Genomic DNA, 115343 nt, shown 5'->3' on the forward strand with positions numbered 1-115343 from the left:
CATTCCGAACAGAGAAGTTAAGCCCGATTGCGCAGATGGTACTGCAATTTGTGGGAGAGTATGTCGCCGCCTTTCTTTTAAAAATCCTCATCAAAACGATGAGGATTTTTTTTGTTATATTTAGTCGATTATCAGTTAAGAGTATGAATAAAGGTCAAAAATATCTTATACTTTTTCCTTAAATTGAATGAGTAAAAAAATAATTAGTTCAATTCAAAGTATTGTTTGATTTAAAATAATAATAGAATACGATTGAATATTCTTAAGATTAAAATTAAAGTAATTTATTAAAAGAATTGAACTTCCGTTAAAACTTTAATATTATAAGTTAATATATAAGATTAAATTTTTAATTTTCAAAGAATAACAATTAATTTTTTATGATAGTTAGTCAAGAATTAATTTATTGATTTGTTTTGAATGATTTCTGCCAGTAATTTTTTGGCACGTAGTAATTTAATTTTTACATTGCTTAAAGGTTCATTAAGCTGTTCGGAAATTTCTTGATAACTTAATTCTTGAAAGTAGCGCAGTTGTATAACTTCTTGGTAGTGTGGTTTTAATTCTTTCAAGAACTGGAGTAATTGTGATAGATTTTGTTCTGTAATTAATTCATCTTCTGCCGAGGGTGAAGTGTCGGCAACGTTATACGCTTGTTGGTCTTCTTCGTCTGTGATTTCAACAAAATGCGAGGATTTTTTTTTGCGAAGTAAATCAATATGCACATTTTTTGCAATGGCAATTAGCCATGTATTAAATTGAAATTCAGGATTGTAAGAGGATATTTTATCGAATGCTTTAGAAAATGTTTCTATAGTTATATCTTCAGCATCGGTTTCATTTTCTGTACGTTTTAGCATAAAGCCATATACCTCATTCCAATAGTGGTCGAGTAAATAGGTAAAGGCTACTTGATCACCTTTTTTTGCTTTTTCAATGTATAAGATTATTTCCAATGTACTGGTTTTGAAAACGTATTACTGATAAAAATATTGAGTTGTGTCAATACGATAATTATTTCTATTATTGGAAACCAATACATCACATCTTTTTCTTTTAGTTTTGATGCTGAGAAACCTAAGGTAATCCATGCAAATATATATCTAAATAGTACTAAACCTAAAACAAATATCCATTGGTATAAAAATACAAACAGAATTATAGGCAATATAAAGAATAAAATCTGAGAAATATAAAATAATGCTAATTGACTTTTATCAAACGATTTATAATGCTCTGCTGTGGCTACGTGACGTCTTTTTTGGGTAAACCAGTCTTTATAATTTGTTTTAGGTGTAGAGTAAGTAAAACTTTCTGGTGAATACGAAATAGTGGTGTTTTTAGAAGTAGCAGCTTGATTTATAAATAAATCATCATCACCAGAACGTATTTTCATATGATCTATAAATCCATTTGTTTTAAAAAATTCTTCTCTTTTATATGCCATATTTCGTCCAACTCCCATATATGGTTTTCCTAGTTTTGCCCAAGAAAAATATTGAGTTGCAGTAAGCAACGTCTCAAAGCGGATTATCTTATTTAAAAAGGAATTTTTAATTTTTTCATACGCTCCGTAGCCTAGCACAATAGTTTTTTGTTGCGTAAATTGCGAACTCATTAGGGTAATCCAATCGTTGGAAGTTGGGTAACAATCGGCGTCGGTAAACAATAAATATTCATGTTTCGCTGCTTTGATTCCTAATGTTAATGCAAATTTTTTGTTTCCCCAAAACGCTTCGTTGTTTTGAACTTTTACAAGTTTGACATTAGAATATTGTTTTTCAAATTCTTCAAATATTTCTAATGTATTGTCGCTTGAAGCGTCATCTATAAGTACAATTTCGAATTCATGATAATTTTGCTGAGCTAAAAGTGGAACAAAGTTTTTTACATTTTCTTCTTCATTTTTTGCACATACAATTACCGAAATCGGAATGCGTTTTGTTTTACTAATTTGTGGTGGAGCAAATGCAAATTTACCAAAAAGCAAAACGTAATAAACGAATTGAATTAGGATAACAGCGATAAAAATACAAAGTAAAATTAGTAACATAATGGGTTTTTAAACGTGTGCAAAAGTACAAAATGAATTGTGAATTATGAATTATAAATTATGAATTTAAATAAGTTATGCTCTAGGACACTTTTTCATAACATTTGCTACATCAATTGATTGATTATCATTGGTTTTTTTCAATTCTGAAATGATGTTTTTGTAGTTTTTTTCGTCTCTATTTTGAGACATTTTTTTAACAGCTTGTACGTCGGAAATTTCAATTTCAAAAGCTATAATTCCTCTTGCTTCTCGCATGGTTTTTTCTGATAACTCTTCAACACGAATTGGATTTTCAGAATTCTTCTCATATTTATCTACCAATCTTTTCAAGGATGCAACCGCTTGTTCATGGTTTAAAATGGATACTTTTCCGTAAACGTGAACCGCAAGATAATTCCAAGTGGGAACATTTTCATGATCGTACCATGAAGAAGAAATATAGGAATGTGCTCCAGAAAAAATGACCAAAACTTCTTCTTCACTTTTAAGACTTTCAGCTTGTGGATTTAGTAACGAAAGGTGTCCGGTTAAAATGTCGGTACCAAATTTATTTTTCTCTAATAGCAGCGGAATATGAGTTGCCCAAGGTTTTCCATTAGTGGTATTTACTAAAATTGCAAAACCATTTTCGTGAATGAAACTTTCAATTTCTTCCTGATTTTCGTTTTTGTAGCTATTTGGAATGTACATTTTTAAGGTAGAATTTGAATTAAATTAGTTTTTTCCAGTGTAACCATATTGCACTAATAGTTCAGTTAATAGTTCAATATTATTTATTTGTTTATTTACTTTAATGTCGGTTAAGTGTTTTAATTTGGTTTCGCTAATAAAATTACCGACAAAATAAACATTAAAATCAAAAGCTTTCACTTTTTTTTTCAATTCATTAAATTTAGATTTTTCAATTCCTGTATGAAATCCAAAGAAAGAAAATGAGATTATGTCTTTGTTGATTTCAAGTATTACATTGAAACTATTTATTTCTTTAAACAGGTTTTGAGTAGTAAAAAACCATTTTGAATTTTCATTTACATTCATATACTTAAATCCTAGTTTTTCTAATTCATTTAGGGATGTAGTTTTAATAAGTTTTAAATATTTTTTATTATCTAATATCCAAAAAATAATTGTAATTGAGGATAAAAAAGTAGGTATGATTAGTGTAGAAACAAACAAAATATTTATTAATAAATTTGAATGCGGAAATTGGTTTTGATAAAGGCTAATAGCTAAAATAATTATTGTAAAAATCATAGAGATTAGTGAATAAAATAAGAACATTCTCACTATTTTATTCTTGTTAAGTTGCCAAAATAAATTCATACTAGAAACTTTATATCACATTAACTTCAGCCTCAATTGCAATTCCAAACTCTCGTAAAACAGTTGCTTGAACATCTTTAGAAACCGCTAAAATTTCTTGTCCAGTGGCATTACCATAATTAACCAAAACCAAAGCTTGATTTTTATGAATTCCAGCATCACCAAAACGTTTTCCTTTAAATCCAGCTTTTTCAATTAACCAACCTGCCGGAACTTTTACAGTAGTTTCTGTAATTACATAATGAGGCATTTCTGGATGTAACACATGAATTTTATCAAATTCTTCCTTCGAAATTATGGGGTTTTTAAAAAAACTTCCGCTATTTCCAAGTTCTTTTGGATCTGGTAATTTACTTTTTCGAATGGCAATTACCGCATTGCTAACGTCTTTTAATGTTGGTGTTGTGACATTTTGGTTTTCTAGTTCTTTGGTGATATCGCCGTAGGAAGTATTTATTTTGTGGTTGCGTTTTGTAAGCTTGAAAATAACCGATGTTATTACAAATTGATCTTTTGCTTCGTGCTTAAAAATACTTTCACGATAACCAAAATTACATTCGTCTTTGCTAAAGGTTTTTAGTTCTTGATTGTCAATTTTTACTGCTTCGCATGAAACAAAAGTGTCTTTTATTTCAGTACCGTACGCTCCAATATTTTGTACTGGAGTTGTGCCAACATTTCCTGGAATAAGTGACATGTTTTCCAATCCACCAAAGTTTTGATTGATTGTCCAAAGTACAAATTCGTGCCAGTTTTCGCCAGCCATACTCTCAACCCAAACAAAATCATCGTCTTCTTTTACTATTTTTTTCCCTTTTAAATCTACGTGAATTACCAAGGCATCAATATCTTGAGTTAGCAACATATTGCTTCCACCACCAAGAATAAATTTTTTTTCTGCCGATTTTTCGCGCAAAACTTCTTTCAAATCTTCGACCGAATTTACGGCTGTAAATTGCTTAGCCTTTGCTTCAATATTGAACGTATTGTATTTTTTAAGAGAAAAATTGTCTTGAATCTGCATAATTAATTACGAATTTAGAATTACGAATTATAAAATATGGGACAATTAAAAATTCGTAATTCATAATTTTTAATTTCTAATTGAACTACTCTTCTGTTTCCAAAGCACGACTTAAAAAATCATTCAGAGGTTTTAATGCAACTAATTTTTTTGCAACTTTCTTGGCAAAATCTTTTTCGGTAAAAAGTTTATCGTCAATTTTTTGCGATGCTGTGAAACTTTTAAATTTTAATAATTCAATTCCTGGATGCGCAGTGTCAAATCCTTTTGGAGCGGTTTTCAGTTTGTTATTTTCTTCAATAGTTAACGAATCAAATTCTTTTATAAATTCAGAATTGTTTAAAATCGTTTCTAAATCATCATAAAAAAATTCGATTTCTTTTCGTATTTTCTTTAAATCCAATGCTTCAGGAAACCAAACTCCACCAGCTATAAACGATTTTCCTTTTTCAAAATGAATGTAATATCCAGGACTATTTTTACGATTTTTATTTTGAGTAAACCATATTCCAATATTATTTTTATAAGGTCTTTTATCTTTTGAAAATCGAATGTCGCGATTAATTCTAAAGGTACAATTCTTGATTTCCAAAGGTTCTAACGATTTGTCCAAAGGCTTCATTTCTGATAAAACCGCCGCAATATAACCATGATAATCTTTCTTGAAATCTTCATAGCGTTTTTTGTTGGCATGCATCCACTCGGTATTGTTGTTGATGGTTAAATCATCAATAAACGCAATTGCTTCTTTGGTAATCATATTATAAATGTTTTTTTAAATCTTCTTCCGATAAATATCCAATGTTTCTCCATACTTCTTTGCCATTTTCATAGATTAGAATTATTGGTAAACTGTCAAATTTCATAGCATCTACAAGTGTTTTGTTAGCATCGGCATCCAATCTGATTATTGTCGTTTTGCCTTTTAAATCTTGTTGCATTTTCAATAAATACGGTTCCATTTTTTTGCAAGGTGCGCACCAAACAGCATGAAAATTGACTACAACTTTTTTATCTGAATTTATTAGTTTTTGATAGTCATCAGTCGAAATTCCAACTTTTTTATCGTTAGATTTTTTTTCTACCGCCATTCCGTTAGCATTCCATTTCATAATTCCGCCTTGCAAATCATAGACTTGTGTAAATCCTAATTCTGATAATTTTTCGGATGCTTGGTGACTTCTTCCGCCAACTTTACAGTACACAAATACAGGTTTTGATTTATCTAATTTTTCGGCTTTGGCAGCAAATTCACTGCCGTTCCAATTTACATTTGAAGCATTTTCAAGATGATCAACAGCAAATTCTTCCGGCGTTCGAACATCAAGCAACTGTGGATTTTCGGTTGATTTTAATTTTTCTGCAAATGTGTTAGAATCTATAACTTCAACAGATTTTGAATTTTGACCTTGACAAGAGGTAAATAGTGTGATTAATAGTAAGAGTGAGAATATTTTTTTCATTTCTAAATTTGTTTTAGCAAAAATAAAAAATTGATGTCAGATAAACCTGTTTTGACTAGTTAATTTGAATTAAAAACAAAAGGCTATAAATTGAATATTTTATAACTCTGGTGCGTTGTTTTTACAATGTTTTCGGTTCGTTCTGGGTGTGTGTCGGATATAAATAACTGACCAAATTCCTGCTGATTCACCATTTCTACAATTTTGCTGACACGTGTTTCATCCAATTTGTCAAAAATATCATCAAATAACAGAATTGGTTTTTCGCCACTTTGTTTTTTTACAAATTCAAATTGCGCTAGTTTCAATGCTATTAAAAAGGATTTCTGCTGACCTTGAGATCCGAATTTTTTTATCGGATAATGGTCAATTTGAAATAATAAATCGTCTTTGTGAATTCCAACTGAAGTGTATTGTAAAGCTCTGTCTTTGTTGATGTTTTCTTCAAGCAATTGCAAGGTAGTTTTTTCAGATAAATGGCTTTCGTATACCAATTGAACCGTTTCAGATGAATCGGTAATGATTTGATGGTATTTATTAAAAATAGGAAGAAAATCAGTTATAAACTCTTTTCTCTTCTCGAAAATATGTTGGCCTAAACCATCCAATTGTTCGTTATAAATAGCCAAAGTGTCGTTTTCAAAAACACGATTTAAGGCGAAATATTTCAGTAAAGCATTACGTTGGACTATAATTTTGTGATATTGGATCAGCTGTTTTAAATAGCTGGCATCCAACTGTGAAATAACATTGTCTATAAATTTTCTTCTGGTTTCACTGCCTTCGGTAATTAAATCGTTATCTGCAGGCGAAATAATAACCAATGGAATAAATCCGATATGATCTGAAAATTTATCGTACGCTTTTCCGTTGCGTTTTAAAATTTTCTTTTGTCCTTTTTTAAAGCTGCTTACAATTTGTTCAGTTCTTTCATTTTTATCAAATTCACCATCAATTACAAAAAACTCTTCATTGTGTTTGATATTTTGAACTGCTAGCGGATTAAAATAGCTTTTTCCGTTGGCCAAATGATAAATTGCATCCAATACATTAGTTTTTCCAATACCATTTTTTCCTACAAAACAGTTGATTTTTGCATCAAATTCAAAATTGGCTTCCGAAAAATTTTTATAATTGAATAAAGATATTTTTTTTAAAAACATTTGTAATGGCTTACTGATACTAAGAAATTTGAAAAATTATTTAGTCTTTTTTTAAGAGCGTGCAAATTATTGAAAATTATCGACAAAATGACTTTCTAATTAGAATAAAAATTTTATTTTTGCGCACACTAAAATAATTTAAATGGCAACTTATAATAAAAGAGGTTACAAAACACCAAAAGAAAAAGAAGAAAAATTAGACGATAATTTTATTGAAGATACAACAACTGTAGACGAAAAAAATAGTACCACAGCTGGAGTATTTAACTCTCTTGATGAAACTGCAAATAAAACAGAAGCTTGGGTTGAAAAAAACCAAAAATATATTTTAGGAATTCTTGGTGTTATTGTTATTGCTACACTTGGATATTTAGGATACCAAAAATTTATTGCCGAGCCAAATGAGCAAACTGCAACTGATGATTTGTTCGTTGCACAGCAAAATTTTCAACTTGCAATTGATGGAACTGTGGCTAAAACGCAAGATTCATTGTTTAATTTAGTGTTAAAAGGTTCTGAGGGAAAACAAGGTGCAATTGGTATTGCTGATCAATTTTCGGGAACAGATTCTGGAAACTTGGCTAATTACTACGCAGGTATTTCTTATTTGAATTTGAAAAAATACAATGAAGCTATTACTTATTTAGAAAAATTCTCTGCAAAAGATGATTTTTTAGGTCCGATAGCAACTGGTGCAATTGGTGATGCTTATGCAGAACAAAATAAAACAGATAAGGCTTTGGAATATTATGTAAAAGCAGCTGGACAAAAAGATAACGAGTTTACAACTCCAAGATATTTGTTAAAGGCAGGTCAAGCAGCAATGATATTGAATAAAAAATCGGATGCTTTAAAATATTTTACTGAAATAAAAGAAAAATTTGAAACTGCTCCTGAAGCACAACAAATAGATGCTTTGATCGGAATGGCACAGTAATTTAATTGCGAATTATAGAAAACGAATTAAGAATTGTGTACTCAATTTTTAATTCGTTTTTTTTTAGAACAAAATAAAAGTCAAAAAATGGCAACAGCAAATAAAAATCTATCAAATTACGATAAAACTAAATTACCAAACGCGAAAGATTTTCGTTTTGGGATTGTTGTTTCAGAATGGAACGAGTCTATTACTGAAGGATTGTATAAAGGTGCAATAGAAGCACTTTTAGATTGTGGCGCAATTGAAGAAAATATTATTCGTTGGAATGTTCCAGGAAGTTTCGAACTAGTTTACGGTGCGCAACGAATGATTGTTACCCAAAAAGTAGATTGCGTGATTACTATTGGATGTGTAATAAAGGGCGAAACCATGCATTTCGAATTTGTGTGCGAAGGCGTAACACAAGGAATTAAAGATCTGAATGTACAAACCGATGTTCCAGTTATCTTTTGTTTGCTAACAGACAATAACGAACAGCAATCGATAGATAGAAGTGGAGGAGTTCATGGAAATAAAGGCACAGAAGCTGCAATTGCCGCAATAAAAATGGCCGAGCTTAGAAGAATTTCTGAAGTAAACGAATAGTTTTTTGAATAAAAAATAAATTTAAAATACGAATTAAACCTATTCTTTCACTGAGTAGGTTTTTTCTTTTTTAGTAACTCCTTAACTATAATAAACAATAGATTTTACCTAAATTTGTAGGCTTATAAAATATAAAAGTACAATCCTAAACCCGAACCAATTTAAATGTCAAGCATCATTCAATTACTTCCTGATCACGTAGCGAACCAAATTGCAGCTGGAGAAGTCGTACAACGTCCAGCATCTGTTGTTAAGGAATTATTGGAAAATGCGGTAGATGCTAAGGCTACAGATATAAAGCTGATTGTAAAAGATGCAGGAAAATCCCTAGTTCAGGTTATTGATAATGGAGTTGGAATGAGCGTAACCGATTCACGATTGTGTTTCGAACGTCATGCTACTTCCAAAATCCGTCAAGCAGAAGATTTATTTTCTTTACACACCAAAGGTTTTCGTGGTGAAGCATTGGCGTCAATTGCTGCAATTGCACATGTGGAAATGAAAACCAAACAAGAGCAAGAAGAGTTGGGAACGCATATTATTATTGAAGGAAGCAAATTCGTTTCCCAAGAGCCTTCAGTTTTGCCAAAAGGAACGTCGTTTGCAGTGAAAAATTTGTTTTTTAATATTCCTGCGCGACGTAATTTCTTAAAGTCGGAAACGGTAGAAATGCGACATATTGTAGATGAGTTTCAGCGCGTTGCTTTGGCGCATCCCAATATTTATTTTACAATGTATCACAATGGAAGTGAGCATTTTAATTTGCCAAATTCTAATTCTCGTCAGCGAATCGTAAATATTTTTTCTGGTAAAACCAATGAAAAATTAGTTCCTGTTCAGGAAGAAACTGAAATTGTGAACATTCAAGGATTCGTCGGAAAGCCCGAATTTTCTAAGAAAAATAGAGGCGAGCAGTTTTTTTTTGTAAACGACCGATTTATTAAAAGTGGGTATTTGCATCATGCAGTAATGGCCGCCTATGAAGGTTTGTTACCAAATGGTGCGCAACCAACCTATTTTTTATACTTAGCCGTTCCGCCAAATACCATTGATATTAATATTCATCCAACTAAAACGGAGATAAAATTTGATGATGAACATGCGCTGTATGCCATTTTACGTTCGGCAATAAAGCATAGTTTGGGGCAATTTAATGTAGCGCCAGTTTTAGATTTTGATCGTGATCCAAACTTAGATACACCTTACGAATATAAAAATGCTTCAGCAAATTATCCAACTGTAGAAGTGGATCGTTCTTATAATCCATTTGCAGACGATAAGCAAAACAAACCAAGTTCTTCAGGTGGATTTTCGACTTACAGAAAAACGGAAGTTAGTCCAAATTGGGAAAGTTTGTATGTAGGATTAGAACAAGATACTGAAGAAATTTCTTCTGGATTTACTTTTGAAAATGAGGAAGTTACAGCTTCGTTATTTGACGAAAAAGAAGAAGAAAATACGATTAATAGAACGTATCAAATTCATAAAAAATACATTGTTAGTCCTATAAAATCTGGAATGGTTATTATGGACCAACAGCGTGCGCATCAACGCATTTTGTACGAACAGTTTCTTAGAAACATGACTGTGAGTCAAGCTTCAAGCCAGCAGTTGTTGTTTCCGCTACAACTTCATTTTTCGAATAATGAAATGAAATTATTAGTCGAATTACTGCCTTCTTTAGAAAATACTGGATTTGTTTTTGAAGCAATCGAAGAAGATTCGGTTCACATTTCGGGAATTCCTATCAATACGACAGAAAGTGAAGTTTCCATAGTTTTAGAACAACTAGTAAGCGATTTGTTGGACGGAATTCCTGACAGTAGTTTCAGTCAGAACGATACGATTGCAAAATCGATGGCTCGAAGTTTAGCTGTAAAAACAGGAACGTATTTGACAGAGAAAGAGCAAGAAAATTTAGTAAATAATCTTTTTGCTTGCAAAGAACCCAATGTTTCGCCTTTTCATAAACCGACTTTCATTACCATGCGTGTGGAAGATATTGATAAAAAATTTGCTCTATGATGAATGTTACGCCAGTTGTAAAACAACTTTTGATAATTAATATTATCTTTTTTATTGGTTCGCAAGTAGTTCCTACTGCCGAAAGTTTTTTTTCGTTATACTATTTTGAAAGTACAAGTTTCAAGTTTTGGCAGCCAATTACGCATATGTTTATGCATGCAGATTTGATGCATATCTTCTTTAATATGTTTGCTTTGTATTCTTTTGGGAGTAACTTGGAGTATTTTTGGGGAGGCAAAAAGTTTTTGTTCTTTTATATTTCTTGCGGTTTAGGTGCTGCATTACTTCATTCTGCGGTTAATTATTATCAAATACATTCGTTATTGGATACAGTTTCAGGTTTGAATTTTTCTAAATCAGATTTAAGAGTGTTACTGAATTCTGATTTGACTAATGTTTTTGATGAAAATGGAAAAATGATTGAAAGTACGGTTCAAGCTATTTTAGAAAAAGCCAAATGTACTCAGGAGCAATTCAATACTATTGCCCAAGCTAATATTCTTACAAGAACGCCAGCTGTTGGTGCTTCTGGAGCAATTTATGGGTTGTTAGTTGCTTTTGCATTTATGTTTCCTAATGCGACTTTAGGGCTTATGTTTATTCCTATTCCAATTCAAGCTAAATATTTTATTCCAGGTTTAATTGCTGTTGATTTGTTTCTTGGTTTGCAAGGAAATTCATTATTTAATGGTGGGACAGGAGTTGCACATTTTGCGCATATTGGCGGAGCAATAACTGGTTTTATCATGATGTGGTCGTGGAGAAATAGAAAGTTTAATCACAACCGTTGGAATTAAATTTTGCGTATATCAAAAGTGATTTGATAATTTTTTAAAACTTATAAATGAATATTCTAGACGATTTAAAATTGCAATATAAAATGGGTGGCGTAGTAATTCGCCTTATATTTTTAAACATTCTGTGTTTTGCAGTTCCAGGAATTATCTTTTCTTTATTACGACTGTTCAATATTGATATCGATTACATGCATTATGTGTCATTATCTACCAATTGGATCGATTTACTAGTTAAACCTTGGTCGATTTTGTCCTATTCGTTTTTCCACTCGGGATTTCTGCATATTTTATTTAATATGTTGATGCTAAACTTTTTTGGGAATTTATTTCTAACCTACTTTACGCAGAAACAATTGTTAGGTTTGTATATTTTGGCCGCAATTTTTTCTGGATTTACGTACATGGTTGGTTATTCATTTCTGCCTGCTTTGGATGGTGTTAATGCTTCAATGGTTGGTGCTTCTGGTGCAATTATGGCGGTTTTATTGGCTACTGTAACCTATCAACCGTATATGGAAGTACGACTTTTTCTATTTGGAAATGTAAAACTTTGGCAAATTGCATTGGTATTGGTAATTATTGATTTAATTCAATTGCCAATGGATAACACCGGCGGTCATATTGCACATCTAGCTGGAGCGTTATTTGGATTTATATTTATTAGATTACTTCAAAGCGGAACTGATTTAAGTAAAATTGTATCTTCAGTTATTGATTTTTTTGTTAATTTGTTTCAACCTAAAAAATCAAAGCCATTTAAAAGAGTTCATGTAAATGTTAAGAAACCTGTTGCACCTCGTGAAAGCAAAATTGTAACAAAGGATAAATTGCAGCAACAAATAGATGATATTTTGGACAAAATTAGTCAGTCAGGTTACGATAGCCTTACTGCTGAAGAAAAGGAATTTTTATTTAAAGCTGGAAAATAAATTCTAGAATTAGAATGTAGTAAGATTATCGGGATTTAGATTATCAAGAAATTAAAAGATCACTCTTGGTAACTTACTATCAAATTATTATGAAGAAACTCTCAATATTTAATAAAGTAATTTTTGTGTTTAATATAGCCTTGACTGTATTGACATTCGTTGCTTATGTATTGCCGTTTCTTGCACCGAAGTTATTTCCTTTTTTATCGGTTCTTACTTTAGTTTTGCCCTTATTTTTAATACTCAACGGTTTGTTTTTCGTGTATTGGCTGTTGCAATTAAAGCGTCAAATGATACTTTCGGGTATTGTTTTAATTCTCGGAATTACCTTTATAAATAAGTTTTACAAATTTTCAACTACCGATATTGCTAAAGAAGAAAGTGATTTTGTAGTGATGAGTTACAATGTACGATTGTTTAATATCTTCAAATGGATTCCGAGAGATGATGTCGCTAAAGACATTCAAGGTTTTATAAACGAGCAAAATCCAGAGATTCTTTGTATTCAAGAGTATTCAGAAAATGCCAATGTCGATTTACGGGTTTACAAGCATAAGTATATTTTTATGCAAGGCAATCAGATAAAAACTGGTCAGGCTATTTTTTCTAAATATCCAATAATTGATAAAGGAAATATTGAATTGCCAGAATCGGATAATTCTATTATTTACGCCGATATTCGCAAAGGAAAAGATACAATTCGTGTATATGATATGCATTTAGAATCGGTTAAAATCACGCCTGATGTAAATGAAATTCAGGAAAATGTAAATGTTATCGACCAACAAAAATCGCAACAAGTTATCAAACGAATTAGTAAGGCTTTTGAAAAACAACAGTTGCAAGCCGAGATTTTAAAAGAACATAAAGACAATTGTAAGTATCCTATAATTATCTGTGGCGATATGAATAATAGCGCTTTTTCCTATGTGTACAGAAATATTAAAGGTAGTTTGAACGATTGTTTTGAAGAAGCTGGTAAAGGATTTGGCGAAACCTATAATTTCAAATATTATCCAGCTCGAATTGATTATATTTTTGCCGATAGAAAAATGAAGGTTAAAAGTTTTTCAAATTTCCCTAAATTTCAAAATTCAGACCATTTTCCGATAGTTACGCGTTTGATGATAAAAGAATAGCGCTGTTATAATTTTTGATTTTTTAAATAATCTTTGGCGTATCGACCTTCGTTAAAAAGTAAATCTAAAATACTTAAGTTGTTTAAAAATCCATGTTTGTCACCAAAAACCTGAGTATAACTTTCTAATTGGGTTTGGTCTTTTTTTCCATTTGCTAAATTTCTATAATCAGTAAAATCAGTTGCTTCATGAAAGTATTCAATCGTTTTTTGGAATTCAAACGAAAGTCCCAAACATTTAGAAACAACAGCAATTGTTTCAAGATTTAAATCTAATAAGAAAGTGTGTTTTTTTTCAAAAATCGGACGAATGTCATCTTCAAAATATTCGAAAAAAGGAGAGCTGCGATAGGCCGCATCAAGCGATTTAAAATGTTGTTTTTGCCAATCGAAAGCTGTTTCAATTTTAATGTCGCGGGTTTTTTGGTGTAATTCTCTACTGTGTTTTACTGGTATGTTTAGCATTTGCAGTCCATTTGGACTATAAATATACATTCGGTTTCGGTTGGTTTGCTTCTGAAAATTATCATCAACTTCGAAAGTAATTGACTCTGCATTTGCCATTGTAACAAAATTACTAATGGAAGGGAAATAGGTGGGCTGAAGGAGAATATTCATTGCTTATAGTATTAAAATAAGTTGCCACAGATTCACAGATTTTTTCATCTTCGAATCTGCGGCAAGTAAATTCCTAATTTAAAATTGAGTTTTAATTTTCTTTTTTCTCTTTACGTTTTTTCAAGAAATAATCAATTCCAAAATACAATGCAAGCGCAATCAAGAAATACTGAAAATACGATTGTGGTTGACCTTCACCATTTACGGTTGTAAACATTCTATCCCAACGAATTTTATTAATTCCTTTACCATTAGAATCCCAACTCATCCAAATGAAAATTGGTTTTCCAACTATATGATCTTCCGGAGTATATCCAAAGAATCGGGCGTCTAACGAGTTGTGTCGGTTGTCTCCCATCATCCAATAGTAGTTCTGCTTGAAAGTGTAGGTGGTTGCAATTTTATTGTTTACGAATATGTCATTTCCAACAACTTTCAAATCATTACCTTCGTATTCATTGATTATTTTTTTGTAAAAAGGCAATGTTTTTAAATCCAAATTCACTGTTTTTCCTTGTTGCGGAATGTAAATCGGACCAAAATTATCGCTAGACCAATTGTTAGTTGTAGACGGTTTTCCATCTTGGAAATCTGGGAAAACACCATCTTCTGGACCTTTATGAACTATTCTTGTCACACTTGTAATTCCTGGAACTGTTTTTAATCTCGCAACACCTTCTTCGGTTAGAGCTTGGATAAATAAAGTATCGCGTTGTTCATTTCTAAAGATGACACCATCTGTAACATGCATGTCTTTTAGTAGATATTCAAAGTCGATATTGGTCTTTCCGTCCAAAGCAACATTATAGGAATATTGTGGTTTTGCACGTTCAGGTAAAATTAATTCCTTACCATTTATGAATACAATTCCGTTTTTAATTTGCAAAGAATCACCAGGAATACCTACGCAACGTTTTACATAGTTTGTTTTTTTATCTTTAGGTTTATCATACCTTCTGTCCGCTGGTAAATACATATTGTACAAAGTATCTGCAGGCCAATTGAAAACTACAATATCATTATTTTTGATTTTTTCATAACCCGGAAACCTAAAGTAGGGAAGTTGCAATTTGTTTTTCCAAGAAGTTGCGTCGTGATCGTTGTATAAATAAGACCTTGTTTTAAGTAACGGTAAAGTATCGTGAACCATCGGCGCAGCAACTGCGGTCATTGGCGTTCTAGCGCCGTAATTTATTTTACTAACAAACAAAAAGTCGCCAATAAGTAATGATTTTTCTAAGGATGATGACGGAATTGTAAATGGTTGAATAAAATAGGTGTGAACAATTGTTGCAACTACAATTGCGAATAGCAATGAACTTACAGTATCGCCTGTTTTGGTAACAGCAATAGTACTTCGATCTTCAATATATGTAACATTTTGTGTGTAATTTATGTAATAAATGTACAATCCAAAGGTTACAATTCCTAAAATGGTATCGGTAGTAGAGTTTTTTCCAAAGCTTCGTAAAGTTTCAACCCAAACAACTGGAAACATAATCAAGTTGATGACAGGAATGAATAATAAAAATGTCCACCAAGTTGGTCGGTTGATAATTTTCATTAAAATAATAGAATTATATACAGGAATAAAAGCTTCCCATGATTTTCTTCCTGCTTTTTCATATAATTTCCAAGTTCCTAATCCGTGGATTAATTGAACTATTAAGAAAAAAACAAACCATTGATATGCTGTCATAATTTTTTGTTTAAGATTTAAGAAAATAGAAAATAGAGAAAAGAAAACAGACTTACTTCAGTCCATTTTGAAACGACATTGTCATTCTTTGAAACTCTTCTATTTTATTTTCTAATTTTTCAAATGTAATTTCTGTTATATATTTTCTGTGTTTTGAAACTATTAGTTGTGTTGTTAATTCAAATGATGATCCTAATGAATAATCTATAAAATTACTAAATGATTTATTTGTTCTCGAAGAACCTTCTGCAATATTACTTGGAATTGAAACTGAGCAACGACTAATTTGTGAACTTAAATCGTATCTTTCGTGCTTTGGAAAGTCAAGTAAAATATCGGAAATATCATTTGTAATTTCAATACCTAATTGCCAAATTTTCAAATTTTTATAATTGTGTCTCATCAAAATTATTCTTTTCTCTTTATTCTCTTCTCTTTATTCTCTTCTCTTTATTCTCTTCTCTTTATTCTCTTCTCTTTATTCTCTTCTCTTTATTTTAAATTTAAAACGTCTTTCATTGTGAAAACACCTTTCTTTCCAACCAGCCATTCAGCAGCTATTATTGCTCCAAAGGCAAATCCTTCTCTATTGTGCGCTGTATGTTTTATTTCAATTGTATCTTCATTGGAAGTATAGAAAATAGAATGCGTTCCAGGAACTGATTCTATTCTTTTAACATCAATAAATAAATCGTCAGATTTTGGATTATCAATACTCCAATCATTTTTATCGGTATGATTGATTATCGAGTTTGCTAATGATATTGCGGTTCCGCTAGGTTTGTCCAATTTCTGAGTATGATGAATTTCTTCCATTGAAACTTGATATTGATTGAATTTTGACATCAATTTGGCCAAATAATCATTCAGTTCAAAAAATAAATTTACACCCAAACTGAAATTTGAACCATAAATAAAAGCTGAATTTTTTTCATTGCAAAGCGCTACCATTTGGTTGTAATTTTCCAACCAACCTGTAGTCCCAGAAACTACTGGAATTCCATTATTAATGCATTCAGATATATTATTCGCCGCGGCTTCTGGAATACTAAAATCAATTGCAACATCTGCATTAAGTAGCCCTTCAAAAGAATCGGTTCCACCTTTTCGTAATACAATTTCATGACCTCTTTCTAAAGCAATTCTTTCAATTACTTTACCCATTTTTCCGTATCCTAATAATGCTATTCTCATAAAGTATTGGTAGAAAGTTTACTTATTTGTTACACTCTTAAAAGTTAAAGATTTCTAAAAGTTGTACGTAAAGGTCAACGCTAAATTTTGTCTTGAGGTAAGATCATCTTGTTGCAAATCGGGTTTTAAAGAGAGGTTATTGTTGATGTTGAACTGAATTAAATGCGCATCAACATTAGCATCAACAATGTTTAAGATGTATAAACCAACAGTTACAAGTAGTGATAAATCGCGGTTTTTTTGGTAAAATTTTTGCCCAGCAATTAAACGGTTTTCATCAAGAAAACTTAAATCATCACTAGGTTCGTTTGCTAATCTCTTTTTGTAAGCATCACGATATTGGTGGTATTTTTTATTGTTCCAACTATAAAAATAAATTCCTGATCCTATGGCACCATAAACAATTGGAATTTTCCAATACTTCTTGTTATAGGCTTGTCCTAATCCTGGAAGAATTGCAGAATAGAATGCTGCTTTAGCTGGAGCTAACGGATTTATTTGATCCTTTTTTACAACAGTTGAATCCTGAATTACCAGTTCATTTTTTAACTCTGTTTGCGAAAAAACTGATGTTCCACAGAAGAGTAAAAAAAATAGTATGTAAAGTAAGTTTTTCACTAACCGTTAATTAGTTTAATGATACGATTAAAATCTTCTTCTGAATGAAATGGAATTGCAATTTTCCCTTTACCATTTCCTGCAACTTTTACATCAACTTTGGCGCCAAAGAAGTTGGTAAACGCTTTCTTTTGATCTTCAGCAATTGTGAATGATGCTCCTTTATTAACTTTAGTTGCAGCAGGTTTTAAACCGTCTTGATGTTTTTTTACCAACGCTTCAGTATCACGAACTGAAAGATTTTGACTCACAATTTTTTGGTAAATATCAGCTTGAATGTCTTGATCCTCAATAGTAATCATCGCGCGGCCATGTCCCATCGAGATAAAGCCATCACGAATTCCAGTTTGAATAATTGGATCTAATTTTAAAAGACGCAAGTAGTTGGTAATTGTGGAACGTTTTTTACCAACACGTTCGCTCATTTGCTCTTGAGTTAATTGAATTTCATCGATTAAGCGTTGGTACGAAAGCGCAATTTCTATTGGATCTAAATCATGTCGTTGAATATTTTCAACCAATGCCATAACCAACGATTCGTTATCATTTGCAATTCGAATGTAGGCAGGTACAGTTTGTAATCCTATTAATTTTGAGGCACGCAATCTGCGTTCACCAGAAATTAATTGGTATTTGTTAAAATCTAATTTTCTAACAGTAATAGGTTGAATTACACCTAGTTCTTTTATAGAAGTTGCAAGTTCTTTTAACGATTCTTCATTAAAATTACTTCTTGGCTGAAACGGATTAATCTCGATAGTTTCAAGATCAAGCTCAATTATATTACCAACAACTTTATCTGCATTTTTATCATCCACCGATTTGATATCGTTTTCTGGATCTTTTAAAAGTGCTGATAAACCTCTTCCTAAAGCTTGTTTTTTTACTGCTTGTGCCATTTAAAAATCTATAATTAATTACTGTTTTTTTTAATAATTTCTTCTGCTAAGCTAATGTAATTTGCTGCACCTTTGCTTGTTGCGTCAAAATTGATAATGCTTTCGCCAAAACTTGGCGCTTCGCTCAGCTTAACATTTCTTTGAATAATAGTTTCAAAAACCATATCGTTAAAATGTTTTTGAACTTCTTCAACCACTTGGTTTGAAAGTCGTAAACGTGAATCGTACATTGTTAGTAATAAACCTTCGATGTCTAATTCAGGATTATGAATTTTTTGAACACTTTTTATGGTATTCAATAATTTGCCTAAACCTTCCAATGCAAAATATTCGCACTGAATTGGTATCACAACAGAATCGGCAGCAGTCAATGCATTAAGTGTAAGCAAACCCAATGATGGTGCACAATCAATAAGTATGTAATCGTATTTATCCTTAATCGATTGTAAGGCTTGTTTCAGCATGTACTCGCGATTTTCTTTATCGACTAGTTCAATTTCAATAGCTACAAGATCAATATGTGCAGGAATTACATCTACATTGGGAGATGATGATTTTATGATAGCCTCTTCGGGAATGTTGCTGTGTTCCAGAATTTGGTACGTTCCAATTTCTACACTTTCAACATCTATACCTAATCCTGAACTCGCATTAGCTTGCGGATCGGCATCTATCAATAACACTTTTTTCTCTAAAACACCTAGTGATGCTGCGAGATTGATTGAAGTTGTTGTTTTTCCAACGCCACCTTTTTGATTAGCAATTGCTATGATTTTACCCATCTAATTCTTAAAAATTTTGAGTGGTAAAAATACAATTTTTTATGGTTCGTGAAAGTGTTATTTGTTAACAATGTTGTAATTTTTGAATTGTAAGAGTAGAATAAAGCGAAAAGAATATAGAATACAAGGAAATTTAAAAAGTCAGAACGAAAATTTTCATTCTGACTTTTTAATTAAATAGTCATTATTATAACTATAAACTTTTATTTACTTCCTTTATTTTTAATCATGGCTTCAAGCATGTCCCACATTTCAGGTGGAATTTGCTCTAGCATATTAAATTCTCCAGCTCCTTGAAGCCATTCGCCACCATCAATTGTTACCACTTCACCATTCATATAAGCCGAAAAATCAGACACTAAATAGGCCGCTAAATTGGCCAATTCTTGATGGTTTCCTACTCTTCGTAAAGGTACTTTTTTAGTCATATCAAACTTAGATGCTAAATCGCCAGGCAATAAACGTTCCCAAGCACCTTTAGTAGGAAATGGACCAGGTGCAATGGCGTTCATTCGAATTCCGTACTTTGCCCATTCTACTGCCAAACTTCTTGTCATGGCTAACACACCAGCTTTTGCAGTCGCACTCGGAACTACATAACCCGAACCTGTCCAAGCATAAGTCGTTACAATATTTAAAACTACAGCCGACTCTTGTTTAGTAGCAATCCAATGTTTTCCCAATGCTAATGTACAGTTTTTAGAACCTTTCAAAACAATATCTATTATGGTATCAAATGCATTGGCAGATAATCTTTCGGTTGGTGAAATGAAATTTCCAGCAGCATTGTTTAATAAAACATCTACTTTTCCAAAAGTTTTTAAAACTTCGGCAAGCATGGCTTCGACTTGGTCGTAATGACGTACATCACATTGCAATGCCAAACATTTACCTCCATTTTCGGTAGTAAGTTCTTCGGCTGTTTTTTGAAGTTTTTCTAAATCACGAGAAGTGATGGCTACATTGGCACCCAATTCTAAAAAATACTGCGTCATGGCTTTACCCAAACCACTTCCACCACCGGTTACTATAATTACTTTGCCTTTTAACGCGTCATCGCGAAGCATTTTTGCTGAAAAATCCATATAAATTTAATTTGTTGTTCAAATATAATCAAAATATTTATTATGCACGCATAGTAATTCAATTTTAATTTTTCATTTTCCAACCTTTTTTAAAAAACTTCGCTCTTAGCTACTATACAAGTTTTGATAAACAATTAAAAATAATATTATGAAAAACATACTTCTAATTTCGCTATTATGGATTGGATTTTTTGTACAAGCGCAAAGTCCGCAACTCAATGTAAAAGGTAAAGATTCTTCGTTAGTGCGTTTGAGTCAATTGAAAGTCAATGTAAAAGTGGTAGGGAATATTGCTTACACAACTACCGAAATGCACTTTTTTAATGGAACCAACCGTCAGATGGAAGCCGAATTGATGTTTCCGTTGCCCGAAGGTATTTCGGTTTCTAGATATGCCATTGATATTAATAATAAAATGCGTGAAGCTGTTCCTGTAAATAAAAACAAAGGTAAACAAGTTTTTGAAGCTATCGAACACCGTCGAGTTGATCCAGGTTTGCTAGAAAAAGTAGAAGGAAACAATTTTAGAACTCGAATTTATCCCTTAATGCCAGGCAAAGAACGCATTGTAATTATTGGATATGAACAAGAATTAAGCAGTTTTGATGCTACGCATTTATCCTATCAAATGTTGAGCAGTTATCCTGTTCAGTTGGATGTTTTTGAGTTGAATGTTGCCATAATTGGTGCTTCATCTGAACCAACAATTACTACCGATGAAGGTTTGCTTGCCTTAGAACATTTTAATCAGAGTTATCAAATTTCGATTAAAAAGAGCAATTACAAACCCAAAGATAAAATGTTGATTACCATTCCAATTCGTGCTGAAATTCCGAGTGTCGTGGTACAATCTGTCAATAATCAGCATTATTTTTATGCGAATACGATTCTTGAGAACACTAAAATTCATAAGAAAAATCCAAATTCTATTGGTTTGCTTTGGGATGTTTCCTTGAGTTGTAAAAAGCGTAATTTGAAAAAAGAAGTACAACTGTTAGATGCTTATTTTTCGGAACTAAAAAACGTAGAAGTTACATTATATTTAACTGGTTATACTTTTGAAAAAAAGAACAGTTATAGTATTAAAAATGGCGATTGGTCTGCTTTGAAAGCTATTTTAGAAAATACAGTATATGATGGTGGAACGCGTTTTTCTAAAATTAAATTACCTGTTCATGATGAGTATTTATTTTTTACTGATGGATTGTCGTCGTTGAGTGCAAATATCTTGCCTGCAACTAAAAAACCAATTTACACCATTAGTTCATTGGTATCATCTGATTATGCTTTTTTAAATTATAATGCTATAAAATCAGGTGGAAATTTCATCAATTTAAACGAATTGAAAGTTGCCGATGCCTTAGATAAAATGGTTTTTCAGAATTTAAAATTCCTTGGTGTTAAAGATAATTATTTGGTTACAGAAATGTATCCAATGGTTGGAACTCCAGTTTCTGGAAGTTTTAGTATGGCAGGAATTTCATTGAAAGCTACTAACGAAGTTGTGTTGCAATTTGGATATGATGCAACTCCAATTTTAGAAAAAACGATACTCATTGATGCATCAAATCAAGCTTCGAATGAAGTAAATATTGAAAAACTTTGGGCACAAAAAAAGATAGCTTATTTAGAAATTCAGTACAAATTAAATGCGGATGAAATTGAAATGATGGGCAAAAAATACGGAATTGTAACTCAAAATACTTCCTTAATTGTGTTGGAAAGTTTGAACGATTACATTCAGTATGATATTGTTCCGCCAGCCGAATTGCGTGAAGAATTCGATCGACTTTTACAACAACAAATTACTAATGCACAAGCCAAAAAATACAGCAATTGGGAAAATGTAGCCGCTTACTACCAACAGCTTTTAACTTGGTGGAATCAAGACACAAAATATAGTGTTCCCAAACCAGTTCCAGTCGTAAAACCAATTAAAATGGTTGGAAATATTCGCGGAGTGGTATCTGATAATTCTGGTGGATTGCCAGGAGCAACTATTGTCGTAAAAGGAACAAAACGAGGTGTTGTAACCGATATCGATGGAAAATTTGCGCTTAATGCAAGACAAGGAGATGTTTTAATAGTTTCATATATTGGAATGGAAAATACGCAAATAAAGATTGGACGTAAAACAAACTATACTATTCAATTAAAAGAATCTAATTCAAATTTAGAAGAAGTTGTTATTACTGGATATGGTGGAGTGAACCGAAATGATGAAGTTGAAAAAGGGATAAATCAAGAGTCTATAGTTGGCGCAGCAGGAATTAGTCGCAAACGAGTAAAGAGTATCAATGAATATGATGAGGAATTTAAAAAAGAAGCAATAATTACATATTCAGCACAAAATGTAAAGGCTAATGAAGTTGAAAACCCTAATGTCGTCCATGCATTAACAGGAAAAGTTTCAGGTCTTCAAATTTCAACTACAAATAATGGAACTAGAGTTTCGAATACTAGTTGGGCAACATCAGATACCATTTCAAATGAAAACGATTTTGAAGGTTTTGTCGAACTAGAAAAAACCAAAGTCACACAATGGAATCCAGATAGAGTGTATTTGAAAGTTTTAGCAACAGTTCCAGCCGATAAAAAGTATGCCGCTTATTTGCAATTGCGAAATGATGAAATATCAAATCCGAATTTTTATTTTGATGTAGCCAATTATTTTTATGACAATGGAAACAAAGAAAAAGCCTTGCTAGTATTGAGTAATATTGCCGATTTAGGATTAGAAAACCATCAATTGTACAAATCATTAACCTATATATTACGCCAATGGGAAGCATATGATGATGCTTTATTCACAGCAAATCAGGTGGCAATTTGGAGAGCACAAGAACCACAAGCACATCGTGATTTAGGATTGACATTGGAAGACAATAAGCAATATCAAGCAGGTTTTGATGAATTAATAAAAGCGCTTGAAGTGAATTATTATGGTGAAATGAGCGGACAATATGCTGGTGTTGAAGATATTATTTTGATGGATTTAAACCGAATGATGCAAGAACACAAAAGCATTAAAACCGATAAATTAGACAAAAAATATTTGAATAAAATGCCAATCGAAATTAGAATAATCTTGAATTGGAACCAAATGGACACGGATATCGATTTGCATGTAATTGAACCAACAGACGAAGAATGTTATTATGGCCACAGAGATACAGAAGCTGGCGCAAGATTTTCTAAAGATTTCACACAGGGTTATGGTCCAGAACAGTATTTATTGCGCAATGCTGTAAAAGGAAAATACATCATAAAAACCAATTATTTTGGCGAAAGAACGCTAACAGAAAATGGTCCAACCACAGTTATGGTTGAAATATATACTACTAAAAATGGAAAAACTGAACGAACATTGCAAACCATTCAGTTAGGAAAAGTAAAAGAAAATCAAAATTTGGCAGAAATCACAATAGAATAGTTAGGTTAAATTGGTTAATGTGGAAGCAGCTTTGAGAGAAATTTCAAGGCTGTTTTTTTGAGTTTAAAATATTTTTAACAAAAAATTAGGAAAATCAAAAAATAAAATTAAATATTTGCACTAGAAAAAATTAATAATCATTTAAAACGAAGAAAAATGTTTGTATTCAAATCATTCTCACAAAGCTTCACACCGGTAGGAACTGGTGCAGCACTTCTTCGTGGCTTATTTCAATCATAGAAATTTACTTTTATAATATATGAAAAAGCCCGAAGATATTTAGTTTCGGGCTTTTTTGTATTTATTCTAGACTCTTCACAAAATTTTTCCCGAACAAAGTTCATGTACTCTTTCCCTAATCGGAACGAGATGTCTTGCCGTTTTTTTGCTTTTGCAGAAATAATCGCACTATAAATAACAATGTTAAAAAATCATGGGAAATAAATTAACTGGAAGAGATCTAATAAAATTAGGCTTTCCAAAGAATAACAGTATCAATATTGCTTTAGGACAAATAAGCAGATACCGAAAAAGAGAAAAAAAAGACAGTATCATTAACGAAGCCAAAGACGTGCTTTTGCATCCTGAGAACTATAAAAATAACGGGACTTGGGGCAAAGTAGCCGAAGGATTGGTCAACCCAGTGCAAGTACGCATGCATCAATTGCAAACTACACGAGCGCCATTCTCCATATTTGGTGAAAACGAAATCGACGAACAAGCCAAATTTCAATTGTATGATGCGTTAAAGTTACCGATTTCAGTTGCCGGAGCGTTGATGCCCGATGCACATTCGGGTTACGGATTGCCCATTGGCGGCGTTTTAGCAACAGACAATGCGGTTATTCCATATGGCGTTGGTGTTGATATTGGCTGCCGAATGAGTTTATCGATTTTCGATTTACCCGCGTCGTTCCTTAAAGGAAAAGACCATCAATTGCTAGCCATTTTGAAAGATCATACCAAATTCGGAATGAACGAAACGCACGCCATAAAAGCCGATCACGAGATTTTCTCACGATCCGAATTTCAAGATATTCCGTTGCTGAAAAGTTTGCAATCCAAAGCATACAAACAACTCGGAACATCTGGCGGAGGCAATCATTTCGTTGAATTCGGAATCGTGCAATTGGACACACCATTACCCGAGTGGAAGTTAGAAGCAGGAAGTTATTTCTGCGTTTTATCACACAGTGGTTCACGCGGAATGGGTGCCAACATAGCAAAACATTACACGTATTTGGCAACAAAACAATGTCCGTTACCTAAAAATGTACAGCATTTGGCATGGCTCGATTTAAACACGCACGACGGTCAGGAATATTGGTTGGCAATGAATTTAGCCGGCGATTATGCCAAAGCCTGTCACGATAACATTCACAAACGAATCGCCAAAGCCATCGGAAAACGCATTGTGGTAACCATAGAAAACCACCACAATTTCGCATGGAAAGAGCAAGTCAATGGGAAAGAATGCATCGTTCACAGAAAAGGCGCAACGCCAGCGCACGAAGGAACACTTGGAATAATTCCGGGTTCGATGACTGCGCCAGGTTATATCGTCATGGGAAAAGGAAATACCGAGTCATTAAATTCGGCTTCTCACGGAGCCGGACGTTTGTTTTCTAGAGCCAAATGCAAAGCCAATTTCACGCCAAGTCAGATTAAAAAAATCTTGGCAAATCACGAGGTGCAACTCATCGGAGGCAATGTAGACGAAGCGCCAATGGCGTACAAAGACATCCATAAAGTTATGGCTTTGCAAACCGAATTGGTTACTGTTTTAGGAACATTCACACCAAAAATCGTGCGAATGGATAAATAAAAGTGGAGTGGTTTTTTTATTAGAAGCGAATGGCTCGGGCTTTATCAGCCATCCCTGTTCCTGCTGCTGGAACTCGCTTTGTCCCGATAAAAATCGGGCCAAGAGCTCAAACAAATTCCAGCATCAGGGCTATTAGAAAAACCATTTTAACTTTTGAAACTATTTAAAAAAATGGACAAAATAATTCAAATAACAGCAGGTCGCGGACCAGCAGAATGCACTTGGGTTGCGGCTCAAGTGCTTAAAAAAGTGTTGGAAGAAGCACAAGAAAATCAATTGGAAGTCAAAGTGCTACAACGAGAATCCGGACAAGAAAACGGAACAGTTGCTTCGGCTTTATTAATGCTAAAAGGAAAATCAGTAAATCAGTTTATAGCATCTTGGTCAGGAACCATTCAATGGATTGGACAAAGCAGTTTTAGAAAAATGCACAAACGCAAAAACTGGTTTATCGGTATTTTTGAAATTGAGAGTTTACAAATAAAAACCATCTCCGAAAAAGACATTCAATACCAAGCAATGCGAAGTTCTGGCGCGGGCGGACAACACGTCAACAAAGTGAGTTCGGCAATTAGAGCAACACATCTTCCAACAGGAAAGAGCGTTGTGTCAATGGATTCACGTTCGCAACACCAAAACAAGAAATTGGCAACCGAGCGATTGATAGAAAAATTCAAGGTTTCCGAATTGGAACAGATAAAACAGCAAGTAAGCAACCAATGGGAAAACCAATTGAATGTACAACGCGGTAATCCAACACGAACGTTCAAAGGTTCTGATTTTAAAAAAGAGAAAGTAGTAAAAAGCTACAAATCAGAACGACAGAAAGCAAAAGAAGAATTAACAAAAAATATCAAACAGATTAGCGACTAATTACTAGTCACTAATCACTAATTACTAATAAAAAATGAAAACAGTAGATAAATATCTTTTTCAAGCCTTGGATAACTATCCGTATTGGTTGGAAGGAACCATCGAATCCTTAGATTATGCTTTGTCGTACAATGATAAAAACGTAATGGCTTTGTGTTTGTATGGTAGAATTCAAACCGAACAATTGCACGATTACGAAGAAGCCAAACGTTATTTTCAAGAAGCTTTGGCTATCGATATTCATTCGGTTGCAGTTTATCCGTATTATCTGGATGCCTTACTTTTAAACGAAGATTATGATGAAGCATTGAAATTAATCGAATTTGCTTTGACCATAAAAGGCATCAACAAAGTAGCAATTATGCTTAGAAAAGTATTCTTATTAGAACAACAAAAAGAATTCAAGAAAGCAGTAAAATTGCTAAAAGAGATTAAACTTTTACTAACGGCAAACGACAATTCCTACGAAGTAGAAGAAACCGAAAAGCGACTAAAAGCTAAATTGGAATTGCTAGAACCAAAGAAAAAAGCAAAAGCTAAAAAGGATGGCGACAGGAAAAAGAAGAAGAATTGATTGGTAAAGAGCGATAGGTTTGTCGCTCTTTTTTAATTATAGATTATTAATTTCTTTGTTTAATGCTGTCAACTTCATAATCAATTCATCAAAGGAGTCGGTTTTTCCATAAAACATACTTTCTTGCATGTCTTTATAATCTTTTCTCCAATTTTCTATTATATTTTCAGAAGGAATAAAATTTAAAGTTTTGGTATTATGTTTAGTGTAATCAACCCAAGGTAAATTTGTTATCATTGCTCTATGAGTAACAATAGTTTGGTATAATTCAGTATTGTTTAATGCTTGTTGCGAATAATTTGAATCCATCAATTTTGAAATATCATACAAATGCCTTGTCATTCGTTCATGTCTGATTTTATTTTCATCTGGCTTTTGAAACTCTTCATGTAATAAAAATATTTTTTCTAAAAAAGTTCTTGTTGGTAAAACTGTCGGAACACTTATTGGTTTATTAGAAAAAGGTAAATTTGGATAAACTTCATCAATAAAAGAAATAACTTCTCTATTTTCAAATGGATTACGTAAGGAACGCGAACTTATTTCTATCAAAATTCTAGGTTGTAAATAAGGAATAGTTTCAGTCAATGATTTATATCGTAATTCAATACTTATTGGATCAGTATCTGACTCTTCAAAATTGACTATGCTTAATTCAAAATCTTTGACATTATTTTCTTGAAGCTCTTTTTTTAATTCATGCATAAAGATTTCACTAACAAATTTCGCAGATTTTCTTCTTAAATTTTTTACTTGACTTTTAGTAAGATTACCGTCAAGATTAAAAAAAGACCGGTCTAATGCTAAATCAATATCTTCTGAAAAACGTTCAATTAAATTATAGGATTTACTTAATGATGTTCCTCCTTTAAATAATAGATAATCACTATATTTTGTTTTAAAAACTGCTTTTAAAGCAATTACAACCCACCAATCTTTTTCAATAGCAGTTGGTAGTAATCCTTTTTTAATACTGACTTGATTAATGATAATTCTTCTTTCATCTTCCGATAAATTAAACCATTCCACCATAATTATTGTTTAATAATATTTTTAATGATTTCGGCAATCCAAACTGGTGCTAACTTTATATCGTGTTTAATATCATCAAGATGTAAGTTTTTTATTATTTCAGTGATTTTTTTTAAAACTACATCATCAACTTTATCGATTCCTAATTCTTTTAATGCTTGAATGACTAAAACGATTGTTTCATTTTTTGCCGATAATAATTTGGGAGCTGCTTTTTTAAACTTGATACTATATTTATCATGTACTTTAATTGACCTTGGTGCGCCATCGGTCAAATAAACTACATTCATAGGAACTTGATTTGACAATCCTAATTTATTTAAGGCTTGATTTCCTGTTGGAATAATTCTAGCTTTATCTCTTTTTGCAATCGCAATGGCAATTTCGTCTAGTGTTGGATAAAGAACACCTAACACTTTATGTTTTTTAGGATATAAATAAACTCCATGGCTTAACCGAATTAAAAATGACTTATCTTCCAATCGCTTTAATGCTTGCCTAACTGAAGTTGAAGTGCCAAATTTGATAAAATCATTTGGGAAAAATAATTTTCCACGCTTATGATTTGAAATCGATTTATTAATTTGATTTTCAATAGATTCCATAATTTTTATTTAGATAATCTGTCACAAATATAGCATATAATTGTGACAAAAAAATAAATAAAACTGGATTTTTTATTTTGTGGTAGCAAGAGATTTCGTAGAGCTTGGGTTTAAGCAAATTTATTAAAAGCTACATTGATTTGTGGCTTTTTTATGCCTTTAAACTGCTAAAAATAAGATGTTTGGCAGACTTTATGTTTTCTACTGAAAAAATGTCAGAAAAAAAACACTCTTGTCAGTTTTTATAAAATTGAAAAAAAATGTCAGTTTTTCAGATGAAATACAAATTTTTATCGATTAAGCGTAAGTTTTTTTCTAGAAGTATTTTAATATTTTTTTTGTAAGGATTATTGGCACAATTTGTGAGAATAAAAAAAGAGTCCGCCGAACTCGTAATTCAGGACTCTTTTATAGTTTTTACAAAAATTCCTCCAATAGAAAGAATGGAGAAGTTTTTATTTGGAGGTGCAAATCTATTCTATTTTTTTTCTCCTGCAAATTTTTTAACGGTTTTCTTCTCGGTCTTATACTCAATACCGACCAATAATTTTGAGTAAAATTTTAAAAAAGAAAGAAAATGAGTTTTAGTAAAGCTGATTATTTAGGAAGTGTCATAGAGACACACAAAATGAAACATATCGATGCATTATTCGATAAGTTCAAAGAAAAAAGGAAGGAAATTAAAGAAAAACTTGAAGGTAAGTATGAAGAAAAAATTTATGCTCCGTTTAATTCAGGTTCTTATGCAAAGCACACGGCAATCAATTCCAAATTTGATTTGGATTTAGTTGTTCCTTTCAAAAGAAATTCCTTTTCGACAATTGAAGATATGTTCAATGATGTCTATGATTTTTTGAACGAAGAGTATAAAAGTTTAGCATATGTTAGAAAGCAAAAAGTTTCAATAGGTATTGAATTTTATGCTGATTCTGATGGCGATATTATTCAAATAGATATTGTACCAGGAAGAGAATTGAGTAAGGATGCATATCCTAAAGATTATTATTTAAATATAAATATCAATACTTATGACGAGAATTATACACAAACAAATATTCATGCTCAAATTGAAAATATTAAAGGCAAACAAGATGCGAGACAAATAATTCGACTATTAAAAATTTGGAAGTATCAAAAAAATAAGGATTTTAAATCTTTTTTCATGGAACTAATTGTTATTAAAGCTTTAAATAATAAGATTGTCTCAGGAAATCTTTGGGAAAAACTCAAAGTTGTTTTAGAATATATCAAAGATGAAATTACCAAAGAAAATTTCACTTTGAAAGATCCAGGAAACTCTAGTAATGATATTGCAAAAACTCTAGACAGTTATCAAAAAAACTCTTTAAAAAATGACTTTCAAAATATTCTTGATAATGTTGAATTAAATGAAGAAAATTTAAAAAACTATTTTAAAGAAAATGAAAAGTATAAAGAAGTGGAAACTGAATCAAAAAACAGTTATAGAATTAATAATTCTTCAAGTGCGATAATTCCACCAAGTAATCAATTTGGATAGAATGGAAAAAAAAGTATTTGATGTAAATACAGTTTTTCAACAGTTCACAAATAACCTCAAAATAGTAAAAGATTTTGAGGTTGTTGATAATATAATCAAGGGTAAAATTGAAGTTATATGCCAAGTTAAAGAAAATATAATATTTGATGTTGAAGTAAATTTGAATTATCCTTTAAAAACTGGTAAAACTGAATCAATTACATTTTACAATAATTATTTAAAAAAGTTTGCTCATATAAATTATGATGGATCAGTTTGTTTTCACACTTTAACAACGCCTCATTTAAAATTAAAACTTGAATCTGACATTAAAGCATTATTAGAATGGACTGATAAATACTACATTAATGAAGTAAACGATAATCATTTTGAATATTTATTTTACGAAAATCAAGAGATTAATCATGTGTTTTTATTTTGTGATACTGATTCTAAGCCTAAAGAAAATGATTTTGGCTTTTTTTATTTCACACAAAAGAATAATCTAAGTTTAAAAAACACCTATTTAGTTCAATGCTTAAAAAGTCAAAAAGAAAAGTTAAACATTGTATTTAGTTGGAATAAACACAATAGTGAATTTAAAAATTCTTTCAAAGGTTTGTATTTCATTTCTGATAGAGTTCCAGTTTATTATAGAAATTTTTCGTTTAATAATTGGATTGATTTTGAAAGTACTTTTAATAGTCCTTTTCTAAAATTTCTAAACGATTCGGTGAAAAATATTGATAAGAAAGATTTAATAGATGGGAAATATTTTATATTGTTATTTGGATATCCAATTGGGAAAGGAAAAATAAATTTTGAAACAATAAAAATTGATTATTATGACATTCCTGTTTTTAAAGGAAAAATATTGAATAGAAAAATAACTTGGTTTAAAACTGTTGATAGTTCTTATGAACTGTTTTTTGGAAGAGGAAAGCTGCATGAAAGTTTATCTGATGGTAAAATACTTTTAATTGGAGTTGGAGCAATAGGAAGTAATTTATCGGAATCTCTCGTTCGCGGAGGTTGTAAATTTTTAGATTTTTTTGACAATGACAATAAAGAGATTGGAAATATCTGTAGAGCTAAATATAATTTTTCACAAGGAGAAACAAAAAAAATAGATGAGTTAAGTCAAATTTTATTTGAAATTTCACCTTTTGTGAATATTACAAAATTTGATTATTCAATTATTCCTTTACTGTCAGACGATTTAAAATTAAGATATTCAAATTTTCTAAATAGTTATGATTATGTAATTAATTGCACTGCAAATAATGATGTTAATTTAATTCTTGATGATTTAAATATTACAACAAACATGATTACGATTTCTATATCTAATAATGCAAATGAATTGGTATGTATTATTGGAAATGAAAATATATATGAGGAAAATTCAAAAATTTATAACACTATCAAACAGGATTTAGATGATTTATTTTTCCCTCAAGGTTGTTGGAATCCTACTTTTAGAGCATCTTATCATAATATTAGTGCTCTTTTAAATTATGCATTAAGTAATATTAATTATAGATTGGAAAAAGCATTACCATTAAAAACTTTTATGTTGGAAGTGAAAGAAGAGGAAAACTATATAATTAAATTAAAAGATTAATCAATGATAAAATCTAATAATGTAATTGGTTTAAAGATTGAATACGATGTTAATCTTTTAAATGAATTGTTGGATGTCGCTTTATTACATTATCCAAATGAAATTGGAGGTTATTTATTAGGTAAATATTCTAATGATAAAAGTAAGGCAATTATAGTTAAACAAATTGTTGCTTCGGATTATACAAATTCGCCTGTATCATTTAAACACATTGTTAACCAAGAAACTAAAGAAATACTAATTCAAATTTTTGAAGATGAGCAGATTCATTATCTAGGTGAATGGCATACACATCCTAATTCAGATTCAAGATATAGTCAAACAGATTTTAATGCTTTAAAAATAATTGCTAAAGGAGATGTTGAAAATCCAGTTTTATTAATTATTGGTTTTGATACGAAAGGGATTAGAGATTATAGTTTTAATGTGTTTTTTAATAAAAAAATTTATAAATATGAGTAAAATTATTTTAAAAGATTTATTTAAGGGTTTGCAAAATCAAATGGTTGATCAATTATCAACAAATATAAAATATATTTCTCATCCAGGTTCTAAAGGTGATGCTCTAGAAAATGTTTGGATTGATTGGTTAAGAAACTATCTTCCTAGTAGATATTGTGTAGATAAAGCGATAGTTATTGATTCTAATGGCGATACAAGTCACCAAATGGATGTCGTTATTTATGACCAAATGTACACGCCGTTTGTCTTCAATCAAAATGGATTTAAATATATTCCAGCAGAAGGTGTTTATGCTGTTTTTGAAGTTAAACCAGAGTTGAAAGGGCATATTGGATATGCAGGAAAAAAGATTGAAAGTGTAAGAAAACTTAAGAGAACATCAGTAGGTATTATTAATGCTGGGACAAAAGGAAATGGAAGAGCATTAACAAAAATAATCGGAGGAATTTTAGCAAGTACAAGTAAAGTATCAAAGATAACTATTGAAAAAAATTTAAGATCTCTAAAAGGTTTACAAACCTTGGAAATGGGTTGTGCTGCCGATTTTGGTAGTTTCTATGTTGATTATAAAGGATTTGAACAAGATGTTAAATCAATAGATTATATGAAAAGTATTAATGAATATTATGATAAAAGAAATTTTAATAAAATTGTTTTTAGTAATGATGATAATTCTATGATTACGTTTTTTCTTCAATTAACGCATTATTTACAGCAGGTTATTGGTACAGTTGCTTCAATAAACTTAAATGAATATTCGAAAGCTGTTGGATTTACTATTGATGAGAATATTTAATTAAAAACGCCAACTTTTCAGTCGGCGTTTGATATATAATTTGTGGTTTATTAAATCAATCCTCCATCAAAACTTCCAAAATACTAATCGCGGCTTCACTAATTTTAGTTCCAGGACCAAAAACGGCAACGGCTCCAGCATCAAAAAGAAATTGGTAATCTTGCGCAGGAATTACGCCACCAACAATGACCATAATATCTTCGCGTCCGTATTTTTTTAGTTGTGCAATAACTTGTGGTACTAAAGTTTTGTGTCCGGCAGCAAGAGAAGAAACTCCAAGAATATGAACATCGTTTTCTACGGCTTGTTTCGCAGCTTCGGGAGGCGTTTGAAATAATGGACCAATATCCACGTCAAAACCTACGTCGGCATAACCTGTGGCAACAACTTTCGCACCACGATCGTGTCCGTCTTGTCCCATTTTGGCAATCATAATTCTAGGACGACGGCCTTCTTTTTTGGCGAAGGCATCGGCTAGTTGTTTTGCTTTTTCAAAACTCTCGTCGTTTTTTATTTCTTTACTGTACACACCGCTAAAACTTCTAATTTGTGCTTTATATCTACCGAAAACTGCTTCTAAAGCATCACTAATTTCACCTAATGTGGCTCTATTTCTTGCTGCTTCTACTGCTAAAGATAACAAATTATTCTCATTTTTCTGCATGTCATTCCCGTGCAAACGGGAATCTTTCGTATTTTCATTTGTATTGCCTTTTGCAGCAACTGTTAATTTTGCCAAACATTCAGCAACTTTGGTGTTGTCGCGAGTGGTTTTTATTTGTGTCAAACGCTCAATTTGTTGCTTGCGCACCATATCGTTATCGACATCCAAAATCTGTAATGGATCTTCTTTTTCTAATCTGAATTTGTTAACACCAACAATAATATCTTGACTGCTATCAATTCTGGCTTGCTTTCTTGCCGCAGCTTCTTCAATACGCAATTTCGGAATTCCAGCTTCGATGGCTTTCGTCATTCCGCCCAATTCTTCTACTTCTTCAATTAGTTTCCACGCGTTTTGTGCAATTTCGTTGGTCAAACTTTCTACATAATAACTTCCAGCCCAAGGATCGACCGTTTTGCAAATTTTGGTTTCTTCTTGTAAAAATATTTGGGTGTTTCTGGCTATTCTAGCGGAGAAATCGGTTGGTAATGCAATGGCTTCGTCTAAGGCGTTGGTATGTAATGATTGTGTTCCGCCAAAAGCGGCTGCGGCTGCTTCAATTGCAGTTCGAGCCACATTATTAAAAGGATCTTGCTCGGTTAAACTCCAACCCGAAGTTTGGCAATGTGTTCGCAAAGCCAATGATTTTTCGTCTTTCGGACTGAATTGTTTTAGCAATTTTGCCCACAACATTCGTCCGGCACGCATTTTGGCAATTTCCATAAAATGATTCATCCCAATTGCCCAAAAGAACGAAAGGCGAGGAGCGAACTCATCGATTTTCATTCCGGTTGCTAAACCAGTGCGAATGTATTCTAAACCGTCGGCTAAAGTGTAGGCCAACTCAATATCGGCAGTTGCTCCAGCTTCTTGCATGTGGTAACCCGAAATAGAAATCGAGTTGAATTTTGGCATTTTCTTGCTCGTATATTCAAAAATATCTGCAATGATTTTCATCGATGGCGTTGGCGGATAGATGTAGGTATTTCGAACCATAAACTCCTTCAGAATATCATTTTGTATGGTTCCCGAAAGTAATTCTGGTGCGACACCTTGTTCTTCGGCTGCAACAATATAAAATGCCATAATTGGTAAAACCGCACCATTCATGGTCATAGAAACCGACATTTCGTCTAGTGGAATTTGGTCGAATAATATTTTCATATCTTCCACCGAATCTATGGCAACACCAGCTTTTCCTACATCTCCAAAAACGCGTTCGTGATCAGAATCGTAACCTCTGTGTGTGGCTAAATCGAATGCTACAGAAAGTCCTTTTTGTCCTGCGGCAAGATTTCTTCTGTAGAAAGCGTTACTTTCTTCGGCAGTTGAAAATCCTGCGTATTGGCGCACTGTCCAAGGACGACGCACGTACATTGTGGCATAAGGTCCGCGCAAATTGGGGGCAAAACCAGCACCAAAATCTAAATGCTCTAATCCTTGAATGTCTTCTTTGGAATAGATTTTCTTTAAATCGATGTTTTCGGCAGTGTGGAAGTTAGTTTGATTACTTTCGACTTTCGACTTTCGACTTTCGACTAATTGTATATGTTGTATGTCTTTTCTCAAAATCTTAAAATTAAAAGATGTTTAGTTTGCTGTCTCTTGATGAATGGTAAATTGCTTTAATAACTATCAATTTATCGTAAACTGTGAAATGTATTAAATATGGAAATTTGGAAATCATTATTAATCTAACATCTTCATATCGAATCTGATAGTGTAGAGGATTCTTTTTAATTAATGCCAAACTTTCTTTAAATGATAAATTGAATCGTTCTGCTAATTTTGGGTTAATATCCTTGTACCATTTTAAGGATTTATTGTAATCAACTTTAGCTTCATCAATTATTACAATTTTATAAATCATTCTCAATTTCTTTTAAAAAGTCATCAATGTCTGTTACATTTTCTGGATTTTTAAGATATTTTTCAGTTCGTTCCCTAACCTCATTTATTTGCCATTGTGGAATAGAATATTCTTCATTTTGCGATGGTAAAACTATAACATCTACAAATTCGGCATTAAAATCTTCAGGTAAAACTATACTAATGGTATGGTTTTTAACTTTTACAGTTTGTCTTATCGCTTCCATTGTTTCTTTTTTATAAAGTTATGAATTATTCTGATGCTAAACGTTCTTGCTCTAATTTCTCAGCCAAACGTTTTTCAATGATTGGTACAATCAACGTCTTTCTCGGATTTTGTTTTACAAAAGGATATAATTCTAAATCGTGCTTCATTTTGTCATTTTTGTTAGGATATTTGTTGGTTCCTAATAAAATTTCTTTTCCGCTGTCGAATAATTCTTGTTCTTTTTGAGCGCTTTCGCTGATTTTTTTCTGAATGTTTCCCTCGGATAATTGTTTTATAAATCCACCGCTTGCTTCAATATCTTTAAAAAGAACTAGGGCTTTTTCAGCTAATTGTTTGGTTAAACTTTCAATATAATAAGCGCCATCGGCAGGATTATTTACTTTATCAAAATAACTTTCGTGTTTTAAAATAAGCAATTGATTTCGAGAAATTCTATCTCCAAATTCGTTGTCTTTATGATATAATGCATCGTAAGGTAAATTAGCAATTGCGTTGGCTCCACCGAGAATTGCCGACATACATTCGGTTGTGGTGCGAAGCATGTTTACGTTGTAATCGTATAATGTTTTGTTGCGTTTGGTTGGTGTTACAACGATATGACAATCGAGATTATGATTGTATTCGGATGCTAAAGTTGTGAATAATAGTCGCAACGCACGAAGTTTTGCAATCTCAAAAAAGTAATTAGTTCCAACAGAAATTTCTATCGTTATAGGTTGATTTATGGCCGGAATTCTGTTGAAATATTCATTCACATGTGCTAGAGTGTACGCTAATTGTTGTACAATATTGGCTCCAGCGTTTTGGTAAACTTCTGCATTGATGTTTAGAAATGAACTTGTAGTATTTTTAGCAATTTGATTTAGTTTTTCAAAATCTTTTTCTGAGTTTTCAAACCAATTGCCGTCTTTACACAATTGTCCGATTGCATCTAATTGAATAATGAAATGGGCATTGTTTTTAGTAGCAAAGTCATTTAATTTACTAACGAAATCGATTGAGAGAAATGGCAAATAAAAAGAATACGTCACTTTTTCTAAAGGAAGATTTAGCATTAAATCTGCAATAGAAATTGTTTCATTTTCAATTGTGAAACGTATGCTTTCTGCTCCGCGATTCAAGCTGTCACTTGCACGTTCGTTCGATTTTTTAACATCGTGAACGAATATGTTTTGCTGAATTGAAAAGGCATTTTTTGGCGTGTTAATTGAAAGTTCAGATGTGGTTTCAAATTCGTCGCTGTGGTAAAACGGTTTTACTTTGATGCCTTCTGGACTTTCCCAAACAAGCGTTTCGTTATAGTCGGCGCCTTTTAGTTCGTACTGAATTTGTTGTTTCCATTGCTTGGAACTTACGCTTTCAAAATCTGAAAAAAGTGTGTTTTTTGTATTCACAAGTATGTTTCTTTTTAGTACTTCAAATGTAGCTTAAAAAAATATTTTTTTAGGATAAACCAATTCGTTTTTTGCAAATTAGATATATATCGAAGTTATTTATTTCGAATTTAATTTTTAGAAGAAATATCTTTTAAAATGTGATTTCTTGTTTAGAGTTTATTATTTAGCCCTGATTGCAGCAGTTACCGTGTAACGCGGAAAGCAGGAATTGCGTTGGTCGAAATGCCTACTGATTGGCTTCTAATAAACTATCTTTAATTCTATCTTCTTCGATGTCAATTATATAAATGTCTTCGCTGTCGCGCTTCATGTAATATTTTTCACGAGCGTATTTTTCTATTTGACCTGGATTTTTTAAGCTTTTGATGCTTTTTTCATCTTTGGCAATTTCGTCTTGATAGTATGTTTTATTGTCTTCCAATTCGTCTATTTGCTTGTTCAAAACTTGATGATCAAAGAACGAATAGTTGTCCAGAAAAATCATCCACACCAGAAAAAATAGGGTAACCAAGGTGTATCTGCTTCCTAAAAATTTTAGGAATGGATAGTTGGTGATGAGGTTATTGAACCATTTTTTCATTGTGGAAATGTACAAAAATTATGTCAAACGTTGGTTGATTACGGCACGAACTACATCGATGGCAACGGTATTGTATTTATCGTTTGGAATAATGATGTCGGCAAACGCTTTAGTTGGCTCGATAAACTGCTGGTGCATTGGTTTTAAGGTTGTTTGGTAACGGTTTAAAACTTCTTCCATATCGCGACCACGTTCTGCAATATCACGTTTTAAACGACGAATTAATCGTTCGTCTGAATCGGCATGAACAAAAACTTTGATGTCGAACATGTCTCTGAGTTCAGGGTTTGCTAGGATTAATATTCCTTCTACAATCATTACTTTTCTTGGATGCGTAGAAATGGTATCGTCTGTGCGGTTGTGTGTTACAAACGAATACACTGGCTGATCTATGGTTTCACCGTCTTTCAAAGCTTTTAAATGTTTGACTAAAAGTTCAAAATCGATGGCTCTTGGATGGTCAAAATTTATTAAAGCACGCTCTTCAAAAGCTAAATTGTGGTTGTCTTTATAGTACGAATCTTGTGAAATTATTCCGACTTCGGCTTCTGGTAATTCGTTCATAATTTGATGAACTACAGTTGTTTTTCCTGATCCTGTTCCTCCAGCAATTCCGATGATAAGCATACTTTTTGTATTAAAATTTTACTTAGCAAAAATAGGATAATTTTTTAATATCAATTGCAATATCTAGGTCAATTTCAAAAATCAATTTCAATGCTATTTTCGAAAAAATGATTACAAAAATAAAATCTATTTACGTAACGTTCTGATACAAAAAAGAGCTAAAACTTTTCAAATACTCCCAATCCGAAGAGTGCAAAATCGTATTTTACAGGATCGTTTTGGTCTAAGTTTCGCAAATTGGTATCTAGTTCTGAAAGTGCTTTTGCATCGTTTTGTTTTCTATAAAGTAGTTCTAATTTTCGAGCCACATTTCCTGAATGTACGTCTAACGGACAGGATAGAGCTGAGGCCGAAATGGATTTCCAAATTCCAAAGTCAACTCCTTTTTTATCGTCGCGAACCATCCAACGAAGAAACATGTTAATTCTTTTGGCTGCCGAATTGTTTAGTGGGTCAGAAATGTGTTTTTGAGTACGAGATTGGTGGTTGATTTCGAAAAAAACTTTTTTAAATTCAGAAATGCTTTTTTGCATGGAATTTTCTTCGATGTTTTTTAAAAAGACAGCTTCCAATCCGTTATGGTTTTGGTAGATATGGTTTAATCCTTTTATGAATGTCGAAAAATCTGTGCCATTGAATGTTCTATGAACAAAATTTTCTAGTTTTTCTAAATCGTTTTCTGAATGTGACATGACAAAATCATAAGGAGAATTACCCATCAAATCCATCATTTTTTTGGAATTATTGATAATCATTTTGCGGTTTCCCCAGGCGATTGTTGCGGCAAGAAATCCGGAAATTTCAATGTCTTCCTTTAATGAAAATTGATGTGGAATCTGAATTGGATCACTTTCAATGAAATTAGGATTGTTGTATAATAGTACTTTCTCGTCTAGAAAATCTTTTAATTCAGATGGATTCATTATAAATCTGTTGAAATCATTCCGTCGACCATGACCAATTTTCTGTCGGCCATATTTGCCAATTCTTCGTTGTGGGTTACGATAACAAATGTTTGTCCAAATTCTTCACGAAGTTTAAAAAACAATTGGTGTAAATTTTCTGCCGATGCGGTGTCTAAGTTTCCTGATGGTTCATCAGCAAAAATCACCGACGGTTTATTGATTAATGCTCTTGCAACTGCAACACGTTGTTGCTCACCACCAGATAATTCGCCAGGTTTGTGATTGATTCGGTGTGAAAGGCCTAAATAGTCTAACAGTCTTTTGGCTTCTATTTCAGTTTCTTTTTTTTCTTTTCCTGCAATATAGGCAGGTATACATACATTTTCAAGTGCTGTAAATTCAGGTAAAAGTTGGTGAAACTGAAAAATAAAACCCAAATGCTCATTTCTAAATTTCGACAATGTTTTGTCGTTCATTTTAAGAATGGTTGTTCCGTTTATTTGAAGTTCACTTTTTTCTTGCAGGTTAGGTTCGTCAAGAGTTCCTAATATTTGCAAAAGCGTCGTTTTTCCTGCACCTGATGCACCAACTATTGAAACAATTTCACCTTTTTGAATATGTAAATCTACACCTTTCAAGACGTGAAGTTTGTCGTAATATTTATGTATATTTTTTGCAATTATCATATAAAACGTTTTTACAAAGAAACAAAGATTTACTCATATTATAAATGAACTATAACTTTTATTTATACGTAAGTAAATATTAAATATTAGTTAAATGATAATTATTGTTTAATTATTTACTACTTTTGTTAAACAAAAATTACTAATGATTCGATTACTAACACTTCTTTTTGCTTTTATTTGCCTCTCGTGCCAATCCAATGCACAAGAATCTCCTAAAGTCAATATTGAAAAAACAAAAAAATTAATGCAAAACGGAAATGAAATTGCCACTTTTGCCGGTGGATGTTTTTGGTGTACCGAGGCTGTTTTTCTAGAGTTAAAAGGTGTACAATCTGTAACATCTGGTTATACTGGCGGTGAACTTGTAAATCCTACTTATAAAGATATTTGTACAGGACAAACTGGCCACGCAGAAGCTATACAAATAGTTTTTGACCCGAAAATTATTACCTTTGGAGAATTACTTGAAGTGTTCTTCGCTACTCACGATCCAACTACTTTAAACCGTCAAGGTGCCGATATTGGAACACAATACCGAAGTGAGGTTTTTTATCATAATGAGGAACAAAAAAAGTTAACTGAAGATTACATCCAATTGCTTTTGCAGGAGCATACTTTCGGGTTTGGAAAACCTATTGTAACCAAAGTTTCTCCAGCAGTCGTTTATTATCCAGCAGAAGACTATCACAAAGATTACTACAGTAAAAATAAAACACAAGGCTATTGCTCGTATGTTATTACGCCAAAAGTTGAAAAAGTACGCACACAATTTAAATCAAAACTTAAAAATTAATCCCAAAAAACAATAGCCATGAACACACAAGAAATTTACGAATTGATTGGCGATAATCACCAAATGACATCTGCCGATACACCAATGAGGCCTGATGCATTTGTAAAGTCCGATGAAGAAAAAATGACTACTATTGAAAAACATTTCAAAGTCATTATGGAAGAAATGGGATTAGATATGACCGATGATAGCCTTCAAGGAACGCCACATCGTGTAGCCAAAATGTTTATTAAAGAAATTTTTAGCGGTTTAGATCCTAAAAATAAACCGAAAATATCAGTATTTGATAATTCGTATCACTATGATAAAATGTTGGTAGAAGCTAATATTAATTTCAATTCAACCTGCGAGCACCATTTTTTACCAATTGTTGGTAAGGCACATATTGGATATGTATCGTCTGGAAAGGTAATTGGATTGTCTAAACTAAACAGAATTGTTGATTACTTTTCTCGCAGACCACAAGTGCAAGAACGCTTGATTATGCAAATATTTAATGAACTCAAAACCGTTTTAGAAACCGATAACGTAATAATTGTTATGGAAGCGGCTCACTTATGTGTGTCTTCTAGAGGTATAAAAGACGAAAACAGTTACACTTCTACAATTCAGTATGGTGGAATTTTTAATGAAAAAGAAAATAGAAATGACTTTTTTAACATGATTAAGAAAGAGTAAAACACCTTTTTTTTGCCCAATTTTAATGTTAGAACCAATTCTTATTATAAGAGTTGGTTTTTTTATTTTTTCTATTTGATACCTCTAATTCAATTTTTTTTAAATTGGCATTAGATTTGTTATTAGTTAAGAAATTAATTTAAAAATAAAATGATACTTTCTAACGAAGTTATAGTCAATTCATCCAACAAACAGCGCAACCTTTATTTAGGTATTCTGTTTGATGTAATGGGAATGTTGACTTATTTGGTACCTTTTTTAGGTGAGTTTGCAGATACTATTTGGGCGCCACTTGCAGCCTATATGTTATCTTCAATGTACAAAGGAATTATTGGTAAAGTGGGTGGAGTAATTGAATTTTTAGAAGAAATTCTTCCATTTTCAGATTTTATTCCCACTTTTACTCTTACATGGATTTATACTTATGTGATAAAAAATCAAGATGTAAAACTTAGAAAGGAACTTTAATTAGTTCCTTTTTTTTGTTCAAAAATGTTAACGATAAAGCCGAGTTTCATACTCCGAAGCATTTTTTTTTCAAATGCCCAAAAGAATTTAAATTGGCCAAAAAGAAATCCGAAGCCAACCAATAGTATTTGATAGAACGGAAAAATAAGTACAAGGTACAAAGGATAATAAATCCACAAAGAAATTGTATTTTTTTTTATTCCCAATAATTCTAAAAAAGGTCCAGCAATATAAGATGAAGTAAAGCCGGTTGCAGCAAAGACCAATAATATGACAACTACTTGCCAATTGGATGTTATTTGCCAACGCTGTTTAAAGTTCTTCATCAGTAGTTTTGAAATGCAAAAATAGTATAATTAAATTCGGGGTACAAGTCCAGATAACTGTTGTTTGTAATTTAGTTGAAAGAATACCAAATAATTATAAATAAGATAATTTACCTCATACCCATAATGAATGTATCTATCGTAATTGATTTGCATTTGATATAAATTGGGATTAAAACGTTGTGGTTGCATAACTCTATTATTCCATTCGGTTATCCACACTTGATTTCTGTTTTCTAAAAAAGTTTCAGTGTAATAACCTCGAGGTCTAGCTTGCGAAACTAGCCATGAATTAAATCCGGGTTCAAGTATAATCACTTCATATTCCAATTCCTCATTGGCAATTCTTACGGTATCACTAAGTGAAACAGTCTCGTCTTTCTTATGATCTAAAACTAAACTTTTGTTAGTAGTACAACTGAATAGAAATAATGATAAAATAAGTAATATAAATAAATTTTTCATAGCATTTGAAATTTACATAAAAATACTAAATAACAATAAGTTACCATTTTATTTTAACTTAAATTTTGAAATAAAATTTTGTAATTAGAGCACTTGTTGTCAAATAGGTTGTGAAGTACTATTTTAATTTATCTAAATTTATAACAAAATAAAAAATCCAAATCTAAAATTTTCAGATTTGGATTTAAAATATAATTTATAGAATGATTAATTTCTTAAAATGCCAATTATTTGCTCGGCAAGTTCTGTCCCAATTCGGTCTTGTGCTTCTACAGTAGCAGCTCCAATGTGTGGTGTTAAAGAAATTTTCGGATGCATTAAAATTTTAATTTCAGGAGTTGGTTCGTTTTCAAAAACATCCAATCCAGCAAAGAGTACTTTGTTTTTATCCAAAGCATCAATCAATGCAACTTCATCGATAACACCGCCACGAGCGCAATTTATGATTCCAACTTCATCTTTCATCATCGCCAATTCGGCAGCGCCAATTACATAACCATCTTGAGCAGGTACGTGCAATGAAATAAAATCAGAGTGTTTTAATAAATCTTCCATTGGTTCGGTACTTATTTCGACATTTATAAATTGTCCGTTATAAAAATCGACTTTAATCTCTGCTTTGCCAAGAAATTTATCAGCTGCAATAACTTTCATTCCTAATCCTAGCGCCATTTTGGCTACAGCTTGACCGATACGTCCAAAACCAATGATTCCAATAGTTTTGCCACGAAGTTCCACGCCATTTGCATAGGCTTTTTTCAAACCTTCAAAGTTAGAATCTCCTTCAAGAGGCATAGTTCTGTTGGCATCATGTAAAAATCGTACACCTGTGAAAAGATGAGCAAATACTAACTCTGCCACACTTTCGCTTGAAGATGCAGGAGTATTTATTACATGTTTTCCATTTGCTCTAGCGTAATCCACATCTATGTTATCCATACCTACGCCACCGCGACCAATAATTTTAAGTCCTGGGCAAGCATCAATAATGTCTTTTCTAACTTTGGTTGCACTTCGAACCAAAATTACGTCAACGTTGTTACTGTTTATAAAATTAGCAACTTGTTCTTGTGCTACTTTGGTCGTGATTACTTCAAAACCACCTTTTTCTAAGGCTTCAATTCCACTTTTCGACAATCCGTCGTTGGCTAATACTTTCATTTTTATGCTGAATTTATTTCAGCATCTTTCGATGCTTATTATGATTTTAATTATTATTTTTTGAAGCTATTCCTGCTATTCATTTCAATCTTTTTATCGTTTAAAAAAAACGATAAAAAGGATTTCCATTGCTATCAGGGCTAAACTAATCTGTGCTTTTGGCTTTTTAAATTGTATTTATTCTTTAATCAGTTCTAAGGAATATTAAAAACTAATTACTGAACACTTTTTTCCAACTCTCGCATTACATCAACCAATACTTGTACACTTTCTAATGGTAATGCATTGTACATTGATGCGCGGTAACCTCCAACAGAGCGATGTCCTGGTAAGCCAGAAATTCCTGCTTCTTTCCACATTTGGTCAAAAATAGGAGCGTGGCTTTCATCGTTTAACAAGAAAGTCGCATTCATAATGCTTCGGTCTTCAACGGCTGCAGCACCTTTAAATAAAGGGTTTCTGTCAATTTCAGCATAAAGTAAATTTGCTTTAGCTTCGTTTAATTTTTCAATAGCAGCAATTCCTCCAAGATTTTTCAACCATTGCAGTGTTAGTAATGAGGCATAAACTGGAAATACCGGTGGTGTATTGTACATACTTTCGGCAGCAATATGTTTTTGATAATCCAACATACTCGGAATATATCTTCCAGATTTACCTAAAATGTCTTCCTTAATGACTACTAAAGTTGTTCCTGCAGGACCCATATTTTTTTGAGCGCCAGCATAAATGATATCAAATTTTGAAAAATCTAAACTTCTTGAGAATATATCAGAACTCATGTCGCATACTACTGGAATATCCAAGTCAGGAAACGATTTCATTTGTGTTCCAAAAATAGTATTGTTACTTGTGCAATGAAAATAACTTGCATCAGTTGGAACGGCGTAGTCTTTAGGAATATGATTGTAATTTTGCTCTTTCGAAGAGGCAACTACTACAGTTTCACCAAAATGTTTTGCTTCTTTTATAGCATTATTTGCCCAAGTTCCAGTGTCTAAATAGGCAGCTTTACCGTCAGTTTTCATGAGGTTGTACGGAACCATAAGAAATTCTAAACTTGCACCACCAGCCAAAAACAAGGCTTGATATCCTTTTCCTTGTAAACCAAGTAATTCCAAAACCAAAGCTCTTGCATCATCCATCACAGCAACAAAATCTTTGCTTCGATGTGAAATTTCTAATATTGATAAATCAGAATTGTTGAAATTTAAAATAGCTTGTGCTGATTTTTCAAATACTTCCTGAGGAAGAATGCATGGTCCGGCGCTGTAGTTGTGTTTTTTCATTGTAGTGTTTCCATAAATTTAGAATGCAAATTTCGGAAATAGACCGTTAAAAATGACTTTTGATTTGCAGCTAATGACGCGATGTTATTAACAATAACGTAATAGTTTATAAGATAAATTAATCGTTTTTTAACTATATGTTCATAAGAAATTCAATCGTATCTACATTATCTGCATAATCCCATAAATTTGGCTTTTGTGTGTGACCAAAATCTATTGAGTTATCAATTAGCGTATTTGAAACAATGCATTGAATTTGATCTTCATCGTTTTTTAATTTAGTTTTAAGATGGTTTATATCTTCATAAAATTCATAAAAAACAGACGAAATAGGTGAGGAATAACTTGAGTCTTCTTTAATCGTTAAGAAACCATTATCTAATAATTTAAAATTACTCATTAAGAAAACTGCCTTGTTGTAGTCGTAATTGTTTGCATATTTTTCGTAATGAATTACGTCTTGATAGGGAAATATTGCCTCGAAGAATGTGTCGAAAGCATAATTTTCAGGAACAAATAACTTGGAAACGTTTCGGCATCCTAAGCCAAAATATCTAAAAATATCTTCACCAAGATTCTGTAATTGTTGCTTACTTTCTAAACCATCAAGAACTGCCACAGAGTTTCTGTTCTTGCGAATAATACTTGGTTTGTCTTTAAAGTAGTATTCAAAATATCTTGCTGTATTATTGCTTCCGGTGGCAATAACAGCATCAAAATTTTCTAGTTTTCCTTCGGTAAAGGTGATTAGCTCTTTAAATTCTGAATCCAATGATATCAAATAATTTGCCAGAAAAGGTAAAAGTTTTTGGTCGTTGGACGAAGTTTTGATTAGTACTTTATTACCTGAAACTAAAACTGATAGAAAATCATGAAATCCAACAAGAGGAATATTTCCTGCAAGAATTAATCCAACAGTTTTTGCATTCGAGCTTTTAAAACTATAGCGCGACAACCACGTGTCAAAATTATCTTTGGTTAAGGCATCTGCCCACGAATTTACTGCAAAATAAACTTGTTCGGGTGTGAACCATCCATTATGTGATTGTGATAATTGCAGTAATGAATCGAAATCTTCAAAAAACAAATCGTTATTTAAAACATTAGGATTTTTAGTAGCTTCTTTCTCATGAAATTGTCTTAAAAAATTTCCTAGTTCTATAAAACATTTTATTTTATCGTTTTGTAACATTTGTTTATTTGTTTATGACAAGATTTGATTGTAATTTTGCACAAAAATAAGATAATTAGTCGAAAGACAAATGTATGAAAGCCAAAAGTATTTGACGTTCTATGTTTAGCTTTGGACTTTAAGACTAAACTAGATGGCAATTATAATCACTGACGAATGTATAAATTGTGGCGCGTGCGAGCCAGAATGTCCAAACACTGCAATATATGAAGGTGCCGACGATTGGCGCTATAAGGATGGTACCAAATTACGTGGAAAAATCATTCTACCCGACGGAACTGAAGTAGATTCAGATGCTGCGCAAACACCTATTTCTGACGATATTTATTATATTGTTCCAGGGAAATGTACCGAGTGTAAAGGTTTTCATGAAGAACCACAGTGCGCTGCGGTATGTCCTGTTGACTGTTGTATTCCTGATGATAATCATGTAGAAAGTGAAGAAACGCTGTTAAATAGACAAGCATTCTTACATAACGAATAATAGTAAACGTTACTTTATAAGAAAAACCGTCCTTAATTTTAACGACGTTTTTTTTGTGCATAAAAAAAGCCAACGTTTCCGTTGGCTAATTCAAACAATTAACTAAACTAAAAATCTTAATAACAGTATTCGTTTTCAGCAACTAATTTTGCTGTAATTGTTTCTCTCAAAGCTACAATATTTGGCATATTAGTATATTTTGTGAAACGACGTAATCCCATTAACATCATGCGTTGTTCATCACCTTCAGCAAATGATATGATGCTTTCTTTTCCTTTTAAATTTACGATATCCACTGCTTTGTACAAATATAATTTTGCCATAGCAATTTCTTCTTGAACTTTATCTTCACCGTCTCTTTTGGCTGTTTTTTCAGTTCTCAAAATGGTGCTTTCTGCCATGTAAATTTCAATTAACATATCGGCTGCAGCCATTAATAATTGTTGGTGTCCGTCTAAATCTGGACCGAATTTTTGAACAGCACCACCAGCAACCATTAAGAATGCTTTTTTCAAGTTGGCTACAATTACCTTTTCTTCAGCAAATAATTCTGAGAAATCTGGCGTATCGAACGATGGTATTCCCATTAATTCTTCTTGAACTTTTGATGCTGGTCCAAGTAAATCAACGTGACCTTTCATTGCTTTTTTGATCAACATTCCTACAGATAACATTCTGTTGATTTCGTTTGTACCTTCATAAATACGTGCAATTCTTGCATCACGCCAAGCTGATTCCATTGGTGTATCTTCAGAGAATCCCATACCTCCAAAAATTTGAATACCTTCGTCTGCACAATTTTGCACGTCTTCAGAAACGGCCACTTTTAAAATCGAACATTCAATTGCAAATTCTTCAACACCTTTTAATTCGGCTTCTTGATGTGAATTTCCTTCTGCAACTCTTGCATTGATCCGATCTTCAATAGATTTTGCAGCTCTATACGTAGCACTTTCTCCAGCATAACAGCTTGTTGCCATTTCTGCCAATTTGTAACGAATTGCTCCGAATTGTGCAATTGGCGTATTAAATTGAACTCGTTCGTTAGCATATTTCACTGCGCCAGAAGTCACTCTACGTTGTGCATCCAAACAAGCTGCAGCTAATTTTATACGTCCAACGTTTAACGAATTCATTGCAATTTTAAATCCGTTTCCTCTTTCCGATAGCATGTTTTCCACTGGAACTTTCGTCTCATTAAAGAAAACCTGACGGGTTGAAGAAGCACGAATTCCTAATTTATGCTCTTCTTCGTTCATTGAAATTCCATTAGATGGATCATTTTCTACGATAAAACCTGTAATATTTTTATCATCACCAATTCTTGCGAAAACTATAAATACTGAACAAAATCCAGCATTAGAAATCCACATTTTTTGTCCAGTGATTGAATACGTTTTTCCATCTTCAGATAAAACTGCTTTTGTTTTTCCAGAATTGGCATCAGATCCTGCACCTGGTTCTGTTAAGCAATACGCGCCAAACCATTCGCCTGAAGCTAATTTTGGTACGTATTTTAATTTTTGTTCTTCATTTCCGTACAACGTAATTGGCATTGTACCGATTCCGGTATGCGCACCAAAAGCTGTTGAAAACGAACCAGTAGCGCCCGAAATGTAATCGCAAACAAGACAAGTGTCTACAAATCCCATTCCTAATCCGCCGTAAGCTTCAGGAACTGCAATTCCTAAGAATCCCATTTCACCTGCTTTACGCATGGAAGCCTCTGTATAGGCATAATCTTTTTTCTCAAATTTGTCTTTGTGTGCCCACAATTCTTTATCTGTAAATTCTTTCACAGAATCGCGCATCATCAATTGTTCTTCTGAGAAATCTTCTGGAGTAAAGATATTTTCACATTTGGTTTCTTTAACTAGGAATTGACCTCCTCTTGTTATTTCGCTCATTTTTTTATTTTTTTTAAGATGATAGATAATAGACGACTAGATAATTGACGATCTATTTATTAATTATTTAACGTATTTTGAAAAGCCATTGTTGCTTTTTGTAATTCTTCAATTTTTAGTTCTAAATTGTTTGTTAGTTCTTCTGTTATATATTTTCTATGATTGGCTAATAGTACTTGAGTTTGTAACTCAAAAGATGATCCTAATGAAATATCAAGAAAATGACTAAAAGATTTATTTGTTCTACTTGAACCTTCTGCAATATTTGATGGAATTGAAATGCAGCATCGATCCATTTGGCTTTTTAAACCAAATTTTTCAGTAATAGGAAAACTATCAGTCATTTCCAAAACTATTTTGGCAACTTCCATCCCCATTTGCCAAATTTTTAGTTTCTTAAAGTTGTGTCTTTTAAAGTCGCTCACTTTTTTACTTTATATGTTCTTCGTCTATTATCTCTCCGTCTATTATCTATAATCTCTTTACAACAGCTCAAATACTCCTGCACTTCCTTGTCCAGTTCCAACACACATACTCACAATTCCGTATTTATCGCCACGGCGTTTCATTTCATCAAATAATTGTACCGAAAGTTTTGCACCTGTACAACCTAGTGGATGACCAAGTGCGATTGCGCCACCATTGACGTTTATGATTTCTGGATTCAGATTTAATTCGCGAGTTACTGCTAATGCTTGCGAGGCGAATGCTTCGTTTAATTCGATTAATCCGATGTCATTTAATGATAAACCAGCTTGTTTCAGTGCTTTCGGAATTGCTTTTACTGGTCCGATTCCCATAATTCTTGGTTCAACACCAGCAGATGCAAAATTCACTAATCGCGCAATAGGAGTGATGTTTAGTTCTTTTACCAATTCCTCGCTCATGATAAGTACAAACGCAGCACCATCACTCATTTGGGACGAGTTTCCGGCCGTTACACTTCCGTCAGCAGCGAAAACAGGTCGTAATTTATTCAATGCAGCAGTATTGGTGTCGGCTCTTGGACCTTCATCTTTATTTACTACGTACGATTTTGTTTCCTTTTTACCATTTTCATTGATAAATGTTTGCTCCACAGTAATTGGAACAATTTGTTTGTCAAATTTACCTTCAGCTTGTGCTTTCAAAGCTTTTTGATGTGAGTTGAAAGCAAACTCATCCTGATCTTCACGAGAAATATTGAATTGTTTGGCAACAGCTTCTGCCGTTAAACCCATACCCCAATAGTAATCTTCGTTTCCTTCTTTTGCGACAGCGTAATCTGGAGTAGGTTTGTATCCACCCATTGGGATAAAACTCATGCTTTCTGCGCCACCAGCGATAATACAATCTGCCATTCCGCTTTGGATTTTGGCTGTTGCCATTCCGATAGTTTCTAGTCCAGAAGCGCAATATCTATTTACTGTCACACCAGGAACGTCTGTAACTTTTAATCCCATTAAGGAAATTAATCGTCCAACGTTCAGGCCTTGTTCGGCTTCTGGCATGGCGTTTCCAACCATTACGTCATCAATTCTTTTCTTGTCGAAATCTGGAAATTGCGCCATCAGATGTTCGATTGTTTCTGCTGCTAATTCGTCAGGTCGTTTGAAACGGAAAACTCCTTTTGGTGCTTTTCCAACTGCCGTACGAAATCCGGATACTATATATGCTGTTTTCATGTTTTATTTTTTTTGGATGATAGACAGAGAGATAATAGATGATAGACTTTTTCGAGTCTTTTATCTATCTGTCTTTTATCTATTATCTAATTTCTCAAAGGTTTTCCTTTAGTTAACATAAATTGAATTCGCTCCAACGTTTTTCTTTCTGTACAAAGCGATAAAAATGCTTCTCTTTCAATATCCAATAAATATTGTTCACTTACTAAAGTTGGTTCTGATAAATCACCTCCAGCCATAACGTAAGCTAGTTTATTAGCAATTTTCAAATCGTGTTCAGATATATATTTTCCAGCAACCATTTGGTTTGTTCCAACTAAGAACATTCCTAACGCTTGTTTTCCTAAAACTTTTACGTCTTTTCTCTGAATTGGTTGTGTGTAACCAGCTTCTGCCATTAACAAAGCGTGTTTCTTAGCTTCGGCGATCTGGCGGTCTTTATTGACAACTACAATATCTTTTCCTTTTTGTAAAAGTCCGGTATCAAAGGCTTCATAAGCTGATGTGGATACTTTTGCCATGGCGATGGTCATGAAATATTCTTGTAAAACATTTAACTCAACGTCATTTTTATGGAATAAATCGGAGGCACGTAAGGTCAATTCTTTTGAACCACCGCCACCTGGAATTACACCAACTCCAAATTCTACCAATCCCATGTAGGTTTCTGCTGCAGCAACCACTTTATCGGCGTGCAAACTCATTTCGCATCCACCACCAAAAGTCATTCCGTGTGGCGCAACTACAACTGGAATTCCAGAGTAACGCACGCGCATCATCGTGTCTTGAAACATTTTGATTGCCATGTTCAATTCGTCATATTCTTGTTCGACAGCCATCATGAAAATCATGCCGATATTGGCTCCTACAGAGAAATTGGCGGCTTGATTTCCGATAACTAATCCTTGATATTCTTTTTCTGATAAATCTATTGCTTTGTTGATGGCTGACAGAACATCGCCACCAATGGTATTCATTTTCGATTGGAATTCTAAGTTCAAAATTCCGTCACCTAAATCCTGAATGATGGCGCCTGAATTACTCCACACTTTCTTAGTTTCACGAATGTTGTTTAGAATGATGAAACTATCTTGTCCCGGAACTTTGGTTTGTGATTTATTTGGAATGTTGTAGAAATAGGTTGCACCTTCTCTTACAGCGTAGAAACTTGTAGTTCCAGAAGCTACCATTTCGGTAACCCAAGCTGCTGGTTCGTAACCTTCAGCTTTCATTAATTCGATTCCTTTTTCAACTCCGATGGCATCCCAAATCTCGAACGGACCATTTTCCCATCCGAAGCCAGCTTTCATGGCATCGTCAATTTTGTATAATTCATCTGATATTTCAGGAATTCTATTCGATACATAAGCAAACATTGAGGAGAATGATTTTCTGTAAAATTCGCCTGCTTTGTCTTTTCCTTTTACTAAAACTTTGAATCGGTTGATTGGTTTGTCAATGGTTTTAGTCAGTTCTAGTGTAGCAAAATTTGCTTTTTTTGCTGCTCTATATTCAAGAGTATCTAAATCTAATGTTAGAATTTCTTTGCCTTCTTTTTTGTAAAAACCTTGTCCAGTTTTGCTTCCCAACCATTTGTTTTCCATCATTTTGTTGATGAAAGTTGGAAGCTTGAATAATTCGTGTGCTTCGTCGTTCGGACAGTTTTCATAAATTCCGTTGGCAACGTGAACTAAAGTATCCAATCCTACAACGTCAACAGTTCTGAATGTAGCCGATTTTGGTCGACCAATAACTGGACCTGTTAACTTATCCACTTCTTCAATAGTCAAACCCATTTCGGTAACCAAGTGAAACAAACTCTGGATTCCGAAAATACCAATTCTGTTACCTATGAACGCCGGTGTATCTTTAGCAACCACTGATGTTTTGCCTAAAAATTGTGATCCGTAATTAGTCAAGAAATCCAATACTTCAGGAGAAGTTTGCGGACCAGGAATAATTTCGAACAATTTCAAATAACGTGCTGGATTGAAGAAGTGTGTCCCACAGAAATGTTTCTGGAAATCGTCGCTTCGTCCTTCGCTCATGAATTTTATTGGAATACCGGAAGTATTTGAGGTTACTAAAGTTCCGGGTTTTCTGTATTTTTCTATTTGTTCAAAAACCAATTTCTTGATGTCCAAACGTTCTACAACCACTTCGATAATCCAATCGTAGTTGGCAATTTTTGCCATATCATCCGTTGTATTTCCGGTTGTGATTCGGCTAGCAAATTTCTGATTGTAAATAGGCGATGGGCTACTTTTTAAAGCATTGGCTAAATGTTCGTTCACCAATCGGTTGCGGACTACCTTACTTTCTAAAGTCAAGCCTTTCTTTTCTTCGATTTCAGTTAAAGTATTCGGAACGATATCCAAAAGCAATACTTCCAATCCGATGTTTGCAAAATGACACGCAATTCCAGAACCCATGATTCCAGATCCAACTACGGCCACTTTTTTGATTAATCTTTTCATTTGTTTATTTTTATTTAAGAGAAGAGATAATAGACTAAAAGATAATAGACTTTTACTTAAATTCGGATTTGTCTATAATCTATCTGTCTCTCCTCTATTATCTACTTTAAAATATCTTCTTCTCCGCAATCAAATCGTTAATGATATCAGCAACTTCTATAAAATTTTGAAGTTTCTCTTCTGATATGTTTTTTCTGATGCTATCGTTAAATTTTAGAACCGTTTCTTTTGATTGTGCACGCATTTGTTTACCAAAATCGGTCAAGAAAATTAGGACGCCACGACCATCATCTGGGTTTTTCTTTCTGACAATTAATCCTTTTTCTTCAAGTGTTTTTAAAGTTCTTGTTAAGGAAGTGGCTTCCATTCCCATGCGTGAACTTATCGCTGTAGATGGCGTTCCTTCTTCTTTATCAATGCTTAAAAGTGCAAAACCAATTGCCATGGAACCGTCAAACTTGGAAGCTTCTTCGTTATACATTCTCGAAACGGCTTGCCAAGTAGCTCTTAATATATAGTCTATTGTTTTTTCTTTCATGTTTTATCTAACGATTTTACAGTAGTTCTTTTTTATCTATAATGTAAAATTAACGTTTATTTGTTATCCTTTTGCGATAACGTTTTAGTTCTGATTTCAAAGATATAAAAAATTTATTATGCACGCATAGTATTTATGTTAATTTTTTTATTACTGCTACTTTTTCTCGTTAATTATCGTTAAATCCTAAAATATTAAGGACTTTTTTAGGAATTCTTTTGGCTGAACAATCCTTTTACAACCTAAGTTGATGGCAACATGATTGGAATAACTCTTATTTTGAACTTGGTATTAGAAGTATTTTAGCTTTAAAAAAAAATAAAGTCATATTGTAACAGCAGTAAAGTATTGTTTTTTGTGTTGCTTTTTTGTCACTTGTTTTTTACAAGAGAGTTTATAAAAAACAATTTGGTTGTATTATGGGTAAATCAACATTGTCTCTACATTATTTATAAATTACCCTTATCTAAAAGTTTTTTTAAGCTTTGTTTGCTGTTCGTTTTGTTCGTAATTCCTTCGTAAAAGTGTTTTGTTTTTGCAAAAAGAATAAAAAAATACAAACTTGAGTTACCACAACTAGGAATCAAATACGAACAAAACTCGAAGAACGTATCAATTGGATTACATTTTTTTTTTATCGGAGTAGGTTGGTTACGTTTCTAAATTAGTATTGTATTTTTGGATGCTTTTTTCTAAAATCCCTTTCATTCTTTTGCGCATTCCTTCTGGTTTGATGATTTCGATGCCGTTGCCAAATCCGAGTAACAGTCGTTCTAATTCGTAGTTTTCTATTAGAAGTAAGTGGATTATAATACTTCCATCTTCGTTGTTTTTTATTAATCGTTGGGAGTTGTGTAAAGGTTTTGTTAGTACATAAGGTGCATTTGTTTGGTCTATCCAAAGTTCTATTTTTTTAGGTTGTAATCCTGTATTTACGGTTACTCCAACCACATTTTTATAGAATTTTTCTGCATCAAAATTTTCTTCAAGATAAGGCGTTTGAAAATCATAATCAATGGCAATGATTCGGTCTAATGCCAAATTACTTATTGGTGCCGTACTTCTTTTTTTTCCCACCAAAAACCATCGGTTGTTGAATTCTTTTAAAATAAAAGCGTGAAACAGAAACGTGTTTTCGTCTCTTGAAGTAAACGATTTGTAAGTGATTTTTAAAACTACTTTTTTGATGATGGCTTGGTATAGTTGGTCCAAGAAATGCAGTCCTTTTAGATTTTCGTTTTTGTCTAAATGAATTACGGGTTGTGTATGTGATTTTTCGGAGTAGATTTTGTCTTCCAAACGCTGTAAAATATCAGATACATCGTTGAATAGCGAGAAATCCTTGAACTGTTTTAACATCGAAACCGTTTCTGTTAGCACATTGATATCGGTTTCTGTTAGTGGAATATCGGTTATGGTAAAATCCTCGTCTTCATAACGATAGTATTTTTTCTCATAAACTTCAATTGGTGCATTGTAACCCAATTTCTCACTGCGCATCAACTGAATGTCTAGCTGAATGGTGCGTTTGCTTACTGGATTTTCCTTGCCTTCGTATTCGTATAATGCCTCGCTGACAGCTTCTATAAGATCATCCAATGTCCATTGACGGTATTTGTTTTGTAAACACTTGTCGATGGTTTTGTAGCGTATTAATGCGTTTTTGTTTTGAGCCATTTTTTAAAAAGTAGTAACACAAAGTCTCACAAAGGTTGCACGAAGTTACACTAAGGTTAAGTATTAATTTTATAATTTTAAATCAAATTTAGAGTTTATTTTTTACTACGCAAAATAATTGCGCAGTGGGTTTGAAATCTTTGTACCGTTGAAAGCAAACAACGAATGATTGTTTAATTTTTAAAAACTAGAAAAGATGAAATTTAATTTTTTGACAAAACAGAAAATCACTATAGTTAACCATGAAAATGCTATTGCTTTTCCATTAACTCCAGAATATGAATTGTATGCCGCCGTGGTTACTACAAGTTTGAGTGCTACTTTTTATGAAAAAGATACCACTCGATTGGAACGTATCAAAACATTAATCCAAAAAAGCAATCCTGTATTTGTTGCTAAATTGGCAGTGTATGCACGTAATGAAATGAATATGCGTTCGGTGCCTTTGGTTTTGGTGGTAGAATTGGCCAAAATTTATTCGGGTGATGCTTTGATAAGCAAAATGATAACTCACGTAATCCAACGTGCAGATGAAATCACTGAGTTGTTGGCTTACTACCAAATGGCGAATGATAGAAAAGGTACTAAAAAATTGAACCGTTTGTCGAAACAAATTCAAAAAGGTTTGGCGGCTTCTTTTAACAAATTTGATGCATATCAATTTGCAAAATACAATAGAGATGGTGCAGTGAAATTGAAAGATGCTTTGTTTTTGGTACATCCAAAAGCAAAAGACGATACGCAGCAAGAGTTGTTCAATAAGATAGCTGCTAATTCTTTGCAAACGCCTTATACTTGGGAAACAGAGTTGTCGCAATTAGGTCAAGTGAAATTCTATAATGAAGCTGAAAAACAAAAAGCAGTTACCACTAAATGGGAAGAATTGATTGATAGTAACAAAATGGGTTATATGGCAATGATGCGTAACCTGAGAAATATTATGGAAGCAAATGTTTCAGGTTTTCATATTGAAAAAGTGTGTAACTATTTGGCAAATGAAAATGCCGTAATGAACTCGAAACAATTGCCATTCCGATTTTTGGCGGCTTACCGTGAGTTGAAAGAAATGCAATCGAAATATACCTCGATGGTATTGGATGCTTTGGAAACAGCGGTTATGGTGAGTGCTCAAAACATAAAAGGTTTTGATGTGAATACTTCGGTAGTAGTGGCTTGTGATGTTTCGGGTTCGATGCAACAGCCAATTTCCCCAAAAAGTAAAATCATGTTGTATGATATTGGTTTGATGTTGGGTATGTTGATGCAAAGCCGATGTAAAAATGTGGTGAGTGGTATGTTTGGTGATAAATGGAAAATTATCAATATGCCAAAAAGAAGCGTTTTGAGTAATGTAAATGAATATTATAAGCGCGAAGGTGAAGTAGGTTATTCGACTAATGGTTATTTGGTTCTAGAAGATTTAATCAAGAAACAAGAGCGTGTTGATAAAATAATGTTGTTTACCGATGTTCAAATGTGGAACAGTACTGCAACGAATCATACTTTCGCTAATTCGTGGAATAGATATAAAAACATCGCTCCAAATGCCAAATTGTACTTGTTCGACCTTGCTGGTTATGGTCAAGCACCAATAAATATGCAAAAAAACGATGTGTATTTGATAGCAGGTTGGTCCGATAAAGTATTTGATGTATTGCATGCTTTAGAAGATAAAAGTAATGCTTTGAACTACATTAACAGAATAGAATTGTAAAAAAAGAATCTACTGCGTAAAATAATTGCGCAGTAGTATTTAAATCTTTGTAATATAAAAAAAATAGTAGTTTGAAGCTTCTCATTACATTTTTTATCTTTGAGGATTTGTGTTAAAGTACTATTTTTTTTAGTCAAGAACACTCTAAGTGACGGAAACAGATTGATTTAAATTTATTGAAAGTACTGCTATGAAAATTGTTGAATTAAAATATAAAATTGAAAAGAAGTTTAAAAAGATAAAACTTCATGACCATGTTTGGGGATTTCAGTTACAACCTAATACTAAGTTTAATAAAGGAATTAGTAGAAAAGAAATTGAGGAAGCAGAAAATCTATTTGGTTTTCAATTTCCTTGGCTTTATAAAGAAATGCTTTTGACTTTTGTTGGATTAGATACACCAGAAATTTCTATAAATCCTGAAGATGGTACTATTGAATATGATCATTCGAGTTTCTTTTATCATTATCCGTATGAGTTTGAAAAATCTAAATGGTTACTGGAAGAGATAAATGAAAATTATGATAATGCTTTATTTGTTATTGCTGAAGGAGGATTTGATACGTCGAAAATAATTGGTTTTGTACCCATTCATAGTCATAGAGCATTAGTTGTTTTTAAAGATAAGTATTTGTCACCTGTAATTTCTGTATGGGGTTCAGACATCATCATGTTTGGCGATACTATTATTAATTATTTAAAAAATGAGTTTGGCATTAGGTAATTATTAAATTAATTGCGCAGTAGTATTTGAATCTTTGTAATAGAAAATATAAAAAATGGAATATAAAATTACAAAAGTTTGTAAAGAATGTCAACATAGCAATAAAATAGAAATTTCAGAAAGAGAAGCCGCTTTTGAAGAATTGAGGAGCAACAAATCTATTTATTTTAAATGTACAAAATGTAATTCGGAAACATTTAGTTCTATTTCTTATCCAAAAATTAATTTTTATAATAATGAAATTTTCAAAGAATGGGGAACCAATCAAAATTTACATTTTCTAGATCAAGATGAAGCAATTATTTTAGCTGAATTGGATAATTTAATAAATATTACTTCAGGCATTGATTCTGATATTTTTTTAGAAAGTAAAAAAGAAACATTATTAGAAACATTATGTGTACTACTTTATGATTTGACTTATCCATCCGACGAGTTTTCAAAACAAGAAAACACTGAACGAGAAAGCGACGCACAAAAAGTTTTGCCTGAATTGATAAAGAGAAAAGAACAAATATTAAAATTAGAGAAAAAATATATAATAAATGATTATGTCAAGGATGTTGTTTTTCCTCAGTTAAATATAAAATAAGTTCTTTGAAATAAAAATAAATAAACAAGTGTCGTAGATAAGTGTTCCTTCGTTTTTAATGACGTGGTCGCGGGTTCGAGTCCCGTCTCTTCCACAAATAGAATGTGAAAATGGGAGAGTAGCTCAGTGGTAGAGCACGATATGTCACTTATTGCTTTTTACCTTGTCTTAAAAATAAAAAAGAATGTCGTTAGATAAGAGTTCCTTCTTCACAATTTGGGGAGGAATAGCGAAGTTGTAAATCCAGCAAGGCTATCCAGTTCGACTCTGGCTTAGAAATGCCCCGTTTCTCTTATCGTCTGTTACTTCTTTTATAAAAAATATGAAAAATGTCGTGTTCAAGAGCTACTTCGACTTAAAATCCAACGCTCCTCTTGTCAATTATCACTTTTTCAAAAATAAGATGCCGAATGTAAGTGTTACTTCGTTGGTTGATTTAATTAGGTTCGAATCCTAAACATCACTTACAAACTATTGCTCTTAAAAAAAAAGAGTGTCGTCGGGAAAGGATTCCTTCGTCCAAAGAAAATTAAATCCTTCCTAACTATTACCTCTTTTTATAATTATTTATTCTTTATGCACATCTTTAAATTGAATCATATCCAATAAACGCTGTTCTTTTTCTGTATCAAAACCACAAGTAGCTTTAAACTCTTTTGGATTTTCATAGGTTCCAAAAAGCATATCCCACCAAACGATGTCACCATAATTATTGGTATGTTTGTCATATTCATGGTGGATTCGATGCATTTCTGGACGTTGAAAAATATAGCCAACCCATTGTGGCGTTTTTACATTGGTATGATAAAAGAACTCACCCAAAGCTGTGAATAAGGTATAAATTCCTCCTGCTTCTAAACTCAATCCCAAAGTGGTAAAAACCAATAGACTTCCGATTATAGAATTAACGGTCATTTCTAACGGATGTTTGTAAAATGACGTAATTACTTCTAAACGTTGTGGACTATGATGAATTTGATGAAAATGAGTCCATAGAAAATCAATTTTATGTCTCCATCGATGCCACCAATAAAAGATAAATGTGGCAATAAAATAGGCAATAAATCCGCCTAAAAATGGGTTTACATGATTCGATAAATGAAATAAAGAATACTGTGAAAGCCAAACTTCCCAAGTGAAACCTGCAAGCGTAACTACTCCAAGTTGAATAAAATTAACGGCTAAAACGCGTATAGTCCAAGTAGGTACTTCGGGTAATTTCCAACCCGGAGTTAATCGCTCCAATAAGAAACAACAGCCAAAAACAATAAAAATAATAGTAAGTGTCATGGTAATTTTGTTTTATAATTAATACAATCCAAAATTACAAGGAGTTTACTTTACTATTGATGCACCTGAGTTAAGAACGTATCAGATAATCCGTTTTCTGATTCTACTCAAAGATTGTGGTTTTACGCCAACATAAGAAGCAATTAGGTATTGCGGAATACGTTGCGCCAAGTCTTTGTAGTGTTTCAAAAAATAGCGGTAACGATCTTCTGGCGCATATCTGTGAACTGTTAAAAGTTGGTTGACCATAATTATAAATCGATGTTCAATGATAATTCTTCCTAACAGATTAGCGTTTCTTGAAATTTTATAAAGCTCTTGCAGTTTGTCATAATCAATAATTAGAAACTCGCAATCTTCAAGCGCTTGAATGTTTTGTATTGAAGGTTCTTTAGAAATAAAACTTCCATAATCGGCAACAAATTCGCCTTCTTTTGTAAACTCTAAAGTAGCTTCTTCCTCATTTTTAAATACATAGTAACGAACCAACCCTTTGCAAAGAAATCCCAATCGCGTATTAACTTGTGTAGATTGCAAGAAGTATTCATTCTTTTTTAAATAAAAAGGCACAAAAGCTTTTAGAAATAGTTGTTCCTCTTGAGGTTCCAACATAGTTATTTTCTTTAATGTATTTAAAAAAAGGTCGAACGAATTCATAGTAATCGATTTGATTACAAGATACATAAAATTATTTTTAAATTTATTTTCAAATAAAAAAATAACTACGCAAAATAATTGCGCACTACTTTTGAAATATTTGTAAAGAAATAATAACAAACCTGATTTATTCAGAGGAAATACATCAGGTTAGCCAAAAAGAAAATTAAAATGAAAACACCAATCAACGGATACGAACTAATGGAATTAGGGTTTCCACAAGGACAAATTATCGGAATTGCTTTGAAAATTAACAGCAAAAGAAACGGTTTCAATCGCGACCAGATGCTGACTCATTTTAAGCTGGTTCTTGAAACTCCAGAAAGCTATATCGATGATGCTATTTTTAGCAAATTGGCGGTTGCATTGATAGAAAAAGCGAATGAAAGGCCTGAAGATTTTATTCAATTAAATCCGAATCCGAATGCATTTGCGGCTTATGGTTTGGATCATATAGAAGAAGGTGCCAAAAAGCAAATGGAAGTTGCGATGCAATTGCCGGTAACAGTTGCTGGAGCTTTAATGCCGGATGCCCATCAAGGTTATGGCTTACCGATTGGTGGAGTTTTGGCTACCAAAAACGCCATAATTCCGTATGGTGTAGGGGTTGATATTGGTTGTAGAATGGCGTTGTCGATTTATGATATTCCGGAAGCGTTTTATTTTGAAAATGAAGCTAAGTTCAAACGTGAATTGATTGCGCATACCAAGTTTGGAGCTGGTCATGGGTTCCAAGGTCAGTACAAATCGGATCATTCGGTTTTGGAAAGCCCATTGTTTGCCGAACATTCTTTTATTAAAAACTTGAAAGACAAAGCGTGGTCACAATTGGGTTCGTCTGGTGGTGGAAATCATTTTGTGGAATTCGGGATTATGGAATTTGCGGAAGCAGACGCAATTTTAAACATTCCCAAAGGAAAATATGTGGCTTTGTTGACGCATTCGGGTTCGAGAGGATTTGGTGCTACTGTTGCTGGATATTACACTAAAATCGCTAAAGACGTGTGCAAATTACCCGAAGTTGCAAGAAACTTAGCGTATTTGGATCTGAACACCGATTTAGGTCAGGAATATTGGATTGCCATGAACTTGGCTGGCGATTATGCTTCGGCCTGTCATGAAATTATCCATACAAAAATGGAGAAAGCACTTGGTGCGACTGTTTTAGCCAAAGTTGAAAACCACCACAACTTTGCTTGGAAAGAAATTTGGAACAACAAAGAAGTAATTGTGCATAGAAAAGGTGCTACGCCTGCAGCAAAAGGTGTAATGGGAATTATCCCAGGAAGTATGACTGCGCCTGGATTTTTGGTAAGAGGAAAAGGTGAAGAAGAGGCCATCAACTCGGCTTCACACGGCGCAGGAAGACAAATGAGCCGAACGCAAGCTGAAAAAACAATTACAAAAACAGCAATGCAAGACATTTTGAAAGATCATGGTGTAACCTTGATTGGCGCTGGTTTGGACGAAGCACCTATGGCATACAAAGACATTCATCAAGTGATGGCTGCACAGGAAGAGTTGGTGGATGTTGTGGCGAAGTTCACTCCGAAACTAGTTCGAATGGCGGATGATGGAAGTCGTGAGGATTAGGGTTTAGTGCTCAGTATTCAGTATTCAGTGTTCAGCGTTGGCATAGTAATTAAAAACTATGCTGTTTAAACTACTCGAACTCACGGTAGGAATAGAATGACGTTTAGAATTTTATAGTTCATTATAAGCACATTCGTCAGTTCGAGTGATTTTCTAAACAAAAAATGCTAATTTTTTGCTTAGATAATAGTATCGAGAACCTTGTCTAGCAGAGGCATATTCATTAAAAACTATGCTGTTTAAACTACTCGAACTGACGGTAGTGTGATTTTAAGACAACTAGTTTAAGTTGGAGAAACAATTAAATTTTAAATAATGAAAAGTATGAATAATTATATAGATATAGGAATCAACCTTACAAACAGGCAATTCCATAATGATGCAGACGACATCATTCAAAATGCACTGGATGCCGATGTGGTACAAATGATACTCACAGGTACGAGCATAAAAAACAGTCAGGAATCGGCTAAGATTGCCGCAGCGTATCCTAGTGTTTTATATGCCACAGCAGGAATTCATCCACACGAAGCTAAGAGTTTTGACGGACAAAGTATTGCACAACTTAAAGCATTGTTGCAACTAAAACAGGTAGTTTCGGTAGGTGAGTGTGGACTTGATTTTGACCGGGATTTCTCTCCCAGAGACGTGCAAGAAAGCTGTTATAAAGCGCAACTCGAATTGGCAATAGAACTTCAAAAACCGCTTTTTCTTCATGAAAGAGCGGCTTTTAAGCGTTTTATGACAGTCACTAATGCGTATTTACCTCAATTACCCAAAGCCGTAGTGCATTGTTTCACAGGAACTCTTGCAGAAGCCAAAACTTATTTGGACCATGGGTTTTATTTGGGATTTACTGGTGCGATAAGTGATACCAACCGCTTTGCGCATTTGAAAGAAGTACTTCAATACGTACCGTTAGATCGCATGATGATTGAAACCGATGCACCTTTTATGTTACCTAAGAATGTACCTAAATCGGAATTGACGAAATACCACGAAAGACGCAATGAGCCTGCATTTTTGCCTTATGTAGCTGGAACTATTGCGCATTTTAAAGGTGTTGGTTTGGATGTTATTGCACAACACAGCACAAAAAATGCCAAAGATCTCTTCGGACTGTAAAACAGGTAGTTTTACTTTAGTGCGTAAGGAATTTATTTGTTAAATTTGAAAATACAATGATGAAAGGTAGGATACAGGATAAGTATATGCATATTGGAGTTTTGGTTTTCATAGTCGAAAGATGCAAAGAGTTGCGTTGGATGTAGGTTTTAATTTCAAATATATTGTTTTAAAGATTTTTTTAAATATTATTTTTGACTAAATAAATGTAAACTGTTTTTGGATTCTTAAAAGTTTTATTAAAGCTTCAATTTGGATACCAATCACAAAGTTCCTTATCATTTCCAAATCATTTGAGCTATAAAAGTGGCTATTTATGAAACAAAAAACACAATCTTAATGCTGTTTTTTGTGTAGCCATTTCGATAGTGTATCTTTGAATGCCTTAAAACTTATCGAAATGAGATTTAAAATTCTGTTGGTTCTTTATTTTCTGACTAGTGCCTCTTTTAGTCAGAATGTTATTTTTAAAATTGAGGATAAAGACTGGGAAGTTTCGTCTAAAATACTGTTGCAAAATGACGAAAACAAGAAGTTCAAAATTAAGTTTTCTAGTTTGGACAATGGCAACTATTTTGTCATCAACCGCTTACTTTATGGAAACAAAACGGCTAAAGCAATGGCCTATTTCAAAGAGTTTGATCTGTACGTGGTTCGCGAAGCATTTGATTTAAAGTATTATACGTTCAAAGAAGCGTTTCCCAAAGGGGGTTTTTATAAAGATGGTGCTTTCAAAACTATTTTTGGACAAAAAGCCGAACGGTATTCGTTGGATAATGATGTTTTAGATTTCAAAATTTGGGTAACCGATGGTGTTCCAGTTGAAGATAAATTTGTCAGTTACTTAAAAGATATGGGTTTACTGCGCAACATTCCTAACACCAAAAAGATTGTGGCGTTGTCTATGCAAGGACTGGAACTGGAATTATCCGATTTGAAAACTACTTTAGATAAAGGTAGAGTTGCTTCGAATTTGGAAGATATTTTGGTTTCATTTAAAGAAAAAGAAGATGCTGTTCGGGCTTGTTTGGATTCTTTACCCAAAATAAAAGACAGTAGTATTTCTGAATTTGATACTAAAATTGCAACCACTTTTCCATATAAAATCACGCAAGATGGTGTTTACATCGACCGATTTGACAAGAAGACACAAAATTTCACTTCAACTTCCTATTCCAGTGAAGATGGAACGTTGCTGTTGTATGTGTATCCTGAAGTCAATAAAAACGGTGTGAATGCCCAGTTTTTTAATTACAATTTGAAGAAAGTATACGATTGTAGGTTGGAAGACAGTCAATTGACCGTGCTTCAATCAAAAACTATTCGCATGAGTGAATGTGATGAAAGCCAACCTAAGTTGCTGTACACTTCAAACACTTCTAGTTTTTATTACGATTCTAGTGCGAGTAAATTCAATTTGGTGCGCTATGAATTGGATGAAAAGAATTATCCAAAACTCACCAATTGGAATTTTAAAAATGGTTTTATCAAAGCCTACCAAACTTTGGATAAATATTTAAATCAACAAAAAGTAACCCGAACTTTAGAAAAAGGTACCTTCACGTTCCAATTTAGTAAGTCATGAAAAAGATTTTATTTATAGCAATTGTTTTGATGAGTTGGGTTTGTACCGCTCAAGAAAAAGATATTTTAGTACCTTACAAAAAGGCCTCGCAATGGGGTTTTAGCGATCGTACTGGCAAAATTGTGATTGCTCCAGTTTATGATAGTGTTACTCTTTTTAAAAGCGTGTTTAATAGAAAAAAAGAGGTTTCGGTACACTACAGTAAAGTTTTTCAGCATAACAAAGTTGGACTATTGTTAAAAGACAATACTTTTCTTTTTCCCATTCAGTATCGCGATTTTAGATTTGAATACGATTCGGATCGGTTTACTTTGACTGATGCTAATGGTAAAATGGGGTTGAGGGATTTTAATACAATTTACCTTGCAGTAGAATATGAGAGTATCAAAGAAGTTCGCAATGATTCGTACGTAGTTCAGAAAAATGGCAAGATTGGATTGGCAGATTACAATGGCAAAATTGTGATTCCGCTGCTTTATGATCAATTGAATTATGTTTCAAAAGACGACAAATTGTGTAAGTGGAAGGTAGTTAGCGAGCAAGAAACGAACTATGTGTATACGCCAGTTTATAATGACGAAGATGATATAAAATATGATACCGTTGCTTATGTTGAAGAATTGCAAGACCGAAGCACTGCCGTGCCTGACAATGTAAGTACCAAATATGATTGGATTGAACGGCACAATGAATTTGACTATGCTTATATTTTTAGAGCGGCGAATAAAAAGGGTTATCAGTATGGATTTGAAAATTTAAAATCTAAAAATAGTTTTAAAGGAATGGATTTAAAAGTAGAGTTTTTAGACGACTACTATGATGAAAAAACAAGCAGTCAGCATTTTATTTTGAAGTTCAAAAATGCCGAAGGTAAGTGCGGAATTATTGATGAAACCGGAACGGTACTAGTGCCAGCAATACACAAAATGATGTCGAAAACGGCAACGTACTGCGCCTTATTTTTAGACGACTTTAAGGGATTTTATTTTCCGAAAAGCAAGCGTTATTTTGAAGCCAAGTATGCAGGTTCGTTTGGATCTGAAACTTTTGGTGATTATACTTCACCAGATTTTGAGATTATTGGTGTTTATGAAACTTCCAAAAAAGATTGGTATTACATTGGTTCTAATGGTGTGGTTTTTAAGGAATAGTTGATTGGTTATTTCGAATGACTTTGAAAATAGTATTGAGAAGCTTGTTTTTATAGCTTAAAGTTCGAGCGAGGTTTTCACACTGTTGTTCTATGAAAAATAATGTGAAAGTACGTAAGCTTGATATGTAAATTGTACAGATTATAAATCCTTCGCTCTATTGTACGCATCGATCACTAAATCTTCAGGAAAGAAGTCATTTTTGAAAACCGAGCATTTTAAAAAAGTGAGTAAGGTTTTGAAGTCAAAAGAACGTTCTTTGATGGATTGTTTCACTTTGTCACCCAATTTGAATACTATTTTTTGTGAAGAAACGTCGCTTTTATTGTTTTCAATTTCAAATAAAAAACGGATTTCGTTTTCTTTGGGTTGGTAGTCTCTTTTTTCATTTAAAATAAGTTCACCTCTTGTGGAGCAAAAAATACTCAGTACAATGGTGTCTAGTTTTTTGCTTTTATCACCAAAGAAAGTAGGATTGAATGCTTTTGCCATTTCTTTTTCTAGCGTGTAATCATCTTCAGCTCTGTAGCTGTCCATGTATGTTTTTAAATCTATGTCATTTTTAGCAGTGCATGGAACTGTAACTAATTCGCCCTTAATTTGAGCGTTTGTGCTTGAGATTATTAGAAAAAGGAATAGAAAATAATAGTATTTCATTTTGTTGAAGTTTTCTTAAAATTAGGAACATGCCCAACCAAAACCAAGTTCGTGGTCGTTATCGGGACTTTGCGTGATGTGTCCGATTCCGAGGTCGCCGAACATATAGGGAATGATTTCACTTTCACCGAGTTGAAACAATAATTCCATTTGGGTTTTGGTTTGTCGATCGTAGGGATACTCTTCTGATTGAATCCAATATGGCCATCCAAACAGTTTATCATCAGAAATGGTTAGGCCGCAACCGCGTTCCTCCATCAACTCGTAAATGTCGTCAATGTCAATGTCAACGTTAATGTTGCGCAAATCATATTCTTCAGGATGTGGATAATCGTCTTTGGGAGTCCAATCTACAATGGTTCTTTCGTTAAAAATTTGAATCGAATTGGGTTTTATTTCAGCAGAAGGATTTTGTATGTCAATCTTTCTACAAGCCGATGCTTTTGAAAACGGTAAATAGGCTTCGAGCTCGCCTTCACAGTCTTCTTCGTAATTGGTACAATAAAAAAATTGAATTAATCCGTTTTCCTTTTTTGTAGGCAGTTCGTTGAGGTTCAATTGCAAAAATAACGGCATGTGTTTTTTACAATTTTCACAGATAGGCCAATCGTTTTCATCTCTTAAGTAGGGATAGCCTCCATATTTTGAATTGGTTGAAAATGTTTTAGCACCTTCTTTAAGCACCGGTAAATAGGTGGTTCTTTTGTATTTTTCTAATTCTGTGATTACTTCATGGTATTTTTGCTCAATATCCACTTCACTTGGAACTGACTTTGGAGTAGTAACTTCTTTTTTGTTTGAAAACCAATCGAAAAATCCCATAATTTTTGTTTTAATTTCAGCTAAAATAGTAAATTAATATATTGCTTTTAACATAATTATTTTTTTTAGATGCAGGATGTATTACGTTGGTAGTAACATGTAATTATTTGTAGTTTGAAATTGAAAGTTTGCAAAAAATCTAATGTAGCTATAGAAACTATTTAAGTTCAGATAGAATTATTTTTTTCTGTTTAAAAGTGTTTTTCATTGCTTTTTCTCGAATTGCAGGATTGCTACTGTTGATGAGGTCAAAATATTCCACTGGTACGACTTGCCACGATAAACCATATTTATCTTTACACCATCCGCAAGAACCTTCTTCGCCACCATTTGCTGTTAAAGCTGCCCAGTAATAGTCTACTTCTGCTTGATCTTTGCAATTCACAACCATAGAAACCGCTTCGTTGAATTTGAAATAAGGTCCGGCCGCTAAAATACTAAGTTCGATGTCACCAATCTCTATAATAGCGGTATCAAAGCTGTCTTGTCCGCCTTGTTCTTTGCCTTCTGCGGGATTTTGATATTTGTGGTATTCTTTGAATTTGCCTTCTTTGAAAATAGAAAGGTAGTAGTCTGCAACTGCTTTTGCATCTTTATCTACCCAAAGGCAAGGCGTTATTTTTTGAGTAATCGCCCTTTTTTCTTTAGTTATCGTACTAGTCGCTTTCTCATTTTTATCAGATTTCTTATCGGAGTTGAGACAACTTGTTAAACTTGTTATGATGAATAAGGAAAAAAGTTTTAGTTTGAGGTTTTTCATGTAATAATTTTTTTTAATACAATAGGTGTTTAAATAACTTTATACAAATATATTCATGTTATCTAATTATGTCTATGTTTTTGATTATGATTGAACTAAGTGTTGCTAAGATATTGAATTTATTTTTCATCACAAATACTCAAGCATAAATATACTGTTTGGTGAAAAGCAAAAAGAAACCACAAGTAAACACTTGTGGTTTCTAACAATAAAAATAGTTTATTAAATATTAAATCCTCCTGAAACTTCGAGGCGTTGGGCGTTTATCCATTTCGAATCCTCGCTGCATAAAAAGGCAACTACTGAGCCTATATCGTCTGGTAAACCAACTCTTCCTAAAGCGGTATTTGAGGATAGTTTATCGTTTAGGTCTTTGTTGTCACGAACGGCACCACCACCAAAATCGGTTTCGATAGCTCCTGGTGCGACAGTGTTGACTCTAATTTTTCGTGCACCCAATTCCAGGGCTTGGTAGCGACTTAACGATTCGATTGCGGCTTTCATGATGGCATAGGCAGTATAGCCGTTAAAGCTAAATCGCGCTAATCCTGAGGAGATGTTGACAATGCTTGCGCCGTCTTGTAGCAATGGCAATAATTTTTGAGTTAAAAAGAACGCTCCTTTTAAATGAATGTTCACCATGCTGTCAAATTGCTCCATAGTGGTTTCGGCATAAGAAGCGTGAATACCAACACCAGCATTGTTAACCAATGCCGAAAGTTTGTCGGTATGGAATTCGTTTTTTAAGGTCGCCGCCAAGGTGTTTGCAAATTGGTCAAACGAATGAGCATCGGCAACATCAAGTGGTAAAGCGAAGGCTTTTTTACCACTTACGTTAATTTGCTTGACTACTTCTTGAGCGAATTCGCTTTTGGTTTGGTAGGTAAGTACTACGTCAAATCCTTTTTTTGCTAATTGCAAGGCCATATCTTTTCCAAGTCCACGGCTTCCACCAGTTACTAGGGCAATTTTGTTTCCTGTGTTTGTCATTTTGTTTATGAATTAATTACAGTGCAAAATTGGGTAATCTTCGTCAATTGGTTGTTGCGAGATTCAAAGTGTTATTTGTAAAAATCAAATAATCAGTTTTCTCGGTAATGTAAGGGCGAACTTTGGGTTTGCTTTTTAAAGAAATTTGAAAAGTGAGCTACTTCGTCAAATCCGAGGCAATTGGCAATTTCTGAAATGTTCCAATCGGTTTGTTTCAATAGGATTTTTGCTTCTTGAGTGATGCGGCTTGCAATGATTTCGGTGGTTGTTTTACCTGTAACTTCTTTCAGAACTTTGTTCAAATGATTGACATGAATGCGCAGGTTTTCGGCATATTCTTTAGCAGTACGCAACTGCAGTATTTGATTGATAGATTCTATAGGAAACTGGCGTTCGAGTAGTTCTATAAAAAGCGAGGATATTCTAGAGGTTGCGTTGTGGGTTTCTTTGGTTCCTTCAATAGGTTTGAGTTTTTGTCCTGTATGAATGAGTTCGGTTACATAGTTGCGCAACAGATCGTATTTAAAAGCATAATCGGATTGGATTTCGCTGTTCATTTTTAGAAAAATGCGTTCAATTTCTTGAAATTGTTCGTCGGTAATGTGAAAAACAAAATCACTTTGACTACCAAAGATTGGAAGTGAATCAAGGTTGAAAGCGGTTTTGGATTTGTGCATAAAATCGGCTGTAAACACGCAAAAATATCCCGATTGGTTTGCGTCTTGTGGCATATACCGGTAGGGAATACGCGGCGAGGCAAACAAGATTCCTTTTGGTTTGATGTCAATTTGCTTGTCGGCATATTCCACATGATTATGACCGTTTATGAGACTTATTTTGTAATAAGTTCTTCGATTGTAGGGCATGACGATTTTGCCTTTGCAGGCGCTGTTCATTTCGGCAATATTGAAGATGTTGAAATGACCAATATCGTTATTGTTCTGCTCGTTGAAGAATAATTCGTTTAACGGACATTTATCGTCAAATAGTTCTTTGTAAAATTCGTTTATCGAAATGGCAGTCATTTTTGTAAAAATCAAATAGTTTGCAAAGGTAAGAGTTTTTGTTTTTGATCGGTCATTATAGTTCAAAAGTAAAAAAAAATTGTAGTATTGTAGTGCCTATTAATTGAAGAAATAAGAGATGAGTTTTATACATTGTTATCAGTACCTAAAGAATCTAGAACGGCAGTCGCTTTCGCATTTGGATTTGGAGACTATAGTCAGATATGAAAAGTTGTTGAAGACTGAAGTGCGTATTGATAGTTCAAAATTCAATACCAATGACGTTGAACGTTTTCTAGAGGCGCTTCGAAATAACAGTGTTTTGCTTCAGTTTTTGCAAGCAAACGAAGAGTTTTATGCCTTACTTTTTGAACGGTTTAATTTTTTGAAAGACTATGGTGTTCCTAGTTTTGATGATTATGATTATATCAAGTTAAAGCAAGCGATTGCAGCCAATCTAATGCAAGAGTTGAATCATTTTGTTAGCAACCGATTTGAGCAACAGGATTTTCTTTCTTTGAAAGTGTTGCTGAAGTACCAGGAACTGCTACCTCAAGAAGTACTTGATTTATTAACGCATCGTATCGAGTTTAAGCTAGACAGCTATATTACGCAACTTGTACAAAAAGGAAAATTTACTGTTGAAGGTGAGTTTAAAAAAGTATCTGAGTTGATAGTACTTAATCCTGTTGAAGTTTTAGTAAAGAAAGAAGCGAAAGTAAGTCAATTGATGGCCCAAGAAATGGTGGATATAATTAATCATATTGACAAGCCCGGAATTTTCTTGTTCTTTGAAACAATGTTTAAAGGTGTTCACTATCTATTTTATGTACCAACCGATCCTTATGAATTGAAGATTCGCAATAGGGTTATGAGCGATTTTAAGTTCATGTTGGGACTTCAAGGAATCGTGCTACTTATTTTAGTTGTAGGATTTTTCTTTTTCAAGAAAGACGAACCGGTAAAACAAAGTAATTCAAAGCCAAAAGGATTCTATGAAAGTTTTATAAACCCAGCTCAAAATGAAGTGCTGCTTATGGGTAACTTTTCAGATACATTAAAAACCGGTTTTGATTTTGTGGGTTTAAGTTATGTGGTGCCAAAGTCTAAAGAAACGGTGACTATTGCCAATAAAACAGATTATGATTTGGTTGTTTTCTCTGATTTTGAAGTCATAAAAGCCTACTCCGAAGTTTATAAAAATACTACTAATAAAGGATTTTTTTGCTACATCAAACGTAACGATTCGTTGACTATTGATCGTACTATTTATCCGGTGCATTTTTATTTTGGACAATCGTTATTTAGTACAAAAGCTTTGAAGCAAGTGCCATCCAATTTACCTCGATTTTTTCATGCTCATCAGAATACTACTAACTTGATTACCCAACCATTTGAATTGAAATGCACTAAAGTCACTTTTGAAGGCGATAAGAATGGAATTACGCTTCAATCCGATAAGGGTGTTTTTGTGGAAGGGGTTTTGGTTACTAATATGTTGTTGTGAGTTTTAGTAGTTTAAGATTTGATTTTACTTCTAAAGTTAAAAACAAGATGTATCAAATTATATAAACTTGCATTATTCAAAATAATCCTTACATTTGCCCTCGAAAATAAAAACAAATGCACACGATGAAATCACTTTTTAATCAATCTATAGACCGTTTAGCAGGAAATTGTCCTGTTGGATGTAGTGGACGTTGTAGGTGTTTTTATCAAATTTAAAGTTAATTTTAGAAGAAATACCAAAATATATACAAAAACGTCCTATGAAAATGGGACGTTTTTTTTGTTTAAAAAAGAAAAATAATGACAAATGAAAAGCAAAAACAACAAGAAACTTGTGACTTAGTGTCTTTGTGGTAAAAAAATGAAAAAAAATGTTTAATGAATAGTAAATATAGCGCAATATAACCTTGAAAAGTAACCAAATGAGAGACAGTCATTTGACACAAAAAGGAGTTCTACAGCATTTGTGGACAGGGTTTTTATGCGTAAAAATTAATTTAACTAATTGAAAATCAATAAAATAAATCGAAAATAAATTTGGAAGTTACTTTTTTTTGACTTTATCTTTGCATCGCTGTTTTGAAGAAGATGCAGTTAGCAGAAAGCAGATTTCAGAATTTTGAAAAAAGAGAATAGAAAATAGATTTTTACAGTATTTAATATACATTTTTACAATACACAATAAATAAAATGAGAACACGATATAATTCACAAGTACTGCAAATAAACGCTATAGCAATGAAGGATTGTTTACAACATAATAAACTAAATGGAACTCCGAGTCTAGACTTTGGGTTTGAGAATATACTGGTGCATCAATGCAAGCCAATGGAATAATAGTATTCTGTTGATATGATTTGAAGCACCTTTTACGAGGTGCTTTTTTTGTGCTTTATAATTACCGATTTTGTAGCTCAATTGGAAAGAGCAATTGCCTACGAAGCAATAGGTTGAAGGTTCAAATCCTTCCAAAATCACAAGGTTTTTTTAGAAAGGAAACCCACTCAAAGTAGGTTGTTAATTTTGACTGTCTCTCAAAATAGTATGGCTTCACTTTGAGTAACCTCTGAGAAGATAACGGTGGTTGTTTACTCGCCTTGGACGCGAGAGGTCGCAAGTTCGAATCTTGCTTCTCAGACAAAATGCAGGAATGGCGAAATGGTAGACGCGTCAGATTTAGGATCTGAATTTTGAAGGTTCGAGTCCTTCTTCCTGTACAAAAATGGAACAGTAGTGTATGTGGTGTGCACGTTAGTTTGAAGCACTAAAGGTATTCGTTCAACTCGAATCTGTTCTACAAATTATTAAGAATTGATTTGAAAGAGTAATTAATTTAAAAAAGAAAAGACAATGGAATTTAAAAAATACAATTCAATAGAAAATGCGTACCAAAAAGTAGTTTTGGAGCAAATTATAATTCATGGTTTTGAAAAAGAAACCTATGTAGTACAAGAAAAAGTCCACGGTGCTAACTTTTCGTTCTTTACGAATGGTAAGGAAGTGAAAATTGCAAAACGAACTGACTTTATTCAAGAAAATGAAACGTTTTATAACGCTCAAATAGTGGCTGAAAAATACCACGATAAGGTATTGCAATTGTTTAAAAAAGTAAAAGAACAATTTGCAAATATTGAAACCTTGGTTATTTACGGTGAGTTGTTTGGTGGCAATTACAATCATAAAGATGTTGCGTCTAGTACGGATGCTATTAAAGTTCAAAAAGGTATTGATTACAGTCCCGAAAATGATTTTTATGCCTTCGATATTAAGTTGAATGGTTCACATTATTTAGATATAGCTACTGCAAATACTTTCTTTGAAACACTGAATTTCTTTTATGCAAAAACCTTGTTTGAAGGTACTTTGGAAGAAGCTTTGAATTATCCAAATGAGTTCAATTCTAAAATTCCAGATTGGTTGGGTTTGCCAGCTTTGGAAGATAATATGACGGAAGGTGTAATTATAAGACCAGCACAAGTGAGGTATTTCGGAAATGGTTCTCGAGTTATTTTGAAAAATAAAAACGAGAAATGGTCAGAGAAAACCAAAGTTAAAAAAGATAAAAAAGCACATAAAGAAGTTGTTTTTACTGAGCATGCTCAAACCGTTTGGGAAGAAATTCAAACTTATGCTACGACCAATAGATTATACAATGTATTGAGTAAAGAAGGTGAATTTACGCCCAAAATGATGGGAAAGATAACTGGTTTGTTTGCTCAAGATATTTTGACCGATTTTATGAAAGAGCATGCGGAAAGCTTTAGCACTTTGAAAAAGGAAGAACAAAAAGGAATTACCAAACGCTTGAATAATGTAATCATCAAAATGATTAAAGAAGAGTTCATGACTTTAAAAGTCTAATTGTTAAACAAAATAAATTTAAAATTATGAGACAAGATATACTAAAACGATTTTTAACCAATACCGACGAAACGGGACGATTTTTAATGAAGTCGAGGTTAACAGGAATCACGTATTTCGTGGAACCTATTTATAACGGAAAGACACCCAAATGGGGTGATTTGAATCCGGCAACAGGACAAATAGAAGGTGATTATGGTTCTAAATATACTGGAGCTATTACTAAAAAAGAATCCCTCATTACCGAAGAAAACGGATTTCAAAACATTGGATATTTCAAAGGAAGTCCGTTTGGAGCCATAGAAGTAAGAGATAAGGAACATCAAAGAAGAATGGACTTATTGTAATTTATTTTCACTGCGCAAAATAATTGCGCAGTGATTTTGAAATCTTTGTTCAGCAAAAAAAACGTTCATAAAATTATGAAATTCCAAGTTTGTCGGAATGATAAAAGGAATAACAATATCAAACAAGTCTTGTTGGGTGTTTCTGTATAGCACTATTGTAGTATTCTTTTCGCACTAGCGAATGATGTTGTACTGTTCAACTTGATTTGGAGGTTTCGGGTGATTTTTCCAAAAAACCATCTACCACTATGGGTCGTGGGTTCGATTCCCACTTTCGAGTAATCGAAATAGTTCAGTTGGTTAGAACAATAGTAATCGCAGGTTCGAATCCTGCACAGTTCTTGGAACTGTTGACGTCTGGTTGTCGTTTTAGACTCAAAATCTAAAAGAAAGAGTAACATAGCTCTTTAAATCAATGTAAAAAAAAAGAAACAGGTTTGTTTTTGTCGGCAAAAGAGAAAAAAGTGTTCAAATGTGCACTCAAGAGATGACCTGAAAATAAAATGGTTTGATTGGAATTTATATCGCTTTAAAATTTGATCGCAAATAAAGATGTTTACCATTCTCGAAATTGTGAAATAGAATGGCAAACCAATGTAAAGGAATTACAAATATTTTGTTTTCCGTCGGTATCTGAGGATGAGGACAAACAGGTTTTTTTTAAGTACGAACTACGAATTGGGAAGTACTAAGTGAATAAAAGTTATTAAAAGATTATTAAAAGAATCTGAAATAAGTTCAGATTGAAAAAATAGAACTAATGATTAAAAGAATTAAAGTGAATGCCTACCAAGTGGGTTTGGTGTTCAAAAATAGAAAGTTAATGAAAGTAGTACAGGAAGGTACTTACTGGATTTTTGGCAACAAAGAGGTTATGATTTACGAGATGAAGCAATCTTTTGTCGCGCCGGTCGAGTTGACTATTTTATTGCAAAATGAGCAGTTGGCCTCTATGTTGGAAGTTATTGAAGTAGCCGATAGTGAAATTGCTTTATATTTTGTCAATGGTATTTTTAAAGAAGTTTTGGCAACCGGAAGGTATGCTTTTTGGAAAGGTTATGCAGCTAACAAATTTGTAAAAGCCGATGTGTCTAAAGTGAATATTACTGAGCAAATTCCTGTTACTTTATTGGAAAATTTGAAAGTGAGACCTTTCACTAGAAAATTTCAAGTAATGAACTACGAGAAAGCCTTGTTGTTTGTAAACGGCTCTTTTGTGAAAGAATTGACAGCAGGTACTTTTTACTTTTGGAACAACGCCATTTCAGTAGAGGTGAAAAGTGTGGACATCAGACAGCAACAAATGGAAATTTCTGGTCAAGAGTTGTTGACTAAAGATAAAGCGGCTTTACGAATTAATTTCTTTGTAAACTACCAAATAGTTGATGTTATCAAGGCATTGGTTAACAACAAAGAGTTTGACAAGCAATTGTATGTGGCGATGCAATTGGCTTTGAGAGCTTTCGTAGGTGGTTTTACTTTAGATGAATTGTTGAACAGAAAAGACGCTATTTCAAAAGAAGTTTTGGAACAAGTAACCGACAAAATCAATAATTTAGGTTTGACTATTTTCAATGCCGGTATCAGAGATATCATCTTGCCAGGCGATATGAAAGAAATCATGAATCAGGTTTTGGTTGCCGAGAAAAAAGCCCAAGCCAACAGCATCATGAGGCGTGAAGAAACTGCGGCAATGCGCAGCATGTTGAACACTGCCAAATTGATGGAAGAAAACGAAATGTTGTGGAAATTGAAAGAGATGGAATACGTTGAAAAGATTGCTGATAAAATTGGTGAAATCACCATTTCAGGTTCTGGAAACGTCATCGGTCAATTGAAGGAGATTTTCGTTAAATAAGAAAAACCACGAGTAGGAAACCGTTCGCGGTTTAAGTTTAACTAGTAAAGTGGCGAACACTTTAAAAAAATTATAAAAATGAATCAAAAAATATTTTTTACGTCTGATCATCATTTTGGTCATACGAATATTATTAGGTTTAGTGAGCGACCTTTTCAAACTGTTGAAGAAATGGATGAAGAACTCATTAAACGATGGAATGAAACGGTAAGCTCAAGCGATATCGTCTATCATTTAGGTGATATTTCTTTGGCTCGACCAGAACGAACTAAAGAAATTTTGGACCAATTGAATGGGACACTATTTCTTGTAAAAGGCAATCACGACAAATCGGCGTTGGTTTATCCCAAGCGATTTCAATGGATCAAAGACTATTACGAACTGAATGTAGCCGATGAAGATGCTCCAAATGGTAAGCAGAAAATTATATTATTTCACTACGCGATGAAAGTTTGGCGAAGTTCTTTTAGAGGAACTTGGCATTTGTATGGTCATTCACACGGACATTTGTTTGACGATCCAACGTCACGATCGTTTGATGTTGGAGTAGATAGTCACAATTATGCGCCACTTTCTTATGAAGAAGTGAAAAGTATTATCTTAAAGAAAGATTGGACGCCGCCATTTAGCGATAGAGAAGATTAATAGTAAAATTTAAAAAAAATGAAAACAACAGATAAAATTATAATTATAGACCTTGAAGCCACGTGTTGGCAAGGTCCAATTCCGCAAGGACAAGAAAATGAAATCATCGAAATTGGTTTAGCAGTTTTGGATATACAAACGGGTATGATTTCTAAAAATAAAGGCATTTTAATTCAGCCACAACGCTCGAAAGTGAGTCCGTTTTGTACCGAATTGACAACCATTACTCAAGAATTACTCGATGAAGACGGAGTACCATTTGCGGAAGCGATAAACCAATTGATAGACGAATACAACCCAGACTTATATACTTGGGCAAGTTACGGTCAGTACGATTTGAATATGCTCAAGAAACAATGTAAATCGTTTGGAATTGCGTATCCAATGGGTGATGAGCACATTAATGTTAAGGTTTTGTTTGCCGATGTGTATGGTTTACAAAAGCCAACCGGAATGAACGGTGCTTTACATCTGTTACAGATTCCTTTAGAAGGAACACACCACCGCGGTATTGACGATGCTAAAAATATTGCGAAGATTTTAAACTGGTGTTTGAAGCAGCAAATAGCCTAATAATAAAACGGTTAAGGAAAGTAATGTCGGACTCAAACCAATAACTTCTGCTGTAGTGCAGCTGTTTTATCAATTAAACTAGCTACTTTCCTTTGCACAAATATAGCCAAAGAATAGTTTAATTATCCTAATAATAAATTTATATTTGTTACAAATCCGTTAAAAATGATTCTTGCCGTCGACGTTCATTATAAAGCAACTTATGCTAAAACTGTAGTTTTACTTTTCGATACTTGGGAAAGTGAAACCTACGTTGATGTAGTTGAGGTTACAACCGAAAATGTGGCCGAATATGTTCCTGGAGAATTCTACAAAAGAGAATTACCTTGCATTTTAGATGCTTTGCAGCAAATAGATAGCAGTAAAATTGATAGTATTGTTATTGACGGATATGTTTATGTTGACAACCAAAATGGCTACGGACTTGGCGGTTATTTATATGAAGCTTTGAATAAAAAAGTACCCATAATAGGTGTAGCCAAAACTAGTTTTCAAAGCAATAAAGATAGTGTTGAAGCTGTGTTTCGTGGAGCAAGTAAAAATCCGTTGTATGTTTCTGCAATAGGTTACGATTTAGAACAAGCAGTACAAAATATCCAGAAAATGTTCGGTGATTATAGATTACCTTATTTATTAAAAGTGATGGATCAAAAAACTAAAGAAGCATAAACATGGACTCGAAATTAATGCCGTTTATTGAAACACTCTATCATTTGCGCACTATCGAGCAGGTGATTTTGTATAATAAAACGATGAAAATAGCAGATGCTGAAGCCAAAGAAGCACTTTCTTTTTTAGCAGCTGAATACGAAAGAGAAGCGGTAAATTATCCATTTGAAGTTCCTAGTTTTAACGGAAAAGCGGCACTTTGGGCTAGCAAAATTGTTTATTTCTCGGCACAGTTGCTTTTGTACAGAGAAAATAAAGTTAGTGAGTTAAAGAATTTTTTACCAGATTACGTTGGAACTGTCGATGCTTCAGCGATGTTGTCTGCCGATATTTGTTTGCGCTTTTTACCTCAAATTCGCAATGAACTAAAACGAATGGATACAGAAGACGCCATTCTTCCAATTCTAGAGTACCATTTGCAACAATTTCATTTTTCAGCTGTCGGATTTGATTTGGATCAAGAAACCATTGATGTGAATCAGATTTTTGATAATGCTTGTTTGAAACAATTGTATTTGGATCGAATTGTATCTAGAAAAGCATACAAACTAGCCGAACAACCCGAGATAAATGCTTGTCTTTTAGCAAATTTTGGTGATTATAAAAAAGAATTTTGGAACGAATTGAAAACGATTGATATAGAAATACAATGAATCAAATAGAAAAATTAAACGCTGTTTTAAAACATATTAAAGACACCTTTGTGGGTAAAGATGAGATCATCGATTTACTCGGAATTGGATTACTGGCTAAAGAAAATGCCTTTCTTCTTGGTCCGCCAGGAACAGCCAAAAGTGCCATAGTTAGGGCGTTGTCTAACGGAATTGAAGAAGGAAAAAACTTCGAATACTTGCTTACGCGTTTTACCGAACCTAACGAAATTTTCGGACCGTTTGACATCAGAAAATTAAAAGAAGGTGAACTGATTACGAATACCGAAGGCATGATGCCCGAAGCTTCGATGGTTTTCTTAGACGAGATTTTCAATGCCAATTCGGCAATTTTGAACAGTTTGCTTATGGCGTTGAACGAGAAGATTTTCCGTCGAGGAAAAGAAACTAGAAAATTACCGTCACTTATGTTTGTTGGCGCTAGTAACGTTTTGCCCGAAGACGAATCGCTCAACGCTTTGTTAGACCGATTTTTAATTCGAATTAATTGCGATTATGTCGATCCCGACCGATTGCACGAAGTACTGTTGGCGGGTTGGAAATTGGAAAATAATGTAGTTGCCGAAAAACCTACCATTAAAGCAGATGAAATTAGATCCTTGCAATTGCTTTGTAGAACGATTGATTTAAATCCAATTAGAAAGCAGTATGTTGATATTGTTCACAGTTTGCGAAATACAGGAATTAAAGTATCGGACCGACGTGCTGTAAAACTTCAAAATCTTATTGCGGCAAGTGCTTTGATATGTGGTAGGACAGAAGCTATTTTGTCTGATTTATGGGTGTTGAAATACATTTGGGATTCCGAAGAGCAAATAGAAATACTCCAAGGAATCATCAACCGAATTATTGAAGCCGATGATGCACCCAATGCGCATCCGCAGGCTTTGTTCAATAAAGCACCAAATCCTGAGGAAGTAATGAAAGAAGTACAGTTTTTGGCAGAAAAATGGCAAGACGATTCGCTTTCTTTTGAAGAGCAAAATGTAATAAAAGACAAACTGCGCTATGTGCAAACACGTTGCGATTGGGTACATAATAAAGAGCAAAAACAATTCATTCAGAAGGAGATTGAAGCCTTGTGGCAAAAAATACTTCAAACTATTTAACGTATGTTTTTCTTAAAAATTAATAGCGAACACAAAGAATTATTGGCAACCATACGAAGTTGGGACAACCTAAAAGTTGCCTTCGATGCACCGTATATTTGGGTGAAAGATTTTACTTTGAAACAGTTGGATTCTTCAGAACTCCATCAAATTCCATTTGCTGTTATTTACGAACTTAAAGAAAATTTATTGTTTGTGAAAGGTAGTTTGTTACCCAGTCGAAAGTTGCCGTCTGGATTGTTGTGGACGCCAATTTTACGCGCTTTTCCAATAGAACTACCTACTTTCAATCACAATTTTTTTGGAATACATGAACAACTAAGTTTCAATATTATTGCTTCAGAAGCCGAAGAGAACGCTTTTGTATTAAGTACTACTTATGAAGAAGCAGCACAGTTTATAAATACTGCAGCAGCAGTTCGTTTAGAAAAATTGCAATGGGTTGTAATCGATTCTAAAGTTGTATTTTTTGGAACACCTTTGTTGCCTATTTCAGGTGAAACATATTGGAAAAAAAATAATTTTCTGTTGCCTTCGGGTTACGATTTTGAATTTCCTATACTTTCTGATTTACTGCAGCAAAAATTAAATGCAGCAGGAAATAATTGGATTTTTTGGAAAAAAGACGCCACTTATTTTACAGTTTCTAAACAAGATGTAAAACCATTATCCATCAGTTCATTTCGATTAACTTTTTCAGAATAAAATGCAAGCACAACATTATTTTCAATCGTACGAAGATTATTTCTGGGAATGGGAAACCACCGAGGATGGCTTGTATTTGACTATTCCCAAAGCTAAAACTATTGCGCATCAAGCAACTGTATTTGAACTATTGAATGCCTTGTCTGAAGAAAGTATTCCGCCTTTTGGTTCGTTACTTTTGGCTTTGCTTGCCACCAATACTGATGCTGAAGATGGCTTTCATAGTGTATTGTATTATGTTAAAAAGAAGGAAGTTCTGATTGGTGAAAAATACGTTCCAAATGTAAGTTCGGCGATGGAATTTCTAACCAAAATTCAGCAATTGCGCGAGTACAAAAAAGGAAGCAAACGCTTGCTGTTGTTTAAAACTATTTTTTCTGATTGTCACAAACGCATATCTTCTGAAAAAGCCAAAATGATATTAGAAGATTACGGAATTAATAGTTTCTCACTCGAAAAAAAAGCTTTTCATCAAACGACATTTGCCAATGATTTTAAGGTTTTTGAACTATTAAACAGAAAGTTTCCTACAGCAAAGTCGATTGTTGATGCCATGGCAGGTTTACCATTAGATGCTGTTGAAGAACAATTTAGCGAAGTAGCTCTGGATCAAGTTGATGTAACTGATGTTCCAAAAGATTTTATTAGTCAACTTATTCAGGAAGATAAAACGTTTCATGTAGGAAGTTTGATAAAGCGAATTTGGTCGGGTTTACACATTCCGTTACATCATACTATGCCGAGTAGCCAGCCGTTAGGAGGAATTTCAGATTTGACCAATAAAGGCGATTTTGATAAATTATTGTTATCAGAATTTGCTCAAGATGACGAGGTTTTCATGTCACGAATTGCCAATAACGAGGCACTTTATATTCAAAGAGAAGTACCACCAGAAGCCGATCAGTTGCAACGAATTATGTTGATCGATTCGACATTAAAAAATTGGGGTAATGCTAAAGTTTTAAATTTTGCTGCAGCATTAGCAATTGCGAAACATCCCAAAACGGATATCAATTGCAAGATTTTTGTTTTGGGAACAACTTTTTCAGAAGTTCTGTATTCATCTGTTGATGAGGTTGTTGATGGATTGGATATTTTAAATCCTTCGCTCGATTGTAGTTTGGGTTTGCAAGATTATATAACTTCAAATAAGAAAGCAACTAGTGCACAAGAGTTGTTTTTGGTAACTTCTGAAGACAGTTTGCGCTTGGAGTCGGTTCAAAAAACAATAAGTGATTTTTCAGATGCATTGCATTACATAATTGCTACGAATGCCGAAGGTGAAATTCAGATTTATAAAATACAAAATAAAGGTAAAAAGTTTGTTCAAAAAATGATTTTGCCTTTAGATGAATTGTGGACCAAATCTCAAACCAATAAACCATCTGTTGCAAAACAGAAAGCGACTTCGGTTCCGGTACGTTACTCGTTTCCTTTATTGGCTGCATTGCCACAAAATCCGATAGCGATTTTTTTTCTAGAAAACCGTTATTATTTCTTAGCAAGTAACAAGAGTTTGCAAGAAACGTATTTGGATCAATCGCAAGATAAGCACAATGCAACTAATTACATTAATCACGCTACGTATAAAGGTAGCCGATTTTTATATGAAAATATATCCATAAAATCTGGTGGCGTTTATGCTTTGGGAATAAATGATGCAGGTGAATTTGAATTGTTTTATTATTTTGAAAAAGAGAGCAAATTGTGTTATCTAAATTTGGATACAAAAGAATTTGCAACCATCGCCTTTGGTTATAAAAGTATCGAATTGAGTTATAAATTTTACTTTTTACTTGGGAATTATTATCTGACTGATACCAAATCAAATGAAGTTTGGCAGTTTAGATATGAAAATGAATCCATCAATTTCGAGCAAATTTTTGGTAACGGATTGGACGTAGCTTTGGATGCATATAATCAAAAAATAAGTATGTTTTGGTGCGTTGGGAACAATGTATTAAAAAGTTTTAACCGAATTGCGGTTGATGAAAATGGTTCATTATTAGTTAATATTCATCGTTTGGATGTTTCACGACCTGATTATATATATCTTTTTCCAGATCGCAACAGCCAGCCGCAAGTTACAGCGCAACGAGAGAACGATCAGTTTGTTTTCCTGATGGAAGTATCGTTCGATTTGATAAAGTTGGAATGTTAACTTTAATTAGTAGTAATGCTTCAATACCAGAATTTTATATTCCGACTTCACTGCAGTTTTCACTTGGAGTAGCATCTGAAACAGAGTTTGCAGGAAATAATTATTTTTTTGATGAAACGAAAGAACAATTAAAAATTACAACAAGTACTTTTATACGAAATTATTTAAATCCGTTTATACGGCGCATTATTGATCATGGAGTTTAAGTTACGACCTTTTTCTAAAAATCTTTTTCCTAAAGGCGCAGTGCTGATTTGCAATGCAGCGCCTCGCTTATGGTTACAAGAAATTCAACGTATGGGTTTTAGGCTAGAAGAAGTTTCGGTTTATGCAGTTCCAAGTGCCGTTGCTAATGAATTGTATGGTGCTTTGGTAGTTTTTAAAAATCTCCCTAAGGCATTGGATATTGGAAGAAATTTATATTTTCAAAAAGTCAATAATACGCTCTTTATACCCGAAAATACTGTGGTAACTCCAATGATTTCTTTGTTGGAAATGGAGCAGCTTTTTTCAGAGCATTATCATATTTTTCATCCTGATTTTGGTTTGGTAGAGCTCGATGCAGTTGTAGATTGGTTAGGACTTATAACCGCGATCGATGAAGTATCATGCCAAGTTGTTGTTCCTGCTAAGTCGGTTGCTATTCCCAATAGTATTACTTCATTGCGAGTTGAAATTGATGAAGAAGCAATTCTGAAACAATTTGAAGCCCCATCAACAGAAGAAGAGTTTTTAGAAAATTTGCCTTTTGATATGAAGAGAGTATTGAAAGGCAACCAAAAAGAAATTGATAAGTTTTTGAGCTATTTAGATAAGAATCCCGAAATGGCTTTAAAGTTAGGTATTCCTTTAGATGTGCTGCAAACCAGCCGCGGTGATCAAAGTGGTAGGTTTAGTTTTAGTAGAACCGATTCGAGCTGGTTTAATCTAAGTCGGTTTTTCAAAAATAAGAGTTCCAATTCGTCAAGTCATTCTGGCGGTGGTATTTTTTCAGGTTCGATGCCATCATTTGGTTCGATGGATGCGGATAGTTCCGCTACAGCGCGGTATGCATTTTTTAAAATTATTTTGGTCTTGTTTTTCTTAAGTCGCCTTTTCACAGGTGCAACAATGCTTTATATTTTTAAATGGCTGCTGGTTATAGGCGTATTTGCTGGAATCGTTTATTTGCTTATCAAAGTAACGAGTAGTGATTCATCGGATTATGAAGTGAGGAAAGTTAGTCAGTATACTCCGCCAAGAAATCAGTATTCGTCGTACAACAGAAATTTAGATCGTTATTTTCCTGCTGTTGTGGTTGTGGTAATTGTTGTAATGAGTGTTTTATTTGTAAAATTTGTAAGTTCCGATTATGTAAATCGAACGGTTTCGCCGATAGTTTATGTGTTAGGCTTTTTTGTGCTGTTAATTGTGGTACTTTATTTTATTGTAAAATTTTTAGGCGGTGCATCATCATCAAGCAGTCGTTTTGGTAGTAGTTCTGGAAATGCAGCGTTGTTGGATTCGGATCGGTTTTCAGCTTTGCATACTAAATATGAAAATTTAGCACAAGATTTTATCAGTAAAAAAGAATACGAAAAAGCGGCCCATGTATATTTAAAATTGCTTAAAAACCATTTTAAAGCAGCGCAAGTTTTGGAAGAAGGTCAGTTGTATCCAGAAGCCGCAACGGTATATTTGAAACATTGTCAAAACAAACCAAAAGCAGCAGAATGTTATGAAAATGGGAAAGCCTACAAAGAAGCAATCGTGCTATATAAAGAACTTGAAATGACCGAAAAAGTGGGTGATTTGTATTTGTTATTGAACGATACAACTTCGGCCAACGACTATTTTTATAAAGTAGTTGACAATTATAAAGCCAATTCGCAATACGTCAAAGCTTCGTTGTTACTGCGAAACAAAATTGGAAGTATTCCTGAAGCACAAGAGTTATTGCTAGATGGTTGGAGAGTAAACAAAGATGCAGGCAATTGTTTGAATAATTATTTTTACAATTTTGAGAATGAAAAAGAGTTGCAAAAAGCTATTGTAACTGTTTATAATACCGAAACTTCGGATTCTAATTTGGAAAACTTTCTGATGGTTATTAAAAAGGAGTATAAAAATTCGGATGCTTTGAAAGTTGTTGTAAGAGATATAGCTTATGAAATTGTTGCCAAGCGCATTCATCAAAATCCGCAAATAGCGTCAGAATTATTGTCTTTTAATAAATCGGATCGAAATATTGCTACTGATGTAATCAAATATAAGTTTAAAACTAAAAATAGGAATAGATAAAAAAAACCACGAATAGCAATACTGTTCGTGGTTTATAATTTTTAGTTTTATTGTATTTTAAGCTTCATCATAAATTTTATGATAAAGATTGATGTATTTTTCCATCACTACTTTTCGTTTCAACTTCATGGTTGGCGTTAAATGTCCCGCTGGAATAGTCCATAAATCGGGTGTTAATTCAAACTTTTTAATTTTTTCCCAATTTCCAAATTTTTCGTTTAGCGTATCTACTTCTTGTTTGATTCGGTCAATCACTTGTTGGTTGGTAATGATTTCTTCGTTGGTGGTTCCAATTTCGATGTTGTGCAACTTAGCCCATTCTTTAACAAAATCAAAACTTGGTTGAATGAACGCGGCAGGCATTTTTTGGTCGGCCCCAATTACCATTATTTGTTCAATAAAACGTGATTGTTTCATTGTGTTTTCTAGTAATTGTGGAGCAATATATTTTCCTCCAGATGTTTTAAACATTTCTTTTTTACGATCGGTAATTCTCAAAAAGCCATCGGCATCTACTTCGCCAATATCTCCGGTATGAAAATAACCGTCAACAATTGCTTCGTTGGTAAGCACTTCGTCTTTATAATAGCCCATCATTACATTCGGACCTTTGCAAAGAATTTCCCCATCGGCAGCAATTTTAACTTCAACATTGTCTATGATGCGTCCTGCAGTTCCAATTTTAAATCCTCTATTTCTTTGATCATTAACTGATATTACAGGCGATGTTTCCGACAATCCGTAACCTTCCATTACTGGAATTTCTGCTGCTGCAAATATTCTTGCCAATCGTGGTTGCAATGCTGCACTTCCGTTAACAATTAAGTCTAACTTGCCACCCAAACCGGCTTTCCATTTGCTAAAAATAAGTTTTCTAGCTATTTTTAGTTGCAACCCGTACCACCAACCGTTCGCATCGTTAGGTTCATATTTCAATCCTATTTCCACTGCCCAAAAGAACAGTTTCTTTTTTATTCCAGTAAGTTCAGAACCTTTTGCAATAATTTTCTCGTACACTTTTTCGATAAGTCTTGGTACGCCTGTCATTACTGTAGGTTGTACTTCTTTAACATTATCAGAAATTTTTTCTATCGATTCTCCAAAGTAGATTGCACAACCATAAAATTGATAAATGTAGGTAACCATTCGCTCGTAAATGTGGCAAATAGGAAGAAAGCTTAATGCGCGACTTTTTCCGGCGTCAAACGGTATTCTGTTGGCAGAATCCAATACATTCGAAACAATATTATTGTGTGAAAGCATGACACCTTTTGGCTTTCCTGTTGTACCAGATGTGTAAATTATGGTGGCTAATTCTAGCGGTTTTACATTACTCTTTCGATCTTCAACGACGTCTTGATTGCTGGTATCTTTACCCAGTTCTAGTAGTTCTTTCCAGTTTTTACAACCTTCAATTTCGTTAAACGAATAGACTTCTTTAAGTTTTGGAACATTATTTTTAATGGCATTGACTTTTTTCAACACTTCATCATCTGAAACAAAACAGTACATGGCTTCAGAATGATTTAAAATATATTCGTAATCAGTTTCGGAAATTGTGGGATATATCGGGACTGTTTGCGCACCAGTTTGCAAAGTTCCGATATCCATAATGTGCCATTCGGTTCTGTTGTTGGAAGAAATAAGGGCAATTTTATCATTTTTTTGGATGCCCAATCGCAGTAATGCTCTCGATATGGTATTGGCTTTGTCCACATATTCTTGTGTTGAGGTTTTTACCCAAACTCCATTGTATTTTGTGACTAAAGCGTCTTCGATATTGTATTTTTCTAGTTGATGGTATGGAAAATCAAATAGACGTGAAATTGTTGTCATTGTGGTTAAATTTCATGCAAATTAATTAATAATCTATTCATTCACAATATTAATTTAAAATATATACTATTTGAATAGGAAATATGTAGTTTTGTATTGTAAAAATATGTTTTTCTAAATGAATAAGTTTGTCAGATTAAATGAATATAAAGTTTTGTTTTACAGAATTTTATTGGTTTATATTTTTTATTTTGTAGCGCGCTTGTTGTTTTTTATTTACAATAAAGATTTAATTAAAATTGAAACTGTTTCTGATTTTTTTACGCTGTATTATCACGGATTAGCGTTTGATACCACTGCAATTTTATATTTAAACGCCTTATTTATAATTTTTTCGATTATTCCAATACTGATTACTACGCGTACGGGTTATCAAAAAATTCTATTTTATCTTTATTTTATTCCTAATCTAATTGGTTTTGCCACTAATTTTATTGATTTTATTTATTACCGATTTAACTTTGGACGATCAACTATTGCGGCCTTAGATTCGCTAAAAAATGAAAGCAATAAAGGATTACTTTTCTTTAATTTTTTGACCAATTATTGGCATGTTTTTTTGCTCTTTTTTCTGCTTTCCTATGTTTGGATTTTCTTATATAAAAAAGTTCGAGTTCAATTGGTTTCACATGCACCATCGGTCAAGTATTTTGGTACATCTGTTGTTGGTTTTTTTGCAATTGCGGTATTAATTGTTGGCGGTATTCGAGGCGATTTTAAGAAAAGTACGCGACCAATCAATTTACTAGATTCTAGTCGGTATGTTCAAAATACTTCTCAGGCAGATTTTGTTCTAAATACACCATTTGCTTTAATACGAACCATGTTCAGCAATAATTTCAAAAAAGTAAACTTTGTTTCAAAGTCGGTAATTGATTCTTTAATTGTTCCTTACAAAGAATATCATACGAATCCGAAAACCAAACCGAACATTGTAATTCTGATATTAGAAAGCAACGGTAAGGAGTATTATGGAAGTTTCAATAAAGACATGAAAATCCCTAAGTATGTTGGTTATACTCCTTTTGTAGATTCGTTGGCGCAACACAGTTTACTATTCACCAATGCCTATTCTAACGGTTACAAATCGATTCATGCCATGTCTTCGATATTGGCTGGGATTCCATCGTTTAAAGATGCATTTACATCATCGCCCTATCCAAAACAAAAAACCGAATCGTTGGTTTCTACGCTCGAAAGTATTGGTTATTCTACTTCATTTTTTCATGGTGCGCCCAATGGTTCGATGGGATTTCTAGGATATTCTAATATTTTAGGAATTGATAAATATTATGGTAAAAACGAATATAATAACGATGCCGATTTTGATGGCGTTTGGGGCATTTGGGACGAGCCGTTTTTTCAATATTTTAATAAAACTATCAGTAAAAGTAAGCAGCCGTTTATGGCAACTTTATTTTCTGTGTCTTCTCACGAACCATATAAAGTTCCCGAAAAGTATCAGAATAAATTTCCTGAAGGTACTGTAAACATTCATAAAACAATTGGATATACCGATTTTGCTTTGAAGCAATTTTTTAAAGCAGCTTCTAAAGAACCTTGGTATGCTAACACCATTTTTGTTTTGGTAGGAGATCATGGAAATACCATCTACTATGACGAGTACAAAAAAGAAATGAATAAAAATGCAGTAGCGATGCTGATTTATAAACCCAATTCAGACTACGTAGGTATCAATAACGATTATGCACAACAGATTGATTTATATCCTACTATTTTAGACCTGATTGGTTATGATAAACCATTTAGAAGTTGGGGTAGAAGTTTGGTTAGTACATCGGCAATTTCTCCATTTGTAATGCGTTATTCTTCTAAAACCTATCAATTGATGAGCGGTAATTATATTTGTATTTTTGATGGAAACAAAGCGATTGGTTTTTATGATAAAACAGATAAAGATTTAAAAAATAATTTAATTAAAAATAGAAATCCCGAGATGAATTTATTAGAAACCAGATGCAAGGCTTTTATACAAGACTATATGCAACGTGTCATCGATAAAAAATTAGGGACTAAATAAATTTGGATAGTATGAAAATTTGGAAAAAAATAACGATTCTATTACTTTTTGTAGTTATAGTTGGTGTCGGAAAATATGTGTATGACATGCACATCAATCACAATTTTGAAACAATAACTGAAGGTAAAGTATATAAAAGTGGTGTTATTCCTCCAGACGAAATTGCCGATTATGTAAAAAAGTATAAAATCAAGTCTATAGTTGATTTGCGTTTTCCAGGTACGGGTGACGATGTAAACAATCCTGAAATTCCGGCAGAATTGACTGCAGAAAAAGAAGCTGTAGCGAAAATTGATGGTGTACAGTATTTTAATAACGGTTCGGATCAAGTTCCAAAGAAAAAAAATCTTGAAAACTATTTTAAAATCATGGATAATCCAGATAATTATCCGGTTTTAATTCACTGTTATCACGGTGTTGGACGTGCCGAAATGTACTCTGCAATTTACCGAATTGAATATGAGAATATGGATAAAGACGAAGCAAGAACAAGCACTCGTTTTTTAACGAAATGGAGTTCTTTTGATTTAGGAAAACCTAAAGGTGATTTTTTACACAATTATGTCAGCCGAAAAGACTCTTTAAAATAGAAAAATAATACACTAATTTTAAGCTAGCTATCATGAGAAAATTAAATCTATTTGGGCTAATCATTTTTTTCGTTTCTGCAATTGGATTTAGTCAGAATGTAAAGGTTATGAGTTATAATATTCGGTTTGACAATCCCAATGATGGAGAAAATAAGTGGAGTTTAAGAAAAGAATTTCTAGCCAATCAAATTCAGTTTTATCAACCAGATTTTATAGGGACGCAAGAAGGCAAACTTCACCAGTTACAGTATTTGGATAGCACTTTATCGGATTATAATTTTATTGGTCGAGGAAGAGATAATTCAGAAAATCAAGGAGAGTTTAGCGCTTTGTTTTATAATTCTAAAAAGTACAAAGTGGTGAATCAGGCTACTTTTTGGTTGTCAGAAACACCCAATCAAGTTTCTAAGGGTTGGGATGCTCAATTGGAACGCATTTGCACTTATGGCTTGTTTGAAGAGCTTAAAACCAAAAAACAATTTTATGTTTTCAATACTCATTTTGATCACGTGGGTGTTGCAGCGCGACTTAATAGTGCCAAAGAGATTGTTGAAAAAATTAAAGAAATTAATACTAAAAACTTACCTTTAGTATTGACGGGTGATTTCAATAGCGAACCTACAAGCGACGCCTATTTATATCTTGCTAGCAATTTAAACGACACAAGATCTAGCAGCAAAAGCCCTTCTTTTGGTCCAGCTGGAACTTTTAATAACTTCGAATTTCACAAGCCAGTAACGTTACTTATTGATTTTATTTTTACTTCTAAAAATACCGGTGAAGTTATCAAACACGCTGTACTTAGCGATTCTAAAGATTGCAAATATCCATCCGATCATTTACCGATTTACGCAGAAATCATACTGAAATAATTTTATTGATTATTTTATCATTGTATTATTTTCATTGTACGTACTGTAAATGTGAGAATTTTGTAACTAAAGGTCTTAATCGTGTAATTTTTTTTAATGATATTGAAAGAACTTTGTATAAAGGATTTCAATACTTTACTTCATAAGTTTTATTAATTGCAGTTTACTTTTCAGAAAAACCACCTTTAATAAATTAAAAGCATTTGAAATTTTTTAATCAATGCTTTTGGTTCATTAAAATTAAGGTGGTATGATATCTGTAATTAAAGAAGGAATTGTTTTGAAAAAAACCGATTTGGTTTTTGAAAACGATAGTGTTTTGAATCCTGCAATATTTCAAGATGGTAACACGGTTCACATGTTGTATCGTGCTGTCAAAAGTGGGAATTATTCTACTGTTGGTTATTGTAAATTAGATGGTCCATTACAAGTTGTAGCGCGCCATGATACTCCCATAATAATTCCGAATACCATTGAAGAGGCTAAAGGTGTCGAAGATCCAAGGATTGTAAAAATTGATGATTTATACTATATTACCTACACGGCTTATGATGGAATTAACGCACTTGGAGCATTAATAACTTCAGAAGATTTAGTACATTTTAAACGTGAAGGAATTATTACGCCGCTATTTTCTTTTGATGAATTTCAACAATTAGCCGAATGTAATAACCAAACAAGCGTTAAATATTTTAGACACAATAGGCATTTTCATCCCAACGACAAAGTATATCTTTGGGATAAAGACGTAGTATTTTTTCCGAGAAGAATAAATGGAAAATTGGCTTTTTTACATCGTATTAAACCAGGCATCCAGCTTGTGATGATGCAACAACTGGCAGATTTAACCAAAGATTTTTGGATTCAGTACTTTCTTCATTTCAATGAACACGTGGTTTTAGATCCAAATGAGAATAGCCATGAATCTTGTTACATTGGAGGCGGTTGTCCACCAATAGAAACGGAAGAAGGTTGGCTGCTAATTTATCATGGTGTTTACGATACCTTACACGGCTATGTTTACACAGCAGCCGTTGCTTTACTGGATATTGATGATCCAAGAATTGTACTGGCACGACTTCCTTATCCTTTGTTTGAACCTGAAAAATCGTATGAGATAAATGGCGTTGTGAATAACGTAGTTTTTCCTACCGGCACAGCACTTTTTGACGATCGGCTTTATATTTATTATGGCGCTGCCGACAAGTGCATCGCTTGTGCATCGGTAAGTTTACAAGAATTAATCAAAGAATTACTTTCTAATAAAATCGTACTAAGCTAAACTAAAACAACCTACAACTAAAAAATACCTCTATGAAAACAGCAGTGACAGCCTTCGATCAAAATAATTTTGAAGTATATAATTCAATTTCAAGAACCAACCACCGATTGAATATACAAGAAACTATGAAAATGGTTAAAAGTCAAAGTAATGCTTTGCCCGAAATTTTATTTATAACTTCTTATCCGCCAAGAGAATGTGGAATTGCAACCTATTCTCAAGATTTAAAAAATGCAATTCAAGATAAATTTAGAAGTTCTTTTGCATTAAAAGTTTGTGCTTTAGAATCTAAAGAATGTGACTATAAATATCCAGAAGAGGTAAAGTACCGTTTGCAAACACAAAATGAAGCGTCGTACAACGACTTGGCCGAGAAAATCAATAAAGATGAAAACATTGCAGCCTTGTTTTTGGAACACGAGTTCGGGTTATTTGGTGGCGATTATGGTGCAATGCTGTTGCCATTTCTTAAATCGGTACACGTACCAGTAACTACCACGATGCATACTGTTTTGCCAAATCCCGACGAAAAGCTATTGAAGGTTGTTCGAAAAATAGCTCAATATTCTGAGCAGGTTATTGTGCTTACGCAAAATTCAAAATTAGTATTAATTAAATTTTACGGAATCGATGCGGATAAAATAGGTGTTATTCCGCACGGAACGCATTTAGTTTCTGAAATTAACGAAACTGATCTTACGGTCAAAAATCCCTATACTGGCAAATTTGTCTTGTCTACTTTTGGGTTGATAAGTGAAGGAAAAAGTATTGAAACAGCTTTAGAAGCGTTGCCACAAATTATTGCTAAATTTCCAAATTTGGTTTATTTAATAATTGGAAAAACCCATCCAGAAGTTGTAAAACAAGAAGGTGAACGGTATCGAGATTTATTATATAAAAAAGTAGATGAACTACATTTGCACGACAATGTACAGTTTATTAATAAATACGTCTCGTTGCCAGAACTAATTAACTATTTACAACAAACCGATATTTATTTGTTTACGGCTAAAAATCCGAATCAAGCGGTTAGCGGAACACTTGCCTACGCAATGGCTTGTGGTTGTCCGATAATTTCGACACCCATTCCGCATGCCAAAGAACTTATAGATGGTGCGGGTTTAAATTTTGATTTTCAAAATTCTGATGCATTGGCTAAAGCAGCAATTGATTTGTTATTTCAACCAAAGTTACTTAAAGAAATGCGCCTGAATGCATTGCATAAAATAAATCCGACTTCGTGGCAAAATGCAGCTTTGGCACATATTAAAATGATTGAAAATAATTTAGAAAGTCACATTTCAAAACTTGAATATGAGCTTCCAAAAATTTCGTTAGATCACGTTAGACGATTAACAACTGTAAACGGTATGATTCAGTTTTCGCAAGTATCGACACCCGATTTGGAAACGGGCTATACTTTGGACGACAATGCTCGAGCATTAATAGCTGTAAGTAAACACTATGAATTGACGAAAGAAGCTTCTGATTTAGAATTAATTACAACGTATTTGAATTTCATCTTGTTTTGCCAACAAAAAAACGGAACATTTTTAAATTATGTCAATAAGTACGGAAACTTTACCGATAATAACGAAAATGAAAATCTAGAAGATTCTAATGGTAGAGCCATTTGGGCGTTAGGTGAATTCTGTTCAAAAACCGATTTGTTTCCTATCGAGTATATCGAAAAAGCGAGGAATGCTATATCTAAATCGTTACCACATATTATAGCGTATAAGTCGCCTAGAGCAATTTCTTTTTCAATTAAAGGCTTGTATTTTTATGATTTGAAATCAAATGATTTTGCCATCACACAAATTATTACAATTCTAGCTGATAATTTAGTATCAAAATACCGAGGTGTTTCAGATCAAAAATGGAAATGGTTTGAGAATTATTTGACATATGCTAACAGCCTATTACCAGAAGCAATGTTGTATGCCGCTTTAAAAACAGACAATAAATTGTATAAAAAAATAGCTAAAGATTCATTTGAATTTTTATTGGATGTAATTTTTAAGTACGATCAAATTAAAGTAGTTTCGAATCAAGGTTGGAACCATAAAGGGAAACAAGCAAATAGTTTTGGAGAACAACCTATTGATGTAGCGTATACCGTTTTGGCCTTAAATAAATTTTATGAAGTATTCGAGGAACAACATTATTATGATAAAATGGTAACAGCCTTCGATTGGTTTTTAGGTAAAAATCATTTGAATCAAATTGTTTATAATCCGGCTACTGGAGGTTGTTATGATGGTCTAGAAGAAAATCATATCAACCTTAACCAAGGTGCAGAATCTACAGTAAGTTATTTAATGGCGCGATTGGTATTTGAAAAATAATTACATTTTAGGTTTGGATCCCATATAGAAAGTCAATTTTGAACCGTCGGTAATAGCACTGTGTTTGATGGTTAAATTAGGAACGATTTTTCCGTTTAAAAGTACTTTTTGAACATATACGTTTTTATCACTTTGATTGATTACATCAACTGAAAATTGAGTGCCGTTTTCTAACATTAAAATTGCTTTATTTACTGATGGCGAACCAATAGCATATTCATCCGAACCTGGCGCAACGGGATAAAATCCTAATGCCGAGAAAATATACCATGCGCTCATTTGTCCGCAATCGTCATTGCCACCCAAACCGTCAGGTGTTGGTTTATATTGCATTTTCATGATTTTTCTAACCTGCCCTTGTGTTTTCCAAGGTTGATTGGTCCAATTATAAAAATAGGCAACATGATGTGCTGGTTCGTTTCCATGAACGTATCCACCAATTATTCCTTCGCGAGTAATGTCTTCGGTTTCGGCAAAGAAAGAATCGGGTAAATGCATTGAAAACAAGGTATCCAATCGTGCAGAAAATTGATCTTTTCCACCCATTTTTTCAATTAATTCGGTTGGGTTGTGTGGTACAAAAAAGCTGTAATTCCAACTGTTACCTTCAATAAATCCTTGACCGTGCGTTGATAAAACATCAAAGTTGCTTTTGAAAGTTCCGTCGGCTAGTTTAGGTTGCATGAATCCAGGTGTAGTGTTAAAATTATTTTTCCAATTACTGGATCGTTTCATAAATTCGTCGTACACCTCTTTTCGGTTTAACTTCTTGGCAATTTGTGCAATACACCAATCGTCGTAAGCATATTCTAACGTATTCGAAACCGAAGTGCCACTTTTTTCAGCTGGAATAAATCCTAAATCCATATAATACCCAATGCCTTCGTAATTTCGATGTTTCGCAGTTGTCACGCAAGCTTCTAATGCTTCATTAGCATTTCCGTTGTACACTCCTTTTATAATCGCATCGGCAAGTACGGAAACACTGTGATAACCGCTCATGCACCAATTGTCATTAGCATAATGCGACCAAATTGGTAACATGTGCAACGCACTTTGATTGTAATGAGCCATCATGGATTTTACCATGTCATTGTTGCGTGAAGGTTGAATAATATTAAAAAATGGGTGCAAAGCTCGGTAGGTATCCCATAAAGAAAAAGTAGTGTAATTAGTGAAATCTTGGGCAGCATGAACGTCTTGATCCAAACCTTTGTATTGCTTATTTACATCGGTATAAACCGTTGGATTGATAAAGGTGTGGTACATTGCCGTATAGAAATTGACTTTAGTATCTTCAGAAGCGTTAATGTTGATTTTATTTAACTCTTTATTCCATTGATTTTGTGCTTCTGATTTAACGCGTTCAAAATTCCAATCTTTAATTTCCGATTGCATATTTTCTAGCGCATTTGCCTGACTTACAGATGAAAGCGCAAACTTAATTTGAATTTTTTCGGCGTCATTGGTTTTGAAATCAAAATGCATTCGAATGTTTTTTCCAGCTATTTCAGGAAAGTTTTTAGTTTCGTCGAATTTTCTCCAAAAGCCGCGATAAGGTTGTTTATCGTCATAATTTTTTTGTCCGTAACTAATAAATGGTTTTGAAAAAGACATGGCAAAATACACGGTTTTAGTTCGTGCCCAACCATTCGTTTGACGGTAACCTGTAATCAAAGTATCGTTTACTACGCGAACGTACGTCCAAGTATTTTTCTCTTTATAATTGTAAATTCCCGACATCAGATCCAAAATAATATGACTTTCATCCGATTTTGGAAACGTATATTGATGCATTCCAACGCGCGTTGTGGTCGTCATTTCGGCTAGAATGTTATCGTCGTCGAGTTTTACCTTGTAATATCCAGCTTCTGAAACCTCGTTTGTATGTGAAAACGAAGATCGATAACCACTTTTAGGATTGGTAGCTGTTCCTGGATTCAATTGCAACGTTCCTTGCGTTGGCATAATTAGAAAGTCACCCAAATCGGAATGACCAGTTCCGCTAAAATGGGTATGACTGAAACCTACAATCGTTTTGTCTTCATAGCGGTAGCCAGCGCAATATTTGTAGACATCGCCATTGTATTTTCCATTTAATTCATACGAAATTGTATCGGTTTCTGGACTCAATTGCACCGCACCAAAAGGTACAGTTGCGCCAGGATAGGTATGTCCCATTTTTTCGGTTCCTATAATTGGTTTTACATATTTTACAAGATTTTGTTGCGCAAATGTTGTACAATAGGATGAAAGGAGTAGGAGTATAAGGAGTTTTTTCATGATGGGATTATAAGCTGCACGAAGTTATAAAAATAAATGTTTGGTTGTTTGAAATAGCATGATGCTTTTAGTAGTGCATGATATTTGTTTAAAACAAAAAACACTACAAAGCCAACAGATTTTGTAGTGTTATAATTTAATTTTTTTATGAGTAAAGATGTGCTGCTGCTGCTTAGGTAAGACTAGCTTTAGTGATTCGAAAATAAAGCGTTCAGTAAACTATATTTCTTATTTACTTTGAATTTTCTTTTAAATATTTTACAGCTTTTTCGAGTGTTAGGTCTTTATTATTCAAATAATCTTCAAGTTTTGGGATTACTTCTATATCTGGTTTTATTCCGTAGCCGACAAATTCCCGGCCATCTGGATAGGTGTCCATTTTGGTACAAACTCTAGCGGAACCACCGCCAGGTAAATCAAAAAGATAAGGTTGTCCTGTGCTTCCAAATGATTTTTCGCCCATTTTTATCATGTGCTTTTGGTTGTCAGCACTGATTAAAAAATCTTCTGCTGCAGATGCGGTATTATGTCCTATTAAAATAACTGTAGGAACAACAATTCTTTTAGCGTTGAGTTTTATTGTATCTGCTTCATATTCAAAATTGTGATAAAATTGGTCTTTGTATGATAAAAATTCTTTTTTGCTCCATTCGTTATTTACGGTATCCTTATCTTTTACATATTTACCCCAAGCCTTAAAAGCTGGAATATGAAGCCTACTTTTTTGTCTTGAACCATAAAGCAGCGTATCATTTGTTAGATATTTCAGGATTTCAGTTCCTATGCTAGTACTACCGCCACCATTATAACGCAAATCAATTATTAATGATTTTGCTTGATACAATTCAGGAAGTTTTTCAATAAATAAGCTGTCAATTTTTTCATTGCTAAAAGAATTTAAAGCGACATAAGCCGTTTCTTTATTTATCCATTTAAAATCTAAAAGTTGTTTGTCTGCTTCAAATGCAGGATAAACTTCTTTTTCTTCTGTTTTTTTATGCGTTAGTACTAATGCAATTATTTTCTTGTTTGGCTTTCTTATTTTTATTTTAAAGGTTTCGCCATCCATTCCTCTTAAGAGATTTGAAACACTCCAATCTTGTAGAACATAATCGGTTGAAGAAGAGATATAAGGTGCTACATTGTCGTCAATAAATTGTTGAGTCAACTTACCATTTACTTCAATAATTTCACTTCCAAAAGGTATTTCTTCTTTCTTGCTTAAATTGGTTCTTATAATAATTGCTTTACCTTCAATATTCTTAATAAAAAGTCGGTATTCACCAAACATCGTATTCATTTGTTCTATTCCTTTCGGGAAATAAACATTGGTATGACCATCTTTTAATAAAGCGCAAAATTTTTGAAGTTCCCGATAATACTCATAATCATTAGCAGTATTTTGAACAATACCGATAAGTTCTTTATAGCGGTTGTCCCACATCACTCTGTCAACTTTGTTAAGATAGATAAAATTATAATTTACTTCTTGCCAAAATTTTGAGAGACCAAAAACTTTTTCGTTAGGTGTTAGTGTATTTGGAATTTGTCCAAAAGTACTTAATGCAAATAATATTATTGCTAGATTGTATACCTGTTTCATCTGCTTATTTTAATATTGAATAACGTTGGTGACATCAATTTTATTGCAGATACAAAACTAGTCTAGCAAAGTCATGATTTACTTTATAGCAAACTTTATTTCTGTTGCATTAAGTTTTTCTGGTTTTTCTAGAAAGCTATCATTAGTCAACTACAACCCTTAACAACCCTTGTTTTTGCTTAAGTCACGTTTGTAAAGTACCTTATTGTTTTTCGCAATATAATCACTAGAGATAATCAAGTAAGGATGATTATTTGAGAATCCTGCACTGCGACTTTTAACAGTTATTTTGTCGTTAACGTTCAGGCTGTTTAGTTTCTCAAATTCTTTCGACCCAAACTGCATCATGTATTCTTCACCATCAATTTGGACTATAAGCCATTTAGGACCATTTGAATTCGCATTTTCGCGCTGAAAAGTTACAGAGGTAACTACGGCTTCCATTTCAGTAAAATCTTTTATAGATTTTTTGATTTTATCATGACTGGCATGTATTTTTTTACCTTCTTCAGATGTTTCCCATTCTTTATACTTAATGCCATCTGGCGAAGCTTCCCATTTCTTTCTAGCATCTAAGTTTTTTTTATTTTCTACAATTGATACCGATTTTTGTGATTTTTTAGTTTCATTTTTCAGTTCACAATTTGTAAATAGGAGTACAGTTACTACCGCCATCGATAACATGAATACAGAGATTGATTTTTTCATAAGTTTCTTAATTATTAATTTGATTTCACGAATTTACATTGGTTTTTTTCGATTTGATGTATTGGGATTGTAAATAAAAATGTAAACTTTGTAAATAGTAAACTTTACATTATGTATCTCAGTCGCATTATCCTTTTAGGAAGACGTAAATATTTATTTGGATTGGTTCTGCTCTTATCGATTTCTGCAATTTTTGTGGCTTTCGGTCAAGATGATCGTGACGAATTTGACCTTGCTAGAACCGAAGTTTTACTTCGTAGAATTGGGCATGAAATACTTTTGCAATCGGGCGACAGTACTTCAAGAGTACTACCTTTAAAAAAGATTGCTGCAAATGAATATGAAATTAGCTTTGAAAACAAACTTACCTTTCAAACCGATTCGCTAGTAAATACAACCCAACGCTTGTTATCCAAAGACAAGTTTGTTAGTGATTATGTAGTTACTGTACGCAACTGTGGTACTTCGACTATAGCGTATGGATATGCAATTTCAAAAAATAAAAAAGATGATATTGTTGCGTGTCTTGGAAGAAGACAGCCCAAAGCGTGTTACAAGATTAACATCAAATTTAGATCGGATGGTATAACGAATTCAAGTTACAAATATATTTTTGGTGGCTTCTCGCTTCTCGCTTTTGTGGGTTTTATTTTTTTGAAATCGGACAAACCAAAAAGAGAAGTACCTAAAGAGGATACAACCGAAATCATAACTTTTGGTTCTGTTATATTTGACGTTCAGAAACGGCAACTAACCATAAATGGAACAAATAGTGCGTTAACTGGAACTGAAACACGATTGCTTCTCATTTTTGCATTAGCTCCCAACGAAGTTATAGAGCGAAGCCGACTGCAAAAAGAACTTTGGGAAGATGAAGGCGTTATTGTTGGACGTAGTTTGGATATGTTCATTTCGAAACTCAGAAAAAAACTTGAGCCTGATCCAACAAGTGCTCTTGTTGTAGTTCGGAATAAAGGATATAAACTGGAGGTTACTTCTTGATTAATATGCGGGTTCCGAAATGATGGCAGCTTGTAGCAGACTCAAAACTGAAAAAAGTAAGAATAAAATTTTAGTTTAGAATTTGAAAGACTAGTATGTAGCAGAAAAAACAATTTCTTAAAGTCTAGTTTCCAAAGTGTTTTTTAATTGTTTAAACTACCAGTACTATAATTCATGTTATTAATTGTATAAATCAAGTTTCCTTGGTATAAAACTTCCATATTGATTGTACCTTTAATTGTTTTAAAACCATTTTCAATAATTTTCTCTTCAATAGTAAAGTTACCTCTTGTTTCGAAAATTTTCCAATCCTGAGGATTTAAAATTACAGCTTGACTTGAAACTAATGGTCCAATGTATTGTAGAAATTCAACTTTATTGTTTGATGCTATTTCGTTGAAATTGATTGTAGATAGGGGTAAATTCCAAAAATCATCAACGCTTTTTATGTTTAATTTAAAACCATTATTTGAAAAATAGGTATGAGTTTGATTAGTTGAAAGTGAATTTTTTAATCTAAAATAATCTATAGTATTAAATTTTATTTCATTATTGAGATACTCAATTTTATAATTTTCAGCAGTGCAATTAACTTTTTTTAGATTTTTAACTTCAACTGTTCCTGATAGTTGTCTTTTATTTACAACATTATTCTCCTCATACACAGTACCTTCAAATTCAAAATAAACATAGTTTTCATTTGGATTATAAATGAAGTTTTTAATTTCCATGGTTGCAATTGGATTGAACTCAGGTGTAAAAAAATTTTTAGCAACTGATTCGCCTGATGTTATATCAAATTCATCAAATCTAACATCGCTTAATTCTCCATTTTTAAGAAGGCTAAAATTCAATAAAAACTTTATATTGTTGTTAATTTTGTAACCAGAACTTATGAAAATAGAGTTACAATTTTCATTTCCGCCAACATCTTCTTTATTTATTTTATAGGAAGTATTTTCAACTTTTACAACTATCGAATTTGTGTTTAGAACTCCCTGAACGCTATCTTCGTTATTACTACAGCCATAAAGGATAGTTATAATCAAAACTAGTAGTGTTTTTATTTTCATTTTTACATTTGTTAAGAAAACATTGTTGCCTAGTCGCGTCTCTTCGTTATAATAAAAAGCTACAGTGAACTAGAACTGTTTGTAAGGATATCCCAAATATATTAAAAATCCTTAACTGCTGTTAGTGGCTGTACTTCATTTTTCTAGTTTAGATGATTTATAAATAAAATAAAGTATTGGTATGAAAATTAATCCAATCATAAACGGTAAAAACCATTTTCCTAGACCTTCCGAATTTCCTTTTGAAGCTTGTATTGTTATGAAGTCAATAAATACAAAAAGTAAGAGTAAGATAATCTTTAACTTTTGTATCATTTTTATTGAATTTACATATTGTTTTTCTGCGTTCTTTTGGGTTATTTCCACAAGATAATTGAAGTTTTCAGGATATTTATTTAACACTGTTAATAATGTAAATAAAAATGTTCCGACAACTGGTAATATGAATATTGTTGATTTTGAGCCGTAGTTATCGACTTCTCCTAATCCATTGTAGTGAATAGGTATTTTTTCAGGTAAATTTGAAAATGAAACGATATTCATAATCCAAAATACGATTAATATCAAATAACCAATTGCTTCAATAATTTCATCCGTTTGAGTAAGTTTTATTTCAATTTTTGGACGTTTTTCCATTTCTATTGGTATACTATGTTTTTTTTGATTTCAGTCTATTTTAGACACATTTTGGTCGTAGTGCCGATAATGTTCCAACACTTGGCGATGTTATGAACTTCGGAACTTTTAATTTTCTGTTAAAGATAAAATTTCTTGCGAAATGCAAACGTGAATTTATTTCATAATTAGCAATTGCGAGAAACGGCTTTTCGCGTTAGTATTATTTTCTTTCAACCTTAACCAGACCTTGTCTTGTTGCAAGAAAAATATTTCCTTTTGAATCTTGTTCAATGTCTTGAATATATGATGTAGGAATTTCTGAATTTAAATTATTATAATTTTCCCAAACATTATTAATAGGATCATACCTAATCAGACCACAACTAGCAGTTGTAATCCATAATATGTTTTCATTATTGTCATAAAGCATATTACTTGTGTGATTAGCTGGAATACCTGAATTTTCTGTAGTGTATTTTTTCCACGCTCCATCAGCTGATAATATTGCAATTCCTTCATCTGAATTCATTTCAGTTCCTTTAATATTTTTGTAAAGTCCAAAATATATATTCCCCTTAGAATCTTCTGTCATACTTGTAATACATCTTCCTTTTAATACCGATTCAGACTTTTCAAACTCAGTAATTTGGCCATTTTCTTCTATCATTAAACTTCCTTTGAAAGTACCAATCCATAATCTATTTTTGAAGTCTCTTTTTGCATAATAAACTTTATTTTCTGGAAGTTTAGCAAAATTCTTTTGATTAAGAATTTCCCATTTTCCGTTTTTTAAAGTAACTAGACCTTCATCTGCGCAAAAAAACATTTCATTTGTTTTTGAATTATTGATAATGTGATAGCAGCCATCAATTCCAATTTTGCTAGGTAAATGATATTCCCATTTATTGTCTTTATAACTAAATATTCCTTTAGTGGTAGAAACCCAATAGGTATTTTCGTTATCGACAGCCATATCAAAATACGCAAAGTATTTTTCGACAGGTATTATATTTTGTTCAGAATGCTTGAATTCTGAACCATTAAATAAAAATAACTCTTCACTTACTTCATACCAAATATTGTCATTATTGTCAACTGCTAGATGATCACTTAATCCTGTGGAGAGCGATGAATTTGTTTTATTCCAAACTTGAATATTGTATTTTTTTAAATTTTCATTTTTGTAAATATATGTTTTATTATAAATTTCCGGATTTTGTGGCTTATCAAATGATTTTTCAAAGGCTTTTACATCAACTCTTTCAATTTTACCAACAATCTTATTCTCTTTAATTGTAAAAAGTAAATTAATAGATGATTTTTCTTCTTTCTTATTCTCAGTTATTGCAGGAAGCCATTTATTGAAATCATTTAGCTCTTCAATAATTTTTAAAGTAATTGGATTGTTAGATTTATCAGTATGGCTGAGAACACAACCTTTACCATTATTATTGACAAGAACTTGAAATTTGACACTCCCAGTAATGCCTTTGAGATTTAGTGATTTGTTGAGTTTTTCTTGTAATTGTTCAAAATCTATCTCTTTATAATTCGCTTTAGTATCTCCGCAATCAAGACAAAATTTATCTGTTTTACAGTTTTCTAATTTAACAGGAAACAAATTCTGAGCATTTATATCGAATGAGCAATAAGTTATTAATAGAATGAAGATTATCTTTTTCACGTAATAGTCTAATTTAAAGGTTATTGTTTTTAATAATACTGCTAAAGTTTCGCGACTTTAAGAAGTTGCCATGAACCAAGACCAAGCCTTAACAAATATAACCAAAACTTTAAACGAAAAACCTTTACGATTTCAAATAAATCCTGTGCCTCACTATTTCTTGAAGACGCTGTTAACAGAAGTAGTTTTATTTTTCTATTTCTATTTTTTCTATTGTATCTTTTTCAGTTTCAATTTCGTTTTGGTAGTTTGTTATTTTGTGTTTGTACTCGACTTGATTTTCAATAATTTTTATGTCGCTTTTACCTGCTTCAATTTGACCCTCAAGTTTTATAAATCCATAATTCTTTTCAAATAGGAGTAGTTTGTTTTCTGCAATTTCATAGTGACAGCAAGCACCTAAAAATCCTGTTAATTTTTCATAGACTTTTAAGTTGTCTTTTTCATATTTAACTTCTTTTGGATATATGGGAAATAAAATCATTGATGATAGTATACCTAAAAATATTCCACCAAAAATTCTGAACAAAATTAGAACGATAAATGAAAACAAATAAAAGGAGTAATAGAAAGTTATTTTTTTGAATGGTTTTCTATTAATTAAAAACAATGAAATTCCCGAAAGATAAATTACGCATTTGAGAATGAATATCAGTCTTGAATTCAATCCATAATTTGTAATTATTTGAATAGTAAAATTCAAAAGTACAAATCCTAAAATTAAGAAATGGATTTTTTTTAAGGCTCGATTAATTTTACTAATGTCCAATTTTTATGCGGTTTTCAGAGTAGTACAGCTAACGTTCCGTAGCCTCGAGCAGTGGCGATGAACCAAGACCAAGGCTTTTCAAATATAACCAAAACTTTTAATTAAAAACCTTTCCAATTTCTGATAATTTCCCTGCCAATCTATTTATTGAAATCGCTGCTAATTGCTATAATTATCGGGATTTATATTTTTTTTGTTGCATTACCTTTTATGAATTCAATTAAATTTAATTTCAAAAATTCTTTTAAATGTTCTGAACCAAGATGTTTTTTAAATTCAGTTTCATTTTCGAAACATTCCCAAATTATAAATTCATTTTCGTTTTCTATTGATTGTTGAATTTCAAATGTTATATTTCCAATTTCGTTTTTTGTTTGTTTTTGTAATTCAATTAAAGCGTTCCTTGTTTTCGCAATATTTTTCTCGTCAATAACTTTTAATATTCCTGTTGAGTAAAACTTTTCTTTTTTTTCTTCAATAGGTTCAATTAAGTCCCATAGATTTCCAAAACAATCCTCAAAAACTAAAACTTTTCCGTAACTTTCAATTTTAGGTTCCCTTGTAATTTTTACATTTCTATTTTGCAAATTTTCATAATCTTTTTCAAAATCATTTGTGTTTAAGAATAAAAATACTCTTCCGCCAGCTTGGTTTCCAATTCGTGTTTTTTGTATTTCATTTGATGCTTTTGCTAATAACAAACTAAATTCAGAATTTTTATTTGGAGCAATTTTCACCCAACGTTTAGCTTCGTCAATTTTGGTATCTTCTAGCAAAACAAAATTTAATTTTTTAGTGTAAAATTCAATTGCTTTGTCATAGTCATCAACGACAATTGTAATATGTGAAATTTTTTGATTCATTTTCTGTGTTTCTTCTCGGTTATGGTATTATGGAGATTAACGTATCGCGACTTCAAGAAGTGGCGATGAACTAAGACCAAGCCTTAACAAATATAACCAAAACTTTTAATTAAAAACCGTTCCGATTTCAAATGAATCCCTTTCCTCGTCATTATTAGAAACTGCTGTTATTATCGGGTCATTTTTTCAAGTTCAATTTTCGGTTCTCCTAAAACATACATTTCATATTCGTCTCTTTTGGTGGAATATTTAGTTAAAATTAGATTTTCTTTTTTCTTTTCATATTTCCATTTTCCATTTTCAGTTTCGATTATTCTATCATCATAATAAGTATTTGTTCCTAATCTTGGTAGTACTCTATAATTATTAAAATATTCAAAATTTTCAACGGTTCCATTTTCTTTAAATTCAATAATTTTCCCATTAAATTTATATTTTCCAACAATCATTATCTTATTTAGTATTTTGGATAATTGACTAGTATTAATTCCTTTTTCGTCTATAAGGCTTTCAAAGTTTACATTTCTTTGAAATTCAATTCTTTCTGTTTTATTGTCTATTCTAGTTTCAAGATAAACGATAGTACTATCATTATTTTTTCTAAATATTTTAAAGTTATTTTCTAACAAAATTGTATCTTTTGTTTTATTTAATTTGTATTTATAATCTTTTCCCCAAGTTGGAACAGTTCCGAATATTTTTATTTTATTCTTTTTGATTTGAATTAAAAAAGTTTCTATGTATTCTGAGTTGGTAGTGCTTGATTGAAAATATTTTGTCATTCCATAGACTCCATTAAGACTACCATCAGAATCTTTTTTTTGTGTGCAATTACACAAAATTTGAGAGATAACAATTAGAAAAAATAGTTTTGATTTAGTCATTTATGAACGATTTTTTTAAGTTAACTTACCACTAACGTTCTAGCGTTACAAGAAGTTTGAGACTAAATTAAGCCCATTATTCGGATTTGCCAAATCATCTCAAATATAAGACTAACTTACCATTAAGCCTAATAATGCCCAAATTGCTTGTAGCGTGTGTTCGTGGTAGTTTTTATTTATTCTACTAATTTTGTATCAAGAATTAGTAGTTTATTCCAATATCCATTTTTTAATTTAATAGTAGCGTAGTTTGATTTTTTTATTTTTTCAAAATTATATTTATGTACATTAATAACAGTGTAATTCGCTCCAATTTTCACAGTTATTTCATTTGCTCTTCTGTTTTTGCCTTCTTTTTTTTCAAGTAGTAATGTAGTAATTTCATATTCTTTACTTGTTGATAAATGTTTATTTGTGAAAATGAAAAGCGCTAAGAAAATAGAGCCATAAGTAAAAAATTTTTGAAAATAAATAACTATAAATGAATAATCATTTTTTTCGTATACTTTATCTATTTTATATAATAATATTGTGAATAGTAATCCAATAACTGTATACAATTTAAGTATGAAGTCTAAACCAATAATAACAAAAAGGTTACATTGTCTTATTGAATAAAAGAAGCATAAACATCCAAAAAAACCAACAATACCTTTCCAAATTAAGATTGTGTTTTCTTTTTCCTTTTCACTTGCTGAAAAATGATAGTGTGGTTTGTTTTTTGTAAAAATGTTTTTCATTAAAGTGCTCTAATTGGTTTTTTTAGGGTTTTGTGGTAACTTTACCACTAACGTTCCACCTCTTCTTGTCAGTTGAAAAGGTCAGAACTTTTCAATTTCTGATAAAGATAAAGATTCTTGCGAAATGTGAATGTGAACTTACAGCAAAATTCGCAATTGCAAGAAACGGCTGTTATCACTCGTTTTATTCGTTTAGTATTGTATTTATAATCTTTTCAACGCCTTCTTTTCCACTTTCACTTAAGCCGCCATATTTCATATTCGGCGAAAAAGGAATTGATTCTGTCATTCCACAACCTTCCAAACACAACCATATCTTACCGATTTCTTTGCCTTTTTCATTGTAAAACCGCATAATATATTCTGACTCGATAACTTCCCAAGTCGTCTCAGACCAATCAAAATTATCAGAATCATTAAAAAAAGAAATTACTTTTGCTTTATTTTTTTCTGATAATGTTTTCGAAGTCAATCGACTCACTAAAAATCTATTTTGGAATAGTTTAACTTCTGCAACTTCTTCTCTTGGAAATTTATATTTTTCATTTCCAAAATTCTTTTCAAAGGCTTTTTCTTGTTCTTCAGTTGTTTCGTAAGTAAAAAACTCGGTAAGCTCTTCTTTTGGCAGAATAGAAGACTAATGTTTTCCTCTGTCGAATTCATCATAAATAATAACAAATCCAAGAATTATGATAATAACAACGGCAAGTACTATTTTCCTAAAAGTTCTCAAATTGCAGTTGGGTTAAAATGAGTGATAACGTTCCACCTCTTTTCGTCAGTTGCGAAGTGCGGAATTTTTTATTTTCTGATAAAGATAAAAATTCTTGCGGAATGTGAATGTGAACTTACGGCAAAATTCGTAATTGAGTGAAATGGCTGTTAGGGGTGGTTTTTATTTTGAATTTAAAACTTCTTCAATGCTATTATATGCGGTGAGAACGTACTCAATATTTGGGTTGTCGTTATGATACAATAAAGAAGTATAGAGTAAGAAAGTTTCTCCATTGGCTTCGCAATTAATAACGTTATCAATTTTCGTTACAAATTCATTAAAAGTGCTATTTAAATACCATCTATCAAATACATTAAATCTAATTTGTGCCTTTTCTTCATCTTCTGAACAAATATAGATTAAAGAATTTTGAGCATTTTCGAAGAAAGATTTTATTATATCGTCAATTGTTCGCGCAACCGCACTGTCAAAAGGTTCAATAGTATCACTAACCTTTTCAATAATTACTTGATATACATTTTCAATCGTATCTTGAGATACAGAATCAAGAGTTTCATCGATTATAAATACAACTTTATATTCAATGTTATTTTTAGTAGTAAAATTATAAGTACTTGTAACTTCGTTAAAAGTGTAGTTATAAAGGTTTGGCAAACTTAATACCTTTTTGAGTTACTGTTTCAATAGAAGTGTCTCCTTTCAAAAAAGAACGAACAATAGCTTTATCTGCAACCATTTTGGTTATAGATTTCATTATTGATTCTTTTGTGATGATTTTTTTCATATTGCAAATATATAACTTTCTCTATAGTAATCAATAGGATAGTCAATTATTTTAACATTAGTAGATTCTCTATTAAGATCATTGTTTTCATGTTTATAATTATCTTCATAAAAATGAATAGTTCTAATTAAATCAGATTTTCTCTAAAATCAGTGCTAACGTTCTTGCGCTTAAAGAAGTTTGCTTCTAAATTAAGCCCATTATTCGGATTTGCCAAATCATCTCAAATATAAGACTAACTTACCATTAAGCCAATTGCTCAAATTGCTTGTAACAGTGTTTTACTGGTGGTTTTTTATATCTTCAGCAAGTTGTTTTTTTGTACTAGTACCGATTCATAAAATATTCGGGCATTGGTGAAAATATATAGTATTCTAGTTCCTTTTCGGATTACAAAATCATATATTTTTTCATTAATTCCGTTACTTTCATTAATTATCTCACTTATCTTTTTTTCATAGAGTTTTGATTGATTTTCATTAGTAAAACAAATTTCATAAACATTGAAACTTACATACATAGTATCTTTAAGTTCTGTTTTACTTTTTGCATGAAAACCTTTGAGATTTTTAAATTCAAGTTGGATGGATTTATTTGATGATTCTAATCTGATTTCACTTTTGGAATTACTAAATACTATATCATAATTCTGTTTTTTGAGCGAGTCTATATAGCGTTCTAATTCTTTAGAAATCTTCTCGCACCGAATGTTTTGCGATACTAAATAATTTATATTTAATATTGAAATAAAAATTGAAAAAAATAGTATTCGTAGCATATGTTTTGTTTTTAACGAATTTATTTAAAATTACCGTTAACGAGTCGCGGCTTCATGAAGTGGCAATGAACCAAGAACAAGCCTTCACAAATATATCAAAACTTTAAAATTAATAACCTTTCCGATTTCTGATAAACTCATGCCTAGCCATTGCTAGAAACAGCTGTTAGCAACAGTATTTTATTTTCAAGAAATCTTATAACTTGCGCTATATAAAAGATTCTTCTCTTTAATTTCTTTGAACTCATTAAACGCTTTTTTATACCATTTTGGTTCATTTGCATGTTCACCATAGTCTTCAGCAACTTTCACATCATAAAATTCTCCATTCAACCACGGTTCGATCCCCATAATTCCAATACCATGCTTTTCAACTCTTTTAATTACAATTTCAAAGTCTGATTCTGAAAAGTAATAAATTGAATCGGAATCAAAACCGTCGTTCATATTTTTGAGTCCAAAAAAAATAGTCTCTTTTAAATAGTCTAATTCTTTTGATTGATTTTTTTTATCATTTTCTGATTCAACTTTTTTCGCATATTTACTTCCATAAGTCGCTGCGAATAGGATCACTATTGTAAATAAAAAGTAGTGTGTCATTTTCAGTTTTTTTTGAATATAGGTGCTAACGTTCGGCAGCTTCATGAAGTGGCGAGGAACCAAGTCCAAGTCTTTCCAAATAGCACTAAAACTTAAAATTAAAAGCCTTTTCCACTAATGATAAATCCCGAGATTAGCCATTTCTTGAAACCGATAGTGTAGCTAGTTTTTCTTTATCGCATCCAGCCTTCAATAATATAATTTTTTTCAAATAATTTTATTGCTTTTTTGTTATTGTCTGATTTAAACCAAACTTCAAATCTCGCTCCATAGGGTTTTCCCCAATCTCCTTCATAAATTGTAAAGTCATCTTTTGTGCTGAATTTTTGAATTAAACTATTCGTATTGCTAATTCTTATCATAGATCTTTCTTCTAGCTCAGGATGTGATAGCTCAATTTTTTGAGTTATTTCATATGCCTTTAAAAAAATTATTCCACTTTCTTTAGAATCAATCCATAGGTCGTAGGCATACAAACCAGGTTGAAAAGAATTATATAATTCAAAATCAATTTTATCTTTACTAGTTTCTTTTTTGGTATTGGGTTTTATCAATTCAAAATTATCACCCATTTTGGTCTCAATAGGCTTATGTAATTTTACGTTTTTTGGTAATTTTAAGTTGTCTGCAAAAGTATCTGTGTCAGGACCAAATAGTGTTATAGTCGAAGCCATAACAGCTACAATAATAAATATAGTAAAACAGAACAATCCTAAATTTAAAATTCCAACTAACCATTTTTTATTATAAAGTTGAATTATTCCAGCAAAGAACAATAAAATAATCCCAATAATTATAAACAAATAAGAAGGTATAATTGCTATACTAGTAGTAATGAAGTATAAAATAATCAATATAAAAAAAATAGTAGTAGGAAACCACCATTTATTAATACTATATTTTTTAATTAGTTCGTTCATTTTAAAGTTTGATACAACCTTCTTTGGCTTCAAAAAGTGGCTATGAACACTGGGCACATCAGTACAAATATAACTAAAACTTTAAATTAATAACCTTTACGATTTCAAATAAATCCAATGACTCGCCATTTCTTGAAACCGCCTTAAGTTTGTTTTTAAGTACAGTTTTTTGTTAGTGGCTGTTTTTCTAAAAGTCCAAATCATGCTCAACACAATGCCATTTTTCGCAGTACGGCGTGCAACCTCCTAATTTCACTTTTTTATTTTCTGCTTTTGTCAATGTTTTCTTTGTAGGTAAACCATAAGCAATTGGAATTATATTGTTTCTATGGCCTTTTGGGCAAACTTTTTTAGTGCTAACACAAGGTTTGGGATACGAAAAATCAAGAACTTTTATTTGTGTTTCTAACGTAATATTTTCAACAATTTCTTCCCGCATTCCTAAACTATTCATCTTTATCGAGTAGATTCCAGATGGAATATTTTTAAAGCAATATTTTCCATCAAAATCAGTCTGAGCTTCTTTAATTAACTTTCCGTCTTGGATTAGCTCAACAATCAATCCCGGAAATCCAATTTTACCATTTTCATTATAATTCCAGTCAATTCTCCATTTTGGGAAAATCCAAGAGAAAGTGTTAAGAAAGTTATAAGTGTACCTATTGTTTTCATTTCTTTTGAAAAGCGGTCGTTTAAAAATGGCTACTAACGTTCTTGCGCTAGCCGAGGTTGCGAATTTCGGAATCGATTATTTTCTACCAAAGATAAAATTTCTTGCGAAATGTAAACATGAACTTACCACAAAATTCGCAATTGCGAGAAACGGATGCTAGCGGCTGTGCTAATCCTGATATATTGCTTTGACTCCAGACTTATATTCTTTATTTCTTTTCTTTTCCAATTCAATTACGTCACTTATATAAATTTTGTTTTGAAATTTTTGCTTTGCTTTCTCTTTCCAATTGATAAAATCAAGATTGTGTTTAAATTCAACAATATTTATGGTTTTTTCATTACCAATTTTTTCAAACGAAGCATTCATACGAATAAAACTTATAGTTCCATCATCATTAAAAATAACAAATCCATTCATTCCAGAATTGAAGCCACTAAATGAAGTTTTTATATACGTAGCTGCTAATGTATCATTCAAGCTTTCTTTCTTTCCATAAAAGAAATAGTCTTTAGGATAATCATTAATTCTAGTTAATGTTACATTGCCAAAATTGTAATATATAACGTTTTCTTGGGAACAAGAAATCATTAAAAAAGGTAAAAATAGAAATAGTATTTTCTTCATTGTTAAGTTCTAAGCATTGCCGCTAATGTTTTGCAGCTTGTCGAAGTGGCGGATTTAGAAGTGCTTACTTTTAATTTAGCACTAATGTTTATTAGAAATCCGAATGTTCAATTTAGCACTGAACCCGCTATTTTGCCAAACGCTGTTGTGCGTTCGGTTTTATTTAGTATTATTTTTGGTATAGTTAATAAAATATTTATATAATAATTCTTGATTATCATAATATTTGTTATCTAATTTTTCTAGCAATTCATTCATTTCAGCATCTTGCTTTTCATTAAGACTTTCCCAAATTCCGTCTATCACTTCGCGTCTTTCTTCCATATCTTTTGGTATTAATCCCTTTGGGAATATAGATTTTAATTTTTCAAGAATTTCAATATATTCTACTGCTTTGATTTCTTTAAGTGCTATTAGCGTTTCTTCGAAAGAATCTCCTGTATAATTGTCAACAAATTGTATTACACCACCATTTAGAACTTGTCCGTGCATATTACTTATGTAAATTAAGTTTTTTAGTGGGTTTTCAAAGTTTTCAATGTTGTCATGGTCAATTTCTCTTGCATAAACATCCTCGATAATTTTATCAAACAATTCTAATTGATTTTTATTCTCAAAATCTTTTAAAGTTAGTTTAAGTTTATTATCCATTTTTTGCGAAAAAATTAAGTTTGTAATTGATAATGTTATCAGTAGTAAGATTGATTTTCTGATTTTTTTTTTCATGTGTTTATGTTCATTTTTCGTTCCGCCAAACTGACGCACAACGTGTTGCGGCTTCAAATAGTGGCGATGAACCAAGACCTAGCCTACACAAATATAACAAAACTTTAAAATTAATAACCTTTCCGATTTCAAATAAATCCCATCCCTAGCCATTTCTTGAAACCGCCTTAGTGACTGTGTTTCTTTCTATTGCTTAAATTTAAATGGAATAATTACTTCTTTGCCGAGAGAAGTAATAAAAATCGCTTCTCCGTTATTCTCTTCGGTAGCATTTTTTTTACAAGCAAAATATATATTGCCATTTTTTTCTGGAGTAAAAACTTCTTTGCCTAAACTGTTGATGATTCTAATTTCTTTTAGTTTTGAAGATGTTTTTTTATTTACTTTTAAAACACCTATGTAGGCATTTTTTCTATCACTAAATAATTTAATCTCTTTTGTGCTTTTCTCCACTACAATTTCAACATCATCTTTAATTTTTTGTTCTTCTTTTTGGATTTCTTGTTCTGAATACGTTTTAAATCCTTCAAGAAATGTTTTGATAATCTCATAGTTTTCTGATAATGATACATCACCTGAGGATAGTAAAGTTACCTCAGTCTTGTCATTTACAGTTATGTGATTGCAAGTAATTGATGTTGTTTTTTCCTTACTGTTCTTTTCTAAAATAGTAAATCCAACACATAAAAAATCGCTGATGTGACTTATCTTTTTATCAATTTCAATAATTGTTATACTGTCTTTTTTGAAAAAGGCTTTTACATCTTCGATTCTTGAAGTCATTACACTATCCATAAACACTACAGAGCGAATTTTTTTTGGTGGATGATCTGCTTTTACGGTAATTGTTATGTTACTTTTATTCTTTACCTTAAAATCATAATTTTCATTATTATAATATGTATTTGAATATCTGTTAGAAATCTCAAAAAGATCTTCATTGTAAGAAAAGGATATATTTGGTTCAATAAATTTATAGGATAATTGAGCATAACTAAAATTTGTAATTATCAAAAAAAAGATCGTACTAAAATTTATTTTTGAAATATTTTTCATTTTTTTTTTTAACATAACCACTAACGCGTTACGGTTTCATAAAGTGGCGATGAACCAAGAACAACCCTTCACAAATATAAACAAAACTTTAATTTAATAACCTTTACGATTTCAAATAAATCCCATGACTCGCCATTTCTTGAAACGGCTGTTATATGAAGTTTTTATTCTGTTGCATTATATTCCTCATTCTTATAAACACCAATCGCAATTAGATTTCCATTTTCATCCCACTTTTTATATTCGTGAAAAACATCTTCTTGATTGTCATATGTTATATTCCCTAATGGAGAATGAAATATTGATATCCTTTCTTTTACATGTTGAAATTGCTCATCAAAAAACTTTTCAATTTTGATCAGAATTCCATTTTTATAAAACCATTTTTCATTATTATATGCAACAACTCCATTTATTCTTTTTGGTGTGGAATTATTAGATTCTTTGTTGTAATAAACTTTAACTTTTTGAAATTTAATTTCACTTATATCTAATTGATTAACGTTTTTTAGTAAAGTATTTTTATTGATAGTGTCATAATTTGATTTAAATTCTGTGTGTGTTGACTTATTTTTTAATTTGCCTTTAATGTCATAATATTCTGAATATACAATCCAACCATTTTTTACTTTTCCTATAGACAAACTTTGTTCATCTTTAGATTTAATGATTCCTGTATATGGTTTCCAAGTATTTTTGTAATAGTAAGTATATGTTTCTCTCACATAATTAACATCATCTTCCAAATATTTTTTCTGTGAGTATAGTATTGTATTAAAAAGAAGAAATGCAAAAAGATATATTTTCATTCGTTGTCATTTTATAAAATTTCATATAACGTTTCGCGACTTCAAGAAGTGGAGATAAACAAAGACCAAGTCTGTACAAATATAAACAAAACTTTAAATTAAAAACCTTTCCAATTTCTGATAAATCCCAAGCCTCGCCATTTCTTGAAACCACCTTTGTTAGTGGCTGGCTTTTTTATTTAGTTCAAAAGAAATTTTTTCTAATTCATATTCAATTTCTGATTTTCCACCTGAATAAATTTTTATTATTTCTTTACCTTTATCAAAGACTGTTAATTGTAATATTTTGGGTTTATTATCAATCCATTTTAGTTTTTTTGTTAAGTCTTTAGCATGAATATTTATTTTGTTTCTTACGTTTTTTTCAACTATTTCAATTTCGTATGTTTCTGTTTTCAATTCAATTTTTTCAATTTTAATTTTTACCCATTTCCTTACATCATAAAATCTGATGAGTAAAAAAAGTAGTACAATTATAATGCAAGATTCAGTAATTAAACTTCTCTTTTCCAAATTGAAAAGCACTAAAATTATTAAAATGATTGAGTAAATAAGTAGATATTTTTTAAAAACGCTCCAAAATCTAATTGAATATTTTTCAATTTCGTATTCATATAATTTAAAACTTTCTTTAGATTCCATTTCTATTTTGTGTTTTTTTTATAGCTTGCCACTAACGTGTCGCCGCTTCACGAAGTTGCTTATTTTCAATACTTTTGTTTGCAAATGTAGACAAATTTTAATTTCAAAAATTACCAATTCTGATAAATCCCAAACCCCGCAATTTCGTGAAACGGATGTTAGAAGTACTACAAATTGCTTCTTTTCGGTTAGTAAATTTAGTAATCCAATCATAGTTCTTCAAGTAACATAGATTCCAATTCTTAATTTATATATTAAAATTGAAATTATGACAATTAATGCCTGTAAAATTAATATAACTTTAGTAATAGTTAATTTGGATTTTGACCATAAAAGAAGAATTGATAAAAGTGACGAAAAAAAGAATATAAACACAGAAATCTCTCTAAATCTAATTTTTTCCTCCATAAAATAGTATGGATCTTTTTTATGTTCAATAGGAATTTTTTCGTCCGAATATAATACATCATTTATAAAATCAACAAATCCATAATGCAAATAATAAGCAAAACTTACGAAAACCAAAAAGCTTATTAAGCTCAGCAACAAAAAAATATCTTTTTTCATTTTTTATTAAAAGAATGTGATTATAAATAAGTTTTGAATTCTACCATTTTCCGGACGTATTGCCGCTAACGTTCCTCCACTCGGCGAGGTTGCGAACTTTTGAACTGATTATTTCCTATCAAAGATAAAAATTCTTGCAAAACGCGAACTTGAAATTACCACAAAATTCGCAATTGCGAGAAACGGCTGTTATAAGCCGTTTCTTCTCATTCCATTCTTTTTCACGCCACGAAATTTTTTCTTCAACTCTTCTTTGGTAAAATAATCGGTTTTTCCAGTTTCCAAATATTCTTTCCAATGCTCAAAATTTTCTTTTGTCAAATCAAAACCAATTTCTGGATTATCCCAATCATATATTACCTCACTAACAATTTTACTATCCTGACTTTCACCATTCCAAGTAAAATAATCAGAAAACATAAAAGCAAATGCAATTGTATTTACATCAATCGGTTGTAATTTTCCATTTAACAAGTCGTCACAAATTTTAATTAGATGACTTTTTGTAATTTCAAATTCTCCATCCTCAATTTGTTCA

The 115343-nt window shown here is 32.5% G+C and carries 112 protein-coding genes, 4 tRNA genes and 1 rRNA gene (1 of these 117 running past the window's edge); 49 read left to right on the forward strand and 68 right to left on the reverse strand.

Going from position 1 to position 115343, the window contains the following annotated elements; translation table 11 throughout:
* A 5S ribosomal RNA gene (gene rrf, locus ACZ098_RS15775) occupies positions 1-75 on the forward strand; the annotation flags it as partial.
* A 323-nt stretch (positions 76-398) separates the two neighbouring features.
* Here rrf and ACZ098_RS15780 read toward each other — a convergent pair.
* From ACZ098_RS15780 to recF, 8 genes are all read right to left on the reverse strand, one after another.
* Positions 399-956, reverse strand: coding sequence for an RNA polymerase sigma factor (locus ACZ098_RS15780; RefSeq protein WP_487312727.1), 558 nt, complete (start codon positions 954-956; stop codon positions 399-401).
* Positions 947-2053, reverse strand: coding sequence for a glycosyltransferase (locus ACZ098_RS15785; RefSeq protein WP_487312728.1), 1107 nt, complete (start codon positions 2051-2053; stop codon positions 947-949). The genes ACZ098_RS15780 and ACZ098_RS15785 overlap by 10 nt, the downstream gene beginning before the upstream one ends.
* Before the next feature lie 75 nt (positions 2054-2128).
* Entirely contained in the window at positions 2129-2746 is a 618-nt protein-coding gene (locus ACZ098_RS15790) for an FMN-binding negative transcriptional regulator (protein WP_487312729.1), read from the reverse strand.
* A gap of 24 nt (positions 2747-2770) precedes the next feature.
* Positions 2771-3337, reverse strand: a complete 567-nt coding sequence (locus tag ACZ098_RS15795; protein WP_487312730.1) for a hypothetical protein — start codon at positions 3335-3337, stop codon at positions 2771-2773.
* A gap of 52 nt (positions 3338-3389) precedes the next feature.
* The gene (gene murB / locus ACZ098_RS15800; protein WP_487312731.1) at positions 3390-4403 is read right to left on the reverse strand and encodes a UDP-N-acetylmuramate dehydrogenase; all 1014 of its coding nucleotides are present in this window, start codon (positions 4401-4403) and stop codon (positions 3390-3392) included.
* Positions 4404-4488: 85 nt separating this feature from the next.
* Positions 4489-5163 (reverse strand): DUF2461 domain-containing protein, encoded by a 675-nt coding sequence (locus ACZ098_RS15805; RefSeq protein ID WP_487312732.1) that lies wholly within the window; start codon positions 5161-5163, stop codon positions 4489-4491.
* Between the two features lies 1 nt (position 5164).
* A complete protein-coding gene (locus ACZ098_RS15810) occupies positions 5165-5866 on the reverse strand; it encodes a thioredoxin domain-containing protein (protein ID WP_487312733.1) in 702 nt (233 codons plus the stop codon).
* A gap of 83 nt (positions 5867-5949) precedes the next feature.
* On the reverse strand, positions 5950-7029 hold the full coding sequence (recF, locus tag ACZ098_RS15815; RefSeq protein ID WP_487312734.1) for a DNA replication/repair protein RecF: 1080 nt from the start codon (positions 7027-7029) through the stop codon (positions 5950-5952).
* A 142-nt stretch (positions 7030-7171) separates the two neighbouring features.
* Here recF and ACZ098_RS15820 point away from each other — a divergent pair, with 142 nt between their 5' ends.
* From ACZ098_RS15820 to ACZ098_RS15845, 6 genes are all read left to right on the forward strand, one after another.
* A complete protein-coding gene (locus ACZ098_RS15820) occupies positions 7172-7966 on the forward strand; it encodes a tetratricopeptide repeat protein (RefSeq protein ID WP_487312735.1) in 795 nt (264 codons plus the stop codon).
* Positions 7967-8053: 87 nt separating this feature from the next.
* Positions 8054-8554, forward strand: a complete 501-nt coding sequence (gene ribH, locus ACZ098_RS15825) for a 6,7-dimethyl-8-ribityllumazine synthase (RefSeq protein WP_487312736.1) — start codon at positions 8054-8056, stop codon at positions 8552-8554.
* A 165-nt stretch (positions 8555-8719) separates the two neighbouring features.
* The gene (gene mutL / locus ACZ098_RS15830; RefSeq protein WP_487312737.1) at positions 8720-10579 is read left to right on the forward strand and encodes a DNA mismatch repair endonuclease MutL; all 1860 of its coding nucleotides are present in this window, start codon (positions 8720-8722) and stop codon (positions 10577-10579) included.
* Positions 10576-11376, forward strand: a complete 801-nt coding sequence (locus tag ACZ098_RS15835; RefSeq protein ID WP_487312738.1) for a rhomboid family intramembrane serine protease — start codon at positions 10576-10578, stop codon at positions 11374-11376. Before mutL ends, ACZ098_RS15835 begins: the two co-directional genes overlap by 4 nt.
* A 47-nt stretch (positions 11377-11423) precedes the next feature.
* Positions 11424-12305: a rhomboid family intramembrane serine protease gene (locus tag ACZ098_RS15840; RefSeq protein ID WP_487312739.1), complete on the forward strand. Its 882-nt coding sequence runs from the start codon at positions 11424-11426 to the stop codon at positions 12303-12305.
* Between the two features lie 89 nt (positions 12306-12394).
* The gene (locus ACZ098_RS15845) at positions 12395-13444 is read left to right on the forward strand and encodes an endonuclease/exonuclease/phosphatase family protein (RefSeq protein ID WP_487312740.1); all 1050 of its coding nucleotides are present in this window, start codon (positions 12395-12397) and stop codon (positions 13442-13444) included.
* 5 nt (positions 13445-13449) lie between these two features.
* On the opposite strand, the gene ACZ098_RS15850 is transcribed toward ACZ098_RS15845, so the two are convergent.
* From ACZ098_RS15850 to ACZ098_RS15885, 8 genes are all read right to left on the reverse strand, one after another.
* Complete coding sequence (locus ACZ098_RS15850; RefSeq protein ID WP_487312741.1) at positions 13450-14061, reverse strand: WbqC family protein; 612 nt, start codon at positions 14059-14061, stop codon at positions 13450-13452.
* Between the two features lie 91 nt (positions 14062-14152).
* Complete coding sequence (gene lepB / locus ACZ098_RS15855; protein ID WP_487312742.1) at positions 14153-15760, reverse strand: signal peptidase I; 1608 nt, start codon at positions 15758-15760, stop codon at positions 14153-14155.
* A 52-nt stretch (positions 15761-15812) separates the two neighbouring features.
* Entirely contained in the window at positions 15813-16163 is a 351-nt protein-coding gene (locus tag ACZ098_RS15860; RefSeq protein WP_487312743.1) for a four helix bundle protein, read from the reverse strand.
* 89 nt (positions 16164-16252) lie between these two features.
* On the reverse strand, positions 16253-16954 hold the full coding sequence (gene dapB, locus ACZ098_RS15865) for a 4-hydroxy-tetrahydrodipicolinate reductase (protein WP_487312744.1): 702 nt from the start codon (positions 16952-16954) through the stop codon (positions 16253-16255).
* Between the two features lie 54 nt (positions 16955-17008).
* A complete protein-coding gene (locus ACZ098_RS15870) occupies positions 17009-17572 on the reverse strand; it encodes a DUF5683 domain-containing protein (RefSeq protein ID WP_487312745.1) in 564 nt (187 codons plus the stop codon).
* A complete protein-coding gene (locus tag ACZ098_RS15875) occupies positions 17572-18471 on the reverse strand; it encodes a ParB/RepB/Spo0J family partition protein (protein WP_487312746.1) in 900 nt (299 codons plus the stop codon). Before ACZ098_RS15875 ends, ACZ098_RS15870 begins: the two co-directional genes overlap by 1 nt.
* Before the next feature lie 14 nt (positions 18472-18485).
* Positions 18486-19253 carry a ParA family protein gene (locus tag ACZ098_RS15880; RefSeq protein ID WP_487312747.1) on the reverse strand — a complete coding sequence of 256 codons (768 nt, stop codon included), beginning with the start codon at positions 19251-19253 and terminating at the stop codon, positions 18486-18488.
* A 203-nt stretch (positions 19254-19456) separates the two neighbouring features.
* Positions 19457-20338: an SDR family oxidoreductase gene (locus tag ACZ098_RS15885; protein ID WP_487312748.1), complete on the reverse strand. Its 882-nt coding sequence runs from the start codon at positions 20336-20338 to the stop codon at positions 19457-19459.
* A 148-nt stretch (positions 20339-20486) separates the two neighbouring features.
* Between ACZ098_RS15885 and ACZ098_RS15890 the strand changes: the two genes are divergently transcribed.
* From ACZ098_RS15890 to ACZ098_RS15905, 4 genes are all read left to right on the forward strand, one after another.
* Complete coding sequence (locus ACZ098_RS15890; protein ID WP_487312749.1) at positions 20487-23771, forward strand: DUF2135 domain-containing protein; 3285 nt, start codon at positions 20487-20489, stop codon at positions 23769-23771.
* A 433-nt stretch (positions 23772-24204) separates the two neighbouring features.
* Complete coding sequence (locus ACZ098_RS15895) at positions 24205-25596, forward strand: RtcB family protein (RefSeq protein WP_487312750.1); 1392 nt, start codon at positions 24205-24207, stop codon at positions 25594-25596.
* 171 nt (positions 25597-25767) lie between these two features.
* Positions 25768-26469, forward strand: a complete 702-nt coding sequence (gene prfH, locus ACZ098_RS15900) for a peptide chain release factor H (protein WP_487312751.1) — start codon at positions 25768-25770, stop codon at positions 26467-26469.
* A 34-nt stretch (positions 26470-26503) separates the two neighbouring features.
* Positions 26504-27043: a tetratricopeptide repeat protein gene (locus ACZ098_RS15905; protein ID WP_487312752.1), complete on the forward strand. Its 540-nt coding sequence runs from the start codon at positions 26504-26506 to the stop codon at positions 27041-27043.
* Between the two features lie 36 nt (positions 27044-27079).
* On the opposite strand, the gene ACZ098_RS15910 is transcribed toward ACZ098_RS15905, so the two are convergent.
* Positions 27080-28075: a nucleotidyl transferase AbiEii/AbiGii toxin family protein gene (locus ACZ098_RS15910; protein ID WP_487312753.1), complete on the reverse strand. Its 996-nt coding sequence runs from the start codon at positions 28073-28075 to the stop codon at positions 27080-27082.
* A 2-nt stretch (positions 28076-28077) separates the two neighbouring features.
* Complete coding sequence (locus tag ACZ098_RS15915; RefSeq protein WP_487312754.1) at positions 28078-28680, reverse strand: DUF6088 family protein; 603 nt, start codon at positions 28678-28680, stop codon at positions 28078-28080.
* A gap of 577 nt (positions 28681-29257) precedes the next feature.
* Here ACZ098_RS15915 and ACZ098_RS15920 point away from each other — a divergent pair.
* The 4 genes from ACZ098_RS15920 to ACZ098_RS15935 are packed head-to-tail and all read left to right on the forward strand — an operon-like array spanning position 29258 to position 33060.
* The gene (locus ACZ098_RS15920) at positions 29258-30199 is read left to right on the forward strand and encodes an SMODS domain-containing nucleotidyltransferase (RefSeq protein ID WP_487312755.1); all 942 of its coding nucleotides are present in this window, start codon (positions 29258-29260) and stop codon (positions 30197-30199) included.
* Position 30200: 1 nt separating this feature from the next.
* A complete protein-coding gene (locus tag ACZ098_RS15925; protein ID WP_487312756.1) occupies positions 30201-31802 on the forward strand; it encodes a ThiF family adenylyltransferase in 1602 nt (533 codons plus the stop codon).
* 3 nt (positions 31803-31805) lie between these two features.
* Positions 31806-32264 (forward strand): Mov34/MPN/PAD-1 family protein, encoded by a 459-nt coding sequence (locus ACZ098_RS15930; protein ID WP_487312757.1) that lies wholly within the window; start codon positions 31806-31808, stop codon positions 32262-32264.
* Positions 32257-33060, forward strand: coding sequence for a DUF6602 domain-containing protein (locus tag ACZ098_RS15935; RefSeq protein ID WP_487312758.1), 804 nt, complete (start codon positions 32257-32259; stop codon positions 33058-33060). The genes ACZ098_RS15930 and ACZ098_RS15935 overlap by 8 nt, the downstream gene beginning before the upstream one ends.
* Before the next feature lie 55 nt (positions 33061-33115).
* On the opposite strand, the gene scpA is transcribed toward ACZ098_RS15935, so the two are convergent.
* From scpA to ACZ098_RS15975, 8 genes are all read right to left on the reverse strand, one after another.
* Positions 33116-35296 (reverse strand): methylmalonyl-CoA mutase, encoded by a 2181-nt coding sequence (gene scpA / locus ACZ098_RS15940; protein WP_487312861.1) that lies wholly within the window; start codon positions 35294-35296, stop codon positions 33116-33118.
* A 7-nt stretch (positions 35297-35303) separates the two neighbouring features.
* On the reverse strand, positions 35304-35594 hold the full coding sequence (locus tag ACZ098_RS15945) for a type II toxin-antitoxin system RelE/ParE family toxin (RefSeq protein ID WP_487312759.1): 291 nt from the start codon (positions 35592-35594) through the stop codon (positions 35304-35306).
* Positions 35584-35820: a hypothetical protein gene (locus ACZ098_RS15950; RefSeq protein WP_487312760.1), complete on the reverse strand. Its 237-nt coding sequence runs from the start codon at positions 35818-35820 to the stop codon at positions 35584-35586. Before ACZ098_RS15950 ends, ACZ098_RS15945 begins: the two co-directional genes overlap by 11 nt.
* Before the next feature lie 25 nt (positions 35821-35845).
* Positions 35846-37216, reverse strand: a complete 1371-nt coding sequence (locus tag ACZ098_RS15955) for a methylmalonyl-CoA mutase subunit beta (RefSeq protein WP_487312761.1) — start codon at positions 37214-37216, stop codon at positions 35846-35848.
* A 229-nt stretch (positions 37217-37445) separates the two neighbouring features.
* Positions 37446-37799, reverse strand: a complete 354-nt coding sequence (locus tag ACZ098_RS15960) for an FtsB family cell division protein (RefSeq protein ID WP_487312762.1) — start codon at positions 37797-37799, stop codon at positions 37446-37448.
* Between the two features lie 18 nt (positions 37800-37817).
* Positions 37818-38426 carry a uridine kinase gene (gene udk / locus ACZ098_RS15965; RefSeq protein WP_487312763.1) on the reverse strand — a complete coding sequence of 203 codons (609 nt, stop codon included), beginning with the start codon at positions 38424-38426 and terminating at the stop codon, positions 37818-37820.
* A 158-nt stretch (positions 38427-38584) separates the two neighbouring features.
* Positions 38585-39349: a TIGR02757 family protein gene (locus ACZ098_RS15970; protein WP_487312764.1), complete on the reverse strand. Its 765-nt coding sequence runs from the start codon at positions 39347-39349 to the stop codon at positions 38585-38587.
* A complete protein-coding gene (locus ACZ098_RS15975) occupies positions 39349-40017 on the reverse strand; it encodes an ABC transporter ATP-binding protein (RefSeq protein ID WP_487312765.1) in 669 nt (222 codons plus the stop codon). The genes ACZ098_RS15970 and ACZ098_RS15975 overlap by 1 nt, the downstream gene beginning before the upstream one ends.
* A 145-nt stretch (positions 40018-40162) precedes the next feature.
* Between ACZ098_RS15975 and msrA the strand changes: the two genes are divergently transcribed.
* The 3 genes from msrA (at position 40163) to ACZ098_RS15990 (ending at position 41959) form a co-directional block, all read left to right on the forward strand.
* Positions 40163-40813, forward strand: coding sequence for a peptide-methionine (S)-S-oxide reductase MsrA (msrA, locus tag ACZ098_RS15980; protein ID WP_487312766.1), 651 nt, complete (start codon positions 40163-40165; stop codon positions 40811-40813).
* Positions 40814-40831: 18 nt separating this feature from the next.
* Complete coding sequence (gene folE, locus ACZ098_RS15985; protein WP_487312767.1) at positions 40832-41491, forward strand: GTP cyclohydrolase I FolE; 660 nt, start codon at positions 40832-40834, stop codon at positions 41489-41491.
* 150 nt (positions 41492-41641) lie between these two features.
* A complete protein-coding gene (locus tag ACZ098_RS15990) occupies positions 41642-41959 on the forward strand; it encodes a hypothetical protein (RefSeq protein ID WP_487312768.1) in 318 nt (105 codons plus the stop codon).
* Here ACZ098_RS15990 and ACZ098_RS15995 read toward each other — a convergent pair.
* The 5 genes from ACZ098_RS15995 to ACZ098_RS16015 form a co-directional block, all read right to left on the reverse strand.
* Entirely contained in the window at positions 41956-42285 is a 330-nt protein-coding gene (locus ACZ098_RS15995; protein ID WP_487312769.1) for a DUF6787 family protein, read from the reverse strand. The two genes, ACZ098_RS15990 and ACZ098_RS15995, sit on opposite strands and share 4 nt — an antisense overlap.
* 30 nt (positions 42286-42315) lie before the next feature.
* On the reverse strand, positions 42316-42750 hold the full coding sequence (locus ACZ098_RS16000; RefSeq protein WP_487312770.1) for a DUF6146 family protein: 435 nt from the start codon (positions 42748-42750) through the stop codon (positions 42316-42318).
* Between the two features lie 207 nt (positions 42751-42957).
* Positions 42958-43911, reverse strand: coding sequence for a D-2-hydroxyacid dehydrogenase (locus tag ACZ098_RS16005; protein ID WP_487312771.1), 954 nt, complete (start codon positions 43909-43911; stop codon positions 42958-42960).
* A gap of 215 nt (positions 43912-44126) precedes the next feature.
* The gene (gene serC / locus ACZ098_RS16010; protein ID WP_487312772.1) at positions 44127-45200 is read right to left on the reverse strand and encodes a 3-phosphoserine/phosphohydroxythreonine transaminase; all 1074 of its coding nucleotides are present in this window, start codon (positions 45198-45200) and stop codon (positions 44127-44129) included.
* A gap of 133 nt (positions 45201-45333) precedes the next feature.
* Positions 45334-46392, reverse strand: a complete 1059-nt coding sequence (locus ACZ098_RS16015; protein ID WP_487312773.1) for an acyl-CoA reductase — start codon at positions 46390-46392, stop codon at positions 45334-45336.
* 133 nt (positions 46393-46525) lie between these two features.
* Here ACZ098_RS16015 and ACZ098_RS16020 point away from each other — a divergent pair, with 133 nt between their 5' ends.
* Positions 46526-46876, forward strand: a complete 351-nt coding sequence (locus tag ACZ098_RS16020; RefSeq protein ID WP_487312774.1) for a 4Fe-4S dicluster domain-containing protein — start codon at positions 46526-46528, stop codon at positions 46874-46876.
* Positions 46877-46992: 116 nt separating this feature from the next.
* Here the strand turns inward: ACZ098_RS16020 and ACZ098_RS16025 are convergent, their stop codons facing one another.
* The 6 genes from ACZ098_RS16025 to ACZ098_RS16050 all read right to left on the reverse strand — a co-directional run bounded on the left by ACZ098_RS16025 (position 46993) and on the right by ACZ098_RS16050 (position 55139).
* Positions 46993-48783, reverse strand: coding sequence for an acyl-CoA dehydrogenase family protein (locus tag ACZ098_RS16025; protein WP_487312775.1), 1791 nt, complete (start codon positions 48781-48783; stop codon positions 46993-46995).
* Positions 48784-48842: 59 nt separating this feature from the next.
* Positions 48843-49208, reverse strand: a complete 366-nt coding sequence (locus tag ACZ098_RS16030; protein ID WP_487312776.1) for a four helix bundle protein — start codon at positions 49206-49208, stop codon at positions 48843-48845.
* A 57-nt stretch (positions 49209-49265) separates the two neighbouring features.
* On the reverse strand, positions 49266-50447 hold the full coding sequence (locus ACZ098_RS16035; protein ID WP_487312777.1) for an acetyl-CoA C-acyltransferase: 1182 nt from the start codon (positions 50445-50447) through the stop codon (positions 49266-49268).
* 86 nt (positions 50448-50533) lie between these two features.
* Positions 50534-52924, reverse strand: a complete 2391-nt coding sequence (locus ACZ098_RS16040; RefSeq protein ID WP_487312778.1) for a 3-hydroxyacyl-CoA dehydrogenase NAD-binding domain-containing protein — start codon at positions 52922-52924, stop codon at positions 50534-50536.
* Between the two features lie 106 nt (positions 52925-53030).
* Positions 53031-53462 (reverse strand): MarR family winged helix-turn-helix transcriptional regulator, encoded by a 432-nt coding sequence (locus ACZ098_RS16045; protein ID WP_487312779.1) that lies wholly within the window; start codon positions 53460-53462, stop codon positions 53031-53033.
* Between the two features lie 651 nt (positions 53463-54113).
* Complete coding sequence (locus tag ACZ098_RS16050; protein WP_487312780.1) at positions 54114-55139, reverse strand: helix-turn-helix transcriptional regulator; 1026 nt, start codon at positions 55137-55139, stop codon at positions 54114-54116.
* 196 nt (positions 55140-55335) lie between these two features.
* Here ACZ098_RS16050 and ACZ098_RS16055 point away from each other — a divergent pair, with 196 nt between their 5' ends.
* The 3 genes from ACZ098_RS16055 (at position 55336) to ACZ098_RS16065 (ending at position 58169) form a co-directional block, all read left to right on the forward strand.
* Positions 55336-56853 carry a TROVE domain-containing protein gene (locus tag ACZ098_RS16055; RefSeq protein WP_487312781.1) on the forward strand — a complete coding sequence of 506 codons (1518 nt, stop codon included), beginning with the start codon at positions 55336-55338 and terminating at the stop codon, positions 56851-56853.
* 190 nt (positions 56854-57043) lie between these two features.
* Positions 57044-57577: an SMI1/KNR4 family protein gene (locus ACZ098_RS16060; protein WP_487312782.1), complete on the forward strand. Its 534-nt coding sequence runs from the start codon at positions 57044-57046 to the stop codon at positions 57575-57577.
* Positions 57578-57632: 55 nt separating this feature from the next.
* A complete protein-coding gene (locus ACZ098_RS16065) occupies positions 57633-58169 on the forward strand; it encodes a hypothetical protein (protein WP_487312783.1) in 537 nt (178 codons plus the stop codon).
* A 567-nt stretch (positions 58170-58736) separates the two neighbouring features.
* Here ACZ098_RS16065 and ACZ098_RS16070 read toward each other — a convergent pair.
* Together ACZ098_RS16070 and ACZ098_RS16075 are read right to left on the reverse strand one after the other, a co-directional pair.
* A complete protein-coding gene (locus ACZ098_RS16070; RefSeq protein WP_487312784.1) occupies positions 58737-59459 on the reverse strand; it encodes a sterol desaturase family protein in 723 nt (240 codons plus the stop codon).
* 81 nt (positions 59460-59540) lie between these two features.
* The gene (locus ACZ098_RS16075; protein WP_487312785.1) at positions 59541-60143 is read right to left on the reverse strand and encodes a Crp/Fnr family transcriptional regulator; all 603 of its coding nucleotides are present in this window, start codon (positions 60141-60143) and stop codon (positions 59541-59543) included.
* Between the two features lie 144 nt (positions 60144-60287).
* On the opposite strand from ACZ098_RS16075, the gene ACZ098_RS16080 reads away from it, so the two are divergent.
* The 4 genes from ACZ098_RS16080 (at position 60288) to ACZ098_RS16095 (ending at position 65570) form a co-directional block, all read left to right on the forward strand.
* On the forward strand, positions 60288-61709 hold the full coding sequence (locus ACZ098_RS16080; protein WP_487312786.1) for an RtcB family protein: 1422 nt from the start codon (positions 60288-60290) through the stop codon (positions 61707-61709).
* Positions 61710-62033: 324 nt separating this feature from the next.
* Positions 62034-62834 carry a TatD family hydrolase gene (locus tag ACZ098_RS16085; protein ID WP_487312787.1) on the forward strand — a complete coding sequence of 267 codons (801 nt, stop codon included), beginning with the start codon at positions 62034-62036 and terminating at the stop codon, positions 62832-62834.
* Positions 62835-63234: 400 nt separating this feature from the next.
* Entirely contained in the window at positions 63235-64419 is a 1185-nt protein-coding gene (locus tag ACZ098_RS16090) for a hypothetical protein (protein ID WP_487312788.1), read from the forward strand.
* The gene (locus tag ACZ098_RS16095; RefSeq protein WP_487312789.1) at positions 64416-65570 is read left to right on the forward strand and encodes a WG repeat-containing protein; all 1155 of its coding nucleotides are present in this window, start codon (positions 64416-64418) and stop codon (positions 65568-65570) included. Before ACZ098_RS16090 ends, ACZ098_RS16095 begins: the two co-directional genes overlap by 4 nt.
* A gap of 141 nt (positions 65571-65711) precedes the next feature.
* Here the strand turns inward: ACZ098_RS16095 and ACZ098_RS16100 are convergent, their stop codons facing one another.
* From ACZ098_RS16100 to ACZ098_RS16120, 5 genes are all read right to left on the reverse strand, one after another.
* Positions 65712-66227, reverse strand: coding sequence for a hypothetical protein (locus ACZ098_RS16100; protein ID WP_487312790.1), 516 nt, complete (start codon positions 66225-66227; stop codon positions 65712-65714).
* Between the two features lie 21 nt (positions 66228-66248).
* Positions 66249-67049 carry a DUF1963 domain-containing protein gene (locus tag ACZ098_RS16105; protein ID WP_487312791.1) on the reverse strand — a complete coding sequence of 267 codons (801 nt, stop codon included), beginning with the start codon at positions 67047-67049 and terminating at the stop codon, positions 66249-66251.
* Positions 67050-67206: 157 nt separating this feature from the next.
* Complete coding sequence (locus tag ACZ098_RS16110; RefSeq protein ID WP_487312792.1) at positions 67207-67809, reverse strand: VOC family protein; 603 nt, start codon at positions 67807-67809, stop codon at positions 67207-67209.
* A gap of 222 nt (positions 67810-68031) precedes the next feature.
* Positions 68032-68799 carry an SDR family NAD(P)-dependent oxidoreductase gene (locus ACZ098_RS16115; RefSeq protein ID WP_487312793.1) on the reverse strand — a complete coding sequence of 256 codons (768 nt, stop codon included), beginning with the start codon at positions 68797-68799 and terminating at the stop codon, positions 68032-68034.
* A gap of 92 nt (positions 68800-68891) precedes the next feature.
* A complete protein-coding gene (locus ACZ098_RS16120) occupies positions 68892-69824 on the reverse strand; it encodes a helix-turn-helix domain-containing protein (RefSeq protein WP_487312794.1) in 933 nt (310 codons plus the stop codon).
* A gap of 118 nt (positions 69825-69942) precedes the next feature.
* On the opposite strand from ACZ098_RS16120, the gene ACZ098_RS16125 reads away from it, so the two are divergent.
* From ACZ098_RS16125 to ACZ098_RS16205, 17 genes are all read left to right on the forward strand, one after another.
* Positions 69943-71310 carry a hypothetical protein gene (locus ACZ098_RS16125; RefSeq protein ID WP_487312795.1) on the forward strand — a complete coding sequence of 456 codons (1368 nt, stop codon included), beginning with the start codon at positions 69943-69945 and terminating at the stop codon, positions 71308-71310.
* 905 nt (positions 71311-72215) lie between these two features.
* Positions 72216-72289 (forward strand) — tRNA-Arg (locus tag ACZ098_RS16130).
* A gap of 89 nt (positions 72290-72378) precedes the next feature.
* Positions 72379-72450, forward strand: a tRNA-Pro gene (locus ACZ098_RS16135).
* Positions 72451-72456: 6 nt separating this feature from the next.
* Positions 72457-72529 (forward strand) — tRNA-Leu (locus ACZ098_RS16140).
* A gap of 133 nt (positions 72530-72662) precedes the next feature.
* Positions 72663-73673, forward strand: coding sequence for an RNA ligase, Rnl2 family (locus ACZ098_RS16145; protein WP_487312796.1), 1011 nt, complete (start codon positions 72663-72665; stop codon positions 73671-73673).
* 26 nt (positions 73674-73699) lie between these two features.
* Positions 73700-74020, forward strand: a complete 321-nt coding sequence (locus ACZ098_RS16150; RefSeq protein ID WP_487312797.1) for a hypothetical protein — start codon at positions 73700-73702, stop codon at positions 74018-74020.
* A 284-nt stretch (positions 74021-74304) separates the two neighbouring features.
* Positions 74305-74362: transfer RNA gene (locus tag ACZ098_RS16155), tRNA-Ser, on the forward strand.
* 418 nt (positions 74363-74780) lie between these two features.
* Positions 74781-75878, forward strand: coding sequence for a slipin family protein (locus ACZ098_RS16160; RefSeq protein ID WP_487312798.1), 1098 nt, complete (start codon positions 74781-74783; stop codon positions 75876-75878).
* Between the two features lie 78 nt (positions 75879-75956).
* Complete coding sequence (locus tag ACZ098_RS16165; RefSeq protein ID WP_487312799.1) at positions 75957-76523, forward strand: metallophosphoesterase; 567 nt, start codon at positions 75957-75959, stop codon at positions 76521-76523.
* An 18-nt stretch (positions 76524-76541) separates the two neighbouring features.
* Positions 76542-77096, forward strand: a complete 555-nt coding sequence (locus ACZ098_RS16170) for a 3'-5' exonuclease (protein ID WP_487312800.1) — start codon at positions 76542-76544, stop codon at positions 77094-77096.
* 165 nt (positions 77097-77261) lie between these two features.
* Positions 77262-77765 carry an endonuclease V gene (locus tag ACZ098_RS16175; RefSeq protein WP_487312801.1) on the forward strand — a complete coding sequence of 168 codons (504 nt, stop codon included), beginning with the start codon at positions 77262-77264 and terminating at the stop codon, positions 77763-77765.
* Between the two features lie 2 nt (positions 77766-77767).
* On the forward strand, positions 77768-78418 hold the full coding sequence (locus ACZ098_RS16180; protein WP_487312802.1) for a hypothetical protein: 651 nt from the start codon (positions 77768-77770) through the stop codon (positions 78416-78418).
* Positions 78415-79545: an AAA family ATPase gene (locus ACZ098_RS16185; RefSeq protein ID WP_487312803.1), complete on the forward strand. Its 1131-nt coding sequence runs from the start codon at positions 78415-78417 to the stop codon at positions 79543-79545. Before ACZ098_RS16180 ends, ACZ098_RS16185 begins: the two co-directional genes overlap by 4 nt.
* Before the next feature lie 3 nt (positions 79546-79548).
* A complete protein-coding gene (locus tag ACZ098_RS16190; protein WP_487312804.1) occupies positions 79549-80250 on the forward strand; it encodes a hypothetical protein in 702 nt (233 codons plus the stop codon).
* 1 nt (position 80251) lies between these two features.
* Complete coding sequence (locus tag ACZ098_RS16195; RefSeq protein WP_487312805.1) at positions 80252-82411, forward strand: hypothetical protein; 2160 nt, start codon at positions 80252-80254, stop codon at positions 82409-82411.
* Positions 82405-82617: a hypothetical protein gene (locus ACZ098_RS16200; protein WP_487312806.1), complete on the forward strand. Its 213-nt coding sequence runs from the start codon at positions 82405-82407 to the stop codon at positions 82615-82617. Before ACZ098_RS16195 ends, ACZ098_RS16200 begins: the two co-directional genes overlap by 7 nt.
* Positions 82607-84691 carry a hypothetical protein gene (locus tag ACZ098_RS16205; RefSeq protein ID WP_487312807.1) on the forward strand — a complete coding sequence of 695 codons (2085 nt, stop codon included), beginning with the start codon at positions 82607-82609 and terminating at the stop codon, positions 84689-84691. Before ACZ098_RS16200 ends, ACZ098_RS16205 begins: the two co-directional genes overlap by 11 nt.
* 57 nt (positions 84692-84748) lie before the next feature.
* Here ACZ098_RS16205 and ACZ098_RS16210 read toward each other — a convergent pair whose 3' ends face one another.
* On the reverse strand, positions 84749-86527 hold the full coding sequence (locus ACZ098_RS16210) for an AMP-dependent synthetase/ligase (protein ID WP_487312808.1): 1779 nt from the start codon (positions 86525-86527) through the stop codon (positions 84749-84751).
* A gap of 118 nt (positions 86528-86645) precedes the next feature.
* Between ACZ098_RS16210 and ACZ098_RS16215 the strand changes: the two genes are divergently transcribed.
* From ACZ098_RS16215 to ACZ098_RS16235, 5 genes are all read left to right on the forward strand, one after another.
* On the forward strand, positions 86646-88568 hold the full coding sequence (locus ACZ098_RS16215; RefSeq protein ID WP_487312809.1) for an LTA synthase family protein: 1923 nt from the start codon (positions 86646-86648) through the stop codon (positions 88566-88568).
* A gap of 11 nt (positions 88569-88579) precedes the next feature.
* Positions 88580-89158 (forward strand): dual specificity protein phosphatase family protein, encoded by a 579-nt coding sequence (locus ACZ098_RS16220; protein WP_487312810.1) that lies wholly within the window; start codon positions 88580-88582, stop codon positions 89156-89158.
* A gap of 32 nt (positions 89159-89190) precedes the next feature.
* A complete protein-coding gene (locus tag ACZ098_RS16225) occupies positions 89191-90030 on the forward strand; it encodes an endonuclease/exonuclease/phosphatase family protein (RefSeq protein WP_487312811.1) in 840 nt (279 codons plus the stop codon).
* 250 nt (positions 90031-90280) lie between these two features.
* On the forward strand, positions 90281-91312 hold the full coding sequence (locus ACZ098_RS16230) for a glycoside hydrolase family 130 protein (RefSeq protein WP_487312812.1): 1032 nt from the start codon (positions 90281-90283) through the stop codon (positions 91310-91312).
* Between the two features lie 32 nt (positions 91313-91344).
* The gene (locus tag ACZ098_RS16235) at positions 91345-93660 is read left to right on the forward strand and encodes a glycosyltransferase (protein ID WP_487312813.1); all 2316 of its coding nucleotides are present in this window, start codon (positions 91345-91347) and stop codon (positions 93658-93660) included.
* Here ACZ098_RS16235 and ACZ098_RS16240 read toward each other — a convergent pair whose 3' ends face one another.
* From ACZ098_RS16240 to ACZ098_RS16250, 3 genes are all read right to left on the reverse strand, one after another.
* Positions 93661-95943: a GH92 family glycosyl hydrolase gene (locus ACZ098_RS16240; protein WP_487312814.1), complete on the reverse strand. Its 2283-nt coding sequence runs from the start codon at positions 95941-95943 to the stop codon at positions 93661-93663.
* 232 nt (positions 95944-96175) lie between these two features.
* Positions 96176-97546 (reverse strand): S41 family peptidase, encoded by a 1371-nt coding sequence (locus tag ACZ098_RS16245; protein ID WP_487312815.1) that lies wholly within the window; start codon positions 97544-97546, stop codon positions 96176-96178.
* Positions 97547-97705: 159 nt separating this feature from the next.
* Positions 97706-98254 carry a hypothetical protein gene (locus tag ACZ098_RS16250; protein ID WP_487312816.1) on the reverse strand — a complete coding sequence of 183 codons (549 nt, stop codon included), beginning with the start codon at positions 98252-98254 and terminating at the stop codon, positions 97706-97708.
* Positions 98255-98365: 111 nt separating this feature from the next.
* On the opposite strand from ACZ098_RS16250, the gene ACZ098_RS16255 reads away from it, so the two are divergent.
* Positions 98366-99256 (forward strand): winged helix-turn-helix domain-containing protein, encoded by an 891-nt coding sequence (locus tag ACZ098_RS16255; protein WP_487312817.1) that lies wholly within the window; start codon positions 98366-98368, stop codon positions 99254-99256.
* A gap of 143 nt (positions 99257-99399) precedes the next feature.
* Here the strand turns inward: ACZ098_RS16255 and ACZ098_RS16260 are convergent, their stop codons facing one another.
* From ACZ098_RS16260 to ACZ098_RS16355, 20 genes are all read right to left on the reverse strand, one after another.
* A complete protein-coding gene (locus tag ACZ098_RS16260) occupies positions 99400-100329 on the reverse strand; it encodes a hypothetical protein (protein ID WP_487312818.1) in 930 nt (309 codons plus the stop codon).
* 135 nt (positions 100330-100464) lie between these two features.
* On the reverse strand, positions 100465-100965 hold the full coding sequence (locus ACZ098_RS16265) for a DUF1648 domain-containing protein (protein ID WP_487312819.1): 501 nt from the start codon (positions 100963-100965) through the stop codon (positions 100465-100467).
* Between the two features lie 202 nt (positions 100966-101167).
* Positions 101168-102568 (reverse strand): ligand-binding sensor domain-containing protein, encoded by a 1401-nt coding sequence (locus tag ACZ098_RS16270; protein ID WP_487312820.1) that lies wholly within the window; start codon positions 102566-102568, stop codon positions 101168-101170.
* A gap of 250 nt (positions 102569-102818) precedes the next feature.
* Positions 102819-103115, reverse strand: a complete 297-nt coding sequence (locus ACZ098_RS16275) for a hypothetical protein (protein WP_487312821.1) — start codon at positions 103113-103115, stop codon at positions 102819-102821.
* Positions 103116-103582: 467 nt separating this feature from the next.
* Positions 103583-104263 carry a VOC family protein gene (locus tag ACZ098_RS16280; protein ID WP_487312822.1) on the reverse strand — a complete coding sequence of 227 codons (681 nt, stop codon included), beginning with the start codon at positions 104261-104263 and terminating at the stop codon, positions 103583-103585.
* Positions 104264-104433: 170 nt separating this feature from the next.
* On the reverse strand, positions 104434-105147 hold the full coding sequence (locus ACZ098_RS16285) for a hypothetical protein (RefSeq protein ID WP_487312823.1): 714 nt from the start codon (positions 105145-105147) through the stop codon (positions 104434-104436).
* 176 nt (positions 105148-105323) lie between these two features.
* Positions 105324-105887, reverse strand: coding sequence for a hypothetical protein (locus tag ACZ098_RS16290; protein WP_487312824.1), 564 nt, complete (start codon positions 105885-105887; stop codon positions 105324-105326).
* Between the two features lie 184 nt (positions 105888-106071).
* Positions 106072-106368, reverse strand: a complete 297-nt coding sequence (locus ACZ098_RS16295; RefSeq protein WP_487312825.1) for a hypothetical protein — start codon at positions 106366-106368, stop codon at positions 106072-106074.
* A 414-nt stretch (positions 106369-106782) separates the two neighbouring features.
* Positions 106783-107277, reverse strand: coding sequence for a DUF6169 family protein (locus ACZ098_RS16300; protein WP_487312826.1), 495 nt, complete (start codon positions 107275-107277; stop codon positions 106783-106785).
* Between the two features lie 425 nt (positions 107278-107702).
* Positions 107703-108185, reverse strand: a complete 483-nt coding sequence (locus ACZ098_RS16305; protein WP_487312827.1) for a hypothetical protein — start codon at positions 108183-108185, stop codon at positions 107703-107705.
* Positions 108186-108371: 186 nt separating this feature from the next.
* A complete protein-coding gene (locus ACZ098_RS16310; protein WP_487312828.1) occupies positions 108372-108785 on the reverse strand; it encodes a hypothetical protein in 414 nt (137 codons plus the stop codon).
* A gap of 173 nt (positions 108786-108958) precedes the next feature.
* On the reverse strand, positions 108959-109705 hold the full coding sequence (locus tag ACZ098_RS16315; RefSeq protein ID WP_487312829.1) for a hypothetical protein: 747 nt from the start codon (positions 109703-109705) through the stop codon (positions 108959-108961).
* A 187-nt stretch (positions 109706-109892) separates the two neighbouring features.
* Positions 109893-110267 carry a carboxypeptidase-like regulatory domain-containing protein gene (locus ACZ098_RS16320; protein ID WP_487312830.1) on the reverse strand — a complete coding sequence of 125 codons (375 nt, stop codon included), beginning with the start codon at positions 110265-110267 and terminating at the stop codon, positions 109893-109895.
* 279 nt (positions 110268-110546) lie between these two features.
* A complete protein-coding gene (locus ACZ098_RS16325) occupies positions 110547-111005 on the reverse strand; it encodes a hypothetical protein (protein WP_487312831.1) in 459 nt (152 codons plus the stop codon).
* Between the two features lie 159 nt (positions 111006-111164).
* On the reverse strand, positions 111165-111656 hold the full coding sequence (locus tag ACZ098_RS16330; RefSeq protein WP_487312832.1) for a DMP19 family protein: 492 nt from the start codon (positions 111654-111656) through the stop codon (positions 111165-111167).
* A gap of 261 nt (positions 111657-111917) precedes the next feature.
* The gene (locus ACZ098_RS16335; protein WP_487312833.1) at positions 111918-112787 is read right to left on the reverse strand and encodes a hypothetical protein; all 870 of its coding nucleotides are present in this window, start codon (positions 112785-112787) and stop codon (positions 111918-111920) included.
* Between the two features lie 164 nt (positions 112788-112951).
* Positions 112952-113596: a hypothetical protein gene (locus ACZ098_RS16340; protein WP_487312834.1), complete on the reverse strand. Its 645-nt coding sequence runs from the start codon at positions 113594-113596 to the stop codon at positions 112952-112954.
* Positions 113597-113755: 159 nt separating this feature from the next.
* Entirely contained in the window at positions 113756-113995 is a 240-nt protein-coding gene (locus ACZ098_RS16345; RefSeq protein WP_487312835.1) for a hypothetical protein, read from the reverse strand.
* A gap of 462 nt (positions 113996-114457) precedes the next feature.
* On the reverse strand, positions 114458-114805 hold the full coding sequence (locus tag ACZ098_RS16350) for a hypothetical protein (RefSeq protein ID WP_487312836.1): 348 nt from the start codon (positions 114803-114805) through the stop codon (positions 114458-114460).
* 189 nt (positions 114806-114994) lie between these two features.
* Positions 114995-115343: the 3' portion of a hypothetical protein gene (locus ACZ098_RS16355; RefSeq protein ID WP_487312837.1), read on the reverse strand. Its footprint extends 116 nt past the window's final position; 349 of the gene's 465 nt are visible here — the last part of the coding sequence; its start codon lies beyond the right edge, outside the window; the stop codon is at positions 114995-114997.

This window comes from Flavobacterium sp. SP2 (assembly GCF_057626655.1).

Bases quoted from the DNA above. Each gene is read 5' to 3' on its own strand.
- ACZ098_RS15785 (WP_487312728.1), bottom strand. From the start codon at position 2,053: ATGTTACTAATTTTACTTTGTATTTTTATCGCTGTTATCCTAATTCAA.
- ACZ098_RS15790 (WP_487312729.1), bottom strand. From the start codon at position 2,746: ATGTACATTCCAAATAGCTACAAAAACGAAAATCAGGAAGAAATTGAA.
- ACZ098_RS15795 (WP_487312730.1), bottom strand. From the start codon at position 3,337: ATGTTCTTATTTTATTCACTAATCTCTATGATTTTTACAATAATTATT.
- murB (WP_487312731.1), bottom strand. From the start codon at position 4,403: ATGCAGATTCAAGACAATTTTTCTCTTAAAAAATACAATACGTTCAAT.
- ACZ098_RS15805 (WP_487312732.1), bottom strand. From the start codon at position 5,163: ATGATTACCAAAGAAGCAATTGCGTTTATTGATGATTTAACCATCAAC.
- ACZ098_RS15810 (WP_487312733.1), bottom strand. From the start codon at position 5,866: ATGAAAAAAATATTCTCACTCTTACTATTAATCACACTATTTACCTCT.
- recF (WP_487312734.1), bottom strand. From the start codon at position 7,029: ATGTTTTTAAAAAAAATATCTTTATTCAATTATAAAAATTTTTCGGAA.
- ACZ098_RS15820 (WP_487312735.1), top strand. From the start codon at position 7,172: ATGGCAACTTATAATAAAAGAGGTTACAAAACACCAAAAGAAAAAGAA.
- ribH (WP_487312736.1), top strand. From the start codon at position 8,054: ATGGCAACAGCAAATAAAAATCTATCAAATTACGATAAAACTAAATTA.
- mutL (WP_487312737.1), top strand. From the start codon at position 8,720: ATGTCAAGCATCATTCAATTACTTCCTGATCACGTAGCGAACCAAATT.
- ACZ098_RS15835 (WP_487312738.1), top strand. From the start codon at position 10,576: ATGATGAATGTTACGCCAGTTGTAAAACAACTTTTGATAATTAATATT.
- ACZ098_RS15840 (WP_487312739.1), top strand. From the start codon at position 11,424: ATGAATATTCTAGACGATTTAAAATTGCAATATAAAATGGGTGGCGTA.
- ACZ098_RS15845 (WP_487312740.1), top strand. From the start codon at position 12,395: ATGAAGAAACTCTCAATATTTAATAAAGTAATTTTTGTGTTTAATATA.
- ACZ098_RS15850 (WP_487312741.1), bottom strand. From the start codon at position 14,061: ATGAATATTCTCCTTCAGCCCACCTATTTCCCTTCCATTAGTAATTTT.
- lepB (WP_487312742.1), bottom strand. From the start codon at position 15,760: ATGACAGCATATCAATGGTTTGTTTTTTTCTTAATAGTTCAATTAATC.
- ACZ098_RS15860 (WP_487312743.1), bottom strand. From the start codon at position 16,163: ATGAGACACAATTATAAAAATTTGAAAATTTGGCAATTAGGTATTGAA.
- dapB (WP_487312744.1), bottom strand. From the start codon at position 16,954: ATGAGAATAGCATTATTAGGATACGGAAAAATGGGTAAAGTAATTGAA.
- ACZ098_RS15875 (WP_487312746.1), bottom strand. From the start codon at position 18,471: ATGGCACAAGCAGTAAAAAAACAAGCTTTAGGAAGAGGTTTATCAGCA.
- ACZ098_RS15880 (WP_487312747.1), bottom strand. From the start codon at position 19,253: ATGGGTAAAATCATAGCAATTGCTAATCAAAAAGGTGGCGTTGGAAAA.
- ACZ098_RS15885 (WP_487312748.1), bottom strand. From the start codon at position 20,338: ATGGATTTTTCAGCAAAAATGCTTCGCGATGACGCGTTAAAAGGCAAA.
- ACZ098_RS15890 (WP_487312749.1), top strand. From the start codon at position 20,487: ATGAAAAACATACTTCTAATTTCGCTATTATGGATTGGATTTTTTGTA.
- ACZ098_RS15895 (WP_487312750.1), top strand. From the start codon at position 24,205: ATGGGAAATAAATTAACTGGAAGAGATCTAATAAAATTAGGCTTTCCA.
- prfH (WP_487312751.1), top strand. From the start codon at position 25,768: ATGGACAAAATAATTCAAATAACAGCAGGTCGCGGACCAGCAGAATGC.
- ACZ098_RS15905 (WP_487312752.1), top strand. From the start codon at position 26,504: ATGAAAACAGTAGATAAATATCTTTTTCAAGCCTTGGATAACTATCCG.
- ACZ098_RS15910 (WP_487312753.1), bottom strand. From the start codon at position 28,075: ATGGTGGAATGGTTTAATTTATCGGAAGATGAAAGAAGAATTATCATT.
- ACZ098_RS15915 (WP_487312754.1), bottom strand. From the start codon at position 28,680: ATGGAATCTATTGAAAATCAAATTAATAAATCGATTTCAAATCATAAG.
- ACZ098_RS15920 (WP_487312755.1), top strand. From the start codon at position 29,258: ATGAGTTTTAGTAAAGCTGATTATTTAGGAAGTGTCATAGAGACACAC.
- ACZ098_RS15925 (WP_487312756.1), top strand. From the start codon at position 30,201: ATGGAAAAAAAAGTATTTGATGTAAATACAGTTTTTCAACAGTTCACA.
- ACZ098_RS15930 (WP_487312757.1), top strand. From the start codon at position 31,806: ATGATAAAATCTAATAATGTAATTGGTTTAAAGATTGAATACGATGTT.
- ACZ098_RS15935 (WP_487312758.1), top strand. From the start codon at position 32,257: ATGAGTAAAATTATTTTAAAAGATTTATTTAAGGGTTTGCAAAATCAA.
- ACZ098_RS15945 (WP_487312759.1), bottom strand. From the start codon at position 35,594: ATGATTTATAAAATTGTAATAATTGATGAAGCTAAAGTTGATTACAAT.
- ACZ098_RS15950 (WP_487312760.1), bottom strand. From the start codon at position 35,820: ATGGAAGCGATAAGACAAACTGTAAAAGTTAAAAACCATACCATTAGT.
- ACZ098_RS15960 (WP_487312762.1), bottom strand. From the start codon at position 37,799: ATGAAAAAATGGTTCAATAACCTCATCACCAACTATCCATTCCTAAAA.
- udk (WP_487312763.1), bottom strand. From the start codon at position 38,426: ATGCTTATCATCGGAATTGCTGGAGGAACAGGATCAGGAAAAACAACT.
- ACZ098_RS15970 (WP_487312764.1), bottom strand. From the start codon at position 39,349: ATGAATCCATCTGAATTAAAAGATTTTCTAGACGAGAAAGTACTATTA.
- ACZ098_RS15975 (WP_487312765.1), bottom strand. From the start codon at position 40,017: ATGATAATTGCAAAAAATATACATAAATATTACGACAAACTTCACGTC.
- msrA (WP_487312766.1), top strand. From the start codon at position 40,163: ATGATTCGATTACTAACACTTCTTTTTGCTTTTATTTGCCTCTCGTGC.
- folE (WP_487312767.1), top strand. From the start codon at position 40,832: ATGAACACACAAGAAATTTACGAATTGATTGGCGATAATCACCAAATG.
- ACZ098_RS15990 (WP_487312768.1), top strand. From the start codon at position 41,642: ATGATACTTTCTAACGAAGTTATAGTCAATTCATCCAACAAACAGCGC.
- ACZ098_RS15995 (WP_487312769.1), bottom strand. From the start codon at position 42,285: ATGAAGAACTTTAAACAGCGTTGGCAAATAACATCCAATTGGCAAGTA.
- ACZ098_RS16000 (WP_487312770.1), bottom strand. From the start codon at position 42,750: ATGAAAAATTTATTTATATTACTTATTTTATCATTATTTCTATTCAGT.
- ACZ098_RS16005 (WP_487312771.1), bottom strand. From the start codon at position 43,911: ATGAAAGTATTAGCCAACGACGGATTGTCGAAAAGTGGAATTGAAGCC.
- serC (WP_487312772.1), bottom strand. From the start codon at position 45,200: ATGAAAAAACACAACTACAGCGCCGGACCATGCATTCTTCCTCAGGAA.
- ACZ098_RS16015 (WP_487312773.1), bottom strand. From the start codon at position 46,392: ATGTTACAAAACGATAAAATAAAATGTTTTATAGAACTAGGAAATTTT.
- ACZ098_RS16020 (WP_487312774.1), top strand. From the start codon at position 46,526: ATGGCAATTATAATCACTGACGAATGTATAAATTGTGGCGCGTGCGAG.
- ACZ098_RS16025 (WP_487312775.1), bottom strand. From the start codon at position 48,783: ATGAGCGAAATAACAAGAGGAGGTCAATTCCTAGTTAAAGAAACCAAA.
- ACZ098_RS16035 (WP_487312777.1), bottom strand. From the start codon at position 50,447: ATGAAAACAGCATATATAGTATCCGGATTTCGTACGGCAGTTGGAAAA.
- ACZ098_RS16040 (WP_487312778.1), bottom strand. From the start codon at position 52,924: ATGAAAAGATTAATCAAAAAAGTGGCCGTAGTTGGATCTGGAATCATG.
- ACZ098_RS16045 (WP_487312779.1), bottom strand. From the start codon at position 53,462: ATGAAAGAAAAAACAATAGACTATATATTAAGAGCTACTTGGCAAGCC.
- ACZ098_RS16050 (WP_487312780.1), bottom strand. From the start codon at position 55,139: ATGGCTCAAAACAAAAACGCATTAATACGCTACAAAACCATCGACAAG.
- ACZ098_RS16055 (WP_487312781.1), top strand. From the start codon at position 55,336: ATGAAATTTAATTTTTTGACAAAACAGAAAATCACTATAGTTAACCAT.
- ACZ098_RS16060 (WP_487312782.1), top strand. From the start codon at position 57,044: ATGAAAATTGTTGAATTAAAATATAAAATTGAAAAGAAGTTTAAAAAG.
- ACZ098_RS16065 (WP_487312783.1), top strand. From the start codon at position 57,633: ATGGAATATAAAATTACAAAAGTTTGTAAAGAATGTCAACATAGCAAT.
- ACZ098_RS16070 (WP_487312784.1), bottom strand. From the start codon at position 59,459: ATGACACTTACTATTATTTTTATTGTTTTTGGCTGTTGTTTCTTATTG.
- ACZ098_RS16075 (WP_487312785.1), bottom strand. From the start codon at position 60,143: ATGTATCTTGTAATCAAATCGATTACTATGAATTCGTTCGACCTTTTT.
- ACZ098_RS16080 (WP_487312786.1), top strand. From the start codon at position 60,288: ATGAAAACACCAATCAACGGATACGAACTAATGGAATTAGGGTTTCCA.
- ACZ098_RS16085 (WP_487312787.1), top strand. From the start codon at position 62,034: ATGAATAATTATATAGATATAGGAATCAACCTTACAAACAGGCAATTC.
- ACZ098_RS16090 (WP_487312788.1), top strand. From the start codon at position 63,235: ATGAGATTTAAAATTCTGTTGGTTCTTTATTTTCTGACTAGTGCCTCT.
- ACZ098_RS16095 (WP_487312789.1), top strand. From the start codon at position 64,416: ATGAAAAAGATTTTATTTATAGCAATTGTTTTGATGAGTTGGGTTTGT.
- ACZ098_RS16100 (WP_487312790.1), bottom strand. From the start codon at position 66,227: ATGAAATACTATTATTTTCTATTCCTTTTTCTAATAATCTCAAGCACA.
- ACZ098_RS16105 (WP_487312791.1), bottom strand. From the start codon at position 67,049: ATGGGATTTTTCGATTGGTTTTCAAACAAAAAAGAAGTTACTACTCCA.
- ACZ098_RS16110 (WP_487312792.1), bottom strand. From the start codon at position 67,809: ATGAAAAACCTCAAACTAAAACTTTTTTCCTTATTCATCATAACAAGT.
- ACZ098_RS16115 (WP_487312793.1), bottom strand. From the start codon at position 68,799: ATGACAAACACAGGAAACAAAATTGCCCTAGTAACTGGTGGAAGCCGT.
- ACZ098_RS16120 (WP_487312794.1), bottom strand. From the start codon at position 69,824: ATGACTGCCATTTCGATAAACGAATTTTACAAAGAACTATTTGACGAT.
- ACZ098_RS16125 (WP_487312795.1), top strand. From the start codon at position 69,943: ATGAGTTTTATACATTGTTATCAGTACCTAAAGAATCTAGAACGGCAG.
- ACZ098_RS16145 (WP_487312796.1), top strand. From the start codon at position 72,663: ATGGAATTTAAAAAATACAATTCAATAGAAAATGCGTACCAAAAAGTA.
- ACZ098_RS16150 (WP_487312797.1), top strand. From the start codon at position 73,700: ATGAGACAAGATATACTAAAACGATTTTTAACCAATACCGACGAAACG.
- ACZ098_RS16160 (WP_487312798.1), top strand. From the start codon at position 74,781: ATGATTAAAAGAATTAAAGTGAATGCCTACCAAGTGGGTTTGGTGTTC.
- ACZ098_RS16165 (WP_487312799.1), top strand. From the start codon at position 75,957: ATGAATCAAAAAATATTTTTTACGTCTGATCATCATTTTGGTCATACG.
- ACZ098_RS16170 (WP_487312800.1), top strand. From the start codon at position 76,542: ATGAAAACAACAGATAAAATTATAATTATAGACCTTGAAGCCACGTGT.
- ACZ098_RS16175 (WP_487312801.1), top strand. From the start codon at position 77,262: ATGATTCTTGCCGTCGACGTTCATTATAAAGCAACTTATGCTAAAACT.
- ACZ098_RS16180 (WP_487312802.1), top strand. From the start codon at position 77,768: ATGGACTCGAAATTAATGCCGTTTATTGAAACACTCTATCATTTGCGC.
- ACZ098_RS16185 (WP_487312803.1), top strand. From the start codon at position 78,415: ATGAATCAAATAGAAAAATTAAACGCTGTTTTAAAACATATTAAAGAC.
- ACZ098_RS16190 (WP_487312804.1), top strand. From the start codon at position 79,549: ATGTTTTTCTTAAAAATTAATAGCGAACACAAAGAATTATTGGCAACC.
- ACZ098_RS16195 (WP_487312805.1), top strand. From the start codon at position 80,252: ATGCAAGCACAACATTATTTTCAATCGTACGAAGATTATTTCTGGGAA.
- ACZ098_RS16200 (WP_487312806.1), top strand. From the start codon at position 82,405: ATGTTAACTTTAATTAGTAGTAATGCTTCAATACCAGAATTTTATATT.
- ACZ098_RS16205 (WP_487312807.1), top strand. From the start codon at position 82,607: ATGGAGTTTAAGTTACGACCTTTTTCTAAAAATCTTTTTCCTAAAGGC.
- ACZ098_RS16210 (WP_487312808.1), bottom strand. From the start codon at position 86,527: ATGACAACAATTTCACGTCTATTTGATTTTCCATACCATCAACTAGAA.
- ACZ098_RS16215 (WP_487312809.1), top strand. From the start codon at position 86,646: ATGAATAAGTTTGTCAGATTAAATGAATATAAAGTTTTGTTTTACAGA.
- ACZ098_RS16220 (WP_487312810.1), top strand. From the start codon at position 88,580: ATGAAAATTTGGAAAAAAATAACGATTCTATTACTTTTTGTAGTTATA.
- ACZ098_RS16225 (WP_487312811.1), top strand. From the start codon at position 89,191: ATGAGAAAATTAAATCTATTTGGGCTAATCATTTTTTTCGTTTCTGCA.
- ACZ098_RS16230 (WP_487312812.1), top strand. From the start codon at position 90,281: ATGATATCTGTAATTAAAGAAGGAATTGTTTTGAAAAAAACCGATTTG.
- ACZ098_RS16235 (WP_487312813.1), top strand. From the start codon at position 91,345: ATGAAAACAGCAGTGACAGCCTTCGATCAAAATAATTTTGAAGTATAT.
- ACZ098_RS16240 (WP_487312814.1), bottom strand. From the start codon at position 95,943: ATGAAAAAACTCCTTATACTCCTACTCCTTTCATCCTATTGTACAACA.
- ACZ098_RS16245 (WP_487312815.1), bottom strand. From the start codon at position 97,546: ATGAAACAGGTATACAATCTAGCAATAATATTATTTGCATTAAGTACT.
- ACZ098_RS16250 (WP_487312816.1), bottom strand. From the start codon at position 98,254: ATGAAAAAATCAATCTCTGTATTCATGTTATCGATGGCGGTAGTAACT.
- ACZ098_RS16255 (WP_487312817.1), top strand. From the start codon at position 98,366: ATGTATCTCAGTCGCATTATCCTTTTAGGAAGACGTAAATATTTATTT.
- ACZ098_RS16260 (WP_487312818.1), bottom strand. From the start codon at position 100,329: ATGAAAATAAAAACACTACTAGTTTTGATTATAACTATCCTTTATGGC.
- ACZ098_RS16265 (WP_487312819.1), bottom strand. From the start codon at position 100,965: ATGGAAAAACGTCCAAAAATTGAAATAAAACTTACTCAAACGGATGAA.
- ACZ098_RS16275 (WP_487312821.1), bottom strand. From the start codon at position 103,115: ATGATTTTATTTCCCATATATCCAAAAGAAGTTAAATATGAAAAAGAC.
- ACZ098_RS16280 (WP_487312822.1), bottom strand. From the start codon at position 104,263: ATGAATCAAAAAATTTCACATATTACAATTGTCGTTGATGACTATGAC.
- ACZ098_RS16285 (WP_487312823.1), bottom strand. From the start codon at position 105,147: ATGACTAAATCAAAACTATTTTTTCTAATTGTTATCTCTCAAATTTTG.
- ACZ098_RS16290 (WP_487312824.1), bottom strand. From the start codon at position 105,887: ATGAAAAACATTTTTACAAAAAACAAACCACACTATCATTTTTCAGCA.
- ACZ098_RS16305 (WP_487312827.1), bottom strand. From the start codon at position 108,185: ATGCTACGAATACTATTTTTTTCAATTTTTATTTCAATATTAAATATA.
- ACZ098_RS16310 (WP_487312828.1), bottom strand. From the start codon at position 108,785: ATGACACACTACTTTTTATTTACAATAGTGATCCTATTCGCAGCGACT.
- ACZ098_RS16315 (WP_487312829.1), bottom strand. From the start codon at position 109,705: ATGAACGAACTAATTAAAAAATATAGTATTAATAAATGGTGGTTTCCT.
- ACZ098_RS16325 (WP_487312831.1), bottom strand. From the start codon at position 111,005: ATGAAGAAAATACTATTTCTATTTTTACCTTTTTTAATGATTTCTTGT.
- ACZ098_RS16330 (WP_487312832.1), bottom strand. From the start codon at position 111,656: ATGGATAATAAACTTAAACTAACTTTAAAAGATTTTGAGAATAAAAAT.
- ACZ098_RS16335 (WP_487312833.1), bottom strand. From the start codon at position 112,787: ATGAAAAATATTTCAAAAATAAATTTTAGTACGATCTTTTTTTTGATA.
- ACZ098_RS16340 (WP_487312834.1), bottom strand. From the start codon at position 113,596: ATGAAAATATATCTTTTTGCATTTCTTCTTTTTAATACAATACTATAC.
- ACZ098_RS16350 (WP_487312836.1), bottom strand. From the start codon at position 114,805: ATGAAAAAAGATATTTTTTTGTTGCTGAGCTTAATAAGCTTTTTGGTT.